This is a genomic window from Streptomyces sp. NPDC029292 (assembly GCF_055569295.1).
Genome location: NZ_JBVHXR010000014.1, coordinates 196,069 through 281,063, shown reverse-complemented (window position 1 = coordinate 281,063; position 84,995 = coordinate 196,069). Strand labels below are relative to the sequence as shown.

Below are 84,995 nucleotides of genomic sequence, written 5' to 3'. Positions count from 1 at the left end.
TCGACGGATGTGGAGACGGCGGTTCCGAGGGATCCGGTGGCGGCGGTCATGATGATGAGGCCGGGCAGGACGTAGTTGACGTAGTCGGTGTTGCCGTCGGGCATGGGGGTGACTCCGGTGCCCAGGACGCCGCCGAAGACGTAGACGAACAGCAGGAGGAACAGGACGGGGATGCCGACGATGGAGATCGCGGTGGTGGGGTAGCGGAGCTGGTTTTTGATGTTGCGGCGCAGCAGGGTGGCGGAGTCGGCTACCGCGTAGGTGACGGTGCTCATACCAGGACCTTCTTCTCCGTGTCGGCGGACGCCGTGGCGTCCGAACTCGTGGTGGCGGGTGTGCTGTTGGCGTTGTTCGTCGTGCTGTTGCTGGTGGTGGTGCCGGTGAGGGCGAGGAAGACGTCGTCGAGGTCGGGGGTGTTGAGGGAGAGTTCGTGGACGGTGGTGGTGTCCAGGCGGGCGAGGACGGCCTGGACGGAGGTGGCGGAGCCGTCGCTGGGCACGCGCAGGGTGAGGGTGTCGTCGTTGCGGGTGGCCGGCAGGCCGGGCAGGCCGGCCAGGGCGTGCTGGGCGTGGTCGAGGGCGGTGGGTGAGGTGAACTGGAGGTCGACGCTGCCGCCGGGGACCTGCCTCTTGAGTTGTTCGGGGGTGCCCTGGGCGACGAGGCGGCCGCCGTTGAGGACGGCGACCTGGTCGGCGAGCTGGTCGGCCTCTTCGAGGTACTGGGTGGTGAGGAAGATGGTCACGCCGTCCGCGACGAGGTCGCGGATCAGGTCCCACATGGAGCGCCGCACGCGGGGGTCCAGGCCGGTGGTGGGCTCGTCGAGGAAGATGATGCGGGGGGCGCCGACCAGGGTCATCGCCAAGTCCAGGCGGCGCTTCATACCGCCGGAGTAGGTCGCGACCGGCTTCTTCGCGGCCTCGACGAGGTCGAACTGCTCGATCAGGCGGGTGCAGCGGTCCTTGATGACCCGCCCGTCGAGGTGCCACAGGCGGCCCATCAGCTGCAGGTTCTCCACCGCGTTCAGGAACGGGTCGACCGCGGAGAACTGGCCGGTCACTCCGATGCTGGAGCGCACCCCGTCCGGGTCGGTGGCCAGATCGTGGCCGGCGACGGTGACCTGGCCGGCGTCCGTCGGCGTCAGCGTCGACAGGATCTTCACCGTGGTCGTCTTCCCGGCCCCGTTCGGGCCCAGCAGCGAGAACACCGAACCCTCCGGGATGAACAGGTCCACCCCGTCCAGCACCCGGTGCTCGCCATAGGCCTTCACCAGACCGACCGCCGAGATCGCCGCACCCGCAGCCGACCCCGCCCCACTCCTGGCCTCACTCACCGACATGACATTCCTCCTGGGAAAAGCGTGTGTGTGTATCGAGTCGAATGACGGAGAGGGAATGCGTCGCGTTCTGATGACGGAGCGATTCGCTTCTCCCGAACGTGCGCCGGGAAACTCTGCGCAGACCGACCGTGAGAATCCGGGCGGCAGCCATGGACGTACTGCGGAACCCCATGTCGAACATCGGGGGAATCTGCTGCCATGCGTTCGTCGCCCGACTCATGACAGCCGGCCCATCAGTTCGGCGGTCGCGCGGTGCCGAGTGCATGCGCGCTCACTGAACTCCCGCTGCACGCGGTCGCGTATCTCGGGCCGCTGTTCCTGGCTGAGTTTGAACATTCCATCGGCACCGGAGACGGTGAATCGGAAGGAGCCCACGCCCGGCAGAATCTGCCGGAAGTAAGAGATGGACTCGGTCATGTCCCAGTCGGCGCCGAATGCGCCCTCGAAGGCGCGCACGGTGGACTTCACCACGTGCAGCGTCTCCTCGGCCGACTCGGTCTCCTCGAGCTTCTGGATGGTGCCGCGTGCGTGCACCGACGTGAAGTTCCACGTAGGGGCGGCCGGCGTCACCTGATACACCGTCGGCGATACGTAGGCGTGCGGTCCGGTGAAGGTCAGCAGCGCCGTGTCGCCCGACTTCAGCGCGGCCCAGTGCGGGTTCGCCCTGTTCATGTGCCCGAGCAGGGTGACTCCGGACAGGTCGGCGGACCAGTCGCCCGTCATCTCCGGGTCCGGGATCACGGGGAGGTGCGTGGCGAACGGGCCCTCGGCCGAGCTGCCGTTGCTCACCAGCAGCGCCAGGGGGTTGTTGCGGATCAGGTCGACCATCCAGGAACCGTCCGGTTCTCGGTAGGGCGGTGGAACGAACATAGGGGACCGCTCCTTTCGGGTACGGCTTGAGCTCCGTACGGCTTGAGCTGCGGTTCTTGTTGTCTGCCGAGAAATTTAGCCAGCCGTCTTTTCGACTCGTTATTGATCCGGCTTCGCGCAGTGCGCTCGTGGCCCGCGCCGCATACGTGTTCGGGGCGGAGTGGGGGCCGGAAGATGCGTTCGATGCGCTGCCGGCAGGGGCCGACGCCTTCGATACGCCTTCGGTGTCGGCGGTGACGCCCCTTTGGTTGAAAGGAGTTCGATAACGAAAAAGAAACCGGCCCGAATAACTTCGGTGGACGAGTAGTCGCTGCCCAGGAACCGCGTAGTAGCTGCCAGGGAACCGAGTAGTCACTGCCCAAGATCGAAGTCAGGATCGAAGTCAGGAGAGAACATGTTCCATGTGAATTCTGAGGTCGGTGCGCTGAAACAAGTGGTCCTGCACGAACCCGGCCTGGATTTCGAGCGGTTGACCCCGAGCAACAAGGATGAGCTGCTCTTCGACGATGTCGTGTGGGTGTCCAGGGCGCAGGAGGAGCACCGGGCCTTCCAACAGCTCTTCCGCGACAGGGGAGTCACGGTCCATCTCCTGCACGATCTGCTGGCCGAGACGGTCAAGGGCGAGGAGGCGGTGGCCTTCGTACTCGATCGCGTCCTCGACGGCCGGCAGCCCCACCTGGGCGGCGCGCTCGCGCAGCTGACCGAGCGGGTACTGAGCGCGATGGGGCCGGACGAACTGGCCACCCATCTGCTCGGCGGACTGAACAAGCGCGAACTCGTCGAGGCGCTGGGCGAACGCCCCACCGGCCGGCGCTCCCTCGGCCTCGACCTGCTGGCGGACGACGACTTCATCCTCCCGCCGCTGCCCAACTCGCTCTTCACCCGGGACACCAGCTGCTGGGTCTACGACGGTGTCTCGGTCAACCCGATGAGGAAGGCAGGGCGCAAGAGCGAGACCATCAACTACGAGGCGATCTACAACTTCCACCCGATGTTCGCGAGCAGCGGGGCGCACCGCTGGATCGACGGTGAGGCGATGGCGCCGGCCTCGATCGAGGGCGGCGACGTCGAGGTGATCGGCAACGGCACCGTCCTCGTCGGCCTCGGCGAGCGCACCACCCCCGCCGGTGTGGAGATCCTGGCCCGCTCGCTCTTCCAGGCCGGTTCCGCGCAGCGCGTGATCGCCGTGGAACTGCCCAAGGCCCGCGCCCTGATGCACCTCGACACCGTGATGACCATGGTGGACACGGACGCCTTCACCCTCTTCGCCGGCCTCGACCGCGGGGCCCTGAAGTCCTGGACGCTGGCCCCGGGCATCCACCAGGTCCCCGACGTCACCGAGAACAAGGACTTCTTCACCGCGGTCCGCGATGCGCTCGGCCTGGACCGGGTCCGCGTCCTGCAGACCCGGCAGAACGCGTACGCCTCCGAGCGCGAGCAGTGGAACGACGGCTGCAACCTGCTGGCCGTCGCTCCCGGCAGCGTCGTCGCCTACGAGGTCAACGAGAACAGCAACCGCATGCTCGAGGACAACGGCATCGAGGTGCTGCGCATCCGGGGCGACCAGCTCGGCCGGGGGCGCGGCGGCCCGCGCTGCATGAGCTGCCCCATCGAGCGCGACGCCGCATGAGCCGCCCGGGCCACGCGCGATCACCGAGAGGCTCGCCGCCGAGGGCCGACCCCGGTGCCGTACGCGGTTCAGCTCGGACCCGACACCCTACGAGCCGCCCGCCGACGGCCGCCGCGGAGGAGCGGTCGCCTCACCGGCGCGGCTGGGTCCCGTTTCCCCGAGCCGATCCCGAACGACAGACCCCAGACCTTGAGCTCCACCGAACGAGAGGAACCACTCCGTTGTCCCAGTCCACGCTGTCCCAGCCGTTCTCGTCCACGGCCGTCCGTCAGGCCTCCCCCCGCCACTACCTGATGTGCCGTCCCACGCACTTCGAGGTCACCTACGCGATCAACCCCTGGATGAACCCCGACAAGCCGGTCGACACCGCTCTCGCGATAGAGCAGTGGGACGGTCTGCGCCGGCTGTACCTCGCGTACGGGCACACCGTCGAGCTCATCGACCCGGTCGAAGGCCTGCCGGACATGGTCTTCGCCGCCAACGGCGCCACGGTCGTCGACGACCGCGTGCTGGTCGCACGGTTCCGGCACGCTGAGCGCGGCGCGGAGGCGCCGGCCTACCAGGAGTGGTTCACGGCCCGGGGCTACCCGGAGGTCCACTCCGCCGAGTACGTCAACGAGGCCGAGGGCGACTACATGGTGGTGGGCCGGACCATCCTGGCGGGCACCGGCTTCCGTACCGACCCCCGCGCCCACGCCGAGCTGCAGCAGGCCCTCGGCGTTCCGGTGGTCACCCTCAACCTCGTAGAGCCGCGCTTCTACCACCTGGACACGGCACTCGCCGTGCTCTCCGACACCGAAGTCATGTACTACCCCGGGGCCTTCTCCCAGGAGAGCCTCGCCACGCTGCGCGACCTCTACCCCGACGCGATCCTCGTCGACGAGGCGGACGCGGAGGTCTTCGGCCTCAACGCGGTCTCCGACGGACTGCGGGTGTTCCTGCCCGACACCGCGACGGGACTGGCCGAGCAGCTGCGCGCCCACGGGTTCGAGCCCGTCGGCGTGGACCTCTCCGAACTTCTGAAGGCGGGCGGCAGCGTGAAGTGCTGCACCTTGGAGATCCGCCACCGGGCCGAGGCCTGAACCATCCCATGCGGCAACCAGGCGTCGAGAACGCCGGATGCCGTCAACACCCCAGCTCCGCAAGCGGGAGACTAATCATGAGCGCTCGCGAAAACGAGACCTACGACGTCGTCGGCATCGGATTCGGCCCGTCCGATCTGTCGCTGGCCATCTCACTGGAAGAGCATCACGCCAATGTCCTGACCGACCCGATCACCGCCGCCTTCTTCGAGCGCCAGCCGTCGTTCGGCTGGCACCGCAACATGCTGCTGCCGTCGGCGACCATGCAGATCTCCTTCCTGAAGGACCTGGTCACCTTCCGCAACCCGGTGTCGCGGTTCAGCTATGTGTCGTTCCTGCACTCCCAGGGCCGACTCGCCCAGTTCGTCAACCGCAAGGACTTCTTCCCGACCCGGCGGGAGTTCCACCAGTACCTGGAATGGGCGGCGGCGCACATGTCCAACGTCGTCTCCTACAGCTCGGCCGTCACCGCGATACGCCGCCCACCCGAATACGCCGACGGAGCACCGGAGTTCCTGCGGCTCGAAGTCCGGGACACCGACGGGGGCGGCGGCATCCGGCACGTCGACGCGCGGAACGTCGTCATCTCCACGGGGCTGCAGCCGCGCATGCCGGACGGGGTGGTGCGGGACGAACGGGTCTGGCACAGCTCGGAGTTCCTCGACAACTACGGCAGGACCAACCCGCAGGAGCTGAAGAGTGTCGCGGTGGTCGGCGCCGGCCAGAGCGCGGCGGAGATCACCAAGTTCTTCTACGAGCGGCTCCCGCACGCGCAGGTGCACGCGATCCTGCCGTCGTACGGATACTCCGTCGCCGACGACACCCCCTTCGCCAACCAGATCTTCGACGCGGACGCGGTCGACGACTACTACTACGGCGACGAGCCCTCGCGCGACGCCTTCTGGCGCTACCACCGCAACACCAACTACGGGGTGGTGGACGACGCCGACATCAGGCACCTCTACCAGGCCGCGTACGACGAGGAGGTGGCCGGCGTGCAGCGGCTGCACTTCCACAACCTGGCGAAGGTGCGGTCTGTCGCGCGCGAGGGGAGCAGGGCGAAGGTGCTGCTGACGGCACCGCGCGATGCCGAGCCGCCGCGGCTCGACGTCGACGTGATCGTCTTCGCCACCGGCTACGCCACCATGGATCCGACGCGTCTGCTCGGCGATCTCGACCGCTACTGCCTGCGCGACGAGGCGGGACGCCACCGGGTGACACGCGACTACCGGCTCGTCACCACGCCGGAACTGTCCTGCGGCATCTATCTCCAGGGAGGTACGGAGCACACGCACGGCCTGACGTCGTCCCTGCTGTCGAACATCGCCGTGCGCAGCGGTGAGATAGCCGACTCGATCATTCAAAGGCGTGCGGGACGCGACCTGGTGCCGGCCGTCGCCGGAGTTCTGGAAGGATCGGAAAAGCTGCTCTGAGCGTTGAGCGGATGTATGGGGCACCTTTGACCGTCGGCCCCCGGGAATTTCCCTGGGGGCCGACGGTCATGTCCGGAGAAGAACAGGTAGTTGTGTGCTGAATTCTCTGGTGCAGTGAGAAATAGACTCTCTTGGAGGATTTCCTCCATGGTGCGCATGCCGAGGCTCACGTAATTTGAATATTCCCACCGGTGCGAGCGGGGCCCGAACGGGCCCCGGAGGGAGGCGAACAATGGATTCCACGACAGGTGCGGTCATTGCGAGCTCGGTGATGGTCAGCACGACGACGCTCCTCGCCACGGGACTGTTCTGGGTCTCGGCGAGTTGGGTGCGGGAGCGGCGGACGGCCGCGGACCGTGTCGCGGCGCAGCAGCTGGAGCTGCGCGCCGAGGTGGCCGAGCTGTGTCAGCGGGTGGGAGCCGTGCAGCGGCTCCTGGAGGGCGTGGACTGACATGCCGCGTCGCCCGGTCTATCGCCTTGTGCGATTGCCGGAAGGAAAGCGATATTCCCTCGATAAGAGTGTTCCCTAGTCTCTTCCAACATGAAGACGTGATGCCGGACCGGCTCACGGTGGAGCGAATGTCCCACGTGGAGGAGACGCACATGACCGGCGAAGAGAACCGCGAGGAATCCGGCCGCCCCGTAACCGACAGCGAGCGCGAACTGGCCGCCCTGTGGGCCGGCGTACTCGGCGTTCCGGTCGAGCGCATCCGACGCACCGACAACTTCTTCGAGATCGGCGGTACGTCGAGGGCGGCGGCGCGTCTGGTGATCGCACTGGAACGCCGCCTGACCATCGGCGAGTTCGCGAGGACACCTTCGCTGACCCATCTGGCGGATCTGCTGGACCAGCGCCCCGCGGTCCCCGGGACCGCGACCGTCGGTGCTTGAGATGCGCACCGTTGTGGGAGCGCCCTACGAGCGGGGGCCGCGGCCGTGCGTGGCGGGCCGCCCGCGAAACCGGCGGGCCGGTTCGCCGAACCCGTCCTCCGCACCGCCGAGTTGGACGGCCGGCGCCGCCCCGTCCCGGTCCCGGCCAAGGAAGTGATCCGCCATGCGACTAGTCATCGCCGAGGGCTCCGCGATCCTGCGGGCCGGTCTGGCGCACGTGCTCGGCGACCGCGGTCACCAGCTGGCCGCGGCCGTCCATGACGCCAGGGTGCTGCCCGCCCTGGTCAACACTCACCGCCCCGACATCCTCATCGCCAATGTCCGGCTGGCGCCGACCTGGAGCGATGAGGGTGTGGGGGCCGCACTGGACGCCCGTCGGCGGCACCCCGGCACCGGCGTCCTGCTCTTCTCCGCGACACCCGAACCGCAGCATGTCGCCCGTCTGTTCGCGGGTGACGGCGCCGGCCTCGGATATCTCATCCAGGACCGTATGACGGACGCCGACGAGCTGATGGACGCGCTCACCCATGTCGCGGTGGGCGGCACGGTCGTGGACCCGCGCATGGTCGGCGCCCTGGCCGCCGGCACCGCCGTGCGGCGCGGCGGCGCGGGCGCGGCCGGACTCGACGCGCTCAGTGAACGGGAGTTGGAGGTTCTCTCGCTCATGGCGCAGGGCCGCACCAACGGCGCGATCGCCCAGCGATTGATCGTTTCCCAGGGCACCGTGGAGAAGCGGGTCGCGGCGGTCTTCGACAAGCTCGACATTCCCGGCAGCCCGAGCGACAACCGCCGAGTGCTCGCGGTACTGCGTTATCTGACGGATCAGCAGGCGCTGACGGTCCCTCTCGACATCGAGCGGGAGCCGCGGCGACGGATTCTGAACAGTGTGGCCTAGCAACGCTGTTGACCCTGCGGCGTGGTACCCATGGCCTGGAATGTTCCCCGGGTGACGGCGGTGGTGCCCGGAGTAATATGGTGTGCCGACCTGGGCGAGGTCGAGGGCCGCGGGGCCGGGTATCGGGTGTTCCGTGCGCAGACCTGCGCAGGACACCGATCGCCGGTGGAAGCGGAATCCGAAGCTCCTTGTGTTGCGAGTCGATCGCATTCGGCAATTCGCCCACCGGGAGCTTCGTTCATGTCGCTGACCGGGTGTTCGTCGCGCCCTGCGATGACGGGACTGTGGGATCTGTAAGGTAAGAAAATGTCCGACGGTTTCGTTACCTGCACACGATCTTGACAACGCAACTACCCGACTGCTTTCCTCGATTTCGACCAGAGCGCATAAGCGAATAATCTCGACGCGTGCACGCAGCTGACCGAGACGGGGGTCATGTACGTGAGCTTGGCCAACAGTGTCGATGGCGCAATAAAGGAGCCTCCACCATTCGCGCCGCGGGTGGCGAGGATTACCCCACCGCAGCGCAGCGGCCCACGTAAAAGTCATCCAAGGGCCGATCAAGTACTGACCACGAGGGTGGGCCTGCGCCTGCCGGACGTGCTCACCTTCGAGGAATGGGAGCGCGCCGGCCGTCAATTAGCCGGTGTCCTCGATTCGTCCTCATGGTGGCTCGGCGACTGGCTGAGCTATGGAAAGGACCACTACGCCGACCGGTACCAGAAGGGCATACAGGCCGCGGGGCTGCGCTACCAGACGCTGCGCAACTACGCGTGGGTGGCCCGCCGGTTCGACGTGGGCAGACGCCGCGCACGGCTGACCTTCCAGCACCATGCCGAGGTGGCGTCACTGCCGGTCGAGGAGCAGGACACGTGGCTCAGCCGGGCCGAGGAGCTGTCGTGGACGACGAAACAGCTCCGCAACGCCCTGCGGGAAGCCAAGGGCGGGGAGGTCGCGAAGCCCGAAAACGCGCCCTCCGTCTGCCAGTTGGCGGTGCCGCGCGACCGGTTCGAGCGATGGCTCAAGGCAGCCGAGCGCAGTGGCGCCGACGTGGACGAATGGGTGCTCGCCACCCTCGACTCCGCGGCTGAGCAGGTCTTCGAGGGTGGGGTGGAGATGGCGGTGCTCGACAGCCGGCCGGCTCCCGCACCCGAGCCGGCGGGCGGCGTGCTCGACCGCTAGACCGTGTACGACTGGATCGCGTACGACGGCGGATGAACTGTGTGAACCGTGGGGCGGGATGACTTCCCGTACCTCGGGGGAGAGTGTGAACTTTTACCCACACTCCGTCGGTAAGTTGGGTTCCCGGCCGGTCCCGTACCACCGGCCCCTCCGGGCCGGCTGTCCTGTCGACAGGACAGCCGGCCTTCGTGCTGTCGCGCGTGAAGCCGGGTATTAATAACGAAACCCTGATGTAAAAGTCCGCTGGTTCTACTGGTTCTCTTCAGGAGTTCAGCGAATATCGGGCCAGGGTTCGGCGACCGCTCGGGAAACGCAAGGCAGTTGTTTTCGGGCGGACTGTGCGCGTGGTCCACGTTGTCTGGTTCGCCTGATTCGCACGGTCAGTGGTGTGCATTTCAAGCCAGTTGCCCATAGGGGGCGCAGGTCGGTGGTGAGGCGGTAAGCCCGCGCCGACCAGTTGTTTCACGCCGAGCCCGCGGGCGAGAATCAGCCAATTCCTCGGACTGGTATCGGAAGTTCGGATCGCGTTCGGCCTCTGTCGGCGATCTGTCCACAATCGGGTCGGCCGGGCCGGCCAGGGAGGGAATTCCAGCGATGAGTGCTCTCGACGAGATCATCGAAGGCGTACGGGAGGATCTGGCGCCGCGCCGTGCGCACACCTCCGAGGCGGAGCTGCGGGAACGCGCCGCGACCTGGGGCACGCCACGCGACTGCACCGCGCTGCTGCGAGGCCGGGAACAGGTGCGCGTCATCGCCGAGGTGAAGCGGGCCAGCCCCTCGCGCGGGGCGCTCGCAGAGATCACCGACCCGGCGTCGCTCGCCGCCGACTACGCCGCGGGCGGGGCCGCCGCGGTCAGCGTCCTGACCGAACAGCGCCGGTTCGGCGGCTCGTTGGCGGACCTGGCGGCCGTACGAGCCCGTGTGGACATCCCGGTCCTGCGCAAGGACTTCGTCGTCGACCCGTATCAGGTATGGGAGGCGCGGGCCTACGGCGCCGACCTCGTCCTGCTCATCGTGGCGGCCCTGAGCGACACCCAGCTGTCCGAACTCGCCGCCCAGGCACGGGAGATCGGGCTCACCCCGCTGGTGGAGGTGCACGACGAGGCGGAGGCGCAGCGGGCGGTGGCCGCCGGAGCCACCGTGATCGGCGTCAACGCGCGGGACCTGCGGACGCTGGAGGTCCGGCGCGACACCTTCGCACGGGTGGTGCCGCACCTCCCCGAGGACGTGGTGCGGGTGGCCGAGTCCGGGGTGCGCGGCCCGCGGGACGTGACGGAGTACGTGAAGTACGGGGCGGACGCGGTTCTCGTCGGAGAGGCCCTCGTCACCGGCTCCCACCCCAAGTCCGCGGTGTCGGACCTCCTGTCAGCGCCCCGCGCCTAGGCAGTCTCCGGCGCTCCGTGGCCCTCCCCGGCCGCGCGCCCGCCCAGGCGTCCGGCCGCGGCTGCGGGCCGGGCGCCGGAGGGGGAGGGGGGCGGAGGTGCCGGGGAGGGCAGTAAGGGGGCAACCGTGCCAGGTTGGTCCCGGGAGGGTTGCCGGTGGTGCCGGAACCTCGTTGGGCCGGGGCCCGGTCGGGTGGATCGGGCTCGATCCGTCGCCCCATCCGGGCCGTTATCCCGCCGCTTGTGCCACCCGCTTGGTGGTGACAGTCGCCTGTGCCGCCCGCTTGGTGGTGACAGTCGCCCAGCGTTCGAGGGCGGCCGCGGCCGTGCCCGAGTCGATGGACTCCGCGGCGCGAGCGACGCCGGCCGCCAGGCGCTCGGTGATGGAGCGTCCGCCGTCGGGCTCGAGCGCGGCGAGGCCGGCGGCGGACGACAGCAGCACCGCGTCCCGTACCGGACCGCGCGCACCGGCGAGCACCTCGTGGACCACCCGGGCGTTGTACGCCCGGTCACCGCCGAGCAGGGCATCGGGCGACGCGAGCCCGATGCCGATGTCCCGCGGATCGAAGACCTCGGTCCGCGTTCCCGAGGACGTGACCGACCAGACCGTGGAGGTAGTGGTGACCGTCAGTTCGTCCATGCCGTCGTCGCCGCGGAACACCAGCCCCGACGCCCCGCGCCGGGCCAGCACCCCCGCGAGCAGCGGGGCGAGCCGCGCGTCCGCCACCCCGATCGCCGAGGCCGTGGGCGAGGCCGGGTTGAGCAGCGGCCCCAGCGCGTTGAAGATCGTGCGGATGCCCAGCTCGCGGCGCGGGACGGCCGCGTGCCGCATCGCGGGGTGGAACGCCGGCGCGAAGCAGAACGTGATCCCGGCCTCCTCGGCGACCGCCGCCACGTCGTCCGCCGCCAGCGTGAGCGACACCCCCAACTCCTCCAGCACGTCGGCCGATCCGCAGGAGGACGACGCCGAACGGTTGCCGTGCTTGACCACCCGCGCACCGGCCCCGGCCGCCACGATCACCGACATCGTGGAGATGTTGACGCTGTGCGAGCCATCGCCGCCGGTGCCGACGATGTCGAGCGTGGGGCCGGACACGTCGAGCGGGACGGCATACCGCCGCATCGCGCCGACCAGCCCCTCGATCTCCTCGACGGTCTCGCCCTTCGCCCGCAACGCCACGAGGAACCCGGCGAGCCGCACCGGTCCCGCGGCACCTGACATCACCTGATCCATCGCCCAGTCCGTCTCGCGGGCGGAAAGGTCCCGCCGGTCGAGCAGCGCATTGAGCAATTCGGGCCAGGTACGCATTGTCGTTTCGGCGGTCACGTGAATTCTCCCTGAACGCGAAGGGGCGCGAAGTGAAAGGCGCCGAAGGGGAGTCGGACTCTTCGGCCGGAACCAGTGTGCGCGAGGCCCGGAACCCCGGACAGACCACTGCCCGTCGACCCTTGCGGTCCAATTCGGAAGGAGAAGGAAATGGCTCTGCACATGGCGGTCGAGGTCGTCAGGGACTCCGATGTCTCCCTGACCGCGCAACTACAGAGCTCCATCAAGAGGGAAATAGCCGAGGGGAGTCTGCACCCGGGAACCAGACTGCCCTCCAGCCGCCGGCTCGCGCACGACCTGCACGTCTCCCGGAGCGTGGTCGTGGAGGCGTACGGCCAACTCGTCGCCGAGGGATACCTGGAAGCCGCCCAGGGCGCGGGCACCCGCGTGGTCAGACACCTGACCGGCGAGACGGTCGTGTCGACCCTCCTGGAGGAGGGCCGCATGCCCGCCGTCCGCTGGGACCTGCGGCCGAGCGGCGGCAACCTGCAGGCCTTTCCCCGCCGCGAGTGGCTGACCTGCTACGAACGGGCCCTGTGCGCGGCCACTCCCGCGGCCCACGCCTATCCGCCCCTGGCCGGAGACACCGGCCTGCGCCTCGAACTCGCGCGCTACCTGGGACGGGCCCGCGGCGTGCGGGCGACCCCGCAGCACATCGCGGTGGTGAGCGGCTTCTCGCAGGCGCTCGGCCTGCTGTGCGGAGTGCTCCGCCAGGACGGCGTCGACGCGATCGGCGTGGAGGACCCGGGCCACCCCGGGCAGCGGCAGTTCGTCCGCGAGGCGGGCCTGCGCCCCGTGCCGCTGCCCGTCGACGAGGGGGGCCTGGACGTCGCGGCGCTCACCGCCACGGGGCTGCGTGCCGTCCTCGTCACCCCGGCCCACCAGTTCCCGACGGGCGTGACGCTGCAGGCGGAGCGCCGCGAGGCCCTGGCGCTCTGGGCCCGGGGGACCGGCGGCCTGATCATCGAGGACGACTACGACGGCGGCCTCTGGTACGAGCCGGGCCCACGCCCCCTCGCGCTGCAACGCCTCGCCCCCGAGCACGTCGTGTACGCGGGGACGGCCAGCAAGTCCATCGCCCCCGGGCTGCGCCTGGGCTGGCTCGCCGCGCCCGCCGAGCTGCTCGGCCGGCTGCTGCGGGAGCGGGCCCGGTACGACCTCGGCACCGAGACCCTCACCCAGCTGGCCTTCGCCGAAGTACTGCGCAGCGGACTCTTCGACCGTCATCTGCGGCGGCTCAACGCCCAGTTCAGGACGCGGCGGCAGGCCCTCGACGAGGCCGTACGGCGTCATCTGCCCGGCGCCCTGGTGACCGGGCGGGCCGCCGGGCTGCACGCCTATGTCCGGCTGGCCCCGTACGCCGACGAGGGGGCCCTGGTGGCCAGGGCGCTCGGCAGATCCGTGGCGGTGCGCGGCGCCGCGGCCTTCCACGCCCGCCCGCGCGGACACGCGCCCGCGCTGGTGGTGGGCCACGGACACCTGCCGCGCTCCGGGATCACCGAGGCGGTCCGCGTGCTGGGTTCGCTCAGCTGTCACTGAGCGAACCCAGCGCACCGGGACGCCAACCCGCCGGTTGGTGGCCTCCGGGTACCGGGATGCCTCCTCGCCGGTGAGTGACCCCCGCGTACCGGGAACGCTCAGCCGCCGCTGAGCGCTCCCGCCGGGCGGGCGCCGTGTCCCGTCGTGGCCAGGAAGTTCTCCATCATGGCCAGGCCCCCGGACGTCATCACGGACTCGGGGTGGAACTGGACCCCCTCGACGGACAGCGTGCGGTGACGCAGCCCCATCACATAGCCGTGGTCGACGGCGACGGCCGTGGACACGAGGACGTCGGGAAGCGGCTCCGCGACCACGAGCGAGTGGTACCGGGTCGCTTCCAGGGTGTGCCCGAGACCGGTGAACACGCCCGCGCCGTCGTGCCGCACCATGCTGGTCCGCCCGTGCATGAGCTGATCGGCCACCTCGATCCGGCCTCCGTACGCGAGGCCGATGGCCTGGTGCCCCAGGCAGACGCCGAGCACCGGCACCCGCCCGGCGAACTCGTGCACCAGCTCCACATGACCCGACTCGGCGGGATGACCGGGCCCCGGGCCGAGGACCACCGCGTCCGGCTCCTTCCCGGCGAGTTCGGCGGGGGAGCGGGTCAGGGAGCGTACGACCTCGGTCCGCGCGCCCAGGGTGCGCAGATACTGGTCGATGATGTGCACGAAACTGTCGTACGCGTCGATCAGCAGAACCCGCGTGCCCCCGGGTTCCCCCATGCCCTTCGTACCGCTCATCCCTGCAGCTCCTCACCGGTGAGCGCCCAGTAGGCGGCACCCATCTTCGCCAGCGTCTCCCGCCACTCCGACTCGGGATCCGACTGGGCCACGAGACCGGCCGAACTCTGCGTGGAGTAGCCGGTCCCGTCGTACTCGACCGAACGGATGCACAGCGCGAGTTCGCTCCACCCGCGCACGTCCACCAGGCCCACCGCACCCGCGTAACTGCCGCGCCGCTGCTCCTCGAGCCCGTCGATGATCTCCATGGCCCGTACCTTGGGCGCGCCGGTCATCGTCCCCGCGGGGAAGGTCGCACGCACCGCCTCCCAGGCGTTCACGCCCTCTTCCAGGTGCCCGGTGACGGTGGAGACGAGGTGGAAGACGTGCGAGTACCGCTCCACCGACATCAGCCGGTCGACGGGCTGGGTGCTGGGCCGGCACACCCGGCCGATGTCGTTGCGGCACAGGTCGACCAGCATGACGTGCTCGGCCCGCTCCTTGGTGCTCTCCTGCATCTCCTTGACGCGCCGCTCGTTCTCGTCGTCGTCCGCTCCCCGGCGCGCGGTGCCCGCGATGGGGCGCATCTCGATCCCGTCGCCCTCGATGAGGAAATACAGCTCGGGGCTGGCGCCGATGAGCGTGTTGCCGGCCCGGGGCATCAGGTACATGTACGGCGAGGGGTTGCGGTGCCGCAGTCGCCGGTAGAGGTCGATGGGTGTCAAATCCGTCCGGACATCGATGCGATGGCCGATCTGGATCTGGTAGATGTCGCCGACCCCGATGTGCTCCAGACAGCGTTCGGCCCAGCCCAGGAACGTCTCCCGGCTGACGGTGTCGTGCACCGACAGCGGCCGGGGGGCTTCCGGGACGGTGACGGGGCCGGGACGGTCCGTCGCGTCGGCGGCCTGTGCGGCGAGGTCGGCCACGACCACCGTGGTCACCGCGCGTTCCCCGAACGCCGGTCCGTTCGCGGTGAGATGACGCACCGTCGACGAGGCGAGGTCGTACCAGACGGTGTCCCGGAAGAGCGTCAGGGTGATGTCGGGGCCGTGCGGGGTCTTGGTGCGGGCGGGCAGGGTCTCCATGTGCCATACGGACTCGTACGCGAACGAGGTCAGGAACCCGAAGGCGTACGCCGTCCCGGGCGCGATGTCCGTCTCTACCTCGAACACCCGCTGAACGAGCGGGAGCAGACGCCAGACGGCCTCCCGGTCGGGCAGGCGCAACCGGCAGGCGCCGGGCCGGGGCTCCTCGCGGACGAGACCGGCGTCCTCGGCGGCCAGGGTCAGCGCGGACGCGGTGCCCGGCTCCCCGTCGATCTCCACGTGGTCCGCGAACACCCGGATCTCGGCGAGGGGGTTGAGACCGACGACGGCGGATCTGCGGTCGTGGTCGGGGCCGTCCGGGCTCTCGAAGAGGAAGACGTCCTGGGCCCCGCACAGGCCGCGCAGACGCTCGTACAACTCCAGAGGATCGTGGGGCGGTAGCTCGGCGGCGGTGACCCGCACCCCGATCCGTTGGGCTGTCGCCAAGATGAACCCCCAGTGATTCGGCTGCTGTCGGCTGGAGCGCGAGACGGTGCTCTCCTCCGTGATCAGGGAAACAGCCGCCCGCGCACGGCTGCCAGACCAATCGGGGGCCGGAATTGCGGACCACTTCCGAATCGCTTGACCGCCGCCGCGGCCGTGGATTGAGCTGTGGGAAGTCCCCGTCAGCGAAAGGGTCTTGCCATGAACAATTCCCCTGCCGAATCATGGCGCGCATTTCCGGGGGCGCAGCAGCCGGAATGGCCCGACTCCGGAGAACTCCGGTCGGTCACGGATTGGCTGAGCGCGGCTCCGCCGCTCGTGTTCGCCGCCGAATGCGATCTGCTGCGCGCCAAGATGGCGGCGGTCGCGCGCGGTGAGGCCATGCTGCTGCAGGGCGGCGACTGTGCCGAGACCTTCGACGGGCTGACCACCGACGCGATCCGCGGCAAGATCAAGACGCTGCTCCAGATGGCGGTCGTGCTCACCCACGCCACCGCCCTGCCCGTCGTCAAGATCGGCCGGATGGCCGGGCAGTACGCGAAGCCGCGCTCCAGCCCGCTCGAGCGGCGCGGCGAGGTGGAGCTGCCCTCGTACCGGGGCGACGCCGTCAACGGCACGGAGTTCACCGCCGAGGCGCGCCGCCCCGACCCCTGGCGGATGAAGCGGATGTACCAGTCCTCCGCCACGACGCTGAACCTGGTCCGGGCGCTGACCACGGGCGGCTTCGGCGATCTGCGTCAGGTCCACGCCTGGAACCAGGGCTTCGTCGTCACCTCCGATGTCGGCGAGCGCTACGAGGTGATGGCCGACGAGATCGACCGCAGCATCGCCTTCATGCAGGCGTGCGGTGTCGACATGAAGGAGCTGTCGACCGCCGAGTTCTTCGTGGGCCACGAGGGACTGCTCCTGGAGTACGAGGCCGCGCTGACCCGCTCCGAGGCCGGGACCGGACGGTCCTACGCCACCAGCGGCCATCTGGTGTGGATCGGCGAGCGGACCCGGGGCCTCGACGGCGCCCACGTCGAGTACTTCTCCCGCGTCGACAACCCCATCGCCGTCAAGCTGGGCCCCGGCACGACCCCCGACGTCATGCTCGGCCTCATCGACCGCCTGGACCCGAGACGCGAGCCGGGCCGGCTGACCTTCGTGGTCCGCGCCGGAGCCGACCGGGTGCGCGACGTGCTGCCCACCCTGGTCGAGAAGGCCACGGCGGAGGGCGCCCAGGTCTGCTGGGTCAGCGACCCGATGCACGGCAACACCATCACGGCGCCCAGTGGCCACAAGACCCGCCAGTTCGCGGCGATCCTCGACGAAGTACGCGGCTTCATGGAGGTGCACCGGGCCCTGGGCACCCATCCCGGCGGTGTCCATGTGGAGCTCACCGGGGACGACGTGACCGAGTGCGTCGGCGGCGGCAACGCCGTGCTCGAGGAGAACCTCCACCACCGCTACGAGACGGCCTGCGACCCCCGGCTCAACCACACCCAGTCCCTCGACCTGGCCTTCCTGCTCGCCGAGATGTACCGGAAGAGCGCGGCGCGGGCGGTACCGGCGACGGCTGGGGCGCGGGCGGTACCGGCGACGGCGGGGACACGGGCGGTACCGGCGACGGCTGGGGTGCAGACGGCATCTGCGACCACCGGGTGACGTGTCATCGGGGACGCGTCGCCGGGTGACGCGTCACCGGACACCTGTCAGGGTGCGCCGACTTCGGCGGCGTACGGCGGTTCCGCTCCCGCCCGGGAGCAGGTGATCGCCGCCGCGCGGGCGGCGTACCGCAGCAGGCCGGTCCAGCCCTCGGCGCCCAGGTCCGCGACCGCCGCCGGGGACAGGGCGTCCCGGGCGGCCAGTCCGTGCAGCAGCGCCGCGTTCACCGTGTCGCCGGCGCCGATGGTGTCCACGACGTCGACCGGTTCGCCGGGCACCGAGTGCACCGCTCCGTCGCGGGTGAACGCCGTCAGGCCGTCACCGCCGTGGGTGATCACGACCGCCGCGGGTCCGGACGCCAGCCACTCGTGCGGGGTGCCGCCCAGCCACAGAGCGTCCTCCTGGGAGAGCTTGAGGAGTGACACCGACGGCAGCCAGCTCTTGAACCGGGCCCGGTAGGCGTCCGCGTCGGGGATCAGCCCGGCCCGGATGTTCGGGTCGAGCGCGGTGAACACGCCCCGCGCGGCGGCGGTCCGCATCAGCTCCTCGTACGCGCTCGCGCCCGGCTCCAGGACGAGCGAGCAGGTGCCGAAGGACACCGCCCTGGTGGCGTCGGGGAGTTGGTCCGGTGTCGAGAACAGACGGTCCGCCGTGCCCTCGACGTAGAAGGAGTACGCCGCCGAGCCGTCCGCGCCGATCGAGGCGACCGCGAGGGTCGTCGGCTCCGCCCCGCGCTGCACCGACGACACGTCGACGCCCGCCTCGGCAAGCCCGCCCAGGAGAGCCTCGCCGAAGGCGTCGTACGAGACCCGGGAGCAGAAGGCCGTGGGGGAGCCGAGGCGGCCCAGCGCCACCGCCGTGTTGTAGGGGCCGCCGCCGAGACGCGGGTCGAGTGCCGCGAGGGCGCCCGCCTCCCTCGGCACCAGGTCGATCAGGGCCTCACCGGCGACGACGATCACGAGACGGGTCCTTTCTCGGGGCTCTTGAAGTTCGCGGGGCTCTTGAGGTTCTCGGGGCAGCCGCACGACGTGCGGTGGACGAACGTGGAGGGCAGCCGGACGGTCCGGCCCGTACGGTCGGGCGACGCCAGCCGTTCCAGCAGCAGCTGGACGGCCTGGGCCCCGATCTCCTTGCCGGGCTGGGCGATCGCGGTGAGCCGGGGCGTGAACAGGTCCGCCCAGGAGAAGTCGTCGAAGCAGCACAGCGCCAGATCGTCGGGCACCGACAGACCGCGCTCGCGCACGGCCCGCAGCGCGCCGATCGTCATGGCGTTGTTGGCGGTGACGAGCGCGGTGGGCGGTGCCGCGAGGGACAGCAGGGCGTCGGTGGTGTGCTCGGCGGCCTCCGCGCGGGAGTTGCCGTGCGCCACGAGCCGTTCGTCGTACGGCAGTCCGGCATGGGCGAGGCCGTGCCGGTAGCCGGTGATCCGCTCGGTCGTGGTGCTGAGCCCGGGCAGGCCCGCGACCAGTGCGATGCGCCGGTGGCCCCGTTCGGCGAGATGCGTGACGAGCCGCGTCATGGGCTCGGCGTTCTCGGCGCAGACCTGGTCGAAGCGGAAGGAGCCCTTGGCGGGGGCGTCGACCAGGCGGTCCAGGAACACGGTCGGCACGGCGTGCTGCCCGAGGTAGTCCAGGAGTTCGGCCGGGGCCGCCGAGGGCGCGACGATCATCCCGTCGACCCGTCGCTCGTGCAGCAGCTGGACGACCTTCCGCTCGTGCGCCGGATCGTCGTGCGGATCGGCGACGAGCAGGCCGTAACCGCGCTCCAGGGCGCCCGCCTCGACACCCTGGAGGATCTCCGTGAAGTACGGGTTGCTGATCGCCGACACCGCGAGCCCGATGGACCGCGTGCGTGCGGTGACCAGCGACCGGGCCAGGGTGTTGGGTGTGTAGCCGAGCTCGTCGATGGCGTCGAGGACGGCCTGGCGCGTAGGGGGCAGCACCGGGCGCGTGTCGTTGAGTACGTGCGAGACGGTCGCGATGGACACACCCGCGCGCTGGGCCACATCGACCATCGTCGCCATGGCGCTCCCTCCCCTGGAACCCGCTCCTTCGCACAGGAACGTATCCCATCCGGCGGTGGACGTAAACGCTTACGTAAGCGTTTACGTCCGCTCTCTCACCGACCCACCCCGCCCCGGGCGGAATGATCTGTACCGGTATCGTCGACGTGCGTCGACGCACGTCCACGGCCGTCGACTCTCGGCGCACCCCCTGAACGCACCTCGACCAGTGGAGATGCCATGCCCGGCCGTCCGTCCGCGAGCCGCCGTACCGTCCTGCGAGGAGCGGCGCTCTCCCCGGTCGCCGGGCTCGCCCTCACCGCGTGCTCCGGTGGCGGCGACGGAAGCGGGTCGCCCGCGACGCCGACCGCGCCGGTCGAGCTGGGCGCGGAGAGCGAGATCGCCAAGGGGAGCGCCAAGCTGTACCGGGATCAGAACGTCGTGGTCAGCCGCGCCGAGAACGGTTCGCTCAAGGCCTTCAGCTCGATCTGCACGCACGCCGGGTGCCCGATCTACAAGCTGGAGGGCACGACGCTCAGCTGCTCGTGCCACGGCAGTCAGTTCGACGCCACGACGGGCAAGGTGCTCCACGTTCCGGCCACCGTGCCGCTGAAGGAGCTGTCCGTGGAGGCCAAGGACGGGAAGATCGTCGCGGGTCCGGGCGCCTGACTGCGCCGGGGCGGAGAGCGGTCACTCCGCAGTCGGGTAGCTGTCACTCCCCGGTCGGGCAGCTGTCTCTCGCCGGTCGGGGAGTCGTCACTCCCAGGTCCAGCCGATCCCCACGATCCCCGACCGCACCCGTGGCTCGACCAGGTGCACCGAGCGGTGGCGACCGCTCAGCGTCAGCTCCTGGCGGCCGCTGCGGGGGGCCGCCGCCGAGTGCTGGGTGAACCGGTGGCAGCGCACGGGCAACGCCTCCTCGGCGAACCGCACTTGGAGCGCGTACTGTCCGCCCGCGGAGCTGAACCGGCGTACGTACTCGCTGGACGGCCCGGCCGTGCCGTCCTCGAAGCCGTAGCGGAAGAGGAACGTATCGCCCGCGCGCAGCCGCGTGTCGAAGAGCAGCTCCGCCACCAGCACCCCGGTCTCGTGGTGCCGGCGCACCCGCCCCGTACGGCAGTTCTCCAGGGCGCGTACCGCCATCCGCTCCGGAGAACACCCCGGGTCGCCGTGGTGGATGGCCACATAGCGGTCCACCCCGTCCTTGTGGGCGCGCATTATGTGTTGCGATTCGCGGCCCAGCAGCTCGCGATGGGCGCCGATCCGTACGTGTTCGTGGTGGCCGAGGGTGTGCAGCCCGCCGTCGAGGGGGGACTCCAGCTCGGCCAGGAGCCGCTCCAGGACGCCGGAGGCCTCCACCAGGGAGCGGTACGAACGGCCCGCCGGCTGTTCCGCGTCGGAGCGCTCGTCGGCCTTGGCCAGCAGCCGGATCAGTGACTCGTCCGGGAGCTGGAGGATCTCCTCCAGGGCGCGGACGGCCCGCAGCGACTCGGGGCGCTGCGGGCGCCGGGCGCCCTGCTGCCAGTAACTCAGGCTCGTCACCCCGACCTTGACCCCGTACCGCGACAGATGGTGCTGTACGCGCTGCAGAGGCAACCCGCGGGCGGTGATCGCGGCGCGCAGCGCGACATGGAAGGGGCCGCCCCGCAGGGCCGTGTCCAGTTCCGCCGTGGCGACGTCCGCGTGCTGTGTGCCGTGCCGCATGCAGGGGGCCTTTCTGTGAATGTTCACTACGGCTGGTCAGGCCGTTCGTGTGGGTCGTCGGGGCCGCCAGGTCGGCACGCGGGGGGTGTTCACACGCGTGTGCCGCCGTTCACGGCCCCGAGTTCCCCCGCATTGAAGCGTGTTGACCAAGCCCCGACAACACTTGATGCTCAACATGTCCGCGCCCCGCCCGGCGGCCACCGGAGGTTCCTGGCCCGGCCCCTATCCCTCACGCCCCAGCAACTCCCTTATCGCCCGCGCCGAAAGCACCGACTTGTGGAGGAATCCGAGGGCGGAGCTGGCCGCGACGAGTTCCTGGAAGTCCTCCAGGGAGTGCGTCGAGATCAGGATCACGGCGGGCACACTGCCCGCGAGCCGCCGCGCCACGTCGAAGCCGTTCTCGCCGTCGAGGTCGATGTCGACCAGGGCGACGTCCGGGGTCAGTTCGAGGGCCCGCGCGATGGCCTCCGCGCCCGTCGAGGCGACACCGACGACCTGTACCCCGCCACGCTCCAGCAGGGTACGCGCGGCCTCCAGGAACCGGGCGCTGTCGTCGACGAGGAGACAGCGCATGGACATGCTGACAGCTTCCCAACGGGTGGACCGCCGCGCCTTGCAGCTAGCCGGAAAGTGCTGAAGTCCTGTGCCGGAACGGAAGGTTCGCGTGCACGCAGAGCAGCGGCGCGTCACGGCGGTAGCATGTCGATGCCCTGGGGTGGCCGTGTCCCGTCGGTCGGGTGGGGGTGCACGATGAAGGTGTTCCAACGGAAACCGAGGAAGACCGGGGCAGTCGGCGACGCCGGGAAGTCCCGGCCGCACCCCGAGCGGCGGCGGATCCCCGCCTGGTGGCCGTTCCCCGCGTGGCGGCCGCTTCTCGCCGGAGCGCTCTGCGCGGCCCTCCTCGTCGCGGGCTGCCGCGGGGGAGGCGACGACGGAAAGCGTTCCAAGGCGCGCGCGGACACCACGTGCGACGGAAAGCTCAAGGGCACCACGGACATCACCGTGTGGTTCCACGCGGGCCCGAGCGGAGAGCTCGACACGATGCGCCGCCAGGTCAAGGACTTCAACGCCGCGCAGAAGGCCGTACGGGTCGAACTGATCACGCTGCCCGAAGAGCGCCCGTACGCGGACCTGGTCGAATCCGCGGCCGCCAGCGGCGAACTGCCGGACCTCCTCGACTTCGACGGCCCGAACCTCTACAACTACGCCTGGTCGGGCAAACTGAAGCCGATCGACTCCTGCGTCCCCGACAGCGTGAAGAACGACCTGCTGCCCTCGATCCGCGAACAGGGCACCTACGAGGGCCGGCTGTGGGGCGTCGGCACCTTCGACTCCGGGCTCGGCCTGTACGTACGCCCCTCGGTTCTCAAGAAGGCGGGCATCCGGGTGCCGAGCGGCCCCGGTGATGCCTGGACGGCCACCGAGCTGACCGGCATCCTCCACAAGCTCAGGAAGCTGGGGTACGAGCGCCCGCTCGACCTGCGGCTCAACTACTCCGTCCCGGGCCAGGAGTGGAACACGTACGGCTTCGCGCCCGCCGTCTGGTCCGCGGGCGGCGATCTCATCGACCCCAGGACCCACCGCACGGCCGACGGCTTCCTGAACAGCCCCAAGTCCGTCAAAGCGCTCACCACGCTGCGGAGTTGGGCCCAAGAAGGGCTGGTCGACCCGGACAAGGACGACAAGGCCTTCACGAAGGGCCGCAGCCCGATCTCCTGGGTCGGGCACTGGGTGTACGGCGACTACACCAAGGCGTTCCCCGGCGACGTGAAGATCGTCCCGCTGCCCGACTTCGGCAGGGGCACGGTCACCGGCATGGGGTCCTGGCAGTGGGGTATTCCCGCGGGAGCCGCCGACGGCGACGCGGTCTGGCGCTTCCTCGCCTATCTGCTCAAGCCCGGCCAGATCCACCGTATGACGGTGGCGAACGGGGCGATCCCGGCGACGGACAGCGCCGTGAAGATCTCGCCGTCCTTCGCGAAGGGCGGCCCCGAGCACCTGTTCATCGAGCAGCTCAGGACCGTCGCGCGGCCCCGCTCGCAGACCCCCGCCTACCCCGCCGTGACCGTGGCCTTCTCCAAGGCCTTCGCGAAGATCGTCGTCGATGGCGCTCCGGTCGAGGCCACCCTGGACCAGGCGGTCCGCGAGATCGACAAGGATCTGGCCGACCACCACGGTTACCCGTCAGGCGGGCCATGAGGGCCGGCGGCCGGCGCCCCGGGCGCATGGCGGGCGCCCGCCCGCCGCTGATCGCGCGGCTGCGGGTGGGCACCAAGCTCATGCTGCTCGTCCTGCTGCCGGTCGCCGGACTGCTCGCCTTCACCGTCTTCTCGGCGCTGGCCCAGTGGCAGGAGGCGCACACCCTGAGGGACTTCAGAACCTCGACCCGGGTGTCCTTCGCGACGGCCGGGTTCTACGAGGCCGTCGCCCGCGAACGCCTCGGGGAGGTCCTCGCCGTGGCGGCCCCGGACCGGGCGGAGACGGCGGACGAGCGGGACGCGGCCAGGGCGGCCACCGACCGCGCCCTCACCGCCGCGGAGAGCGCCGCCTCCGGCCGCCAGGGACAGCCCGACGTCCCGGGCGTCCTCCGCTCCCTGAGCAGCCAACTCCACGCGGCCCGGCTGGAGTCGGACAGCGGCGCGCTCACCACACCGGAGATCGAACAGAGGTACGCGACGATCGCGACGTACCTGTTCGACACCATGCGCCGCCTCGACTCCAGCCGCCCCACACGTGCCTCGGGCCGCTCCGCCGACGCCTACCTGGCCATCCTGGGCGCCATCGAGGCCGCCGAGCGCGAACGCGTCGAGCTCGCCACCCTGCTCGCGGCGCCGCGCTCCGACGGCCGCAGCGCCCCCGCCAACCGCTGGCCCGCCCTGGAGACCGCCCAGCTCGACCTCTTCCGCCAGACCACCTCCGGGCCGCTGCGCGCCGACCTCTCCCGCGTACTCCTGCAGCCCGCGGGACGCACCGTGCGCGCGACCCGCGAAACCCTCACGGCCTCCGGGGGCGCGAAGAAACAACTCCCCTCCCTGGACCACTGGCTCACGGCCTCCACCGACCGGCTCGCCGCCCTGCGCGGCATCGCCCACGACGCGGCCGGTGAGCTCGACGCCGACGCCGACCACGGCCTGAGGACCGCCCACGACCAGGGCGAGCGCGAACTCGCCCTCTCCGTAGGGGTCCTTTTCGCCGTCACCGTCCTCGCCCTGGCCCTCCGCCGCTCCATCACCCGCCCGCTCACCGAGGTGTCCCAGGGCGCCAGGGCCCTCGCCGAAGGCGACCTGTCGTACGACGTCCACTACCGGGGACGCGACGAGATCGGCGTCGTCGCCGACACCTTCCGCGAACTCCATGTCACCAGCGAGCGGCTCGCCGCCGAGATCCGCACCATGAACACGGCGATCGACGACAACCGGCTCGGCCACCGCGCCGACGTCGCCGCGTTCGACGGGACCTGGGCACAGCTGCTGGGCGGCATGAACGACACCATGGCGTCCTTCGCCGCCGCGCACGGCAGACGCCGCGAGGCCGAACGGGAGCTGGCGAGCATCTTCAACCTCTCCCTCGACCTGCTGTGCATCTGCGGACTCGACGGCTACTTCAAGCGCGTCAACCCGGCCTTCGAGCGGACCCTGGGATTCCCCGCCGACGTGCTCCTCGCCAAGCCCTGGCTGGAGTTCGTCCACCCGGAGGACCGGGCACGCACGCGTGCCGTCCTCGACCGCCTGGCGAGCGGCATCGAGGTCGGCGAGTTCGAGAACCGCTACCTGCGCGACGACGGCACCGAGCGCTGGCTCCAGTGGAGCGCCCGACCGGTGACCGCGGAGGGCCTCATCTACGCCGCCGGGCGTGACGTCACCGAGAGCCGCCGCGCCGACCGGGAGCAGGCCGCGCTGCGCCGTGTCGCCACCCTCGTGGCCCGCGGTGTCCCGCCGCACCAGGTCTTCGCCAGCGTCGCGCACGAGGTGGGGCTGGTGCTGAGCACGGGTTCCGCGGCCGTCCTGCGCTACGAGGCCGACGGCGCCACCACGGTCCTCGGCTCGGCCTACGCGACCGCCGGGGAGGGCGCGGAGGCGGCCGCCGCGGTGGCCCGGACCAGCCGCGCGGCCCGCGCCGGACGCATGGTCGGCGCCCCGATCATCGTCGACGACCGGCTCTGGGGTGCCGTCGTCGCGGCCTCGTCGGGCCCCGAGCCGCTGCCCCCGGGCGCCGAGTCGCGGCTGGCCGACTTCACCGAGCTCGTCGCCACCGCCCTCGCCAACGCCGACAGCCGGGCCCAGCTCACCGCTTCCCGCGCGCGCGTGGTGGCCGCCGGGGACGCGTCCAGGCGCCGCATCGAGCGCGACCTGCACGACGGCGTCCAGCAGCGACTGGTCTCCCTCCAGCTGGACCTCCGGATGGCCGAGTCCATGATGGCGGACCAACCGGCCGACCTCGTCGCGCAGTTGGCGCACATCAGCAAGGGCCTGGACGACGCCTTCGAGGACCTGTTGCGGATCTCCCGCGGCATCCACCCGGCGATCCTCTCCCAGGGCGGCCTGGGCCCCGCCCTGCGAGCCCTGGCCCGCCGCTCCGCCGTCCCCGTGGAGCTGGATCTCCGGCTGCCCTCCGTGCGCCTTCCGGAACAGACCGAGGTCGCCGTCTACTACGTGACCTCCGAATGCCTCACCAACGCCGCCAAACACGCGCGTGCCACGGTCGTACAGGTCGAGGCGCGGACGTACGACGACGTCCTTGAGGTGTCCATCAGCGACGACGGCACCGGGGGTGCGCAACCGGGCGGCGGCTCGGGTCTCATCGGGCTCATCGACCGGGTCGAGGCGATCGGCGGCAAGCTCGGCATCAGCAGCCCGCCGGGGAGCGGCACGATGCTCACCGTACGACTACCGCTGGAGGAGGCGCCGGCGGACGGGTGAGGCCGCTCCAGGGGAGGCCCGCTCCGGAGAAGGCCGGCTCTGGACGCGCAGGGACTCCACCTCGTCCTCGTACCGGCGGACACGGACCGACCGCCGTCGTTTCTCGATCCGTGTCCGCCGCATCTCCCGCAGCCCTTCGGCCGTGTGACCGGCCGCCCCTCGCCCGGGGCGGCCGGTTCCGGGCATCCGCACTGGTTCGAGCATCGCCCCGGAAGGTCCCCGTGTCGTCACGGCCATCCCCCAATTCCGCTTCCGGCTAGCCGTAATCCACCAGTTCCGGGCAGGCTGTTGGGGCGCACCGCAGCACACCGCACTGTCGGGCAGGGGGAGCCGGGACCATGGACGCCCATCAGCAGCCCGCGCGGGGACGGGTCGTCCTCGCCGACGACGACGTCCTGCTCAGGGAGGGGCTCGCGAGCCTCTGCGAGCGCGTCGGCTACGAGGTGGCCGGGCAGGCCGGTGACGCCGTACGGCTCCTGGAGCTGGTCGCCGACGAGCACCCGGACCTGGCGATCATCGACATCAGGATGCCGCCCAACCACTCCACCGAGGGACTGAAGGCGGCCCGCACCATCCGCGAGCGCCACCCGGCCACCGGCATCCTGGTCCTGTCGGCGTACGTCGAGGTCGAGGACGCCCTGGAGCTGCTGGCCGGTGGCCGCAAGGTCGGTTACCTCCTCAAGAGCCGGGTCACGGTCGTGGACGACTTCATCGAATCGCTCCACCGGATCGGCAAGGGGGGCTCGGTCATCGACCCCTCCCTGGTACAGGAGCTGTTCTCGGCCCAGCGGCGTGACGACCCGCTGTCCTTCCTCAGCACCCGCGAGCGCGAGGTCCTCGCCCTGATGGCCGAGGGCCGCTCCAACGCGGGCATCGGCCGTCGGCTGTGGGTCACCGAGGGCACCGTCGAGAAACACGTCCGCAGCATCCTGGGCAAGCTCCACCTCCAGGAGGACACCGACGACCACCGTCGTGTCCTGGCGGTGCTGACGTTCCTGGAGTCGCGCTAGGTGTGCTGTCTTCAGCCGTGATTACATCCGGGTTTCCCTGCTCGGCCGGTCCCGCGGCGGGCTGAGCACCAAGAAGATGCCGCTGTGGGCGCCCGCCTCCCCTGGGAACCACCCGGGTTGTCCGGATGTGGCATGCCGCTCCTGGAGTAATGGCCGTGTGCCCTGACTGGCCGTGTCACGCTGTGGTCTCGAATGATCAGGGCGGTGTCAGGAGGCCGGGATGTACCGCTCACGTGAGGAGCTGTACCGGCGCAAGACCACCGCCGCGGCCGCCAACGCCCCGTTCACCCTGATCGGCATCGATCGCTGCCGGCTGAAGGTGGCCGAGACCGCACTTCAGGCCACCGGGCGCTCGTAATGGCAGGAGAGAACGAAGGGAAACAACCGGGGCATCCGCACCTTCCCGATCTGCACGTGCGGCTGCGTGCCGAGCTGGGCCGGATCGACGAGCAACTGCGCGGCCTGCTGGACACCATGGACCGACTGCAGGGCCTGCTCGATGCGGTGGTGGCCATCAGCCGGGAGGTGGAGCTGCCTGCCGTGCTGCACCGTATCGTGACCACGGCCATGGACCTGGTCGGCACCCGCTACGGGGCGCTGGGCGTACTCAGCGAGTCCGGAGAGCAGCTGGAACAGTTCATCGCCGTCGGTCTGTCCGAACAGGAACGCGCTGATCTGGCCGAGACCGACTTACCTCGCGGCCGGGGCGTCCTCGGGCACCTGATCCGCCACCCCGGACCCCTGCGGGTCGACAGCATCTCAACTCATCCGTCATCCGCCGGTTTCCCGCCCGGCCACCCGTACCTGCGTACCTTGCTCGGCGTCGCCATCAGCGTCCGCGGCGAGATCTACGGTGACCTGTACCTCTCCGAGCGGCGTGACGGACAGCCCTTCGACGTCCACGACGAGAACGTCGTCGTTGCCCTGGCCAGCGCCGCCGGCATCGCGATCGAAAACGTCCGCCTGTTTGAACGGGTTCGCATCGGAGCCGAACAGTTCCAACGGCTTCTGTTGCCGACGCTGCCCGACGTGCGGCCGTTCGCCGCCGCTGCCGTCTACCAGCCCGCTGCCGAGCCCAGTCAACTCGGCGGGGACTGGTACGACGCCGTCCCGCTGCCCGGCAACGTCGTGGCGGTCGTCATCGGTGACGTGGTCGGCCACGATCTGCAGGCCGCGGCCGCCATGGCCGCCACCCGGAACATGCTGCGCTCGTTGCTGTTCGACCGGGGCAATCCGCCCGGCGCGATCCTCTCCCAGCTCGACCGCACCCTGCAGGCCATCACAGACAATCCCGTCACCACGACTACCCTGGCGCGTTTCGAACCGGAGGGAGGGGGCTGGCGCCTCCACTGGAGCACCGCGGGCCATGTCCCACCCCTGCTGATCACTCCTGAGCACCGAGCGGAATTCCTGTTCGCCGAACCCGGGCTACCGCTCGGGGTCGACCCCGAGCAGCCCCGCCCCGACCACTCGCGCTTCCTGCCCCCGGACGCCACCGTGGTCTTCTTCACCGACGGGCTGATCGAACATCCCGACCACCCCATCGACGAGAGCATGAATCAGCTCGCCGATCTCGCCCTCGCGTATGCCGCCCTGCCCCTGCAAGAGTTCGTTCAGGCACTGGCCGATCACCACCCCAGCGACGGTCACGACGACATGGCCATCCTCGCCCTGCGCACCCCGCACGTCTGATCCCCGACGCCAGGCCGAGCCGAGTGCGCGGCGGTGACAGCGGCGCGTGACGACACCTCGCTCGGTGACCGAGGACCGAACGTTCAGTTCAACGGCGCCGTGGAGGATCCGGGAGATCCGACGGATGATGGACATCGGGGCGATGTCGATGCGGAGGTCGCCCGATGACTGGCGCACGGCATGCATGGATCCGGCGCGGTGGCTTGGCCGCCCTGGAGATCTGCGCCGTTGCCGCGCTGTATTACGGCTCCGCCAAGGTGGGGCTGCTGCAGCAGCTGGTGCGCGGCCAGGTGACCCCGCTATGGCCCCCCACCGGCATCGCGCTGGCGAGCCTGCTCCTCCGCGGCCCGCGAGTCTGGCCCGGAATCGCACTCGGCGCGCTCCTGGTCAACGCCTCGCTCGGGCCATCGATACCGGCCGTGCTCGCGATCGTCGCGGGAAACACCCTCGCGCCCGTCTGCTCGTACGTACTGCTCCGCCGTGCGGGGTTCCACAACGCACTGGACCGCCTGCGGGACGCGCTGGCACTGATCTTTCTCGGTGCGTTCACCGGAATGCTGGTCAGCGCGACGATAGGCAGCGGGACACTGCTACTCGCCGGTGTGCTGAGCGCCGGCGACTTCTGGCCGACGTGGTCGGTCTGGTGGACCGGCGACGCGATGGGTGTCTTGGTGGTCGCGCCGGTCCTGCTCGTTCTCCGCTCGGCACGCTGGCCGAAGCACGCTCCGCCGTCCCGTTGGGTGGAGGGACTGCTGCTTGTGGCAGCCACTGTCTGCGTCGGTTTCGTCGAGACCGACAGCACGTCCCTCATGTTCCTCGGCTTCCCGCTGTTGATCTGGGCGGCCTTCCGCTTCCAGCTGGCCGGTGCCGCGCCCTGCGCCTTGGCCGTGTCGACCTTTGCGATCATCGCCGCTGCCCAGAAATCAGGCGCGTTCGCCGGTCACGACCTGCTCACCAACATGATCACCCTGCAGGCGTTCAACGGTTCCGCCTCGCTGACCGCACTGGTGCTCGCGGCAGCCGTCAGCGAGCGCAACCAGACCCAGAAGGAGATCGCGCGAGCCTGCGGGCAGCTCGCCGAGATGGCGGCCAAGATCGCCGCCGGTGGCCACCACCACCCGACGCTCCCCGACAGCGACAGCGACAGCGACAGCGACAGCGACAGCGACAGCGACAGCGGCAGCGGCAGCGAACGGGCCCAGAACCCGGATTTGATCACGACTGAAGACAGGCCCTAGAACCGTCCCCGGAGTTCTGTCCACAGGCAGGCCGGGAGCCCGCCGCGCTGTCAGCCCTCGCCAGTAGGGTGTGTGACATGGCCGACCCCTCCAGCTACCGCCCCAAGCCGGGACAGATCCCGGACTCTCCCGGGGTGTACAAATTCCGCGACGAGCACCGCCGGGTGATCTACGTCGGAAAGGCGAAGAGCCTGCGCCAGCGCCTGGCCAGTTACTTCCAGGACCTGGCGAATCTTCACCCGCGCACCCGCACCATGGTCACCACGGCCGCGTCGGTGGAGTGGACGGTGGTGTCCACGGAGGTCGAGGCGCTTCAGCTCGAGTACTCCTGGATCAAGGAGTTCGACCCCCGGTTCAACGTCAAGTACCGCGACGACAAGAGCTATCCGTACCTCGCGGTGACGATGAACGAGGAGTTCCCGCGCGTGCAGGTGATGCGCGGCCACAAGCGCAAGGGCGTGCGCTACTTCGGTCCGTACGGGCACGCGTGGGCGATCCGCGACACCGTGGACCTGCTGCTGCGCGTCTTCCCCGTCCGCACCTGCTCCGCCGGCGTCTTCAAGAACGCGGCCCGCACCGGCCGCCCCTGCCTCCTCGGCTACATCGGCAAGTGCTCCGCCCCCTGCGTCGAGCGCGTCTCCGCCGAGGAACACCGCGAGCTGGCCGAGGAGTTCTGCGACTTCATGGCCGGCCGTACGGGGACGTACATCCGCCGCCTCGAGCAGCAGATGACGGACGCGGCCGAGGAGATGGAGTACGAGCGGGCGGCCCGTCTGCGCGACGACATCGAGGCCCTGAAGAAGGCCATGGAGAAGAACGCGGTCGTGCTCGCCGACGCGACCGACGCCGACCTGATCGCCGTCTCCGAGGACGAGCTGGAAGCGGCCGTGCAGATCTTCCACGTACGCGGCGGCCGGGTGCGCGGCCAGCGCGGCTGGGTCACCGACAAGGTCGAGGCCGTCACCACCGGTGACCTCGTCGAGCACGCGCTCCAGCAGCTCTACGGCGAGGAGAAGGGCGACTCCGTACCCAAGGAGGTGCTCGTCCCGGCGCTGCCCGACCCGGTGGAGCCCGTCCAGGAGTGGCTCACCGAGCGCCGCGGGTCGAACGTCTCGCTGCGCATCCCGCAGCGCGGCGACAAGAAGGCGCTCATGGAGACCGTGCAGCGCAACGCGCTCCAGGCGCTCGGCCTGCACAAGACCAAGCGCGCCTCCGACCTGACCACCCGCTCGCGCGCCCTGGAGGAGATCGCCGAGGCCCTCGACCTGGACAGCGCGCCCCTGCGGATCGAGTGCTACGACATCTCGCACCTCCAGGGCGACGACGTCGTGGCCTCCATGGTCGTCTTCGAGGACGGGCTCCAGCGCAAGAGCGAGTACCGCCGCTTCCAGATCAAGGGCTTCGAGGGCCAGGACGACGTCCGGTCCATGCACGAGGTGATCACCCGCCGCTTCAAGCGCTACATCGCCGAGAAGGAGAAGACCGGCGAGTGGGCGGACGGCGCGGACGGTGTGGACGGTCAGGAACTGAAGGACGAGGAAGGCCGCCCCAAGCGGTTCGCCTACCCGCCGCAGCTCGTCGTCGTCGACGGCGGCCAGCCGCAGGTCGCGGCCGCCAAGAAGGCCCTCGACGAGCTCGGCATCGACGACATCGCCGTGTGCGGCCTCGCCAAGCGCCTGGAGGAGGTGTGGCTGCCGGACGACGACGACCCGGTGGTCCTGCCCCGCACCAGCGAGGGCCTGTACCTGCTCCAGCGGGTCCGTGACGAGGCCCACCGCTTCGCGATCACCTACCAGCGCGCCAAGCGGGCCAAGCGCTTCAGGTCGAGCCCGCTGGACGACGTACCGGGCCTGGGCGAGACGCGCAAACAGGCACTGATCAAGTACTTCGGCTCGGTGAAAAAACTGCGATCCGCGTCAATCGACCAGATCTGCGAGGTTCCCGGCATAGGCCGCAAAACGGCCGAGACGGTCGCCGTGGCCCTCGCCCAGGCGGTCCCGGCCGCACCCGCCGTGAATACGGCGACTGGAGAGATCATGGGAGACGAGGAATACGGGGCGCCCGAAACGACGGCGGGTTCCCCAGAGGAGCCCGTGACCGCGGGCGCCTCGGACGAGCGACGGGGGCAGGAGACATGAGCGACAACGAACGACAAGAACACGCACTACAGACCGACAACGGCACACAGGGGAGTACGACGATGGAGACGGCCCAAGTGCCCGACGCCGCCATCCCCGAGCTGGTGATCATCTCCGGGATGTCCGGGGCCGGCCGGTCGACGGCCGCCAAGTGTCTGGAGGACCTCGGCTGGTTCGTCGTCGACAACCTGCCACCCGCGCTGATCCCCACCATGGTGGAGCTCGGCGCCCGCTCCCAGGGCAACGTGGCGAGGATCGCGGTCGTCGTCGACGTACGCGGCCGGCGTTTCTTCGACAACCTCCGCGAGTCGCTCGCCGACCTGGAGTCCAAGCACGTCACCCGGCGGATCGTCTTCCTGGAGTCCTCCGACGAGGCCCTGGTGCGCCGCTTCGAGTCCGTGCGCCGCCCGCACCCCCTCCAGGGCGACGGCCGCATCGTCGACGGCATCGACGCCGAGCGCGAGCTGCTGCGCGAGCTGCGCGGCGACGCCGACCTGGTGATCGACACCTCCAGCCTGAACGTGCACGAGCTGCGCGCCAAGATGGACGCCCAGTTCGCGGGCGAGGAGGAGCCCGAGCTGCGGGCCACCGTCATGTCCTTCGGCTTCAAGTACGGCCTCCCGGTCGACGCCGACCTGGTCGTGGACATGCGCTTCCTGCCCAACCCGCACTGGGTCCCGGAGCTGCGCCCCTTCACCGGTCTCAACGAGGAGGTCGCGGCGTACGTCTTCAACCAGCCCGGCGCCAAGGAGTTCCTCGACCGCTACGCCGAACTGCTCCAGCTCATCGCGGCCGGGTACCGGCGCGAGGGCAAGCGCTACGTGACCATCGCGGTCGGCTGCACCGGCGGCAAGCACCGCTCGGTCGCCACGTCGGAGAAGCTCGCCGCCCGGCTGGCCGCTGAGGGAGTGGAGACGGTCGTCGTCCACCGGGACATGGGCCGCGAATGACCGGACGTGCCGCACTGCGGCTGAGCAGGCTGCGCCGGGTGACCCCCGAAGGCAGCGGCGGCAAGCCCGTCGAGGCGCGCGGTGCCAAGCCGCGGCGCCGCGGCGCCCAGCCCAAGGTCGTCGCCCTCGGCGGCGGTATGGGCCTGTCCGCCTCGCTCGCCGCGCTGCGCCGGATCACCGGCGACCTCACCGCCGTCGTCACCGTGGCCGACGACGGCGGCTCCAGTGGGCGCCTGCGCGACGAGCTGGGCGTGCTCCCGCCCGGTGACTTGCGCAAGGCCCTTGCCGCGCTGTGCGGCGACGACGACTGGGGCCAGACCTGGGCCCGCGTCATCCAGCACCGCTTCCACTCCAAGGGCGACCTGCACGAGCACGCGGTCGGCAATTTGCTGATCGTCGCCCTGTGGGAGCAGCTCGGCGACCATGTCCAGGCCCTCGACCTGGTCGGCAAGCTGCTGGGCGCGCATGGCCGCGTGCTGCCCATGTCCGCCGTGCCCCTGGAGCTCCAGGCCCTGGTCAAGGGGCACGACCCGGACCGGCCCGACGAGGTGGTCACGGTCCGCGGCCAGGCCACCGTGGCGCTCACCCCCGGCGAAGTGCAGTCCGTGCACGTCGTGCCGCACGACCCGCCCGCCGTCCCCGAGGCCGTCGCGGCGGTCCTCGACGCGGACTGGGTGGTCATCGGCCCCGGCTCCTGGTTCTCCTCGGTGATCCCGCATCTCCTGGTGCCCGAACTGCTCGATGCCGTCATCCAGACGAAGGCGCGCCGGGTACTCTCCCTGAACCTCGCCCCGCAGCCCGGAGAAACCGAAGGCTTCTCCCCGCAGCGTCATTTGGAGGTTTTGGGACGACACGCCCCTAAACTCGCCCTGGACGTGGTGCTGGCCGACGAGGCCGCCGTGCCCGACCGCGACTCACTCACCGATGCCGCCAAGCGGTTCGGCGCCGCGGTCGAGCTGGCGCCGGTGGCCCGGACCGACGGATCTCCGCGGCACGACCCGGAGCTGTTGGCCGCCGCGTACGACCGTATTTTTCGGATGCATGGAAGGATCGGCCCATGGCGATGACGGCAGCGGTGAAGGACGAGATTTCCCGGCTTCCCGTCACCCGGACCTGCTGCAGAAAGGCGGAGGTCTCCGCCATTCTGCGGTTCGCGGGCGGCCTTCACCTGGTGAGCGGCCGGATCGTGATCGAGGCGGAGCTGGACACCGCGATGGCGGCGCGCCGTCTGAAGCGGGACATCCTGGAGATCTTCGGCCACAGCTCCGAACTGATCGTGATGGCGCCCGGCGGTCTGCGCCGCGGCTCCCGCTATGTCGTACGCGTTGTCGCGGGCGGTGACCAGCTGGCCCGCCAGACGGGGCTCGTCGACGGCCGTGGCCGCCCGATCCGCGGGCTGCCCCCGCAGGTGGTCTCGGGGGCCACCTGCGACGCCGAGGCGGCCTGGCGCGGGGCGTTCCTGGCGCACGGCTCGCTGACCGAGCCGGGCCGTTCGTCCTCTCTCGAGGTGACCTGCCCGGGCCCGGAGGCCGCGCTCGCGCTGGTCGGCGCCGCCCGCCGCCTGTCGATCGCCGCGAAGGCCCGCGAGGTGCGCGGCGTGGACCGCGTGGTCGTGCGGGACGGGGACGCCATCGGCGCGCTGCTCACCCGCCTCGGCGCCCATGAGTCGGTGCTGGCCTGGGAGGAGCGGCGGATGCGCCGCGAGGTCCGCGCCACGGCGAACCGTCTCGCCAACTTCGACGACGCCAACCTGCGCCGCTCGGCCCGTGCCGCCGTCGCCGCCGGAGCCCGGGTGCAGCGCGCCCTGGAGATCCTCGCCGACGAGGTGCCGGAGCACCTCGCGGCCGCCGGACGGCTGCGCATGGAGCACAAGCAGGCCTCCCTGGAGGAGCTGGGCGCGCTCGCCGACCCGCCGCTGACCAAGGACGCCGTGGCCGGCCGTATCCGCCGACTGCTGGCGATGGCCGACAAGCGGGCCCAGGATCTCGGCATCCCGGGTACGGAGTCCAACCTCACCGAGGAGATGGCCGACAACCTCGCGGGGTGACTCTCGACAGCTCAAGTTCTCAACACGCCGGTGCCGACGCCCACTTGGGGCGACGGCACCGGCGTTTGCCTGCCTGTGAGGCGCCCTTGACTTGACCATGAAGTGTCATGAGCCTGGCATCTGTTCGCTGCTGTGGCGGACCAGTGCAAGGGGGGCTCATGAGACGAAGAGCGAGAGCGATCCTCGCTACCGGCGCGCTCCTGCTGGGCGGTGCGGGCATGGCGCCCATCGCCCAGGCGCAGAATGGCAGTTCACCCAAGCCCGACGCGAACGCCGTGAAGGTGTTCCGCGCCGAGGTCACGAAGCAGCAGATACCCCTGCTGCTCGCGGCCGGGCAGGACGGCCATGAACTCGGCGACGCGACCTGGAAGAACGGCAAGAGCACCGTCGAGGTCTACGTCACCGACCAGCAGGCCAAGAAGCTGGAGAAGCAGGGCGTGGAGCTCACCGAGCACACGCTCTCCGCCAAGGCCGAGGACCGCGTCACGGACGCGGCCCAGGGCGTGTTCCGCCCGTACAGCGGAAAGGGCAATCTCCAGGAGGAGATCCTCAAGACCGGCCAGGAGCACCCCGACCTCACCAAGGTCGTCTCCATCGGGAAGACGGTCAACGGCCAGGACATCCTGGCGCTCAAACTGACCAAGGGCGCCAAGAAGACCGAGGACGGCGCCAAGCCGTCGGTGCTGTACATGTCCAACCAGCACGCCCGCGAGTGGATCACGCCCGAGATGACGCGGCGTCTGATGCACTACTACTTGGACAACTACGCGACGAACAAGCGCATCAAGAAGATCGTCGACTCCACCGAGCTGTGGTTCGTCCTGTCGGCCAACCCCGACGGCTACGACTACACGTTCAAGGACGCGGTCACGCGCCAGTGGCGCAAGAACCTGCGGGACGTGAACGGCGACGGCGTCATCACCACCGGCGACGGCGTCGACCTCAACCGCAACTTCGCCTACAAGTGGGGCTACGACGACGAGGGTTCGTCCCCGAACCCCACCAGCGAGACCTACCGCGGCGCGAGCCCCAGCTCCGAGCCCGAGACCAAGGCCCTCGACGCCTTCGAGAAGCGCATCGGCTTCACGTACGGCATCAACTACCACTCCGCCGCCGAACTGCTCCTCTACGGAGTGGGCTGGCAGGTGGCGACGCCGACCCCGGACGACGTGCTCTACAAGTCGCTCGCCGGAACCCCCGAGAACTCGGCGATCCCGGGCTACCACCCGCAGGTCTCCTCGGAGCTCTACACCACCAACGGCGAGGCGGACGGCCACGCGGGCAACGTCAACGGCATGGCGATGTTCACCCCGGAGATGTCGACCTGCCAGACCGCGTCGGACATCGACCCGAACGACGCCTGGAACGCCGCCGACTGCGCCTCCATCTTCACGTTCCCGGACGATGAGAAGCTGATCGAGCAGGAGTTCGAGAAGAACATCCCGTTCGCGCTCTCCGTCGCCGAGACCGCCGGCCACCCCGACCAGCCGTCCTCCTCGGTCGGCATCGACGCGCCCGACTTCACCCCGGCCACCTTCTCGACGTCGTACTCGCGCGGCGCCGACCAGGAGGTCTCCGTCGTCGCCCGCAGGTCCGTACGCGACAAGGAGCTCAAGTACCGCGTCAACGGCGGCCGTACGGAGGACATGGCACTCAAGGCCTGGCAGGGCGGCGAGACCTACGGCGGCACGGACAACCTCTACTTCGACGAGTACCGCGCCAAGGTCCAGGACGGCGACCCGGGCGACAAGGTCGAGGTCTGGTTCACCGGCGAGACCAAGGCCGGAAAGCCGACCTCCAGCACACACTTCACGTACACCGTGGCCGAGCGGCCGAAGGCCGACACCCTGGTGGTCGCCGAGGAGGGCGCGACCGCCACACAGGCGCAGAGTTACGTCGACGCGCTGAAGGCCAACGGCAAGAAGCCCCTCGTCTGGGACGTCGCGACCCTGGGCGCACCGGACGCGCTCGGCGTGCTCGACCACTTCAAGACGGTCGTCCACTACACGGGTGCCGTACGGCCGGGCAACGCCACCCAGCTCCAGCTGCGCGCCTTCCTCAACCAGGGCGGCAAGCTGGTCGAGGCGGGCGAGCTGGCCGGCGGCAGTGTCGACCTCGGCGGCGGCACTCTTTCGAATGACTTCAGTCAGTACTATCTGGGCGCCTACTCCCGTACGTCCACTCCGGGGGCCACGGGCTTCACCGGCTCCGGGGCGCTCACCGGCGTCACGGGGGCGCTCGGCGACGCGCCCGGCAACCCGCTGAACGCGGCGGGCACCTACGGCGTCACCTCGGAGACGCTGGCCGCCGCGCAGTACCCGCAGTTCGCGTCGAGCGCGGGAGCGGGCCAGTTCGCCGGGACCGTCAACCCGTACGGGCCCTACGCGGGCTCGTCCATGGCCGCCGCGGTGCACACCGACGACGCCTACAAGCGCCTCACCCGCACCATCGACCTCACCGGTGTCAGCGCGGCCGACACGCCGACGCTCCGGTCCCGGCTCCTGTGGGACACCGAGCCCGGCTACGACCACGCGGTTCTGGAGGTCCACACGACCGGGGCCGACGACTGGACGACGCTCCCGGAGGCGGGCGGGGCCACCAGCACCACCGTCCCCACGGAGTGCGAGGCCGCGTTCCTCGTCAACGAGCACCCCTGGCTCAAGCACTACCTGACCGTGAGCTCGACCGGCTGCGCCAATACCGGCACCAGCGGCTCGTGGAACAGCTTCACGGGCGCCTCCAACGGCTGGCAGCAGGTCAACTTCGACCTGAGCGCGTACGCCGGTAAGTCGATAGAGGTCTCGCTGAGCTACATCACCGACCCGAGCAGCGGCGGCCACGGCGTCCTCGCCGACGACGCCTCGCTCGTCGTCGGCGGCACGGCCACCCAGACGGAGGGCTTCGAGGCGTCTCTCGGCGCCTGGAGCGTCCCCGGACCGCCCGCGGGCAGCCCGGCCGTCCTCAAGGACTGGGCGCGCTACGGAGAGCTCTTCAAGACATACGGGGCGGTCACCACGGGCGACACCGTGCTGCTGGGCTTCGGCCTGGAGCACGTCACCGCGGCGGCCGACCGCACGGCACTGATCGGGAAGGCACTCGCGACGCTGCGCGGCTGACTCTGCGTGACGATCGCGTGAACATGCAGGGCGGTCCGTACCCCTACTGGTGGGTACGGATCGCCCTGCCGTGTATGGCCCCTCTCGATGTCACCTCGGGAGCCTCAGGGAGGTAGGGTCGTAGGCGGTCGGGGACATCCCATACAACTCGCCGGCGTCTGAGTCGGCGTACCTAACGAGGAGATCGGTTCGTGACGATCCGCGTAGGCATCAACGGCTTTGGCCGCATCGGTCGTAACTACTTCCGCGCGCTGCTGGAGCAGGGTGCTGACATCGAGATCGTGGCTGTCAACGACCTGGGTGACACCGCGACCACCGCTCACCTGCTCAAGTACGACACCATCCTGGGCCGCCTCAAGGCCGAGGTGTCGCACACCGCCGACACGATCACCGTCGACGGCCACACCATCAAGGTCCTGTCCGAGCGCAACCCCGCCGACATCCCGTGGGGCGACCTCGGCGTCGACATCGTCATCGAGTCGACCGGCATCTTCACCAAGAAGGCCGACGCCGAGAAGCACATCGCCGGCGGCGCCAAGAAGGTCCTCATCTCGGCTCCGGCCAAGGACGAGGACATCACCATCGTGATGGGCGTCAACCAGGACAAGTACGAGCCGGCGAACCACCACGTCATCTCGAACGCCTCCTGCACCACCAACTGTGTGGCGCCGATGGCCAAGGTTCTCGACGAGAACTTCGGCATCGTCAAGGGCCTGATGACGACGGTCCACGCGTACACGAACGACCAGCGCATCCTGGACTTCCCGCACTCGGACCTGCGCCGCGCCCGCGCCGCCGCCGAGAACATCATCCCGACCACGACGGGTGCCGCCAAGGCCACCGCCCTGGTCCTCCCGCAGCTCAAGGGCAAGCTGGACGGCATCGCCATGCGCGTCCCGGTCCCGACCGGTTCGGCCACCGACCTGGTCGTGACGCTGCAGCGCGAGGTCACCAAGGACGAGGTCAACGCCGCGTTCAAGAAGGCCGCCGAGGACGGCGACCTCAAGGGCTACCTGGCGTACACCGAGGACCCGATCGTCTCCTCGGACATCGTCAGCGACCCGGCCTCCTGCACCTTCGACTCCTCCCTGACCATGGTCCAGGAGGGCAACTCGGTGAAGATCCTCGGCTGGTACGACAACGAGTGGGGCTACTCCAACCGCCTCGTCGACCTCACGGTCTTCGTCGGCGGCCAGCTCTAAGTCCCAGAGCAGGCACCTCGATGTGAGCCAGGGCTCGGGCAGCGCAAAGCCGCGCTGTCCGGGCCCTGTGCTACGTACTGATCGATCAGCCCTCTCGGATCTGAAGAGCCTTCCCTAGGAGTCCCTTTATGAAGACGATCGACGAACTTCTCGCCGAAGGCGTGGACGGCAAGCGGGTCTTCGTCCGCGCCGACCTGAACGTTCCGCTGGCCGACGGCCTCATCACCGACGACGGCCGCATCCGCGCCGTCCTGCCGACCGTCAAGGCCCTCGCCGACGCGGGCGCCAAGGTGGTCGTCGCCTCGCACCTGGGCCGCCCCAAGGGCGCCCCGGACCCGGCCTTCTCGCTGCTGCCCGCCGCCGAGCGGCTCGCCGAACTCCTCGGCGCCCCCGTGGCGTTCGCGCAGGACACCGTCGGCCCCGCCGCCCACGACGCCGTGAACGGCCTCCAGCCCGGCCAGGTCGCGGTCATCGAGAACCTGCGCTTCAATGCCGGCGAGACGTCCAAGGACGACACCGAGCGCGGCGCGTTCGCCGACCAGCTCGCGGCCCTGGCCGATGTCTACGTAGGCGACGGTTTCGGCGCCGTGCACCGCAAGCACGCCTCCGTGTACGACCTCCCGGCGCGCCTTCCGCACTACGCGGGCTACCTCATCGCCACCGAGGTCGGCGTCCTGAAGAAGCTCACCGAGGACGTGAAGCGCCCGTACGTGGTCGCGCTCGGCGGCGCCAAGGTCTCCGACAAGCTCGCCGTCATCGACCAGCTGCTCGGCAAGGCCGACCGTCTCCTCATCGGCGGCGGCATGGCGTACACCTTCCTCAAGGCCCAGGGCCACGAGGTCGGCATCTCCCTCCTCCAGGAGGACCAGGTTCCGGCCGTCAAGGAGTACATCCAGCGCGCCGAGAAGAACGGCGTCGAGCTGGTCCTCCCCGTCGACGTCCTGGTCGCCCATGAGTTCCCGGACCTGAAGACCAAGGCCCCCGCCCACCCCACCACCGTCGCCGCGGACGCCATCCCGGCCGACCAGGAGGGTCTCGACATCGGTCCTGAGACCCGCAAGCTGTACGCCTCGAAGCTCGCCGACGCGGCCACCGTCTTCTGGAACGGCCCGATGGGCGTCTTCGAGCACCCCGACTACGCCGAGGGCACCAAGGCGGTCGCCCAGGCCCTCCTCGACTCCCCGGCCTTCACGGTCGTCGGCGGTGGCGACTCCGCCGCGGCCGTCCGCATCCTGGGCTTCGACGAGACGGCATTCGGCCACATCTCGACCGGCGGCGGCGCCTCCCTCGAATACCTCGAGGGCAAGACGCTCCCCGGCCTCGCCGCACTGGAGGACTGACCTTAATGAGCACGCGCACGCCGCTGATGGCGGGCAACTGGAAGATGAACCTCAACCACCTCGAGGCCATCGCGCACGTCCAGAAGCTTGCCTTCGCCCTCGCGGACAAGGACTACGAGGCCTGTGAGGTCGCCGTCCTGCCGCCCTTCACCGACCTGCGCTCCGTGCAGACCCTGGTCGACGGCGACAAGCTCAAGATCAAGTACGGCGCCCAGGACGTCTCGGCACATGACTCCGGCGCGTACACCGGCGAGATCTCCGGCCCGATGCTGTCCAAGCTCAAGTGCACGTACGTGGCGATCGGGCACTCCGAGCGCCGCCAGTACCACGCCGAGACCGACGAGATCGTCAACGCCAAGGTCAAGGCCGCCTACAAGCACGGCCTGACCCCGATCCTGTGCGTCGGCGAGGAGCTCGAGGTCCGCGATGCGGGCAACCACGTCACCCACACGCTCTCCCAGGTCGACGGCGGTCTCAAGGACGTCCCGGCCGAGCAGGCCGAGTCCATCGTGATCGCCTACGAGCCGGTCTGGGCGATCGGAACGGGCAAGGTCTGCGGCTCCGACGACGCCCAGGAGGTCTGCGGGGCGATCCGCGGGCGCCTCGCCGAGCTGTACTCCCGGGAGCTGGCCGACAAGGTCCGCATCCAGTACGGCGGCTCGGTGAAGTCCGGGAACGTCGCCGAGATCATGGCGAAGCCCGACATCGACGGCGCCCTGGTCGGCGGTGCCTCGCTGGACGCCGACGAGTTCGTCAAGATCGTCCGCTTCCGCGACCAGTGAGTATGCGGTAGCGGCGATCCGTCGTACCCTTGCGGGGGTCTAGTGGGTACTCACTGGACCCCCGTCGTCGATCCAGATCCGAGGAAGTTGGTCCAGCCGTGGTTATGGGGTTCTCGATCGCCCTGATCGTCTTCAGCCTGCTGCTGATGCTGCTGGTGCTGATGCACAAGGGGAAGGGCGGCGGCCTCTCCGACATGTTCGGTGGTGGCATGCAGTCGTCCGTCGGCGGCTCCTCGGTCGCCGAGCGCAACCTGGACCGCATCACCGTGGTGCTCGGTCTGCTCTGGTTCGCGTGCATTGTCGTACTCGGCATCCTGATGAAGGTCAACAACTGATCACCGGCTGACATCGGTACGGCCGCACAACTGCACATTAAGCAAGCACATTCCACACGTAAGGCCCCATGTCCGGTACGCGCCCGCAAGCGCGGCCTATCATGGGGCTTGCGTCTAGGGGCGGGGGTGTAACTCCAATCACTGGACGCGCGTTGGGCCTTACGTAGACTGAGGCGCTCGCAGCGAAGCGTCACGCCGACTCGCTTCGCGGCACCATCACGCAGGGAGTTACGACCGTGGCAAGTGGCAACGCGATCCGAGGAAGCCGGGTCGGGGCGGGGCCGATGGGCGAGGCCGAGCGCGGCGAGTCCGCGCCGCGGCTGCGCATCTCCTTCTGGTGCTCCAACGGGCACGAGACGCAGCCCAGCTTCGCCAGCGACGCGCAGGTTCCCGACACCTGGGACTGCCCGCGCTGCGGCTTTCCCGCTGGACAGGACCGGGACAACCCGCCGGACCCGCCGCGCACCGAACCGTACAAGACGCACCTTGCGTACGTACGGGAGCGGCGCAGCGACGCGGACGGCGAGGCGATCCTCGCCGAGGCGCTCGCCAAACTGCGGGGCGAGATCTAGGAGTTGAGAACCGGCCGGGCACCTGTGGGCGCCTGGCCGGAGCTGTTTCGCGCGCGGATTTCCGGTGCCGTGGCCGCGCCGTGGCCGGATTCCACATCCCCGCCCGGCCGCTCCACGGCCGATTGTCAGTGGCGCCCTCTACGGTTCTTGAAGTGGCGGAACCAGAGGGGGCGTTGTGACGACGGCGGAAGTGACGGGCGTGCGGGCGCCCGCGTGGCGCGGCGGGTTCGGGCGCCTGTGGAGCGCGGCTGTGGTGTCGCGGTTCGGGGACGCCCTGCGGACCGCCGCGCTGCCGCTGCTCGCCGTGCGGCTCACCGACGATCCCCTCGTCATCGCCTCCGTCACGGCCTGCGGCTATCTTCCCTGGCTGCTCTTCGGGCTGCTGGGCGGAGCGATCGCCGACCGGGTGGACCAGCGCCGGGCGATGTGGGCCGTGGACACCGTGCGCGGCACGCTGGTGGCCTGCTTCGCCCTCGCCGTCGGGCTCGGGCACGCCTCGATCGCCCTGCTGATCGCGCTCGCCTTCGCCCTGACCACCCTCCAGACACTCTTCGACAACGCGTCCACGGCCCTGCTGCCCTCCCTGGTCGACCGTGTGGCCCTCGGCAGTGCCAATGCCCGGCTGATGACCGGCCAGCAGCTCGCCGGAGGCCTGCTGGCGAGCCCCTTCGTACCGCTGCTGCTGACCGTCGGGGCCGCCATGCCGTTCGTGGCCGACTCGGCCACCTACCTGCTGGCCGCCGCGCTCGTGGCCTCCCTGCGGACAGACGCACCCGAGCGGGAGCCGCGGCCGACCGGGAGCACGCTGCGCGCCGAGGTGGCCGAAGGCCTGCGGGCACTGTGGCACGACCGGGTGCTGCGGGCGATCTGCGCGGCCACCCTGCTCTGCAACATCGGCATGGGTGCCCTGATCGCCACCCTGGTGCTGCACGTGACGCGCTGGCTGCACACGGGGAACGTGGGATTCGCGGCGGCGATGACGGCGTACTCGGCGGGCAGCTTCTCCGGCGGCTTCGCCGCTCAGCGCATCGCGAACCGGATCGGGCGGACCCGCAGCCTGCTCATGGCGGGGTGCGTCCAGACGTTCTCCCTGGTGCTCATCGGAACCGTCCGCGACCTGGGCGCCCTCCTCGTGGGCATGGTGCTGCTCGGGACCATGAACATGGTGTGGAACGTCAACCAGGTCACGCTGATGCAGCAGCGCAGCCCGGAATCCATGCTGGGCCGCATCAGCTCCGCGTTCCGCACCGCCTCGACCTCCGGGGCCCCGCTCGGCGCCCTGCTGGGCGGCACCGTGGCGCGGCTGTACGGGCTGAACGGGCCCGCGCTTTTCGCGGCCGCACTGTTCGCCCTCGCCGTCACTTCGCTGATACCTGCCCTCAAGCCGGACGTATCTGTTGTTGAGCCGGACGACGGCGCTACGACAGCTCACGTCAAGCCCTGATCAATTAGGTTGGGACCGGCAGCGGGGCAAGGTACGCGGCAGCACAGGCAGGAAGAAGGCGGAAGTCCGAGATGAACGCAGAAAGCCGTTCCAGGCTCAACCAGACGCCCGAGTGGACCGCTCTGGCCAAGCACCGCGAGGAGCTCGCGGAGACCCATCTGCGGGACCTGTTCGCGGCCGACCCGGGGCGCGGCGCCGGCTACACCCTCCAGGTCGGCGACCTGCACATCGACTACTCCAAGCACCTCGTCACCGACGAGACGCTGCGGCTGCTGCGCGCGCTGGCCGCGGCCACCGACGTGTTCTGGCTGCGGGACGCCATGTTCCGCGGCGAGAAGATCAACGTCACCGAGGACCGCGCGGTGCTGCACACCGCACTGCGCGCCGCGCCGGACACGGTCATCGAGGTCGACGGGGAGAACGTGGTCCCGGCCGTGCACGCGGTCCTCGACAAGATGGCCGGCTTCTCCGAGCGCGTCCGCTCCGGCGCGTGGACCGGCCACACCGGCCGACGGATCAAGAACATCGTCAACGTCGGCATCGGAGGCTCCGACCTCGGCCCGGCGATGGCGTACGAGGCGCTGCGCTCCTTCACCGACCGCGACCTCACGGTCCGCTTCGTGTCGAACGTGGACGGCGCGGACCTGCACGAGGCCGTACGGGACCTGGACCCGGCCGAGACGCTGTTCATCGTCGCCTCGAAGACGTTCACCACCATCGAGACGATCACCAACGCGACCTCCGCGCGCAACTGGCTGCTGACCGAGCTGAAGGCCGGTCAGGAAGCCGTGGCCAAGCACTTTGTGGCGCTGTCGACCAACGCCGAGAAGGTGTCGGACTTCGGCATCGACACGGCCAACATGTTCGAGTTCTGGGACTGGGTCGGCGGACGCTACTCCTTCGACTCGGCGATCGGCCTGTCGCTGATGATCGCCATCGGCCCGGACCGCTTCCGCGAGATGCTCGACGGGTTCAGGGTCGTCGACGAGCACTTCAAGAGCGCCCCCGCCGAGGCCAACGTGCCGTTGCTCCTTGGCCTGTTGGGCATCTGGTACGGCAACTTCCACGACGCCCAGTCGCACGCCGTACTGCCGTACTCGCACTACCTGTCCAAGTTCACCGCGTACTTGCAGCAGCTGGACATGGAGTCCAACGGCAAGTCCGTGGACCGCGGCGGGCAGCGGGTCGACTGGCAGACCGGACCGGTCGTGTGGGGCACGCCGGGTACCAACGGACAGCACGCCTACTACCAACTCATCCACCAGGGCACGAAGTTGATCCCGGCCGACTTCATCGGCTTCGCCGAGCCGGTCGCCGACCTCCAGCCGGGTCTGGTCGCCCAGCACGACCTGCTGATGGCGAACTTCTTCGCGCAGACGCAGGCACTGGCCTTCGGCAAGACGCCCGACGAGGTGCGTGCCGAGGGGGCGCCCGAGGAGCTGGTGCCGCACAAGACGTTCCAGGGAAACCACCCGACGACGACGATCCTCGCGCGTGAGCTGACCCCGTCGGTCCTGGGCCAGTTGATCGCCCTCTACGAACACAAGGTGTTCGTCCAGGGCGCCGTCTGGAACATCGACTCCTTCGACCAGTGGGGCGTCGAGCTCGGCAAGGTCCTCGCCAAGCGCGTCGAGCCGGCGCTGACGGAGGGTGCGGAGGTGCCGGGTCTCGACGAGTCGACGAAGGCTCTTGTCGCCAAGTACCGGGAGCTGCGCGGCCGGTAGGCGGCGGCGAGTACGGGAAGCGGGCGGCGGGAGTCCGTCCGCTTCCCGTAAAATCGCCGACGATCATGGCGTCGAGGGCTCGGGGGAGCGGAACATGGCTGGTTCGCGCGGGAGATGGCTGAGCGGCAGGCTGTCGGTGGCGTCGATTCTGCAGCCCAAGGCCGTGGCGCAGGCGGTGTTCCACCCGGCGTGGATTCCGCCGTCGGTCGATCCGTCCGTGGAGCGGCTCAAACGCGTGCGCGTCATCGCCGGGGCTGTCGCGGCGTTCGGCGTGTACACGTTCGTGGAGGGCAAGTTCGACTTCACGGAGATTCTGGAGAACACGCTGACGGCGGCCGTCGTCCTGCTGTTCATCACACCTCTGACGGTGGGTGTGATGCTCTTCGTCTGGCGGCGCACCGGGCGGATCCGTGAGCTGCGCGGGTCCCTGTTCAACTCGCTCAAGCTGCTGCTGCTCTTCATCGGCATGGTCGTGGCGACGGTGCTGCTGTGGCAGCTGTCGATGTCGCTCGGGGGCGTCGCGCTGGTGGTGCTCGGCCTGGTGGCGATGTGGCTGACCGGCTTCTTGCTGTACGGGGCCGTGCAGCTGTCGGGGAACTTCTTCGGTTCCGCCGCCGTGCACCGAGGCCTGCCGCCGCTGCTCGCCACGGTGACGACCTGGCTGATGGCCATTCCCGACCTGGTCACCGGCGACCTGCACGGCCTCAGCTTCAAGATGGGAATCGTCTTCATCCTGGGCGCCCCGCTGACGGTCACGGCCATCGCCGCCCTGGAGATGAACCGGCTCCGACGCCACCACGGCATCCGGCTGGGCGCGCACCCCGCCAGGCTGCCTCCGCTTCCCCCGCCCCCGGGGCACGCGCCGAACCCCGGGTTCGTCCCGCCGCAGGGGAACCCCTACGCGCCGCCCGGCCAGCCGTACGCACCGCCGGGCCAGCCGTACGCACCGCCCGGCCAGCCGTACGCGCCGCCGGGCCAGCCGTACGCACCGGGCAACGGCAACCCCTACGCTCCCGGAAGCGGCGCCCCGTACACGCAGTGGCCGCAGAACCCGTACAACCAACAGAACCCGTACGGCCAAGGACCGTACGGGTCCTGAGCGGGCTCAAGCCACCGCGCTGAGCGTGTCCGCCAGTCGTCGGCGGGCCGCTCGCGCCGCGGGCAGGGCGGCGAGTGCGGCGGCCCCCAGCACGGCGGCCGTGCCGAACAGCAGGAGAAGCACGGGGGAGGGCCCCTGGGCGATGCCGGCGCCGATGCCGCTCGACCTGCCCTGGGCGTCGATCAGCCAATGCGCGAGGGGCACCCCCAGCGCCGTCCCGACGACGACCGCTGCCAAGGCCGTGCATCCCGTCGCCGTCACGGTGACCGCGGTGATCTGCCGCGGAGTCAGCCCGATCGCCTTCAGGGCGAGCAGATCGCGCTCGCCCTCGCGCACGGTGCCGCCGATCGCGGTGAGCAGTTCGATGAGCCCGATCAGGGCCAGTACGGCGATCAGCCCCACGACGACCCCGCGCAGCGGCGAGAGCCCGTCGGCCGGGTTGGTCACGGTGTGCACGTCGAAGCGCCCGTGCGCGGCCGTGGCCAGCTGGGTCGCCACTTTGTGCGGGTCGGCGCCGGGACGCAGCTGGAGCTGGTAGAGGCTCGGCCGGAGGTCGGGGTCGTTCTCGCGGAGGGTGTCGAGCGAGGTGGAGATGACCCGGCCGCCGTTCTCCGGCTCGATGCTGCGCCCCACGATGTGCAGGATCTGCGGCTGTTCGCCCACCGTCATCCGCACCCAGTCGCCGACGTGGACGTCCAGCAGGTCGAGCAGTCCCTGACCGGCCACCGCCTCATCGGGTCCGCGCGCGGGGCGGCCCTCGGCCAGCGAGAACGGGTAGGGGTCCTGGCGGGTGCCGAGCCCGCGCAGTGCGATCGTGCCCGTCTGGCCGGGGACCAGGGCGGCCACCTCGACGCCCGGGTGGACGGCGGTGACCTGCGGGTTCCGGGCCAGCAGGGCCCGTACGTCCGGGTCGCTCAGGCTCTCGTCCGCTCGCACCGTGAGCGCGGCCGCGAGACCGATCTGCTCGGGCCTGCTGTGGAAGCGGTCGATGGTGGTCCACGCGCTCATGGCCACCACGATCAGCAGCAGCGGCAGCGCGAGGCGGGCGACCGTGGCCAGCGAGCGCGGCCGTCGTGTGAACGCCTTGTGCCAGCCCAGGACCAGCGCGGACGGCAGCCGCAGCCCGAGCGCCCCGCGCGCCAGCCCGGACAGCCGCCCGCCGAGCGGCGCCGCGGCCCGCAGCCCCGGCACCGGCGGCACCCGTCCGGCACGCCATGCGGCGAGTCCGGTCGTCGCGGCGATGAACAGCACCGCGGCCACAGGTATCGCGACGAGGGCCGCCGTGTGCCCCGGCAGCCCTTGCCAGACACCGACCGCGTCGCCGAGACGCCCCGGAATCCGGCTGCCCAACGTCTCGCAGAGCGCGGCGGCGAGCACGGCGCCCAGCAGCGCGAACGCCACGTGCTGGAGCAGGAAGATCCGCACCACCTGGCCAGGCGTGAAACCGATCGCCTTCAGCACCGAGATGTCCCGCAGATGGCCGCGGATCCGGGTGCCGATCGCTCCGTGCACGGCGAGCGCGGCGGCTAGCAGCGCGCCGAGGCCGAACAGGCCCAGCACCTGCCCCAGCAGCCGGTTGTCGCCCTGTGCCTCGGCCCGTGCCTGCTGCCAGGAGGAGACCTCGGTGACCGCTCCGGCGCCGAGGAGCGTGACGGCCCGCTGGACGGCGTAGTCCGTGTCGCCCGGATCGGTCAGCCGCAGCCCGATCACCTGGCCGGTGCGCCCGGCGGTGCCCTGCACGGCGGACGGGAGCGCCCATACGAGGCCCGAGCGCTCGCCGTGGCTGTAGCGGGGCTCGGCGCTGTCGGCGACGCCCAGGACGGTCAGGGTCCGTGCGGTGCCCGGCACGGTGACGGTGTCGCCCGGCTCGGCCCAGAGCGCCCGGGCGAGGCTGCTCTCCAGGACCACGCCGTCCGGCGCGGCGGGGTCGAGCCAGCGGCCGGAGGTGAGCAGCGGGCGACCGGTCGCGGGTGGTTCGACGGCGCCGCGCAGTTCGACGGAGGCGCGGGTGCCGCGTGACTCGACGGTGGCGGCGGTGGTGGGGTACGGGCCCGCGACGGACTCGACTCCGTCCAGGTCGGCGAGCCTGTGCGCATCGGCCGACGGGCCGGTGTGGATCCACACGTGCGCGCCGTGCGACTGGGTGAAGACGCGCTGCCAGGGGTTGGTCGCGTACCCGAAGAGCGCCGTGGCCAGCAGCAGCGAGGCGACGATCCCGGCGGTGGCGAGCACGATGAACAGCGCCTCGCCGCGATGCGTCCGCAGATCGGCATGCGCCCAGCGGAGAGTGGCTCGCATCCCCGCTCAGCCTCTCGGCTCGCGTACGAGGGAACGGTTCTTCGCCAGAGGCTCGCGCACAGCGGCTCAGTCCTTCAGTTCCAGCACGCCGGATATCCCCACGCCCCGCGACGGTGTGCCGTCGAGTGCCGCGTCGTCGGCGATGCGGCCGTCGAAGAAGCTGATCACCCGGTCCGCGGCGCTGGCGAGCCGTGCGTCATGGGTGACCAGCAGGATGGTCTGGCCGCGCTGGTGGAAACGGGACAGCAACCGTGTCACCTCGCGGGTGCCCTTGCTGTCGAGGCTGCCCGCGGGTTCGTCGGCGAGCAGCAGGGGCGGGTGGTTGACCAGGGCCCGCGCGAGTGCGACGCGCTGCTGCTCGCCGCCGGACAGTTCGCCCGGCATGCTGCGCTCCTTGCCCTCCAGACCCAGCTCGGCGAGGAGCTTCTCGCGCTCGGCGCGCGCCTGCTTGGGGGAGAGGCCGGCGAGCAGGGCGGGCAGCTCGACGTTGTCGGCGACCGACAGGTTCGACACCAGGTTGAAGAACTGGAAGACGATGCCGATGCGGCGCCGGCGCTCGACCGCCCAGCGCGCCTCGCTGTACGCGTCCGTGCACTCGCCGTCCAGCCAGACGCTGCCGGAATCCGGTCGCTCGAGCCCGCCGAGCAGATGCAGCAGGGTCGACTTCCCGGCACCGGACGGGCCCGTGACGGCCACGAACTCGCCCTTCCGTACGGCAAGATCCACGCCACGCACGGCATGCGCGGGCGCGCCCTCGCCGTAGTGGGTCTTGACCAGGCCCTCGGCGCGCAGCACGGGGGCGTCCGCGACGCGCGGCGCAGGAGCGGTGCGGCTCATTCCAGCTCCTCCAACTCCTCCTGGCAGCGCTCCAGCCAGTCGAGATCGGCCTGCAGATGCAGCATGGCGCCCTCGATGAGCAGCTGGGAGATGCGGTTGTCCCGGTTCTCGGCCGCGGCGAGCTTCGACAGATCGCGCATGGTGTTCAGGTACTGGCGCCGCTGCTTGTTGATCAGGGCGATCTGATCGGCGAGACCGGTCTGCGGTGCGAGCGCGAGCTTCATGAAGAACTCGTCCCGTACCCGCGGCTCGTCCGCCGTCTCCTCGTACCAGGCGCGCAGCGCCTCACGCCCGGCGTCGGTGAGGTGATAGATCTTCTTGTTGGGCCGGCTCGACTGCTCGACTTCCTCGCCCTCGATCAGTCCCGACTTCTCGAGGCGGCTGAGCGTCACATAGATCTGGCCGACGTTCGGCTGAGGGTACGCGGCACCCAGCAGTTGCTCAAGGTCCTGCTTGAGCTCGTAGCCGTGGGCGGGGCCGCGCGCCAGCAGGGCCAGGAGGGACAGCCGCACTCGTGCTCTCCTCCCCGCATCCTTGTAATGTGCCGCAGGCCCGCGTGCCCGAGGCCAATGTGCCGCAGGCCCTAGTATCGCCCATACCTAACAGGTATACATGGCCTCTGACTCCGGGCGAAGGTGCTCGGTGCCGGTGTACAGGGAGGAACCTATGCGGTGGATACGCGCCGCCGGTAGGGGCCTCCTGGTCGCGGCGGTGGTCCTGTCCGGTTACGTCGCCTCGGGCGCCCAGGCCGACGGGGCGCACGGCGGCGGCCGCGGTCCGCTCACGCTGGCCACCGCCGGTGACCTCACCAACTACCTGGGTCCGCTGCTCGACGGCTGGAACCGCACCCACCCCGGCGAGAAGGTCACCCTCGTCGAACTCCCGGACTCCGCGGACGAGACCCACGCGCAGATGACCACCGACCTGCGCGGCGGCGACCGGAGCCGCTTCGACGTCCTCAACATCGACGTCGCCTGGACCTCGGAGTTCGCCGCCGCGGGCTGGATCTCCCCACTGCCGCGCGAGCGCTTCCCGCTCGGCGGCTTCCTGTCGCCGGTCGTCAACACGGCGACGTACGACGGAAGGCTGTACGCCGTCCCGTACGTCACCAACGCCGGCCTCCTCCTCTACCGCAAGGACATCCTGGCCAAGGAGGGCGTCGCGCCCCCGCGCACCTGGGCCGAGCTGGAGAAACAGGCGAAGACCATCGCGCCGAAGTACGGACTCGACGGCTACGCGGGCCAGTTCCTGCCCTACGAGGGGCTCACGGTGAACGCCGCCGAGGCGGTCTACTCGGCGGGCGGCACGATCCTCGGCGACGAGGGCGAGCGCGTCACCGTCGACTCCGCGGCCGCCCGCGAGGGCATCGGCTTCCTCGCCCGCGGCGTACGCGACGGCTGGATCCCGAAGAAGGCGCTCACGTACAAGGAGCAGGAGTCCAAACAGGCCTTCCAGGACGGCCATCTCCTCTTCCTGCGCAACTGGCCGTATGCCTACGTCAGCGCCTCCGCCAAGGGCTCCGCGGTCGCCGGGAAGGTCGGCGCGGTGCCGCTGCCCGGACCCGACGGGCCGGGGACGAGCGTGCTCGGCGGCTCGAATCTCGCGGTCAACGCGCATGCCCGGCACCCCGACTCCGCCGCGCGCCTGATCACGTACCTCACGAGCGAGCGGGTGCAGCGGCAGGTCCTCACGCGCGGTGCGCTGCCGCCCGTACGGGCCGATCTCTACCAGGACCCGGAGCTGATCCGGGAGTTCCCGTATCTGCCGACGCTGCGCGCGAGCGTCCGCGCGGCGGCCCCGCGTCCCAAGAGCCCCCGCTACGACCAGGTCAGCCTGGCCGTGCAGGCGGTGGTGCACGACGCGCTGACGGGCCACGAGACACCCGAGGCGGCGGTGCGCCGGCTGGCGCGCGAGCTGGCGGACATCTCGCGTCGGGGCTGAGCCCTCTTCCCACCGCGCTCGCGGCTCCTAGTTACATGTTAGGTAACGCGCCCGTCTCATCTTCGACCTGGGTGGGTAGAAAAGTCAGCATATAAAGTTCCAACTTCCTGAAGCGCGACACTTACTCGTTGACACCCGTGCGACACGCCTACCTAACATGCATGCATAACCGGAGGCACGCACAGACAGGTCAACGGGTGAAGCTCAACACGCACCGCTGGTGGCGCGACGCAGTGATCTACCAGGTGTACGTCCGGAGTTTTCTGGACAGCACCGGGGACGGCATCGGCGATCTCGCCGGAGTCCGGGCCGGACTGCCGTATCTGAAGAAGCTCGGGGTCGACGGCATCTGGCTGAGCCCCTTCTACCCCTCGCCGCAGCACGACCACGGCTACGACGTCGCCGACTACTGCGACGTGGACCCGCTCTTCGGCGACCTCGCCGAGTTCGACCTGCTGATGACGGACGCCCGGCGCCTCGGCGTCAAGGTGCTCCTGGACATCGTCCCCAACCACTGCTCCAGCGAGCACCCGTGGTTCCAGGAGGCACTGGTCTCGGCGCCGGGCAGCGCGGCCCGCGCCCGCTTCCACTTCGCCGACGGCCGGGGCCCGGACGGGGCCGAGCCGCCCAACAACTGGCACGCGATGTTCGGCGGCCCCGCCTGGAGCCGGGTCACCGAGCAGGACGGCACCCCGGGTCAGTGGTACCTGCACATGTTCACGCCCGAACAGCCCGACCTGAACTGGCGCAACCCCGAGGTCGGCGCCCACTTCGACCACGCGCTGCGCTTCTGGCTCGACCGGGGCGTCGACGGCTTCCGCATCGACGTGGCCGCCGGCCTCTACAAGCACCCCGAGCTTCCGGACTCGCCCGACCCGGAGGCTGACGCCCGCACCCGCGACTCGGTCAACCCGCTCGCCTGGAACCAGCCCGAGGTGCACGACGTCTGGCGCCACTGGCGGTCGGTGTGCGAGGAGTACACCGCCCGCGACGGCCGGGAGCGGCTGCTCGTCGGCGAGGTCTCCGTGCCGACCGCTCGCGAACACGCCCAGTACGTACGCCACGACGAGCTGCACCAGGCCTTCTTCTTCGACCTGCTGAGCGCCCCCTGGAACGCCGACGCCTTCCGCAAGGTCATATCCGAGGCCATGCAGGACATCGCGGGCACCGGCTCGACGGTCACCTGGGTGCTCAACAACCACGACCAGGTCCGCACGGTCACCCGCTACGGCGAGCTGGGCACCGAGGGCAGCGGCCTGGGCGCCGCCCGCGCCCGCGCCGCCGCGCTGCTGATGCTGGCGCTGCCCGGAGCCGCGTACATCTACCAGGGCGAGGAGCTCGGGCTGCCCGAGGTCGTCGACCTGCCCGACGACGTGCTCACCGACCCGATCTTCCGCCGGACCGGTAGCCGCGCCCGGATCCGCGACGGCTGCCGGGTGCCGCTGCCGTGGTCGGGGCACGCCTCGCCGTTCGGTTTCACCTCGGGCGTCGAGAGCGCCAAGCCGTGGCTGCCGCAGCCCGCATACTTCGCCGAGTACGCCACCGACCGCGCCCTCGCCGACACCCGCTCCTTCTGGCACCTCTACCGCGACGGACTCCAACTGCGCGCAAATCTCCCCCAGTTGGGCGAGGGAGCGCTGCGCTGGCTGGACGCCCAGCCCGGCGTCCTCGGCTTCGTCCGCGGCGACGGCCTGGTCTGCGCCGTCAACTTCGGTACGGCGCCGACCCCCGCGCCGGTGTCCGGCACCCCGCTGCTGTCCAGCGGCCCCTGCGCGCCCGGCGTCCTGCCCGGCTCGACGGCCGCCTGGTGGATCAGCGACTGCACCAATCCCTGAGCCCCACGACCGACCGACGCGTGAGCCCATCCCCTCCTGATTGCCGATTGCCCGTCCATTTCCCCGCCCTCGAAGGGACATCAACGATGATGCGACGACGTACGACCCTGCTCGCGAGCTGCACCGCCCTCGCCCTCGCCCTCGGCGCCACTGCCTGTGGAGGCGGCCCCGTCTCCGCGGGCGGTGGCGGCAAGTCGCTCAGCGGCCAGACGATCACCGTGGCCGGTGTCTGGTCCGGCAGCGAGCAGAAGAACTTCCAGAAGGTCCTGGACGCCTTCACCGAGAAGACCGGCGCCAAGACCCAGTTCATGTCCACCGGCGACAACGTCTCCACCGTCGTCGGCAGCAAGATCGAGGGCGGCAACGCCCCCGACGTGGTGATGGTCCCGCAGGTCGGCGTGCTCCAGCAGTTCGCCAAGGAGGGCTGGCTCAAGCCGCTGTCCAAGACGACCCAGCAGTCCGTCGACAGCAACTACGCGAGCGTGTGGAAGAACTACGGCAGCGTCGACGGCACCCTGTACGGCCTGTACTTCAAGGCCGCCCACAAGTCGACCGTCTGGTACAGCCCCGACGCCCTCGACCAGGCGGGCGTCAAGCCGCCGACGACGTACGACGCGATGCTGAAGGCCGGGCACACCGTCTCCGAGTCGGGCCTCGCGGCCTTCTCCGTCGCCGGACAGGACGGCTGGACGCTCACCGACTGGTTCGAGAACATCTACCTCTCCCAGGCCGGACCCGAGAAGTACGACGCCCTGGCCGCCCACAAGATCAAGTGGAGCGACCCGACCGTCGTCGAGGCCCTCACCACCCTCGGCAAGCTCTTCAAGGACAAGCAGCTGATAGCCGGCGGCCAGAAGGAGGCGCTGAACACCGACTTCCCCGGCTCCGTCGAGAAGGTCTTCGGGCCCAAGCCCGAGGCCGGCATGGTCTACGAGGGCGACTTCGTCGCCGGAGTCGCCAAGGACCAGTTCGGCAAGAAGATCGGCGAGGACGCCAACTTCTTCCCCTTCCCGGCGGTCGGCGGCGGCAAGGCGCCCGTGGTCAGCGGCGGCGACGCGGCCGTCGTCCTCAAGGACGGCAAGAACCAGAAGGCCGCCATGCAGTTCCTGGAGTACCTGGCGACCCCCGAAGCGTCGGCGGTGTGGGCCAAGGCGGGCGGCTTCCTCTCCCCGAACAAGAAGCTCGACCTCTCCTCCTACGGCGACGACGTCACCCGCGCGACCGCCAAGTCCCTTGTCACCGCCGGGGATTCGGTCCGCTTCGACATGTCCGACCAGGCCCCGGCCGCGTTCGGCGGCACCAAGGGCGCCGGCGAGTGGAAGCTCCTCCAGGACTTCCTCCGCGACCCGTCCGACCCGAAGGGGACCGCGGCCAAGCTCGAGAGCGCGGCGGCCAAGGCGTACCAGGGCTGATCGCCATGACCGCCACGCTCCTGAAAGAGGCGAGCCCGCCGCCGGTCACCATGGCCGATCGCCGGCGGCGGGCCCGGCGACGCGGCCGGATCGTCGCCCTCGCCTTCGTCTTCCCCGCCCTGCTCCTGCTCGGCGCGCTCGTCGTGTACCCGGTGCTGTTCTCGGTGGGCCGCAGCTTCTTCGACGCGTCCGGCACCCGGTTCGTGGGCGGTGACAACTACACCGAGATGTTCCGCGACCCCGCCACGCTCAAGGCCGTCCGCAACACCGCGATCTGGGTGGTTGTCGCACCGACCCTGCTCACCGGGCTCGGCCTCGTGCTCGCCGTCCTCGTCGAAAAGGTGCGCTGGGCAACGGCGTTCAAGCTGCTGCTGTTCATGCCGATGGCCGTCTCCTTCCTCGCCGCGGGCATCATCTTCCGGCTCGCCTACGACGAGGACCCCGACAAGGGCGTCCTGAACGCCGCCGTCGTCTCCGTGCACGACGCCTTCAAGGGCACGTCGTCCTACCCGACTGCCCGGGCCCGCGACGGCCAGGGCCTGACCAAGGGCGCCGACGGCTCGTACCGTACGACCGCTGCCGCGTCCCCCGGCCACACCGTCGACCTCGGCCTGGTCGGCGTACTCCCGAAGGACCTGCCGCAGGGCGCGCGGCCCGCATACGCGGCGGCGGCGCGGAAGGCGGCCGCCGACGAGGTACGCGGCGTCGTCTACCTGGACTTCACGCGCGGCGGGGGAGGGGAGCAGGGCAAGGTCGACCGGCAGGAGAGCGGGCTGCCGGAGATGAAGGTCGAGGCGGTGCGCGACGGGAAGACGGTCGCGAGCACCACCACCGCGGCCGACGGCTCCTTCCGCTTCCAGGACCTCGGCTCGGGCTCGTACACCGTGCGGCTGCCCGCGTCGAACTTCGCCCCGCCGTACGAGGGCGTCTCCTGGCTGGGACCCGCGCTCGTCACGCCCGCCATCATCGGCGCCTACCTGTGGATCTGGACCGGATTCGCCATGGTCCTGATCGGCGCGGGGCTGGCCGCGCTGCCGCGCGACGCGCTGGAGGCGGCCCGGATGGACGGGGCGAACGAGTGGCAGATCTTCCGCCGGATCACCGTTCCGCTGCTCGCGCCCGTTCTCACCGTGGTCTTCGTGACCCTGGTGATCAACGTGATGAAGGTCTTCGACCTCGTCTACATCATCGCGCCGGGCCCGGTGCAGGAGGACGCCACCGTACTGGCCACCCAGATGTGGCTGGTGTCCTTCGGTGGCGGCAACAACCAGGGCCTGGGCAGCGCGCTGGGTGTGCTGCTCCTGCTTCTCGTCATCCCCGCCATGGTCTTCAACGTCCGCCGTTTCCGAGGGAGTCAACGATGAACGCGCTCAGGCGAGGGCTCGGCAACAGCCTGGTGCAGGCGTTTCTCGTCGTCGTGGGTCTGGTGTGGCTCACCCCGCTCGCGGGACTGTTCGTGTCCTCGCTGCGATCCGCTCAGGACACGGCGAAGGGGGGCTGGTGGACCGCGTTGAAGAGCCCCGGGCAGCTGTCCTTCGACAACTACTCGGCGCTGCTGGGCAATTCGGGGATGACGCGGGCGTTCTGGAACACCGTACTGATCTCCGTGCCGGCGACCTTCCTCGTCGTCGTCCTCGCCGCGCTCGCCGGATACGCCTTCGCGTGGCTGGACTTCCCGGGGCGCGAGCCGCTCTTCCTGCTGGTGGTCGCGCTGTTGGTGGTGCCGGTGCAGATCGGTCTGCTGCCAGTGGCCAAACTCTTCGGCCAGCTGGGCCTGTTCGGCACGATTCCGGGTGTCGTCCTCTTCCATGTGTCGTACGGGCTGCCGTTCGCGATCTTCCTGTTGCGCAACTACTTCGCCGAGATGCCGCGGGAGATGCTGGAGGCGGCGCGCATGGACGGGGGCACCGAGTGGCGTATCTTCACGCGGCTCGTGCTGCCGGTGGGGCGGCCGGCCATCGCCAGCCTCGCCATCTTCCAGTTCCTCTGGGTCTGGAACGACATGCTGGTCGCCCTGCTCTTCGCCGACAGCTCCTCGCAGCCGCTGACTGTTGAACTCCAGTCGCAGATTCGGCAGTTCGGGAGCAACATCGATGTGCTCGCGCCCGGGGCGTTTCTGTCCCTGGTGGTACCGGTGGTCGTGTTCTTCGCTTTCCAGCGGCACTTTGTGCAGGGGGTGATGGCGGGGTCGGTGAAGTGAGCTCTTCCGAGGACGGACGAAGAAAGCCCCAGGTCGTCGACCTGGGGCTTTCTGGTTGAGCGGGTGACCGGGACGCGAACCCGCGCCGAGCATCGCAAGCGCACGGCTCAGGGCTCAGGGCTCAGGAAGAAGCCGGCGGATACAGCGAGCGCGGCAGCTGGGAGGCGGCCGCCGCGTCCAGGAGCCACAGGGTGCGGGAGCGGCCGTAGGCGCCGGCGGCCGGGGCCTGGATCTCGCCCGCGCCCGACAGGGCGATCGCCGCGGCCTGGGCCTTGTCCTCGCCGGCCGCGAGGAGCCAGACCTCACGGGCGGAGCGGATCGCGGGAAGGGTGAGCGAGACCCGGGTCGGCGGCGGCTTCGGCGCGCCATGCACGCCGACCACCGTCCGCTCCGTCTCCCGCACCGCGGGCAGCTCCGGGAAGAGCGAGGCCACGTGCGTGTCGGGCCCGACACCCAGCATCAGGACGTCGAAGGTCGGGACCGAGCCATGGTTCTCGGGGCCCGCGGCCTTCGCGAGCTCGGCGGCGTACGCCTCCGCCGCCGCGTCCACGTCGGCGCCGTACGGACCGTCGGACACGGGCATCGCGTGCACCCGCGCGGGATCCACCGGCACCGAGTCGAGCAGCGCCGCCCGAGCCTGCGTGTCATTGCGGTCCGGGTCGCCCTCGGGCAGGAACCGCTCGTCGCCCCACCACAGGTCGAGGCGGCCCCAGTCGATCGCGTCCCGGGCGGGCGCTTCCGCGAGCGCCGCAAGGAGCCCGTTGCCGTTGCGGCCGCCCGTGAGCACGACCGAGGCGTAGCCGCGCGAGGCCTGGGCGTCCACGATCTTCGTGATCAGCCGGGCCGCGGCGGCCTGGGCCATCAGCTCCTTGTCGCGGTGGACGACGAGCTGCGGAGTACTCACTTGGCCGCCGCCTTCTTCGCGGGAGCCCTCTTGGCCGGGGCCTTCTTGGCCGCGGTCGCCTTCGTGGGAGCCTTCGTCGCCGTCTTGACCGCAACCGGCGCCGCGGCCTCCTTGGAGGCCTCCGCCGCCGGCACGTTCAGCCGGTCCACCCCGTATCGCAGCGCCGACGCGTACGTGTCGTCCGGGTCGAGCCGCCGCAGCTCCTCCGCGATCAGCTCGGCCGTCTCGCGGCGCTTGAGCGCCACCGCACGGTCGGGCTGGCCCTCGATGGACAGCGTCGCCAGGGAACCGTCGGCCCGGTCCAGGACGATCGGGCCGCAGCTCGTGTCCAGCCGGACGGCGGTGAGGCCGGGGCCGGAGGACCGGGAGCGCTTGACGGGGACGTCGAGGCGGTCCGCGAGCCACATGGCGAGCAGCTCGCAGCTCGGGTTGAACTCCTCGCCCTCCACCTCGACCGCGTCCACCTCGCAGATGACCTGGTCCAGGGCCGCGGCCAGCATCGAGCGCCAGGGCGTGATGCGGGTCCACGACAGGTCCGTGTCGCCGGGGGTGTAGGCGTCGGCGCGGGCGTTCAGCTCCCGTACCGGGGACTCGGCGGCGTAGGTGTCGGTCACCCTGCGCTGGGCCAGCGCGCCGAGCGGGTCCTTGGCCGGGTCGAGCGGCGCGTTCACCGGCCACCAGACGACGACAGGGGCGTCCGGCAGGAGCAGGGGGAGCACCACGGAGTCGGCGTGGTTGGCGACCTCGCCGTACAGGCGCAGCACCACCGTCTCACCGGTGCCCGCCTCCACGCCGAGCCGCACCTCGGCGTCGAGACGCGACTTCGTGCGGTCGCGGGGCGAGCGCGAGACGCGCTTGATGACCACGAGAGTGCGCGAGGGGTGCTCGCGCGAGGCCTCGTTGGCGGCCTTCAAGGCGTCGTAGGCGTTCTCCTCGTCGGTGACGATGACCAGGGTGAGCACCATGCCGACGGCAGGCGTGCCGATGGCGCGGCGGCCCTGCACGAGCGCCTTGTTGATCTTGCTGGCCGTGGTGTCCGTGAGATCGGTCTTCATGGGCGACGCCAGCTCCGTCCGTCTCGTTCGAGCATTTCGTCCGCCTCGACCGGGCCCCACGTGCCCGCGGGGTACTGCGCGGGCTTGCCGTGCTTGTCCCAGTACTGCTCGATCGGGTCGAGGATGTTCCAGGACAGCTCGACCTCCTCGGTGCGCGGGAAGAGGTTCGAGTCGCCGAGCAGGACGTCGAGGATCAGCCGCTCGTACGCCTCCGGGCTGGACTCCGTGAACGACTCGCCGTAGGCGAAGTCCATCGAGACGTCCCGGATCTCCATGGAGGTGCCGGGCACCTTGGAGCCGAAGCGGACCGTGATGCCCTCGTCGGGCTGGACGCGGATGACGATCGCGTTCTGGCCCAGTTCCTCCGTCGCCGTGTGGTCGAAGGGGGAGTGCGGGGCGCGCTGGAAGACGACCGCGATCTCGGTGACGCGGCGGCCGAGGCGCTTGCCGGTGCGCAGATAGAACGGGACGCCCGCCCAGCGGCGGTTGTCCACCTCCACCTTGATCGCGGCATACGTGTCGGTCTTCGACTTGGGGTCGATACCGTCTTCCTCGAGGTAGCCGACGGCCTTCTCGCCGCCCTGCCAGCCCGCCGCGTACTGCCCGCGGACCGTGTTCCTGCCCAGGTCCTTCGGCAGCCTCACCGCACCGAGCACCTTGGTCTTCTCGGCGGCGAGCGCGTCCGCGTCGAAGGAGGCGGGCTCCTCCATGGCCGTGAGGGCCATCAGCTGGAGCAGGTGGTTCTGGATGACGTCACGGGCGGCGCCGATGCCGTCGTAGTAGCCGGCTCGGCCGCCGATGCCGATGTCTTCGGCCATCGTGATCTGCACGTGGTCGACGTACGACCGGTTCCAGATCGGCTCGAACATCTGGTTGGCGAAGCGGAGCGCCAGGATGTTCTGGACGGTCTCCTTGCCCAGGTAGTGGTCGATGCGGAAGACCTGGTCGGGCGCGAAGACCTGGTGGACGACCGAGTTGAGCTCCTCGGCCGACTTGAGGTCGTGGCCGAAGGGCTTCTCGATCACCGCACGGCGCCAGGAGCCGTTCGACTGGTCGGCCAGGTTGTGCTTCTTCAGCTGCTTGATGACCACCGGGAAGGCGGACGGCGGCACGGAGAGGTAGAAGGCGAAGTTGCCGCCCGTGCCCTGTGCCTTGTCCAGCTCGTCGATGGTGGAGCGCAGCCGGTCGAAGGCGTCGTCGTCGTCGAAGGTGCCCTGCACGAAGCGCATGCCCTGGACGAGCTGCTGCCAGACCTCCTCGCGGAAGGGCGTCCGGGCGTGCTCCTTGACCGCGTCGTGGACCTCCTGAGCGAAGTCCTCGTGGGCCCACTCACGGCGGGCGAAGCCGACGAGCGAGAAGCCCGGCGGCAACAGACCCCGGTTGGCGAGGTCATACACCGCGGGCATCAGCTTTTTACGTGACAAATCGCCCGTGACGCCGAAGATGACCAGGCCCGACGGCCCCGCGATACGCGGGAGCCGTCGGTCTGCGGGGTCACGCAGCGGGTTGCTGCTTGACAAGATTTCAGCCCTCCGAGGGGGCGAGGCGCTGGAGCTCCGCCTCGGTCGACTTGAGCAGGTCGTTCCAGGACGCCTCGAACTTGTCGACGCCCTCGTCCTCCAGAAGCTGGACCACGTCGTCGTACGAGATCCCGAGCTTCTCGACCGCGTCGAGCTCGGCGCGGGACTGCTCGTACGTACCGGCGATGGTGTTGCCGGTGATCTGACCGTGGTCCTCGGTGGCGAACAGCGTCGCCTCCGGCATGGTGTTCACCGTGTTCGGCGCGACCAGGTCGTCGACGTACAGGGTGTCCTTGTACGCCGGGTCCTTGACACCGGTCGAGGCCCACAGCGGACGCTGCTTGTTGGCCTGCGCCTTGTCGAGGGCGGCCCAGCGGTCGGAGGAGAAGACCTCCTCGTACGCCTGGTAGGCGAGCCGGGCGTTGGCGAGACCCGCCTTGCCGCGGGCGGCCTTCGCCTCGGGGGTGCCGAGTGCGTCGAGCCGCTTGTCGATCTCGGTGTCCACGCGGGACACGAAGAAGGACGCCACCGAGTAGATCTTGGAGAGGTCGAGGCCGGCGGCCTTGGCCTTCTCCAGGCCCGCGAGGTACGCGTCCATGACCTCGCGGTAGCGCTCCAGCGAGAAGATCAGCGTGACGTTGACGCTGATGCCCCTGCCGATGGTCTCGGTGATCGCGGGCAGACCCGCCCTGGTCGCCGGGATCTTGATGAGCGTGTTGGGACGGTCCACCAGCCAGGCCAGTTGCTTGGCCTCGGCGATGGTCGCCTTCGTGTTGTGCGCCAGACGCGGGTCGACCTCGATCGAGACCCGGCCGTCCTGGCCGCCGGTCGCCTCGAAGACCGGGCGCAGGATGTCGGCGGCGTCACGGACGTCCGCCGTCGTGATCATGCGGATCGCTTCTTCGACGGTGACCTTGCGGGCGGCGAGGTCGGCGAGCTGCTGCTCGTAACCGTCGCCGCTGCTGATCGCCTTCTGGAAGATCGACGGGTTGGTGGTGACGCCCACGACGTGCTGCTGGTCGATCAGTTCGGCCAGATTGCCGGACGTGATCCGCTTGCGCGACAGGTCGTCCAGCCAGATCGCGACGCCTTCCTCGGAGAGGCGCTTGAGTGCGTCTGTCATGGAAATTGCATCTCCTACGTGTCGTATACCAGCGTCAGCGCTGGGCTGCGGCGATCGATTCCCGGGCGGCATTGGCGACGTTCTCGGCAGTGAAGCCGAATTCGCGGAAGAGCACCTTGCCGTCGGCCGAAGCACCGAAGTGCTCCAGCGAAACAATGCGTCCGGCGTCCCCGACGAACCGGTGCCAGGTCAGACCGATACCGGCCTCGACCGAGACGCGCGCCTTCACCGACGGCGGCAGGACGCTGTCCCGGTACCCCTGGTCCTGCTCCTCGAACCACTCCACGCACGGCATGGACACGACCCGCGTCGGGACGCCCGCGGCCTGGAGCTGCTCGCGCGCCTCGACGGCGACGTGCACCTCGGAGCCGGTGCCGATCAGGATGACCTCGGGCGCTGTGCTCTGCCCTTCGGGCCCTTCAGCCTCGAAGAGCACGTAACCGCCCTTGGCGGCATCCTCGTTCCACTCGTACGTCGGCACGCCCTGACGGGTCAGCGCGAGGCCGTGCGGGGCGCCCTTGCCGAACACCTTCGTGTAGCGCTTGAGAACCTCGCGCCAGGCGATCGCGGTCTCGTTGGCGTCCGCGGGACGGACCACATTGAGGCCGGGGATGGCGCGCAGCGAGGCCAGGTGCTCGACCGGCTGGTGCGTCGGGCCGTCCTCGCCGAGGCCGATGGAGTCGTGCGTCCACACGTACGTCACCGGCGCGTGCATCAGCGCGGAAAGGCGTACGGCGTTGCGCATGTAGTCGGAGAACACCAGGAAGGTGCCGCCGTAGATGCGGGTGTTGCCGTGCAGCGCGATGCCGTTCATCTCCGCGGCCATGGAGTGCTCGCGGATGCCGAAGTGGATCGTACGGCCGTACGGGTTCGCCCCCGGCAGCGGATTGTCCGCCGGGAGGAACGAGCTGTTCTTGTCGATCGTGGTGTTGTTCGAGCCCGCGAGGTCGGCGGAGCCGCCCCACAGCTCGGGGATCACCGCGCCGAGCGCCTGCAGCACCTTGCCGGACGCGGCACGCGTGGCGACACCCTTGCCCTCCTCGAAGACCGGGAGCTTCTCCTCCCAGCCGGCCGGCAGCTCGCCCGCGGCGATCCGGTCGAACTCGGCGGCGCGCTCCGGGTTGGCGGTACGCCAGGCCGCGAAGCCCTTCTCCCACTCGGCCTTGGCCTCGCGGCCGCGGTCGAGGGCCTCACGCGTGTGCGCGAGAACCTCGTCGGCGACCTCGAAGGACTTCTCCGGGTCGAAGCCGAGGACACGCTTGGTGGCCGCGACCTCGTCGTCGCCGAGCGCCGAACCGTGCGCGGCCTCGGTGTTCTGCGCGTTCGGGGCGGGCCAGGCGATGATCGAGCGCATCGCGATGAAGGACGGCTTGTCCGTCACCTTCTTCGCGGCCTCGATCGCGTTGTAGATGGCGTGCGGGTCCAGGTCGCCGTCCGGCTTCGGGGCCACGCGCTGCACGTGCCAGCCGTACGCCTCGTACCGCTTGACCGTGTCCTCGGAGACCGCGGTCTCCGTGTCGCCCTCGATCGAGATGTGGTTGTCGTCCCACAGCAGGATCAGGTTGCCGAGCTTCTGGTGGCCGGCCAGCGAGGACGTCTCCGCGGAGATGCCCTCCTGGAGGCAGCCGTCACCGGCGATGGCGAAGATGAAGTGGTCGAACGGGGAGGTGCCGGGGGCCGCCTCCGGGTCGAACAGACCGCGCTCGTAGCGGGAAGCCATCGCCATGCCCACGGCGTTGGCGACACCCTGGCCGAGCGGGCCGGTCGTCGTCTCCACACCGGTGGTGTGCCCGTACTCGGGGTGACCCGGCGTCTTGGAGCCCCACGTACGGAACGCCTTCAAGTCGTCCAGCTCCAGGCCGAAACCGGCCAGGTAGAGCTGGGTGTAGAGAGTAAGGGACGAGTGGCCCGCGGACAGTACGAAGCGGTCGCGTCCGGTCCAGTCGGCATCCGCCGGGTCGTGCCGCATCACCTTCTGGAAGAGGGTGTACGCGGCAGGCGCCAGGCTCATCGCCGTACCGGGATGGCCGTTGCCGACCTTCTGTACGGCATCGGCGGCCAGGACGCGGGCGGTGTCGACGGCCCGCTGATCCAACTCGGTCCACTCGAGGTCTGTGGTGGTCGGCTTGGTGCTCACCCTGGGTCAGGGCTCCTCTCCACATGTTCCACATGTCGAATGCCGGTGCACTGGGCGCCCACCGGCCGTTGTCGAGCCTACCCCCGTAAGTACGTGCGTTTTTTCGAGTCATTCCAGACTGCCGGGACTATCGGAGATCCGCCTCCCGACTGCTCCGTTCCGTGTTCGGCAACTGAATACGGAGCCGCTCGAAAGAGTGCTCAATCGAGCCCCACTACGCCCGTTGTGCGCGCCCTGCTGCGCCCCTGGTACGACGCCCCTCAACACGACCCCACCCCCGCGAAGGCCGGGGTATAGGCAACGTCTACAGTGGCGTGGTACGCGCGAGCCTTTACGGGGAGTTCACACCCGGGGGCTTGCTGGGATGTCTCTGTCAGGGGTGTGCGTGACGGCCGTCGAATCCCGTCCAGCGGGGGTGCTCGAGTCGAGCAGCAGCCGGGGCCAGCGGCCGTTCGGGGCCCGTGTCAAAGCTTTCGTGGCGCTGACCAAGCCGCGAATCATCGAGCTTCTGCTGATCACCACCGTTCCGGTGATGTTTCTGGCTCAGCAAGGTGTGCCCGACCTGAAGCTGGTCCTTCTCACGTGCCTCGGCGGCTATCTGTCGGCGGGTGGCGCCAACGCGCTGAACATGTACATCGACCGTGACATCGACGCCCTGATGGAGCGCACCTCGCAGCGGCCGCTGGTCACCGGCATGGTCAGCCCGCGCGAGTGCCTTGCCTTCGGCATCTCGCTGGCGGTCGTCTCGACGCTGCTGTTCGGCCTGGCGGTCAACTGGCTGTCGGCGTGGCTGTCGCTCGGAGCGCTCCTCTTCTACGTGGTCGTCTACACGATGATCCTCAAGCGCCGTACGTCGCAGAACATCGTGTGGGGCGGCATCGCGGGCTGTCTCCCGGTACTCATCGGCTGGTCGTCCGTCACGAACTCCATGTCGTGGGCGCCCGTCATCCTCTTCCTCGTGATGTTCTTCTGGACGCCGCCGCACTACTGGCCGCTGTCCATGAAGGTCAAGGACGACTACGCGCGCGTGGGCGTGCCGATGCTGCCGGTGGTCGCCTCCAACAAGGTGGTCGCCCGCCAGATCGTCATCTACAGCTGGGTGATGGTCGCGGTCTCGCTGCTCCTCACCCCGCTCGGCTACACCGGCTGGTTCTACACGGCGGTCGCGCTCGGCGCCGGCGGGTTCTGGCTGTGGGAGGCGCACGGTCTGCAGAACCGCGCCAAGGTCGAGGTGACGGGCGGGAAGCTGAAGGAGATGCGGCTGTTCCACTGGTCCATCACCTACGTGTCGATCCTCTTCGTGGCCGTCGCGGTGGACCCCTTCCTGCGTTAGCCGCTTCCGGGACTTCCCGACGGGTGGGGTGCGTGGTCAAGGCCACGCACCCCACCCGTCGCCGTTTGATCTACCCGTCGGTAGCATCCTGGCCATGGCAGACACCCAGCAGGTTGACGAGACCCCCGGCGCCGCCCAGGACGCCAAGGCCGAGCGCAAGGCGGCCAAGCTCGCCAAGCAGATCAGCGCCTTCGGCAAGGAGCACGGCGGGGCTGAGGGGCACGTGGAGTACATCGGGCAGCGCGGCGCCCGGATCGTGCTCGTCGGCGAGGACGGCGGATGGGGCGACCTCGTGGCGCCCACGTACGAGATCGCCGAGCAGGCCGTGAAGAAGGCCGGGATCGCGGTGCACGAGGCGTTCGACGGGGAGTTCGCGGCGAAGGTGGAGACCGGACCGTACGAGTGGAAGCGGATGGCGGGGATTCAGCTCGGCGGGGGCAAGTAGCGGCTGACGGCTGACAATATCTGTTATCTGTTATCCGTCAGCTGATATCCGTCAGTTGTCAGCTGCTATCTGTCGGCTGTCATCCGTCAGTTGTCAGCTGCTATCTGTCGGCTGTCATCCGTCAGTCGTCAGCTGTTATCTGTCAGCTGTCAGTCGACCGACAACCGTCGGTTGTTCGTACGGGGTGTGCGCAACCAACACCCGACGCCCGGTTCACCCGTTAGGACCTGAGAAGGCACGGTCCAGTCGCGGGGAGTCCGGATGATCGAAACGCCGTCCCTGGTGGATCAGTACTGCCACGGCGTACTGAGGACGGAGCTGGGCCTCGGCACCTTCGAGGCCCACCTCGCCAGGACCGAGGGCCCACCCGCCCCCGGCACCACGTTCTTCGACACCCAGACCGGTTTCGCCGTGCGCCGCTGGTGCCCGCCGCTGCTCGGTTTGGAGCCGCACTGTCCGCCCGCCCGCTATCTCGCCCGGCGTCGGGAACTCGGCGTACTGGAATCGGGTCGCAGGCTGCTGCGCGGCAGCGGCATCACGACGTATCTCGTCGACACCGGACTGCCCGGTGATCTGACCGGGCCCGGTGAAATGGCCTCCGCGGGCGCTGCCCAGGCGCACGAGATCGTCCGCCTGGAGCTGCTGGCCGAACAGGTCGCGGACACCTCCGGCACGGTCGAGTCCTTTCTCGCCAATCTCGCCGAGTCGGTTCACGGAGCCGCCGCGAACGCCGTGGCCTTCACGTCCGTGGCGGGCGTACGGCACGGTCTGGCGCTGGCGCCCGAGCCGCCCGGGCCGGGGGAGGTGCGGGGTGCGGCCGGGCGGTGGCTCGCGGGCCGCCGGGTGGGAGGGGCCCTGAGCGATCCCGTCCTGCTCAGACACCTGCTGTGGATCGCGGTGGCCTCGGGCCTGCCCCTCCAGCTGCACGCCGGATTCGGCGAACCCGGTCTGCGCATCGACCGCACCGACCCCGTCCTGCTCACCGAATTCGCCCGCGCCACGGCCGGGCTCGGCACCGACCTCGTCCTCCTGCACGGCTACCCGTACCACCGGCACGTGGCCCATCTCGCCGGGGTCTTCCCACATGTGTACGCCGACCTGGGCGCCGCGCTGGTCCGTACGGGGGCGCGGGCGGCGGCGGTGCTCTCCGAGATTCTGGAGCTGGCGCCCTTCGGCAAGCTGCTCTTCTCCAGCGGGGCACATGGGCTGCCCGAACTTCATGTGGTCGGGGCACATCTCTTCCGTGAGGCGCTCTCACGGGTGCTCGGCACGTGGGTCGCCGAGGGGGCCTGGTCGCTGGCCGACGCGCAGCGGGTGGCGGGGCTCATCGCGACCGGGAACGCGCGGCGGGTGTACGGGGTGGAGTGAGCCCCCCTTCACCGAAGAACCCGTCGGCTTCAGACTGTGCGGATGACCGACGACGCCACCGCTCAGCTGCTCGATCGTTTCCTCACCGATCTGCGCGCCCTGGCCCCGGTCGCGGTTTGGGCGCACGGCTCGCTCGCCGGGGGCGACTACCAGGAAGGCCGCAGCGACCTCGACCTGCTCGCGGTTCTGGAGGGCCCGGTGTCGCTCGCGACCGTGTGTCGTGTGGTCGGACTGCACCGACGGCTGCGCGCCGACGAGCCGCTCGCCAGGCAGCTGCACTGCAGCTACCTGACCCCCGGCACGATGGCCGGCGCCGAGCGGTCGTACGTCACCTGGGCCCACAACCGGCTGATGAGACGGCCGGTCACCCCGGTCACCCGACGCGAACTGCACGACTTCGGGCTCGTCCTGCACGGCAAACCGCCCGGGGATCTGCTGCCTCCGCTGACAGACCGCGAGCTTCATGCCTTCGTCGTACGGGATCAGAAGGAGTTCTGGCGGCCGGCGTTGGACAAGGCGCGGCTCTGGAAGCAGGACGGGTGGGTCGACCTGGCCACGATCACGTTCGCACGGGCCACGGTCACTTTGCGGGATGGCCGCCTGATCTCCAAGCGGGAGGCCCTGGAACTGCTGCCGGACCTCGGCGCACCCGTCGACGTGGTCGAGGACATCCGGCGAAGGCGGTACGGGGATCCGGCACCGTACGCCGACGACTGGCTGCCGCGCCGGGCAGAGCTGACCAGGAGCTACCTGGGCCCCGCGATCGACGACCTCGTGGCGACGTACGAACCCCGCACGCGCGCGTGAGCGTCGATTGTGACCCTCACGCGCGCGTGAGCGTCGATTCCGTCGCAGGACCCGGCAGATCCGCCACGACGTCCGGGCGTTCGCGCAGCGCCAGCAGGACGCGCAGTACGCCGATCCACACCAGGCAGGAGCCGAACATGTGGAGGCCGACCAGGGCCTCGGGGAGGTCCGTGAAGTACTGGACGTAGCCGATGACGCCCTGGGAGAGGAGGATGAGGAACAGGTCGCGGGTGCGGTCCAGGGGGCCCTTGGGGGCGTCGACGGCCTTGAGGACGAACCACAGGGCGAAGGTCAGCGTCACCACGATCCAGGCCAGCACGGCGTGCAGCTTGGCGACCGTCTCCCAGCTGATGGGGATCCGGTTGACCTCGCTGGAGTCGCCCGCGTGCGGGCCGGCACCGGTGACGACCGTGCCGACCGCGATCAGCACGACGGCGGCGGCGACCAGGAACCACACCAGCTGCTGCACCGACTTGCCGACCAGCGGACGCGGTGCGGCGTCACCCTCGCGAGTGCGCTGCCACATGAGCGTCGCGACGGTGATGAGCGCCGTGGAGAGCAGGAAGTGGGCGGCGACCGTGTAGGGGTTGAGGCCGACCAGGACGACGATGCCGCCGAGGATCGCGTTGCTCATGACGATCCAGAACTGCGCCCAGCCCAGCCGGGTGAGGCCCCGCCGCCACGGCTTCTGCGAGCGCGCGGCGATGATCGCCCAGCCGACCGCCGCGCACAGCACGTACGTCAGCATGCGGTTGCCGAACTCGATGACTCCGTGGAAGCCCATCGCGCTCGTGGTGGTGAGTGAGTCGTCGGTGCACTTGGGCCAGGTCGGGCAGCCGAGGCCCGAGCCGGTCAGCCGTACGGCGCCGCCGGTGACCACGATGACCACCGCCATGACGAGCGCGGCGAGGGCCGCGCGCTGCACCGTCCGGGGTGTCGGGGTCCAGCGTTCGGCGATGAAGGCGAGCGGGTTGCGCACCGCGCTAAGGGCGTCGGCTCGGGTCACGTTTGGCACGGGCACCATGCTAGGGCGGTGCTTGTGCATGAATTCACGCGGGTGGGCATGTCCGGAAAGATGGCTTCCGCCGTTTCGTCACATGCCCGTGGGGCCGGCCCGGCCCCACGGGCACGCGTGTTCATGCTGCTCGGGAGCCCCACAGCCACTCCGCCGGGCCGAGGTCGTCCTCCGCGTGGGCCTTGAAGACCTCGTCGCGCAGCAGGGCGGCGACGCCCTCGACGTGCCACATCTCACCCCAGATCCGGGCGGTCGACTGCACCCGCGCCGTCCGGGGGGCGCGGACGGCCGCGTACTCCTCCAGGGCCGACGGCCAGTCCGCCGAGGGACGCCGGGTGAGCGCGTCGGCCAGCGTCGTCGCGTCCTCCAGGGCCTGGCATGCACCCTGTGCCAGGTACTGGAGCATGGGGTGCGCCGCGTCGCCGAGCAGCGCGAGCCGGTCCTTGGTCCAGCAGGAGATCGGCTCGCGGTCCGCCATCGGCCACCAGCGCTGCCGGCCAAGGCCGGGCAGCGCCCGGCGTACCGGCTCGCAGGCCGCGGCGAAGACCTGCTCCATCTCCTCGGGGCCGCCCCACTTCTCCTCCCCGCGGTCGAAACCGGGGCTGCGGAAGACGGCGACCTGGTTGTAGAGGGCGCCGGAGCGCAGCGGGTACTGCACCAGGTGCAGCTTGGGGCCCATCCAGACCAGGACGTCCCGCAGGTTCTCGCCGCCCTGGACATCCTCGATGGGGATCGTGCCGCGGTAGGCCACATAGCCCGACTGGACCGGTTCGTCGTCGCTGAACAGCGACCGGGTCCGCGAGTGCAGACCGTCCGCGGCGACGACCGCGCCGCCGTCGAAGGTGGCGCCGTCGGCCGTGCGGACCGTCACGGAGCCGGGCTGCTGCTCGACGTCCTCGACCCGTCGGCCGGTGAGCAGCTCGACGCCCGCGTCGGCTGCCGCGCGTACCAGGATGTCGAGGAGGTCGCTGCGGTGCACCACGACGTACGGGCCGCCGAAGCGCTCCTCGTACGCGGTGTCGAGGCGAACCCGGGTCAGCTCCCGGCCGTCGACGGCGTTGTGGAAGACGAGGTGCTCGGGTCGGACACCGGCGTCGACCACCTGGTCGAGGACGCCGAGTCGACGCAGGACACGGGTGGCGTTGGGGGCCATCTGCAGGCCTGCCCCGACCTCGGTGAAGGCGGACGCCTGCTCCAGCAGGGTCACCTCGCATCCGGCGCGGCGGGCCGCGAGGGCCGTGGCCACGCCGCCGATGCCGCCGCCGATGACGATCAGTGCGTCGCGGCTCATTTCTTGCTCCTTTGCAAGGGGCGCCGGCCGTAGCCGGCGGGGAAACTGTCTCGCCGGTCAGAGCCAGCGGGGGAGTACGGCCTGTGTGGCGGCCCGTGCGGCACGGGCGGCGTCGGTGTCCCGGCCGAGCAGCCAGGCGCACAGGCTCGCGGCGGGCGCCTCGACGCTCTCGGGGGCGGCATCCTGCGGCCCGAGCCGGTACGTGACACCGTCCCGGTCCGTTTCCGCCGCGCCGCTTCCGTCGATGTCCGCGGCACCGTTCGGGTCGGTGTCCGCGACATCGTTCCGGTCGATGTCCGCGACATCGTTCCGGTCGGTGGGTCGCAGCAGCAGCGCCGGGCAGCCCTCCTTGGTGCCGACCGTCGCCGACACCTCGGCGAGCAGCGCGTCGACGAGGTCTGGCGGGAACGCGTCGGTGTCGTCGCCCGCGCCCAGGTCCACCAGATGCACCCAGACCTCCCGGGTCCGCATCCACGGCACCTCGCTCGCCGGGATGGTCCGGCCGAGTGCGCTGCGTACTGTCGCGGACCACGCCTCGACGGGCAGCGCGTCGACGGCGGCGAGCAGCCGGGCGCCGGCCTCCCGCACATCCGCGAGCACCGCGCCCGGCGGGCGCAGCGCCCCGCGCTCGATGTCGTCGAGCCGTGACTCGGGGTTCGGGTACATCGGGGTCTCGACGCCGGTACGGGCCCAGATCAGCAGATTGACCAGGGCGTCCGCGTTGCGCGCGAGGTGCGTCAGCACATGGGCGCGGGACCAGCCGGGCAGCAGGGAGGGACCTTCGGCCGCCGCGTCACCGAGCTCGTCGAGACGCTTGCTCAGCGCCGCGGAGCCCTCGCGCATCCAGTCCAGAGCGCGGTCGAGGGTTCTGTTGGGACTGCGGCGGGCCGTCCTCGGGGACGTGTGCTCAGCCATCCTTCTTCTCCGCGCGGCAGAGATTCCGCAGCTCCCCGATGCCCGCCACGGAGGTCGTGAGGACCTGGCCGTCGGCGAGGTAGCGCTGCGGCTTACGGGCGTGGCCAACGCCGCCCGGCGTTCCCGTGGCGATCACATCACCCGGCTTCAGCGTAAGGATCGTCGAGATGTACGAGACGAGGGTCGCCGCGTCGAAGACCAGGTCGGAGGTGTCGGCCTGCTGCACGGTCTCGCCGTCGACCGCGCCGGCCAGCGCGAGCCCGGCGGCGGGGTCTGCCTCGTCCGGGGTGACCAGCAGGGGCCCGAACGGTGTCGTCGCCTCGAAGGTCTTGCCCTGCAGCCACATCGGGGAGCGGTACTGCCAGTCGCGGGCCGTCACATCGTTGAGGACGGAGTAGCCCGCGATGGCGGCGGCCGCGGTCTCACGGTCGGCGTGCCGTACGGCCGTGCCGATCACGACGGCCAGTTCGGCCTCCCAGTCGACCGCGTCGGAGGCGGCGGGCAGCGTGATCTCGTCGTACGGCCCGACCAGGGCCTCGGGGTACTTGGCGAACAGCGTCGGGTACTGCGGGAGTTCGCGACCCATCTCCAGGATGTGGTTGCGGTAGTTGAGGCCGACGCAGACGATCTTTCCGGGGTTGGGGACGACGGGCGCGTAGTCGAGGTCGGCGACGGTGTGCGCGGTGCCGTCGGCCGCGGCGGCGATCCGCTTCCAGTCCGCGTGGGCGAGCAGCGCACCCAGGTCGCGGTGGCCCGTCTCGACCGCGGTGTCTCCGTCGAGGCGTACTGCGGCGGTGGTACCGGCGGTGCGGATGGTGGCGAGCTTCATCGGTCAGTGGTCCTTTCGGCGACCTCGGTCGGCAGGGTGTGGAAGTGGAGCTTCTCGATGACGGGGGCGTCACTGAAGCGGAAGAGGTCGAGCTGACCAAGGGCCTCGATCGACACCTCCGCCCAGGACGGGACGGTGACCAGGTCGCCGTGGGAGACCTCGAGGCGCTCGCCGTCCACCACGAACGCGCCCGCGCCGTCGAAGACCTGCCACACGGATGAGGCGACCTCGCGCGAGGCGGGGACAATGGCTCCGGCGCGCAGCCGGTGCATTTCCGTACGGATGGTGGGCAGTGCGTCGGCGCCCGTGGTCGGGTTGGAGAAGCGGACGGCCGCGTGCCCCGGGTGCGTGGTGACGCCTTCGCGGCCCTCGGCCTCCAGCTCCAGCTGACCGGCGAGCGCGGCGTCGGTGTACTCCCAGCGGTACGCGGCGAGCGGGGACTTGGGGGTGTCGGCGAGGGCGGACAGCGGGCGCAGTCCCGGGTGGCCCCACAGCCGCTCGGCACAGGAACGCTCCGGTGTGGACCGGTCGTCGAGCGTGTCCGGGCCGAACTGGAAGAACTCGGTGTTCAGCGCCGAGGACAGCGGGATGTCGAGCCCGTCCAGCCAGGCCATGGGCCGGTCGGTGGTGTTGTGGTGGCCGTGCCAGGCCCAGCCGGGGGTGAGCAGCAGGTCGCCGCGGCGCATGGCGACGGGGTCGCCGTCCACGATCGTCCACACGCCCTCGCCCTCCAGCACGAACCGGAACGCGTTCTGCGAGTGCCGGTGCACGGGGGCCACCTCGTTCGGGCCCAGGTACTGGATCGCGGCCCACAGGGTGGGCGTCGCGTGCGGCAGGCCGTGCAGCCCGGGGTTGGAGAGGGAGATCGCGCGGCGTTCGCCGCCCCGGCCGACCGGCACCAGGTCGCCCGCCCGTACCGCGGCCGCGTACAGCTCGGACCAGCGCCAGCGGTGGGGAACCGCCGCCGGGCGCGGGTGCAAAGGCATCAGATCCTCCCGCTCGGTCCACAGCGGGATCAGCCCGAGTGAGTCGAACTCCTTGTACAGCTCGGAGAGTCGAGGGTCGTCATCGTGCGGCTCAGCGGCCGCTTCGCGTTCTGTGGCCATGTCTCGGAGATTACGAGCAGTTTTCCTCTGCGGAACATAAAGGACGTTAGAATTCCTCTGTGAAGAATTCCAGTGGGAAGAGCCCGGCCGGCGCGGCGCCGTACGCCCACGGCCTGGAATCGGTCGACAACGCCCTCGCTCTGCTGCTCCTGCTCCACAAACAGGGGCGCGTGCGGCTGAGCGACGCGGCCGACCATCTCGGTGTCGCCCGTTCCACCGCCCATCGGCTGCTCGCCACACTGCGCGGCCGCGGCTTCGCGGTGCAGGGCGCCGACAAGGCGTACCGCCCGGGCCCCGCGCTCTACCGGCTCGGCATGTCGCAGCGCTCCGACTACGAACTCGTGGAGACGGCCCGGCCGCACATGCTCTGGCTCAACGAGCGGCTCGGCGAGACCGTGCACCTCGTGGTCCTGGCCGGGACCGAGGCGCGCTTTCTGCACAGCATCGAGGGCACGCACGCGCTGCGGGTCGGCAGTCGCGCGGGCGCCGCCCTGCCCGCCCATCTCGCCTCCGGTGGCAAGGTGCTGCTCGCCGACCTGAGCGTGTCCGACCTCGTGGAGATCTACGGTCCTCGGGGCGACGTCGACCCTGAGGCACTGCACCGGCGACTCGCCGCCATCCGCCGCCGCGGCTACGGGATCAACATCGGCGACACCGAGCGCGGGGTCTCCGCGGTGGGCGCCGCGGTCCGCGAACCGGGCGGCCGCGCGGTCGCCGCGATGACTGTTTCGGCCCCGTCACTGCGCTTCACCCGAGCACATCTCGAGGAGGCGGCGCCAGTGCTGAAGGAGGCGGTACGTCGCATGGAGGCGGCGTTCTGAGCGAGTGGGGCGGAGGAATCGCGGTGTTCTGGGGGCGAGTGGGCAAAGGCGCGACGTTCAGGTCGTCCGCCCCGGCCCCGGCATCATAGGAGCGCACGGCGTCAGCGCAAGGACACGAGCCCGTTGTACCGCAGAGCGGAATTAGGGCGACATTCCATTGCCCTCTGCGTAACACAGCCGCTTCCATGGCGGGCACCGACAGGCCGCTCACGGTGGCGCCGGAGGGACACCGGCGTCCGTGGACCGCGGTCTTGGCGGGCTCTCCCCGTCTCCCCATGACAGGACGTGGCCGCGTGACCATCGACGCCCAAGCCCTCGACGCCCAAACCCCCGGCTCTCATCCCTCCGACGCTCGCACCCGAGCCCTGACCTGGGCGGTCGTCGCCCTGTGCACCGCGGCGATCACCGTCGAGGGATTCGACCTCATCGTCTACGGCGTCGCCCTGCCCGCGATGCTGGCCGACGGCTCCCTCAGGCTCGACAAGTCCTCTGCCGGAACCCTCGGCAGCCTCGCCTACGCGGGCATGCTCATCGGCGCCCTGGTCTGTGGCCCGCTCGCCGACCGGCTCGGCAGGCGCCGCCTCGTCCTCGTCTCCGGCGCGGGCTTCACCGTGTTCACCGTGGCGTGCGCACTCGCCGCCCAGCCCTGGCAGTTCGGTCTCTTCAGGCTGCTCGCGGGCGTCGGCATGGGGGGTGTGATGCCGTCCTGCGTGGCGCTCAGCAAGGAGTACGCGCCTCGTGGCCGCTCGGCCATGGTGGCGACCGCCGTGCTGGCGGGCATCCCGATCGGCGGGGTGCTTGCCGCGCTCACCGCTACCCAGTGGGGTGGGCTGCTGGACTGGCGCGGCCTGTTCGGCACCGGTTCCGCGCTGTCGGCGGTGGTGGTCGGCGCCGCGTACGTCCTGCTGCCTGATTCCCGACCGCGAAGCCCGCAGAGCCCGCAGAACTCCGCGAGCGCGCGGAGCCCGCAGAGCCCCGGGGACGAGCGGAGCCCGCACCCGGCCGGGGACGAGCCGAGCCCGCCGAGTACCCGATCCGCTGCGCGCCACCCGGCCTTCACCGTGCTTTCCGGCCCGTACGCCCGCCGCACCGCCCTCTTCACTCTCGCCAACTTCGCGGTGCTGCTCGCGTGGTACGGCCTGAACACCTGGCTGACCCAGCTGATGCGCGAGATGGACTACCCGTTGGGCTCGGCGCTGCGCTTCACGCTCGTGCTCAACCTGGGTGCGGTGATCGGCTCGTTCGCCCTGGCCGCCCTCGCCGACCGGATCGGCCCGCGTTCGGTCGCTGCCACCAGTGCGGTCCTCGCGGCGCTCGCCGTCCTGGGTCTCTCCCAGGGCGGAAACACGACCGTGGTCCTCGGCGCCACCGCCCTCGCCGGAGTCGGCGCCCAGTCGGCGCTGACGATGCTCAACGACTGGGTGGCGTCCAGCTACCCGGCCACGGCCCGCGCCACAGCCCTGGGCTGCGTCTCCGGCTTCGGCCGCGGTGGTGCGATCCTCGCCCCGCTGCTCGGCGGCTGGATCCTGCAGGCATCACTGGGACCGACCACGGTGTTCTACGTGTTCGCCGGAGCGGCGCTGGTGTGCGCCGGGGCGCTGCTGGCGATTCCCGCGTCTCGGAAGGCCGGAGTCACCCGGTAGCCGGGGCTCACTCCCAGCGAAAGAACTTGCCCGCAGCCCCGAGCCCCACGACCGCCCACACCGCCAGGATCCCCAGATCCCCCCACGGCATCCCGGCCCCGTGCTGGAGGACGTCCCGCAGCCCGTCGGAGAGCGCCGAGATCGGCAGCAGGCCGAGGACGTCCTGGGCGCCGGAGGGGAACTTGTCCATCGGGACGATGACACCGCCGCCGACCAGGAGCAGCAGGAAGACCAGGTTGGCGGCGGCCAGTGTCGCCTCCGCCTTGAGGGTGCCGGCCATCAGCAGGCCGAGGCCCGAGAAGGCGGCCGTGCCGAGGATCAGCAGAAGCAGGACGGCCAGCGGGTTGCCGTGCGGCGACCAGCCCAGCGCGAAGGCGATCACCGTCAGCAGGATGACCTGAAGGATCTCCGTGACCAGCACGGACGCCGTCTTCGCGGTCATCAGGCCCCAGCGGGGGAGCGGTGAGGCGGCGAGTCGTTTCAGGACGCCGTAGCGCCGCTCGAAGCCCGTGGCGATGGCCTGGCCCGTGAACGCCGTCGACATCACGGCGAGCGCGAGGATGCCCGGCGTCAGGAAGTCGACCGCCTTGCCCTTGCCCGTGTCGACGATGTCCACCGCGCTGAACAGGACCAGCAGGAGCGTCGGGATGACGACCGTGAGGAGGAGCTGCTCGCCGTTGCGGAGCAGCATCTTCGTCTCGAGTGCGGCCTGCGTGCCGATCATGCGGGGCAGTGGGGCCGCCCCCGGCTTCGGGGTGTACGTACCGGCGGTGGTCACGAACGCAGCTCCTTGCCGGTCAGCTCCAAAAACACGTCTTCGAGGGTGTGGCGCTCGACGGAGATCTTCTCCGGCATCACCCCGTGCTGTGCGCACCAGGACGCGACGGTCGCCAGCAGCTGTGGGTCGACCTTGCCGCCCACCCGGTACGCGCCCGGCGTCAGCTCGGCCGCCGTGCAGTCCGCCGGGAGGGCCTTCAGCAGGGAACCCACGTCGAGCCCCGGGCGACCGGTGAACCGGAGGGTGTTCTCGGCGCCCCCGCGGCACAGCTCCTCGGGGGAACCCTGGGCGATGACCCGGCCCGCGTCGATGATCGCGACGTCGTCGGCGAGCTGCTCGGCCTCGTCCATGTAGTGCGTGGTGAGGATGACGGAGACGCCGTCGGAGCGCAGGTCACGGACCAGGTCCCAGGTGGCGCGGCGGGCCTGCGGGTCGAGGCCCGCGGTCGGCTCGTCGAGGAAGACCAGTTCGGGACGGCCGACCACGGCCATCGCCAGGGCGAGGCGCTGCTGCTGGCCGCCCGACAGCCGGCGGTACGTCGTACGGCCGCAGCTGTCGAGGCCGAGCCGTTCGATGAGCGCGTCCACGTCCAGCGGGTGGGCGTGGAGTTTCGCCACGTGGCGCAGCATTTCGTCCGCCCGCGCGCCCGAGTAGACACCTCCGGACTGGAGCATCACGCCGATACGGGGGCGCAGCGCGGAGGCCTCACGGACCGGGTCGAGGCCCAGGACGCGCACCGTGCCGGAGTCCGGCTTCCGGTACCCCTCGCAGGTCTCGACCGTGGTCGTCTTGCCTGCCCCGTTGGGGCCCAGTACGGCGGTGATGCCCGCCTTGGCCACCAGGTCGAGGCCGTCCACCGCGGTCTTTGTGCCGTACCGCTTCACCAGGGCCTGGACCTGGACCACGGGCTCGCTTCGCATGAGGCGCAAGTCTAAGGACGCCGTCGCGGCTCAGGGGCGGCGGGTCCCGCATCCACGTACAGGTCCCGTGGCCGGTGCAGCGTCAGCCACTGCTCCGCGTACGCCACCGCGTCGGCCACGGGGAAGAGCCTGGCGTCGGCCGCGCCCACCTTGCCCCGCACGACGGGACGGTCCCGTTCGAAGTCGGAGCCCAGCTCCTCGAACATGTCGGAGGTGATCGACACCTCCCGGACCACTTCCCAGCCCGTCGGGGAGGGGCGCCCTACCTCCACGACGGGCGACGGGATGCGGTATTCGGCCAGATGGAAACTCGTACAGGTGTCGTAGCCCGCGCCGAGCAGCAGGACCCGGGCGCCGTCGGACTCCAGGCGGGCCAGCGGGCTGCGATCGCCCAGGCGGCAGTCGGGCGCGTGCCCCTCGGTGATCGCCGCCGCGCGCGTGCCGAGCGCCGCGAACGAGGTCTCCGGATGCGCGCTGCGCAGGGCGCCGGGCCAGTTCCGTACGGTCTCCGGGATCACGCCGACCCCGCGGGAGGGCGTCACACGCGGGTCGTACGCGGGCATCGTCGCCCGAATGGTCGACCACCACTCCTCGGGTACGGGCGGGTTGCTCCACAGGGCCGGGTCGGAGAGGTCGCCGGACTGGGTGGGGACCACCAGAGTGCCTTCGGGACCGAGTGCGTCGAGCAGTCCCTGGACGACGGCGACCGGGCCGCCGTTGACCCAGCCGAGGGAGCTGAGAGAGGAGTGCACGAGAAGCGTTTCTCCCGGGCGTATGCCCAGCGAGAGAAGGTGTGCGGCGACCGTGTCCCGAGTGACGAGTGGGCCGGTCGGAGGGGGTGTCGGCATGGTTCGGCAGTTTCCCCGAGGGCCCGCCGGGCCGCCACCGAATTGATCGATCAAAGATCGTTTCCGCAGGTCACCTTAGGTATACCTAAGTGATGCACGGCACCGTCCACCCCTCAGGACGCGGCTTGTCAGGCTCTGAGGAATTACGCAACAATGGCGTTGTGAAAAACGTTGGCGAGGCTCCGCAGGAGGAACTCGCGACCGGGGAGCGGTCCACCCGCAACCGGGTCGCGCGGTCCATCCTGGACCACGGCCCCTCGACCGTCACCGACCTCGCGGGACGTCTGGGACTGACCCCGGCCGCCGTACGCCGTCATCTCGACACACTCGTCGCCGACGACGTCGTGGAAGCACGTGAGCAGCGGGTCTACGGAGCGCGTACGCGCGGCCGTCCCGCCAAGGTGTTCGCCCTGACCGACTGCGGCCGGGACGCCTTCGACCAGTCCTACGACAAGCTCGCCGCGGATGCCCTGCGCTGGATCGCGGAGCGCGAGGGCGGGGAAGAGGCCGTCGTCGCCTTCGCCCGCGCCAGGATCGCCGCCCAGGCCGACGCGTACCGCAAGGCCATAGAGGCCGCCGCCCCCGAGGAGCGCACCGAAGCGCTGGCCAAGGCCTTGAGCGTGGACGGGTACGCTGCTACGGCGCGTAGCGCACCGGTCGGCGAGCAGCTCTGCCAGCACCACTGCCCGGTCGCCCATGTCGCCGAGCAGTTCCCGCAGCTGTGCGAGGCGGAGACCGAAATCTTCTCCCAGCTCCTCGGCACACATGTCCAGCGGCTGGCCACCATCGCCCACGGCGACGGTGTCTGCACCACGTTCATCCCAAAGATTTCCAAGACCACCCATAACGCATCTGCAAGCACCGCCGGGAGGAACCCCGCATGACGCTCCCCATCGAGGAGACTGCCCACCCTGAGCTCGAGGGTCTGGGTACGTACGAATACGGCTGGGCCGACTCCGACGTGGCCGGTGCCTCTGCCAAGCGCGGCATCAACGAGGACGTCGTCCGCGACATCTCCCAGAAGAAGTCCGAGCCGGAGTGGATGACCAAGCTCCGCCTCAAGGGCCTGCGCCTCTTCGAGAAGAAGCCCATGCCGAACTGGGGCTCGGACCTGTCGGGCATCGACTTCGACAACATCAAGTACTTCGTGCGCTCCACGGAGAAGCAGGCGGAGTCCTGGGAGGACCTGCCCGAGGACATCAAGAACACGTACGACAAGCTCGGCATCCCGGAGGCGGAGAAGCAGCGCCTCGTCGCCGGTGTCGCGGCCCAGTACGAGTCCGAGGTCGTCTACCACCAGATCCGTGAGGACCTGGAGGAGCAGGGCGTCATCTTCCTCGACACCGACACCGCCCTGAAGGAGCACCCGGAGCTCTTCAAGGAGTACTTCGGCACGGTCATCCCGGTCGGTGACAACAAGTTCGCGTCGCTGAACACCGCCGTGTGGTCCGGTGGCTCGTTCATCTACGTGCCGAAGGGTGTGCACGTCGAGATCCCGCTCCAGGCCTACTTCCGCATCAACACGGAGAACATGGGCCAGTTCGAGCGGACGCTGATCATCGTCGACGAGGACGCCTACGTCCACTACGTCGAGGGTTGTACGGCCCCGATCTACAAGTCGGACTCCCTGCACTCCGCGGTCGTCGAGATCATCGTGAAGAAGGGCGCCCGCTGCCGCTACACGACCATCCAGAACTGGTCGAACAACGTCTACAACCTGGTCACCAAGCGCGCCGTGGCGTACGAGGGCGCGACCATGGAGTGGATCGACGGCAACATCGGCTCCAAGGTCACCATGAAGTACCCGGCCGTCTACCTGATGGGCGAGCACGCCAAGGGCGAGACCCTCTCCATCGCCTTCGCGGGCGAGGGCCAGCACCAGGACGCCGGCTCCAAGATGGTCCACATGGCGCCGAACACCTCGTCGAACATCGTGTCGAAGTCCGTGGCGCGTGGCGGCGGCCGTACGTCCTACCGCGGTCTCGTCGAGATCGGCGAGGGCGCCCACGGCTCCAAGTCGAACGTGCTCTGTGACGCGCTGCTCGTCGACACCATCTCCCGCTCCGACACGTACCCGTACGTCGACGTCCGCGAGGACGACGTGTCCATGGGCCACGAGGCGACCGTCTCTAAGGTCTCCGAGGACCAGCTCTTCTACCTGATGAGCCGCGGTCTGACCGAGTTCGAGGCGATGGCGATGATCGTGCGCGGCTTCGTCGAGCCGATCGCCAAGGAGCTGCCCATGGAGTACGCGCTTGAACTCAACCGGCTGATCGAGCTGCAGATGGAAGGCTCGGTCGGTTAAGACCGGTCTTCCGTAAGCAGCTAGCGAATTCTGACGCAGGAAAGAGAGCAGACCGACAGCCATGGCTGAGGCTCAGAACATCCCGGTGGGGTCCACCACCGCCGGACAGATCGCGGTGGCCGCCGAGTCGACCGTCGCCACGCGCATGAGCGCGCCCCCGTCCTTCGACGTGGCGGACTTCCCGGTCCCCCACGGCCGTGAGGAGGAGTGGCGGTTCACCCCGCTGGAGCGCCTGCGCGGGCTGCACGACGGCACCGCGGTCGCCACCGGCGACGGCGTGAAGGTCGACATCGAGGCGCCCGAGGGTGTCATCGTCGAGACCGTCGGCCGTGACGACGCCCGGCTGGGCAAGGCCGGCACCCCGGTGGACCGCGTCGCCGCCCAGGCGTACTCGGCGTTCGAGAAGGCCGGTGTCGTCACCGTCCCCAAGGAGACGGTGCTCACCGAGCCGATCCGCATCGCCGTGCACGGCGAGGGCGGGGTCGCCTACGGTCACCAGGTCGTCGAGCTGGGAGCCTTCGCCGAGGCCGTCGTCGTCATCGACCACACCGGTGACGCCGTGCTCGCCGCCAACGTCGACTACATCCTGGGCGACGGCGCCAAGCTCACCGTCGTCTCCGTCCAGGACTGGGACGACAAGGCCGTCCACGTGGGCCAGCACAACGCGCTGATCGGCCGGGACGCCACCTTCAAGTCGTTCGTGGTCACCTTCGGCGGCGACCTGGTACGCCTCCACCCGCGCGTCGCCTACGCCGGCACCGGCGGCGAGGCCGAGCTCTTCGGTCTGTACTTCACGGACGCGGGCCAGCACCAGGAGCACCGCCTCCTCGTCGACCACAACACCCCGCACTGCAAGTCGAACGTCGCCTACAAGGGCGCGCTCCAGGGCGAGGGCGCCCACGCGGTGTGGATCGGTGACGTCCTCATCGAGGCCAAGGCCGAGGGCACGGACACGTACGAGATGAACCGCAACCTGGTTCTGACCGACGGCGCCCGCGTCGACTCCGTGCCGAACCTGGAGATCGAGACCGGCGAGATCGTCGGCGCCGGACACGCCTCCGCGACCGGCCGCTTCGACGACGAGCAGCTCTTCTACCTGATGGCCCGCGGCATCCCTGCCGACGAGGCCCGCCGTCTGGTGGTCCGCGGCTTCTTCGCCGAGCTGGTCCAGCAGATCGGCGTCGACGACATCGAAGAGCGCCTCCTCGTGAAGATCGACGAGGAGCTGGAGGCGTCGGTCTGATGACCACTACCTTCGTACGCGCCTGTGGGCTGAGCGAGCTGGAGGAGGACACCCCGAAGCGGGTGGAACTCGACGGCACGCCCGTCTCGGTCGTGAAGACCGAGGGGGAGGTGTTCGCGATCCACGACATCTGCTCGCACGCGAACGTCTCGCTCTCCGAGGGCGAGGTGGAGGACTGTCAGATCGAGTGCTGGCTGCACGGCTCCAGCTTCGACCTCCGCACCGGCAAGCCGTCCGGCCTTCCCGCGACGCGCCCCGTCCCCGTTTACCCCGTAAAGATCGAAGGAGACGACGTACTCGTCTCCCTCACCCAGGAGTCCTGAGGAACCCATGGCAACGCTTGAAATCCACGACCTGCACGTCACCGTCGAGGCCGACAACGCCACGAAGGAGATCCTCAAGGGCGTCGACCTGACCGTGAAGCAGGGCGAGACGCACGCCATCATGGGCCCCAACGGCTCCGGCAAGTCGACCCTCGCCTACTCCCTCGCGGGCCACCCGAAGTACACGATCACCGGCGGCACCGTCACCCTCGACGGCGAGGACGTCCTGGAGATGTCCGTCGACGAGCGCGCCCGCGCGGGCCTGTTCCTGGCGATGCAGTACCCGGTCGAGGTCCCCGGCGTCTCGGTCTCCAACTTCCTGCGTACGTCCGCCACGGCGATCCGCGGCGAGGCCCCCAAGCTGCGTACCTGGGTCAAGGAGGTCAAGGAGACCATGGAGCGCCTCTCCATGGACCCCTCCTTCGCCGAGCGCAACGTGAACGAGGGCTTCTCCGGCGGTGAGAAGAAGCGCCACGAGATCCTTCAGCTGGAGCTGCTCAAGCCGAAGATCGCGATCCTCGACGAGACCGACTCCGGCCTGGACGTCGACGCCCTGCGCATCGTCTCCGAGGGCGTCAACCGCGTCCGCGAGACCGGCGAGGTCGGCACCATGCTGATCACCCACTACACGCGCATCCTGCGCTACATCAAGCCCGACTTCGTCCACGTCTTCTCGGCCGGTCGGATCGTCGAGTCCGGCGGCGCCGAGCTCGCCGACAAGCTGGAGAACGAGGGTTACGAGGCTTACACGAAGGGTGGCGCATCCGCGTGACACAGCTGCCGGGCCTCCTCGACACCGAGGCGATCCGCAAGGACTTCCCCATCCTGGACCGCCAGGTCCACGACGGTAAGAAGCTCGTGTACCTGGACAACGCGGCGACTTCGCAGAAGCCGCGCCAGGTACTGGACGCACTCAACGAGTACTACGAGCGCTACAACGCCAACGTCCACCGCGGTGTGCATGTGCTCGCCGAGGAGGCCACGGCGCTGTACGAGGGCGCGCGCGACAAGGTCGCCGCGTTCATCAACGCGCCGAGCCGCGACGAGGTGATCTTCACCAAGAACGCCTCCGAGTCGCTCAACCTCGTGGCCAACATGCTCGGCTGGGCCGACGAGCCCTACCGGGTCGACCACGAGACCGAGATCGTCATCACGGAGATGGAGCACCACTCCAACATCGTCCCGTGGCAGCTGCTGTCGCAGCGCACGGGCGCGAAGCTGAAGTGGTTCGGCCTGACGGACGACGGCCGTCTCGACCTCTCCAACATCAACGAGATCATCACCGAGAAGACGAAGATCGTCTCCTTCGTGCTGGTGTCGAACATCCTGGGCACCGTGAACCCGGTCGAGGCGATAGTGCGCCGCGCTCAGGAAGTCGGCGCCCTGGTCCTGATCGATGCCTCGCAGGCGGCACCTCACATGCCCCTCGACGTCCAGGCCCTCCAGGCCGACTTCGTGGCCTTCACCGGCCACAAGATGTGCGGCCCGACGGGCATCGGCATCCTCTGGGGCCGCCAGGAGCTTCTCGAGGACCTGCCGCCGTTCCTCGGCGGCGGCGAGATGATCGAGACCGTGTCGATGCACTCGTCGACGTACGCCCCGGCGCCCCACAAGTTCGAGGCGGGCACCCCGCCGATCGCGCAGGCGGTCGGTCTGGGCGCGGCGATCGACTATCTCTCCGCGATCGGCATGGACAAGATCCTCGCCCACGAGCACGCGCTCACCGAGTACGCGGTGAAGCGGCTCGCGGAGGTCCCCGACCTGCGGATCATCGGCCCCACGACGGCCGAGGACCGCGGCGCGGCGATCTCGTTCACGCTCGGTGACATCCACCCGCACGACGTGGGCCAGGTTCTGGACGAGCAGGGCATCGCGGTCCGGGTCGGTCACCACTGCGCCCGCCCGGTCTGCCTGCGGTACGGAATTCCTGCGACCACGCGAGCGTCGTTCTATCTGTACTCCACGCCGGCCGAGATCGACGCGTTGGTCGACGGCTTGGAGCACGTCCGGAACTTCTTCGGCTGAGGGGCTGGCTGAGACGTGAAGCTTGATTCGATGTACCAGGAAGTCATCCTGGACCACTACAAGCACCCGCACGGGCGGGGCTTGCGGGATGGCGATGCCGAGGTGCACCACGTCAACCCGACGTGCGGCGACGAGATCACGCTGCGCGTGAAGTACGACGGCGAGCGGATCGCCGACGTCTCGTACGAGGGCCAGGGCTGCTCGATCAGCCAGGCCTCGGCCTCCGTGCTGAACGAGCTCCTGGTCGGCAAGGACCTGCCCGAGGCGCAGAAGATCCAGGAGACCTTCCTGGAGCTGATGCAGTCCAAGGGCCGGATCGAGCCCGACGACGCGATGGAGGAGGTGCTGGAGGACGCGGTCGCGTTCGCCGGTGTCTCCAAGTACCCGGCCCGGGTGAAGTGCGCTCTCCTGAGCTGGATGGCGTGGAAGGACGCGACCGCCCAGGCCCTGGGCGACGGCGCCGAGAGGAAGACGGCATGAGCGAGAACGAGACCCTGACGACGAAGCCGGCCTCGGAAGAGGAAGTCCGCGAGGCGCTGTACGACGTCGTCGACCCCGAACTGGGCATCGACGTCGTCAACCTCGGCCTCATCTACGGCATTCACATCGACGACGCGAACATCGCGACGATCGACATGACCCTGACGTCCGCGGCCTGTCCGCTCACCGACGTCATCGAGGACCAGGCCAAGTCCGCCACGGACGGCCTCGTCAACGAGCTTCGCATCAACTGGGTCTGGATGCCGCCGTGGGGCCCGGACAAGATCACGGACGACGGACGCGAGCAGCTTCGGGCGCTCGGCTTCAACGTCTGAGATGCCATAACGTCTGAGATTCCGTCATACGTCGGTCGAAGCGGGGGGGGGGGGGGGGGGGGGGGGGGTGTGGGGGGAGGGGGGGGGGGGGGGGGGGGGGGGGGGGGGGGGGGCTCGTCGTATT

The 84,995-nt window shown here is 70.0% G+C and carries 74 protein-coding genes and 1 pseudogene; 49 read left to right on the top strand and 26 right to left on the bottom strand.

Annotated elements, in window-relative coordinates; translation table 11 throughout:
* The 3 genes and pseudogenes from ACZ4WS_RS29155 to ACZ4WS_RS29145 form a co-directional block, all read right to left on the bottom strand.
* Window positions 1-275 (bottom strand): annotated as a pseudogene (locus tag ACZ4WS_RS29155) (ABC transporter permease); the annotation flags it as partial.
* A complete protein-coding gene (locus ACZ4WS_RS29150) occupies window positions 272-1,336 on the bottom strand; it encodes an ATP-binding cassette domain-containing protein (protein ID WP_467984986.1) in 1,065 nt (354 codons plus the stop codon). The gene ACZ4WS_RS29150 and the pseudogene ACZ4WS_RS29155, both read right to left, overlap by 4 nt.
* A gap of 216 nt (window positions 1,337-1,552) precedes the next feature.
* On the bottom strand, window positions 1,553-2,206 hold the full coding sequence (locus tag ACZ4WS_RS29145) for an FMN-binding negative transcriptional regulator (protein WP_467984983.1): 654 nt from the start codon (window positions 2,204-2,206) through the stop codon (window positions 1,553-1,555).
* A 394-nt stretch (window positions 2,207-2,600) separates the two neighbouring features.
* Between ACZ4WS_RS29145 and ACZ4WS_RS29140 the strand changes: the two genes are divergently transcribed.
* The 8 genes from ACZ4WS_RS29140 (at window position 2,601) to trpC (ending at window position 10,702) form a co-directional block, all read left to right on the top strand.
* Window positions 2,601-3,836, top strand: coding sequence for an arginine deiminase (locus ACZ4WS_RS29140; protein WP_467984980.1), 1,236 nt, complete (start codon window positions 2,601-2,603; stop codon window positions 3,834-3,836).
* Between the two features lie 221 nt (window positions 3,837-4,057).
* A complete protein-coding gene (ddaH, locus tag ACZ4WS_RS29135) occupies window positions 4,058-4,918 on the top strand; it encodes a dimethylargininase (RefSeq protein ID WP_467984976.1) in 861 nt (286 codons plus the stop codon).
* 77 nt (window positions 4,919-4,995) lie between these two features.
* Window positions 4,996-6,351, top strand: coding sequence for a lysine N(6)-hydroxylase/L-ornithine N(5)-oxygenase family protein (locus tag ACZ4WS_RS29130; protein WP_467984974.1), 1,356 nt, complete (start codon window positions 4,996-4,998; stop codon window positions 6,349-6,351).
* A gap of 232 nt (window positions 6,352-6,583) precedes the next feature.
* Entirely contained in the window at window positions 6,584-6,802 is a 219-nt protein-coding gene (locus ACZ4WS_RS29125) for a hypothetical protein (RefSeq protein ID WP_467984971.1), read from the top strand.
* A gap of 152 nt (window positions 6,803-6,954) precedes the next feature.
* Window positions 6,955-7,242 carry an acyl carrier protein gene (locus ACZ4WS_RS29120; RefSeq protein ID WP_467984969.1) on the top strand — a complete coding sequence of 96 codons (288 nt, stop codon included), beginning with the start codon at window positions 6,955-6,957 and terminating at the stop codon, window positions 7,240-7,242.
* Window positions 7,243-7,405: 163 nt separating this feature from the next.
* Window positions 7,406-8,137, top strand: a complete 732-nt coding sequence (locus tag ACZ4WS_RS29115) for a response regulator transcription factor (protein ID WP_467984967.1) — start codon at window positions 7,406-7,408, stop codon at window positions 8,135-8,137.
* A gap of 579 nt (window positions 8,138-8,716) precedes the next feature.
* Entirely contained in the window at window positions 8,717-9,319 is a 603-nt protein-coding gene (locus ACZ4WS_RS29110) for an LmbU family transcriptional regulator (RefSeq protein WP_467984966.1), read from the top strand.
* A gap of 594 nt (window positions 9,320-9,913) precedes the next feature.
* Window positions 9,914-10,702, top strand: a complete 789-nt coding sequence (gene trpC / locus ACZ4WS_RS29105; RefSeq protein ID WP_467984964.1) for an indole-3-glycerol phosphate synthase TrpC — start codon at window positions 9,914-9,916, stop codon at window positions 10,700-10,702.
* 228 nt (window positions 10,703-10,930) lie between these two features.
* Here the strand turns inward: trpC and trpD are convergent, their stop codons facing one another.
* Entirely contained in the window at window positions 10,931-12,010 is a 1,080-nt protein-coding gene (trpD, locus tag ACZ4WS_RS29100) for an anthranilate phosphoribosyltransferase (RefSeq protein ID WP_467985008.1), read from the bottom strand.
* Between the two features lie 168 nt (window positions 12,011-12,178).
* Between trpD and pdxR the strand changes: the two genes are divergently transcribed.
* Window positions 12,179-13,567, top strand: coding sequence for a MocR-like pyridoxine biosynthesis transcription factor PdxR (gene pdxR / locus ACZ4WS_RS29095; RefSeq protein ID WP_467984962.1), 1,389 nt, complete (start codon window positions 12,179-12,181; stop codon window positions 13,565-13,567).
* Between the two features lie 98 nt (window positions 13,568-13,665).
* On the opposite strand, the gene ACZ4WS_RS29090 is transcribed toward pdxR, so the two are convergent.
* Together ACZ4WS_RS29090 and ACZ4WS_RS29085 are read right to left on the bottom strand one after the other, a co-directional pair.
* Window positions 13,666-14,307 carry an anthranilate synthase component II gene (locus tag ACZ4WS_RS29090; RefSeq protein WP_467984960.1) on the bottom strand — a complete coding sequence of 214 codons (642 nt, stop codon included), beginning with the start codon at window positions 14,305-14,307 and terminating at the stop codon, window positions 13,666-13,668.
* Window positions 14,304-15,821, bottom strand: coding sequence for an anthranilate synthase component I family protein (locus ACZ4WS_RS29085; RefSeq protein WP_467984959.1), 1,518 nt, complete (start codon window positions 15,819-15,821; stop codon window positions 14,304-14,306). The genes ACZ4WS_RS29090 and ACZ4WS_RS29085 overlap by 4 nt, the downstream gene beginning before the upstream one ends.
* A gap of 198 nt (window positions 15,822-16,019) precedes the next feature.
* On the opposite strand from ACZ4WS_RS29085, the gene ACZ4WS_RS29080 reads away from it, so the two are divergent.
* Window positions 16,020-17,465 (top strand): class II 3-deoxy-7-phosphoheptulonate synthase, encoded by a 1,446-nt coding sequence (locus tag ACZ4WS_RS29080; RefSeq protein WP_467984957.1) that lies wholly within the window; start codon window positions 16,020-16,022, stop codon window positions 17,463-17,465.
* Window positions 17,466-17,512: 47 nt separating this feature from the next.
* On the opposite strand, the gene ACZ4WS_RS29075 is transcribed toward ACZ4WS_RS29080, so the two are convergent.
* Both ACZ4WS_RS29075 and ACZ4WS_RS29070 read right to left on the bottom strand, forming a co-directional pair.
* Window positions 17,513-18,424 (bottom strand): carbohydrate kinase family protein, encoded by a 912-nt coding sequence (locus ACZ4WS_RS29075; protein ID WP_467984955.1) that lies wholly within the window; start codon window positions 18,422-18,424, stop codon window positions 17,513-17,515.
* Complete coding sequence (locus ACZ4WS_RS29070) at window positions 18,421-19,488, bottom strand: LacI family DNA-binding transcriptional regulator (RefSeq protein ID WP_467984953.1); 1,068 nt, start codon at window positions 19,486-19,488, stop codon at window positions 18,421-18,423. The genes ACZ4WS_RS29075 and ACZ4WS_RS29070 overlap by 4 nt, the downstream gene beginning before the upstream one ends.
* Window positions 19,489-19,707: 219 nt before the next feature.
* Between ACZ4WS_RS29070 and ACZ4WS_RS29065 the strand changes: the two genes are divergently transcribed.
* Complete coding sequence (locus tag ACZ4WS_RS29065) at window positions 19,708-20,136, top strand: Rieske (2Fe-2S) protein (protein WP_467984950.1); 429 nt, start codon at window positions 19,708-19,710, stop codon at window positions 20,134-20,136.
* A gap of 87 nt (window positions 20,137-20,223) precedes the next feature.
* Here the strand turns inward: ACZ4WS_RS29065 and ACZ4WS_RS29060 are convergent, their stop codons facing one another.
* Together ACZ4WS_RS29060 and ACZ4WS_RS29055 are read right to left on the bottom strand one after the other, a co-directional pair.
* On the bottom strand, window positions 20,224-21,171 hold the full coding sequence (locus ACZ4WS_RS29060) for a hypothetical protein (protein ID WP_467984948.1): 948 nt from the start codon (window positions 21,169-21,171) through the stop codon (window positions 20,224-20,226).
* Between the two features lie 222 nt (window positions 21,172-21,393).
* Entirely contained in the window at window positions 21,394-21,750 is a 357-nt protein-coding gene (locus tag ACZ4WS_RS29055; protein WP_467984946.1) for a response regulator, read from the bottom strand.
* A gap of 171 nt (window positions 21,751-21,921) precedes the next feature.
* Here ACZ4WS_RS29055 and ACZ4WS_RS29050 point away from each other — a divergent pair, with 171 nt between their 5' ends.
* The 19 genes from ACZ4WS_RS29050 (at window position 21,922) to ACZ4WS_RS28960 (ending at window position 46,779) form a co-directional block, all read left to right on the top strand.
* Window positions 21,922-23,370, top strand: a complete 1,449-nt coding sequence (locus ACZ4WS_RS29050; RefSeq protein ID WP_467984944.1) for an ABC transporter substrate-binding protein — start codon at window positions 21,922-21,924, stop codon at window positions 23,368-23,370.
* The gene (locus ACZ4WS_RS29045; RefSeq protein WP_467984942.1) at window positions 23,367-26,090 is read left to right on the top strand and encodes a PAS domain S-box protein; all 2,724 of its coding nucleotides are present in this window, start codon (window positions 23,367-23,369) and stop codon (window positions 26,088-26,090) included. Before ACZ4WS_RS29050 ends, ACZ4WS_RS29045 begins: the two co-directional genes overlap by 4 nt.
* A gap of 338 nt (window positions 26,091-26,428) precedes the next feature.
* Window positions 26,429-27,100 (top strand): response regulator, encoded by a 672-nt coding sequence (locus ACZ4WS_RS29040; RefSeq protein ID WP_467984940.1) that lies wholly within the window; start codon window positions 26,429-26,431, stop codon window positions 27,098-27,100.
* A gap of 220 nt (window positions 27,101-27,320) precedes the next feature.
* On the top strand, window positions 27,321-27,458 hold the full coding sequence (locus ACZ4WS_RS29035; RefSeq protein ID WP_467984938.1) for a hypothetical protein: 138 nt from the start codon (window positions 27,321-27,323) through the stop codon (window positions 27,456-27,458).
* Window positions 27,458-28,792, top strand: coding sequence for a SpoIIE family protein phosphatase (locus tag ACZ4WS_RS29030; protein ID WP_467984936.1), 1,335 nt, complete (start codon window positions 27,458-27,460; stop codon window positions 28,790-28,792). Before ACZ4WS_RS29035 ends, ACZ4WS_RS29030 begins: the two co-directional genes overlap by 1 nt.
* A gap of 164 nt (window positions 28,793-28,956) precedes the next feature.
* Window positions 28,957-30,030: an MASE1 domain-containing protein gene (locus ACZ4WS_RS29025; protein WP_467984934.1), complete on the top strand. Its 1,074-nt coding sequence runs from the start codon at window positions 28,957-28,959 to the stop codon at window positions 30,028-30,030.
* 77 nt (window positions 30,031-30,107) lie between these two features.
* Window positions 30,108-32,168 (top strand): excinuclease ABC subunit UvrC, encoded by a 2,061-nt coding sequence (gene uvrC, locus ACZ4WS_RS29020; RefSeq protein WP_467984931.1) that lies wholly within the window; start codon window positions 30,108-30,110, stop codon window positions 32,166-32,168.
* Window positions 32,169-32,230: 62 nt separating this feature from the next.
* Window positions 32,231-33,118: an RNase adapter RapZ gene (rapZ, locus tag ACZ4WS_RS29015; protein WP_467985005.1), complete on the top strand. Its 888-nt coding sequence runs from the start codon at window positions 32,231-32,233 to the stop codon at window positions 33,116-33,118.
* Complete coding sequence (locus ACZ4WS_RS29010; protein ID WP_467984929.1) at window positions 33,115-34,185, top strand: gluconeogenesis factor YvcK family protein; 1,071 nt, start codon at window positions 33,115-33,117, stop codon at window positions 34,183-34,185. The genes rapZ and ACZ4WS_RS29010 overlap by 4 nt, the downstream gene beginning before the upstream one ends.
* Entirely contained in the window at window positions 34,176-35,165 is a 990-nt protein-coding gene (gene whiA / locus ACZ4WS_RS29005; protein ID WP_010987695.1) for a DNA-binding protein WhiA, read from the top strand. Before ACZ4WS_RS29010 ends, whiA begins: the two co-directional genes overlap by 10 nt.
* A gap of 158 nt (window positions 35,166-35,323) precedes the next feature.
* Entirely contained in the window at window positions 35,324-38,281 is a 2,958-nt protein-coding gene (locus tag ACZ4WS_RS29000) for a M14 family metallopeptidase (RefSeq protein WP_467984927.1), read from the top strand.
* Window positions 38,282-38,472: 191 nt separating this feature from the next.
* Window positions 38,473-39,483, top strand: coding sequence for a type I glyceraldehyde-3-phosphate dehydrogenase (gene gap / locus ACZ4WS_RS28995; RefSeq protein ID WP_467984925.1), 1,011 nt, complete (start codon window positions 38,473-38,475; stop codon window positions 39,481-39,483).
* Between the two features lie 128 nt (window positions 39,484-39,611).
* Window positions 39,612-40,823 (top strand): phosphoglycerate kinase, encoded by a 1,212-nt coding sequence (locus ACZ4WS_RS28990; RefSeq protein ID WP_467984923.1) that lies wholly within the window; start codon window positions 39,612-39,614, stop codon window positions 40,821-40,823.
* Between the two features lie 5 nt (window positions 40,824-40,828).
* Entirely contained in the window at window positions 40,829-41,605 is a 777-nt protein-coding gene (gene tpiA, locus ACZ4WS_RS28985; protein ID WP_467984921.1) for a triose-phosphate isomerase, read from the top strand.
* A gap of 104 nt (window positions 41,606-41,709) precedes the next feature.
* The gene (secG, locus tag ACZ4WS_RS28980) at window positions 41,710-41,940 is read left to right on the top strand and encodes a preprotein translocase subunit SecG (protein ID WP_055529234.1); all 231 of its coding nucleotides are present in this window, start codon (window positions 41,710-41,712) and stop codon (window positions 41,938-41,940) included.
* A 236-nt stretch (window positions 41,941-42,176) separates the two neighbouring features.
* Window positions 42,177-42,512: an RNA polymerase-binding protein RbpA gene (locus ACZ4WS_RS28975; RefSeq protein ID WP_003957010.1), complete on the top strand. Its 336-nt coding sequence runs from the start codon at window positions 42,177-42,179 to the stop codon at window positions 42,510-42,512.
* A gap of 175 nt (window positions 42,513-42,687) precedes the next feature.
* Window positions 42,688-43,956: an MFS transporter gene (locus tag ACZ4WS_RS28970; protein ID WP_467984918.1), complete on the top strand. Its 1,269-nt coding sequence runs from the start codon at window positions 42,688-42,690 to the stop codon at window positions 43,954-43,956.
* Window positions 43,957-44,027: 71 nt separating this feature from the next.
* A complete protein-coding gene (pgi, locus tag ACZ4WS_RS28965) occupies window positions 44,028-45,680 on the top strand; it encodes a glucose-6-phosphate isomerase (protein WP_467984917.1) in 1,653 nt (550 codons plus the stop codon).
* Window positions 45,681-45,774: 94 nt separating this feature from the next.
* Complete coding sequence (locus ACZ4WS_RS28960) at window positions 45,775-46,779, top strand: hypothetical protein (protein ID WP_467984915.1); 1,005 nt, start codon at window positions 45,775-45,777, stop codon at window positions 46,777-46,779.
* Window positions 46,780-46,785: 6 nt separating this feature from the next.
* Here the strand turns inward: ACZ4WS_RS28960 and ACZ4WS_RS28955 are convergent, their stop codons facing one another.
* The 3 genes from ACZ4WS_RS28955 to ACZ4WS_RS28945 form a co-directional block, all read right to left on the bottom strand.
* A complete protein-coding gene (locus tag ACZ4WS_RS28955) occupies window positions 46,786-49,077 on the bottom strand; it encodes an ABC transporter permease (RefSeq protein WP_467984913.1) in 2,292 nt (763 codons plus the stop codon).
* A 66-nt stretch (window positions 49,078-49,143) separates the two neighbouring features.
* On the bottom strand, window positions 49,144-49,914 hold the full coding sequence (locus ACZ4WS_RS28950; RefSeq protein ID WP_467984911.1) for an ABC transporter ATP-binding protein: 771 nt from the start codon (window positions 49,912-49,914) through the stop codon (window positions 49,144-49,146).
* Window positions 49,911-50,426 carry a PadR family transcriptional regulator gene (locus ACZ4WS_RS28945; protein ID WP_467984909.1) on the bottom strand — a complete coding sequence of 172 codons (516 nt, stop codon included), beginning with the start codon at window positions 50,424-50,426 and terminating at the stop codon, window positions 49,911-49,913. Before ACZ4WS_RS28945 ends, ACZ4WS_RS28950 begins: the two co-directional genes overlap by 4 nt.
* A gap of 154 nt (window positions 50,427-50,580) precedes the next feature.
* Here ACZ4WS_RS28945 and ACZ4WS_RS28940 point away from each other — a divergent pair, with 154 nt between their 5' ends.
* The 5 genes from ACZ4WS_RS28940 to ACZ4WS_RS28920 all read left to right on the top strand — a co-directional run bounded on the left by ACZ4WS_RS28940 (window position 50,581) and on the right by ACZ4WS_RS28920 (window position 57,302).
* Complete coding sequence (locus ACZ4WS_RS28940; RefSeq protein WP_467984907.1) at window positions 50,581-51,855, top strand: ABC transporter substrate-binding protein; 1,275 nt, start codon at window positions 50,581-50,583, stop codon at window positions 51,853-51,855.
* A gap of 161 nt (window positions 51,856-52,016) precedes the next feature.
* Window positions 52,017-53,690: a glycoside hydrolase family 13 protein gene (locus tag ACZ4WS_RS28935; protein ID WP_467984905.1), complete on the top strand. Its 1,674-nt coding sequence runs from the start codon at window positions 52,017-52,019 to the stop codon at window positions 53,688-53,690.
* Between the two features lie 86 nt (window positions 53,691-53,776).
* Window positions 53,777-55,102, top strand: coding sequence for an ABC transporter substrate-binding protein (locus ACZ4WS_RS28930; protein WP_467984903.1), 1,326 nt, complete (start codon window positions 53,777-53,779; stop codon window positions 55,100-55,102).
* Window positions 55,103-55,107: 5 nt separating this feature from the next.
* Complete coding sequence (locus ACZ4WS_RS28925) at window positions 55,108-56,466, top strand: ABC transporter permease (RefSeq protein ID WP_467984901.1); 1,359 nt, start codon at window positions 55,108-55,110, stop codon at window positions 56,464-56,466.
* Window positions 56,463-57,302 carry a carbohydrate ABC transporter permease gene (locus ACZ4WS_RS28920; RefSeq protein ID WP_189187563.1) on the top strand — a complete coding sequence of 280 codons (840 nt, stop codon included), beginning with the start codon at window positions 56,463-56,465 and terminating at the stop codon, window positions 57,300-57,302. The genes ACZ4WS_RS28925 and ACZ4WS_RS28920 overlap by 4 nt, the downstream gene beginning before the upstream one ends.
* A 121-nt stretch (window positions 57,303-57,423) precedes the next feature.
* On the opposite strand, the gene pgl is transcribed toward ACZ4WS_RS28920, so the two are convergent.
* From pgl to tkt, 5 genes are read right to left on the bottom strand one after another with little or no spacing between them, the layout of a single operon-like run.
* Window positions 57,424-58,206 (bottom strand): 6-phosphogluconolactonase, encoded by a 783-nt coding sequence (gene pgl / locus ACZ4WS_RS28915; RefSeq protein ID WP_467984898.1) that lies wholly within the window; start codon window positions 58,204-58,206, stop codon window positions 57,424-57,426.
* Window positions 58,203-59,261 (bottom strand): glucose-6-phosphate dehydrogenase assembly protein OpcA, encoded by a 1,059-nt coding sequence (gene opcA, locus ACZ4WS_RS28910; RefSeq protein ID WP_467984896.1) that lies wholly within the window; start codon window positions 59,259-59,261, stop codon window positions 58,203-58,205. The genes pgl and opcA overlap by 4 nt, the downstream gene beginning before the upstream one ends.
* Entirely contained in the window at window positions 59,258-60,784 is a 1,527-nt protein-coding gene (gene zwf, locus ACZ4WS_RS28905) for a glucose-6-phosphate dehydrogenase (RefSeq protein WP_467985003.1), read from the bottom strand. Before zwf ends, opcA begins: the two co-directional genes overlap by 4 nt.
* A gap of 1 nt (window position 60,785) precedes the next feature.
* A complete protein-coding gene (tal, locus tag ACZ4WS_RS28900) occupies window positions 60,786-61,904 on the bottom strand; it encodes a transaldolase (protein WP_467984895.1) in 1,119 nt (372 codons plus the stop codon).
* A 34-nt stretch (window positions 61,905-61,938) separates the two neighbouring features.
* Window positions 61,939-64,041, bottom strand: a complete 2,103-nt coding sequence (tkt, locus tag ACZ4WS_RS28895) for a transketolase (RefSeq protein ID WP_467984893.1) — start codon at window positions 64,039-64,041, stop codon at window positions 61,939-61,941.
* 379 nt (window positions 64,042-64,420) lie between these two features.
* On the opposite strand from tkt, the gene ACZ4WS_RS28890 reads away from it, so the two are divergent.
* The 4 genes from ACZ4WS_RS28890 to ACZ4WS_RS28875 all read left to right on the top strand — a co-directional run bounded on the left by ACZ4WS_RS28890 (window position 64,421) and on the right by ACZ4WS_RS28875 (window position 67,994).
* Entirely contained in the window at window positions 64,421-65,374 is a 954-nt protein-coding gene (locus tag ACZ4WS_RS28890) for a heme o synthase (protein ID WP_467985002.1), read from the top strand.
* A 94-nt stretch (window positions 65,375-65,468) separates the two neighbouring features.
* Window positions 65,469-65,819 (top strand): hypothetical protein, encoded by a 351-nt coding sequence (locus tag ACZ4WS_RS28885; protein WP_467984892.1) that lies wholly within the window; start codon window positions 65,469-65,471, stop codon window positions 65,817-65,819.
* A gap of 261 nt (window positions 65,820-66,080) precedes the next feature.
* The gene (locus ACZ4WS_RS28880; RefSeq protein WP_467984890.1) at window positions 66,081-67,187 is read left to right on the top strand and encodes an amidohydrolase family protein; all 1,107 of its coding nucleotides are present in this window, start codon (window positions 66,081-66,083) and stop codon (window positions 67,185-67,187) included.
* Window positions 67,188-67,229: 42 nt separating this feature from the next.
* A complete protein-coding gene (locus ACZ4WS_RS28875; RefSeq protein ID WP_467984888.1) occupies window positions 67,230-67,994 on the top strand; it encodes a nucleotidyltransferase domain-containing protein in 765 nt (254 codons plus the stop codon).
* A 16-nt stretch (window positions 67,995-68,010) separates the two neighbouring features.
* On the opposite strand, the gene ACZ4WS_RS28870 is transcribed toward ACZ4WS_RS28875, so the two are convergent.
* The 5 genes from ACZ4WS_RS28870 to ACZ4WS_RS28850 form a co-directional block, all read right to left on the bottom strand.
* On the bottom strand, window positions 68,011-69,018 hold the full coding sequence (locus tag ACZ4WS_RS28870; RefSeq protein ID WP_467984885.1) for a COX15/CtaA family protein: 1,008 nt from the start codon (window positions 69,016-69,018) through the stop codon (window positions 68,011-68,013).
* A gap of 112 nt (window positions 69,019-69,130) precedes the next feature.
* Complete coding sequence (locus ACZ4WS_RS28865; RefSeq protein WP_467984883.1) at window positions 69,131-70,300, bottom strand: FAD-dependent oxidoreductase; 1,170 nt, start codon at window positions 70,298-70,300, stop codon at window positions 69,131-69,133.
* 57 nt (window positions 70,301-70,357) lie between these two features.
* The gene (locus tag ACZ4WS_RS28860) at window positions 70,358-71,215 is read right to left on the bottom strand and encodes a maleylpyruvate isomerase family mycothiol-dependent enzyme (protein ID WP_467984881.1); all 858 of its coding nucleotides are present in this window, start codon (window positions 71,213-71,215) and stop codon (window positions 70,358-70,360) included.
* Window positions 71,208-72,044, bottom strand: coding sequence for a fumarylacetoacetate hydrolase family protein (locus ACZ4WS_RS28855; protein ID WP_467984879.1), 837 nt, complete (start codon window positions 72,042-72,044; stop codon window positions 71,208-71,210). The genes ACZ4WS_RS28860 and ACZ4WS_RS28855 overlap by 8 nt, the downstream gene beginning before the upstream one ends.
* The gene (locus ACZ4WS_RS28850; RefSeq protein ID WP_467984877.1) at window positions 72,041-73,150 is read right to left on the bottom strand and encodes a cupin domain-containing protein; all 1,110 of its coding nucleotides are present in this window, start codon (window positions 73,148-73,150) and stop codon (window positions 72,041-72,043) included. Before ACZ4WS_RS28850 ends, ACZ4WS_RS28855 begins: the two co-directional genes overlap by 4 nt.
* Before the next feature lie 59 nt (window positions 73,151-73,209).
* Here ACZ4WS_RS28850 and ACZ4WS_RS28845 point away from each other — a divergent pair, with 59 nt between their 5' ends.
* Both ACZ4WS_RS28845 and ACZ4WS_RS28840 read left to right on the top strand, forming a co-directional pair.
* Window positions 73,210-73,971: an IclR family transcriptional regulator gene (locus ACZ4WS_RS28845; RefSeq protein ID WP_467984875.1), complete on the top strand. Its 762-nt coding sequence runs from the start codon at window positions 73,210-73,212 to the stop codon at window positions 73,969-73,971.
* Between the two features lie 293 nt (window positions 73,972-74,264).
* A complete protein-coding gene (locus tag ACZ4WS_RS28840; RefSeq protein ID WP_467984872.1) occupies window positions 74,265-75,614 on the top strand; it encodes an MFS transporter in 1,350 nt (449 codons plus the stop codon).
* Window positions 75,615-75,621: 7 nt separating this feature from the next.
* Here ACZ4WS_RS28840 and ACZ4WS_RS28835 read toward each other — a convergent pair whose 3' ends face one another.
* The 3 genes from ACZ4WS_RS28835 to ACZ4WS_RS28825 are packed head-to-tail and all read right to left on the bottom strand — an operon-like array spanning window position 75,622 to window position 78,160.
* A complete protein-coding gene (locus tag ACZ4WS_RS28835; RefSeq protein ID WP_467985000.1) occupies window positions 75,622-76,338 on the bottom strand; it encodes an ABC transporter permease in 717 nt (238 codons plus the stop codon).
* A gap of 50 nt (window positions 76,339-76,388) precedes the next feature.
* The gene (locus ACZ4WS_RS28830) at window positions 76,389-77,312 is read right to left on the bottom strand and encodes an ABC transporter ATP-binding protein (protein ID WP_467984870.1); all 924 of its coding nucleotides are present in this window, start codon (window positions 77,310-77,312) and stop codon (window positions 76,389-76,391) included.
* An 11-nt stretch (window positions 77,313-77,323) separates the two neighbouring features.
* Window positions 77,324-78,160: an AAC(3) family N-acetyltransferase gene (locus tag ACZ4WS_RS28825; protein WP_467984868.1), complete on the bottom strand. Its 837-nt coding sequence runs from the start codon at window positions 78,158-78,160 to the stop codon at window positions 77,324-77,326.
* Between the two features lie 161 nt (window positions 78,161-78,321).
* Here ACZ4WS_RS28825 and ACZ4WS_RS28820 point away from each other — a divergent pair, with 161 nt between their 5' ends.
* The 8 genes from ACZ4WS_RS28820 to ACZ4WS_RS28785 all read left to right on the top strand — a co-directional run bounded on the left by ACZ4WS_RS28820 (window position 78,322) and on the right by ACZ4WS_RS28785 (window position 84,871).
* Window positions 78,322-79,044 (top strand): helix-turn-helix transcriptional regulator, encoded by a 723-nt coding sequence (locus tag ACZ4WS_RS28820; RefSeq protein WP_467984866.1) that lies wholly within the window; start codon window positions 78,322-78,324, stop codon window positions 79,042-79,044.
* On the top strand, window positions 79,041-80,465 hold the full coding sequence (sufB, locus tag ACZ4WS_RS28815; RefSeq protein WP_467984864.1) for a Fe-S cluster assembly protein SufB: 1,425 nt from the start codon (window positions 79,041-79,043) through the stop codon (window positions 80,463-80,465). Before ACZ4WS_RS28820 ends, sufB begins: the two co-directional genes overlap by 4 nt.
* A 61-nt stretch (window positions 80,466-80,526) precedes the next feature.
* Entirely contained in the window at window positions 80,527-81,708 is a 1,182-nt protein-coding gene (gene sufD, locus ACZ4WS_RS28810) for a Fe-S cluster assembly protein SufD (protein ID WP_467984863.1), read from the top strand.
* Complete coding sequence (locus ACZ4WS_RS28805; RefSeq protein WP_390645540.1) at window positions 81,708-82,031, top strand: non-heme iron oxygenase ferredoxin subunit; 324 nt, start codon at window positions 81,708-81,710, stop codon at window positions 82,029-82,031. The genes sufD and ACZ4WS_RS28805 overlap by 1 nt, the downstream gene beginning before the upstream one ends.
* 7 nt (window positions 82,032-82,038) lie before the next feature.
* Window positions 82,039-82,803: a Fe-S cluster assembly ATPase SufC gene (gene sufC, locus ACZ4WS_RS28800; protein WP_467984861.1), complete on the top strand. Its 765-nt coding sequence runs from the start codon at window positions 82,039-82,041 to the stop codon at window positions 82,801-82,803.
* Window positions 82,800-84,056: a cysteine desulfurase gene (locus tag ACZ4WS_RS28795; RefSeq protein WP_467984859.1), complete on the top strand. Its 1,257-nt coding sequence runs from the start codon at window positions 82,800-82,802 to the stop codon at window positions 84,054-84,056. The genes sufC and ACZ4WS_RS28795 overlap by 4 nt, the downstream gene beginning before the upstream one ends.
* Before the next feature lie 15 nt (window positions 84,057-84,071).
* The gene (gene sufU / locus ACZ4WS_RS28790; RefSeq protein ID WP_467984857.1) at window positions 84,072-84,536 is read left to right on the top strand and encodes a Fe-S cluster assembly sulfur transfer protein SufU; all 465 of its coding nucleotides are present in this window, start codon (window positions 84,072-84,074) and stop codon (window positions 84,534-84,536) included.
* A complete protein-coding gene (locus ACZ4WS_RS28785; RefSeq protein ID WP_362030635.1) occupies window positions 84,533-84,871 on the top strand; it encodes a metal-sulfur cluster assembly factor in 339 nt (112 codons plus the stop codon). Before sufU ends, ACZ4WS_RS28785 begins: the two co-directional genes overlap by 4 nt.
* The last annotated feature ends 124 nt before the right edge of the window (window positions 84,872-84,995 follow it).

Coding starts and splice junctions, on each gene's coding strand:
- ACZ4WS_RS29150 (WP_467984986.1), bottom strand. CDS start 1,336: ATGTCGGTGAGTGAGGCCAGGAGTGGGGCGGGGTCGGCTGCGGGTGCG.
- ACZ4WS_RS29145 (WP_467984983.1), bottom strand. CDS start 2,206: ATGTTCGTTCCACCGCCCTACCGAGAACCGGACGGTTCCTGGATGGTC.
- ACZ4WS_RS29140 (WP_467984980.1), top strand. CDS start 2,601: ATGTTCCATGTGAATTCTGAGGTCGGTGCGCTGAAACAAGTGGTCCTG.
- ACZ4WS_RS29130 (WP_467984974.1), top strand. CDS start 4,996: ATGAGCGCTCGCGAAAACGAGACCTACGACGTCGTCGGCATCGGATTC.
- ACZ4WS_RS29125 (WP_467984971.1), top strand. CDS start 6,584: ATGGATTCCACGACAGGTGCGGTCATTGCGAGCTCGGTGATGGTCAGC.
- ACZ4WS_RS29120 (WP_467984969.1), top strand. CDS start 6,955: ATGACCGGCGAAGAGAACCGCGAGGAATCCGGCCGCCCCGTAACCGAC.
- ACZ4WS_RS29115 (WP_467984967.1), top strand. CDS start 7,406: ATGCGACTAGTCATCGCCGAGGGCTCCGCGATCCTGCGGGCCGGTCTG.
- trpC (WP_467984964.1), top strand. CDS start 9,914: ATGAGTGCTCTCGACGAGATCATCGAAGGCGTACGGGAGGATCTGGCG.
- trpD (WP_467985008.1), bottom strand. CDS start 12,010: ATGCGTACCTGGCCCGAATTGCTCAATGCGCTGCTCGACCGGCGGGAC.
- pdxR (WP_467984962.1), top strand. CDS start 12,179: ATGGCTCTGCACATGGCGGTCGAGGTCGTCAGGGACTCCGATGTCTCC.
- ACZ4WS_RS29090 (WP_467984960.1), bottom strand. CDS start 14,307: ATGAGCGGTACGAAGGGCATGGGGGAACCCGGGGGCACGCGGGTTCTG.
- ACZ4WS_RS29080 (WP_467984957.1), top strand. CDS start 16,020: ATGAACAATTCCCCTGCCGAATCATGGCGCGCATTTCCGGGGGCGCAG.
- ACZ4WS_RS29070 (WP_467984953.1), bottom strand. CDS start 19,488: ATGGCGACGATGGTCGATGTGGCCCAGCGCGCGGGTGTGTCCATCGCG.
- ACZ4WS_RS29065 (WP_467984950.1), top strand. CDS start 19,708: ATGCCCGGCCGTCCGTCCGCGAGCCGCCGTACCGTCCTGCGAGGAGCG.
- ACZ4WS_RS29060 (WP_467984948.1), bottom strand. CDS start 21,171: ATGCGGCACGGCACACAGCACGCGGACGTCGCCACGGCGGAACTGGAC.
- ACZ4WS_RS29055 (WP_467984946.1), bottom strand. CDS start 21,750: ATGTCCATGCGCTGTCTCCTCGTCGACGACAGCGCCCGGTTCCTGGAG.
- ACZ4WS_RS29050 (WP_467984944.1), top strand. CDS start 21,922: ATGAAGGTGTTCCAACGGAAACCGAGGAAGACCGGGGCAGTCGGCGAC.
- ACZ4WS_RS29045 (WP_467984942.1), top strand. CDS start 23,367: ATGAGGGCCGGCGGCCGGCGCCCCGGGCGCATGGCGGGCGCCCGCCCG.
- ACZ4WS_RS29040 (WP_467984940.1), top strand. CDS start 26,429: ATGGACGCCCATCAGCAGCCCGCGCGGGGACGGGTCGTCCTCGCCGAC.
- ACZ4WS_RS29035 (WP_467984938.1), top strand. CDS start 27,321: ATGTACCGCTCACGTGAGGAGCTGTACCGGCGCAAGACCACCGCCGCG.
- ACZ4WS_RS29030 (WP_467984936.1), top strand. CDS start 27,458: ATGGCAGGAGAGAACGAAGGGAAACAACCGGGGCATCCGCACCTTCCC.
- ACZ4WS_RS29025 (WP_467984934.1), top strand. CDS start 28,957: ATGACTGGCGCACGGCATGCATGGATCCGGCGCGGTGGCTTGGCCGCC.
- uvrC (WP_467984931.1), top strand. CDS start 30,108: ATGGCCGACCCCTCCAGCTACCGCCCCAAGCCGGGACAGATCCCGGAC.
- rapZ (WP_467985005.1), top strand. CDS start 32,231: ATGGAGACGGCCCAAGTGCCCGACGCCGCCATCCCCGAGCTGGTGATC.
- ACZ4WS_RS29010 (WP_467984929.1), top strand. CDS start 33,115: ATGACCGGACGTGCCGCACTGCGGCTGAGCAGGCTGCGCCGGGTGACC.
- whiA (WP_010987695.1), top strand. CDS start 34,176: ATGGCGATGACGGCAGCGGTGAAGGACGAGATTTCCCGGCTTCCCGTC.
- ACZ4WS_RS29000 (WP_467984927.1), top strand. CDS start 35,324: ATGAGACGAAGAGCGAGAGCGATCCTCGCTACCGGCGCGCTCCTGCTG.
- ACZ4WS_RS28990 (WP_467984923.1), top strand. CDS start 39,612: ATGAAGACGATCGACGAACTTCTCGCCGAAGGCGTGGACGGCAAGCGG.
- tpiA (WP_467984921.1), top strand. CDS start 40,829: ATGAGCACGCGCACGCCGCTGATGGCGGGCAACTGGAAGATGAACCTC.
- secG (WP_055529234.1), top strand. CDS start 41,710: ATGGGGTTCTCGATCGCCCTGATCGTCTTCAGCCTGCTGCTGATGCTG.
- pgi (WP_467984917.1), top strand. CDS start 44,028: ATGAACGCAGAAAGCCGTTCCAGGCTCAACCAGACGCCCGAGTGGACC.
- ACZ4WS_RS28960 (WP_467984915.1), top strand. CDS start 45,775: ATGGCTGGTTCGCGCGGGAGATGGCTGAGCGGCAGGCTGTCGGTGGCG.
- ACZ4WS_RS28955 (WP_467984913.1), bottom strand. CDS start 49,077: ATGCGAGCCACTCTCCGCTGGGCGCATGCCGATCTGCGGACGCATCGC.
- ACZ4WS_RS28950 (WP_467984911.1), bottom strand. CDS start 49,914: ATGAGCCGCACCGCTCCTGCGCCGCGCGTCGCGGACGCCCCCGTGCTG.
- ACZ4WS_RS28940 (WP_467984907.1), top strand. CDS start 50,581: ATGCGGTGGATACGCGCCGCCGGTAGGGGCCTCCTGGTCGCGGCGGTG.
- ACZ4WS_RS28935 (WP_467984905.1), top strand. CDS start 52,017: ATGCATAACCGGAGGCACGCACAGACAGGTCAACGGGTGAAGCTCAAC.
- ACZ4WS_RS28930 (WP_467984903.1), top strand. CDS start 53,777: ATGATGCGACGACGTACGACCCTGCTCGCGAGCTGCACCGCCCTCGCC.
- ACZ4WS_RS28925 (WP_467984901.1), top strand. CDS start 55,108: ATGACCGCCACGCTCCTGAAAGAGGCGAGCCCGCCGCCGGTCACCATG.
- ACZ4WS_RS28920 (WP_189187563.1), top strand. CDS start 56,463: ATGAACGCGCTCAGGCGAGGGCTCGGCAACAGCCTGGTGCAGGCGTTT.
- opcA (WP_467984896.1), bottom strand. CDS start 59,261: ATGAAGACCGATCTCACGGACACCACGGCCAGCAAGATCAACAAGGCG.
- tal (WP_467984895.1), bottom strand. CDS start 61,904: ATGACAGACGCACTCAAGCGCCTCTCCGAGGAAGGCGTCGCGATCTGG.
- ACZ4WS_RS28885 (WP_467984892.1), top strand. CDS start 65,469: ATGGCAGACACCCAGCAGGTTGACGAGACCCCCGGCGCCGCCCAGGAC.
- ACZ4WS_RS28880 (WP_467984890.1), top strand. CDS start 66,081: ATGATCGAAACGCCGTCCCTGGTGGATCAGTACTGCCACGGCGTACTG.
- ACZ4WS_RS28875 (WP_467984888.1), top strand. CDS start 67,230: ATGACCGACGACGCCACCGCTCAGCTGCTCGATCGTTTCCTCACCGAT.
- ACZ4WS_RS28870 (WP_467984885.1), bottom strand. CDS start 69,018: ATGGTGCCCGTGCCAAACGTGACCCGAGCCGACGCCCTTAGCGCGGTG.
- ACZ4WS_RS28865 (WP_467984883.1), bottom strand. CDS start 70,300: ATGAGCCGCGACGCACTGATCGTCATCGGCGGCGGCATCGGCGGCGTG.
- ACZ4WS_RS28860 (WP_467984881.1), bottom strand. CDS start 71,215: ATGGCTGAGCACACGTCCCCGAGGACGGCCCGCCGCAGTCCCAACAGA.
- ACZ4WS_RS28855 (WP_467984879.1), bottom strand. CDS start 72,044: ATGAAGCTCGCCACCATCCGCACCGCCGGTACCACCGCCGCAGTACGC.
- ACZ4WS_RS28850 (WP_467984877.1), bottom strand. CDS start 73,150: ATGGCCACAGAACGCGAAGCGGCCGCTGAGCCGCACGATGACGACCCT.
- ACZ4WS_RS28835 (WP_467985000.1), bottom strand. CDS start 76,338: ATGATCGGCACGCAGGCCGCACTCGAGACGAAGATGCTGCTCCGCAAC.
- ACZ4WS_RS28830 (WP_467984870.1), bottom strand. CDS start 77,312: ATGCGAAGCGAGCCCGTGGTCCAGGTCCAGGCCCTGGTGAAGCGGTAC.
- ACZ4WS_RS28825 (WP_467984868.1), bottom strand. CDS start 78,160: ATGCCGACACCCCCTCCGACCGGCCCACTCGTCACTCGGGACACGGTC.
- sufB (WP_467984864.1), top strand. CDS start 79,041: ATGACGCTCCCCATCGAGGAGACTGCCCACCCTGAGCTCGAGGGTCTG.
- sufD (WP_467984863.1), top strand. CDS start 80,527: ATGGCTGAGGCTCAGAACATCCCGGTGGGGTCCACCACCGCCGGACAG.
- ACZ4WS_RS28805 (WP_390645540.1), top strand. CDS start 81,708: ATGACCACTACCTTCGTACGCGCCTGTGGGCTGAGCGAGCTGGAGGAG.
- sufC (WP_467984861.1), top strand. CDS start 82,039: ATGGCAACGCTTGAAATCCACGACCTGCACGTCACCGTCGAGGCCGAC.
- ACZ4WS_RS28785 (WP_362030635.1), top strand. CDS start 84,533: ATGAGCGAGAACGAGACCCTGACGACGAAGCCGGCCTCGGAAGAGGAA.